Consider the following 114,355-nt stretch of genomic DNA (forward strand, 5'->3'; position numbering starts at 1 on the left):
CCGTCGCACAGTTCCATGATCAGGTAAGGGTGCTGGTCGACCGTCACGCCGACGTCGAACAGGTCGACCACGTGCGGGTGCGACGACATGCGCCCGGCGGCGCGCGCCTCACGCAGGAAGCGGGCCTGGTCGCGATCGCTCTCGAGGCGGCGATTTTCCACCTTGATGGCGACCTCGCGGCCCACTGAGTCCTGCATCGCCCGATAGACGGTGGCGTAACCACCACGTGCCATCACCGACAACCCGGACATACCAGGCACGTACGGAGCTGGGAGCGCTCCGCTCGGTGTCTCGGTCATCGCAGCCGGGTTCCTGTCATGGATCTGAAAATACGCCAGGTCGGTCGAAGATCATCCAGGCACGTCGGACGCGTATACGACACCGGCCGCCGAAGCCGTCTCGACACCCGTGGTCGCGAGCGTGGCGCGCAGTTCCTCGGCGGCGACACGTTCACTCGTCTGCTCGGTCGAGTACGCCAGCATGACCGCCTCCTCGGCCGCCTCGCGGGCCCGCTCGCAGTGGTCGGCGGCGGCCAGCACCCGGGCGTGCGTCATGGCCGCCTGCACGGCGCTGCGCACGTCCTCGGCCTTCACCTCGCGGGCCCGGTTGATCCAGGTCAGGGCGGCCTCGGCCTGGCCGTCGGCGAGCAGGGCGGACGCGTACGAGGCAAGGGCGTGCCGCCGCGAGAACAGCAACGACGGCGCCCCGGTGTCGGTGGCGATCGGCGCCAGGAGCCCCATCGCGGTCTTCGCGTCGCCGGCCCGCAACCGTGCCTCGGCCAGCAGCACCCGCGGGCCGACCTGGGCCGGCGCCAGCGGGTTGTGCGGCTCGACGGCGGTCATCACCCGGCGGGCGTCGGCCTCGGCCGAGGCCAGGTCACCCCGGTACAGCGCGACGAACCCGCGCAGCGTGCCGGCCATGCCCAGCAGCAACGGATGACCCGTACGGCCGGCGTAGCCGAGCGCGTCGGTCAGCAGATCGTAGGCGTGGTCGAACTCGCCCAGCCCGCGAGCGATCGCCCCGCGTACGACCAGAGCCAGACCCCGCCCCCAGTCGTCGCCGACGGCGTTGAAGTCGCGGTAGGCCCGGCGCGCCTCGCCGTCGGCCTCGGCCAGCTCGCCCAGCTCGGAGGCGGCGTAAGCCTCCACGGCCCGCAGGGTGCCGACCGCCCACGCCTCGCCCACCCGGTCGCCGAAGGGCAGGAACACCCGGGCCAGCCGCCGCGACTCCTGCAGGCGGCCCGCCAGCAGCCGGGCGAACGCGGTGGTGCCGCGCAGCCACGAGCGCCCGACCGGGTCGCCCAGCTCGGCGAAGAGGCGGGCCGCCCGGCCGAGCACGGCGTCGGAGCCCGCGAAGTCACCCCGGGTGGTGGTCACCCAGGCGAGGTTCTGCAGGGCCCAGGCCTGCCCGTGCCGGTCACCGGCCGCGAGCGTCACCTGATAGGCGGCGGCGAACCGGCTGCTGGCCTGGCTGAGCCGGCCGGCCAGGAAGTCGGCCATGCCCAGCCGGCGCATCGCGTTGGCGCGCTCGGGCAGGAGCTCGGCCTCGGTGGCCACCTCCAACGCCTCCTGCCAGGCGGCGACGGCGCGGCCGCTGTCGCCCAGCGCCTCGTGGGCCCGGCCGACCACCAGCAGCGCCTCGGCCCGGTTGACCGGCTCGTCGGCGGCGCTCTTGGCGATCTTTTCGCCGTGCGACAAGGCTTCCTCGGCCCGGCCCAGGCGCAGCAGCGCGCGGGCGTGCACCAGCTGGTCGGGCAGCGGCAGGAGGCTGTCGGGGGCCAGGGCGGCGGCGCGCTCGGCGTACTCGATGGAGGCGGCCGGCTCGATGTTGGCCAGCGCCCGGCGGGCCAGGCGGCCCAGCGCCGAGACGCCGAGCGGGGCGACGTCGCGTACGGCGGCCTCGGGCCGAAGCCGCACCGCGTCGGCCAGCTCGACCGCGCACTCGGCGTGCGTGGCCACGAACGCGTCGCGCTCGTTGTCGGTCAGGTTGAGCCGGGCCGTGGTGTCGTAGCCGGTGCGGCCCATGTTCTCGGGCGCGGCCCAATTGGCCAGGTAGGCGTGCCGGTCGGCCAGGTCGGCCTTGCCGATGCCGCTGTACGCCGCCTCACGCATGAGCGGAGTGGTGAACGCGTAACCGCCGCGGGAGCGGTGCAGCATGCGGCGTTGCAGCAGCTCGTCGATCGAACGCTCGAGCTCGACCGCCGCCACCGCGCCCGGCCGCGCGTCGCTCGAGGCCCGCCGTTCCCGCAGCGCCTCGATGACTCCCGTGGGCACCGAATCGCCGACCACGGCGGCGTCCCGCAACACCGAGCGCGGCTCGGGTGGCAGCGCGTCGATGCGCGCGGCGAGCACGGCGGCCAGGTCGCGGGAGAGCAGTTGCCGCCCGAGCGAGCCGTCGGCCAGCTGCCACTTGCCGGCCGCGTTGGCCCCCACGGCCGGGGTCAGCGCGCCCCGCTCCATGAGCAGCGTGATCATCTCGGCCAGATAGAACGGGTTGCCCTGCGCGGTGGCGAGCAGCCGGTCGGTGTCGGCCTGCGGCAGCTTGCCGCCGTTCAGATAGGACGTGAGCAGCCGGGAGGCGTCCGCGCCGCGAAGCGGGGGCAGGGTGTGCACCTCGGCGTCGGCCAGCCGGGTCAGGGCGCCCGCCGTACGCACCAGTTCGGGCCGGCCCAGCAGCAGCACCACGACCGGGCCGTCGAGCAGCGAGAGCGTACGGCCCAGCGCGTCCACTGTCGACGCGGTCGCGTCGTGCAGGTCGTCGACGATCACCACCAGCGGCGCCTCGGCGGTCAGGGCGGTGAGCAGCTCGGCCACGGCCGACGACAGCGCCTCGGCGTCGGCCCGTTTGCTGCTGGGCTGCCAGTCGGCGCCGGCGGCCGGGCCGACCGGGTTGGCCGGGGCCTCGCCGTAACCCAGCAGCGCGAGCAGCCGGTCGATGTCGATCGGGGCGGGCTCGCCGTCGTGCCCCAGCCGGTTCGCGAGTTTGCGCAACCTTTCCTCGACCACCGAACGGCCGACGGTGGCCACGACGTCCTTGGGCAGACCCACCGATTTGCGTACGAGGTCGGCCAGCGGCGCAAATCGGCGGCGCTCACCGAACGCGCGGCAGCGTACCCGCAGCACCCGGGCCCCGGCGTGTGCCGCATAGCGCCCATTGCCCACGTCGTAGCCCGCGGCCAGCCGCTTGACCTCGCCCGCGAACCGGGACTTGCCGATGCCCGCCTCGGCCGTCATCACCATCACGCGCGGGGTGCCCGAGTCGACCGCCTCGGCCAGCCGCCCGGCCACCCGGCCCAGCTCGGTCTCGCGCCCCACGAACGGCGCCTCGTCGCCCAGGCCGGACCGGGTGCCCGGCGCGTCGTGCAGGCCGAGCAGCTCGAACGCGGGCACCGGCTCGCGCTTGCCCTTGAGGCGCAGCGGGCGCAGCTGACGCCAGGACGCGACGTGCCGGGTGCCGCCGCTCGTGCGGGAGCCGGCGTAGACGGCGCCGACCGCTGCCGCGTCGGCCAGCCGGGCCGCGGTGTTCACGGTGTCGCCGATGACGGTGTATTCGATGCCCGCCTGCAGACCGGCCACGACCTCGCCGGTGTTGAGGCCGACGCGCAGGCCGAGCGGGGCGCCGCCGCCACGCTCGTCGTCGAGCACCCGGCGCACCGCGCGCTGCATGCTCAGCGCGGCCCGGACCGCCCGTTCGGCGTCGTCCTCGTGGGCCACCGGGGCGCCGAAGACAGCCATGATGCCGTCGCCGGTCAGCTTGTCGACGTGACCGCCGAACGTCTTGACCGCGCCCGCGAGCGCGGCGAGGACCCGGTCGGTGACCGCGCCGACCCGCTCGGGGTCGAGGTCTTCCGACCAGGAGGTGAAATCGGACAGGTCGCCGAAGAGCACGGTGACGATGCGGCGCTCGGCGGCCGGCAGGGTGGCCGCCGCGGGCAGGGCCGCACCGCAGTTGTGGCAGAAGCGAGCGCCGGGTACGGCAACGGTTCCACACACAGGACAGGTCACAGCGGATCCAACCTGCCTGTGGGTGTTCCTGATTCCCGTTTTTTGTGATTCAGGTAATCAAGTTGCGCTGCGGCCGACCAGATCGCCGCGAACCGGACGCCCGGCTCGACGTCGGGGTAAACGATGTCGACGACCTGCTCGGCGGTGCGGGCGCCCGCGGCGATCGCCGCCTCCACCTGCGCCAACCGCTCGCGCCGATGATCAAGATATTCCCGGGCCACCGCCGAGACGTCCGCGCGCACCGGTCCGTGGCCGGGCAACATCATCATTTCCCCGTACGCACCGAGGCGCTCGAGACTGGCCAAATAGGCACCCAGGTCACCGTCCGGATGGGCGACCACTGTCGAGCCACGGCCGAGGATCGTGTCGCCGGTGAACATGAGCCGGTCGTCGGCGTGCTCGGCCAGGAAACTGACCGAGTCGGCGGTGTGGCCCGGGGTGTTCAGGACGGAGATCTCGATGCCCGCCGCGCCCAGCCGCTCGGCCGGGTCGAGCGGCTCGCCCGCGACGCAGTGGGCGGGGTCGGCCGCCAGCACGGCCGTGCCGCCGAGCATCTCGGAGAGGCGGGCGGCGCCCTCGACGTGGTCGTGGTGACCGTGCGTGACCAGAATGAACGCGTACGGCCCCTGGGCGGCTGTCCGCGTGAGGTGCTCCTCGTCGAGCGGGCCGGGGTCGATCACGATGCCGTGGGCCTCGCCGGGGGCGCGCAGCACCCAGGTGTTGGTGCCGTCAAGCGTCATCGGACCCGGGTTGGGCGCACGTACCAGCGTCACCCAGCCCGGTAACACCTCCAGCGCAGCACCCCCCATGCGCGAAATCCTACGTCGCGCATGGGGCAATGCGAGAGGACCGGATGTGCGATCTCAGTGCCCGCTCAGGTAACTCTTAGCAACGTACGTGCCTGTACGGTCAGGCAATCTCGGCGATGACCTCGACCTCAACCGGGGAGTTGAGCGGCAATTCGGACACGCCGACGGCGCTGCGGGCGTGCCGGCCCTGCTCGCCGAAGACATCGCCGAAGAGGTTCGACGCCCCGTTGATGACGGCGGGCTGGGCGGTGAAGCCGGGAGCCGACGCGACGAAGCCGGTCAACTTCACGATCTTGACAACGCGGCCGAGACCGACCAGCGCCTCGATCGCGGCCAGGCCGTTCAGCGCGCACAGGCGGGCCAGTTCGGCGCCCTGCTCGGCGGTCACCTCGGCGCCGACCTTGCCGGCGTACGGCAGCTTGCCGTCGACAAGCGGGAGCTGACCCGAGACGTACACGTAATTGCCGGTCTGCACGGCCGGGACGTAGGACGCCAGCGGCGGCACCACCTTGGGCAGGGTCAGGCCCAGTTCGGCGAGTTTCGCGTACGCGTCCACGCCCCCCTCACCACTGATCGGCGTCGTCACGCTGAGCCTCCGTTGTCGTGCTCCCCTGACCCTGCGTTCGTTTCCCTCACTCCGGTGCAGTCGCTCACGACTTCGGCCGCTTCAGGTAAGCCACCAGCTGCTCCGGGTTCGGACCCGGAACGACCTGGACGAGTTCCCAGCCGTCCTCGCCCCAGTTGTCGAGGATCTGCTTGGTCGCGTGGACCAGCAGGGGCACGGTCACGTACTCCCACTTCTGCATCGCTCGTCTACTCCCTAATCGTCGGTACCGGCCCAGCTTAGGGCCCGATGACCGGCCCGTTTGGATAGGCTGAGCGAGCCGTACGGCGACCAGTCACCGGGAGATCACGGAGGGCGACATGACGCACCCGCACGGCGGGTCGCCGGGCCATCCCGAGCCCCCGGGTGAGTGGCCCCCGCTCGCGCCCGCAGCCAAGCCGGAGCCCACCGGCGCCGCTGCCGAGCCCGCGCCCGCCTCGCCGTCGCTTGTGATGGACTTCATCGACGCCGTTCCGGAACCGGACGAGAAGCAGTGGCCGCCCCCGGGCGCGTTCGCCGACGAGGCCGGCGGCCACGACAGCACTCAGGTCATCCCGCCCGTGACCGCGCCGGCCCCCGGCGGCTGGCAGCCCCCACCGGCCACCGGGCCCTGGCACGCCCAGCACGAGGCGCCCGGCCAGTGGCAGACCGCGCCTCCGGAGCATCTGGCCTTCCACCACACCGTGCCTTCCGAGGCCCCGCCGCCCGAGCCGATCTGGTCGGCCGGCCCGGCCCAGCCGCCGCCGGACGGGCCGGGCCGGCCCAAGCGCCGCGGCGCCCTCTGGGTCTCGCTCGCGCTGGTCGGCACGCTGTTTCTCTGCGGTGGCGGCGCCGTCTCGGCATACCTTCTCCTGCGCGACGCCGACAACCCGGGTTCGCCCGACCCGTCCACGGCCGTCAGCAGGTTCCTGACCGCGGTTTACACCAATCAGGACCCCGGCGCGGCCGACGACCTGGTCTGCCGGGAGGCCCGGGACAAGACGAAGATCGCCGACCGGGTGTCGGACATCAGGGCGTACGCGGCCGGTTACACCGATCCGGTCTTCCGCTGGGGCGACCCCGAGGTGACCGAGGACGGCGAGGACCGCGCGCGCGTGGCGGTCGAGCTCACCATGTCGACCGCCGACGAGAAGACGTCGTCGCAGGAGCTCGAGTTCACCGTGATCCGCAAGACGGGCTGGCTGGTCTGCGATGTGAACGGCTGATCGGGGCCCGTACCGTTGAGGCATGGGTGAGCACGTCAACAGATGGCCGGCGCGGCTGCATGTGGTGACCGGCAAGGGCGGCACCGGCAAGACCAGCGTCGCCGCGGCCCTGGCCCTGGGACTGGCCGCTGGGGGCCGGCGCACGCTGCTGGTCGAGGTCGAGGGGCGGCAGGGCATCGCCCAGCTCTTCGAGACCGAGCCGCTGCCCTACAAAGAGCTGCGGATCGCCAAGGTGGCCGGGGGTGGCGAGGTGCGCGCGCTCGCTGTCGACCCGGAGGAGGCCCTGCTCGAATACCTCGACATGTTCTATCACCTGGGCGCGGCGGGCCGGGCCCTGCGCAAGGTGGGCGCCATCGACTTCGCCACCACGATCGCCCCGGGGCTGCGGGACGTGCTGCTCACCGGCAAGGTCAAGGAGGCAACGACCCGCTCGTCGGACGGGCGCCGGGCGTACGACGCGGTGATCCTCGACGCCCCGCCGACCGGTCGGATCGGCCGGTTCCTCAACGTGACGGCCGAGACCGCGAAGCTGGCCAAGATGGGGCCGATCAAGACCCAGAGCGAGGGGGTCGCATCGCTGCTGCGTTCGCCGATCACCTCGGTGCACGTGGTCACGCTGCTCGAGGAGATGCCCGTACAGGAGACCCTGGACGCCATCGCCGAGCTCGACACCCTCGGGATCCCGGTCGGCCGGATCGTGCTCAACGCCACCCGCCCGGCCCTCGCCACGGCCGGCAAGGTGACGAAGGCCGAGCTCAAGCGGGGCCTGGCCGAGGCCGGGCTGCCCACCGACGCGGGCACCGTCAACGGGCTGGCCACCGAGGTGAAGGCCCACCAGACCCGGCAGGAACTGGAGGAGTCGCTGCGCACCGAGCTCGCCGAGGCGGGCCGCCCCCTGGTCGAGCTGCCGTTGCTGTCCCGCGGCGTCGACCAGGACGGGTTGGACGAGCTGGCGGCGGCTCTCATGCGTGCGTGACCCGCCACAGTCACGGTGCGCTCGATCTCCTACGGATTACGCTTGAGCAGTGGCTGATGTGACCGGGGAACGACTCGACGTCGACGGTCTGCTCGCCGACCCCGCCACCCGGATAGTCGTGTGCTGCGGCGCCGGCGGGGTGGGCAAGACGACGACCGCGGCCGCGGTGGGGTTGCGCGCGGCCGAGGTGCACGGGCGGCGCACCGTGGTGCTCACGATCGACCCGGCGCGCCGGCTGGCCCAGTCCATGGGCCTCAGCGAGCTCGACAACACCCCGCGCCAGGTCAAGGGCATCGACGGCGACAACGGCGGCGAGCTGCACGCCATGATGCTCGACATGAAGCGCACGTTCGACGAGGTCGTGCAGCAGCACACCACGCCGCAGCGGGCCTCCGAGATCTTCGCGAACCCCTTCTATCAGGCCATGAGCTCCACGTTCGCCGGCACGCAGGAATACATGGCGATGGAGAAGCTGGGTCAGCTGCGGGCCACCGACGAGTGGGACCTGATTGTGGTCGACACCCCGCCGTCGCGGTCCGCGCTCGACTTCCTGGACGCGCCGGCCCGGCTGTCCCGCTTCCTCGACGGCCGGATGCTGCGGATGCTGCTGGCGCCCGCGCGCTCCGGCGGCCGCAGCATGTTCAGCCTGGTCACCGCGTCCTTCGGGCTTTTCTCGCGGACGGTGCAAAAGATCTTGGGTGCCCAGCTGCTGACCGACCTGTCCGGTTTCGTGGCGGCGCTCGACTCGATGTTCGGCGGCTTCCGGCAGCGCGCCGACCAGACGTATCGGATCCTGCAGGACCCGCAGACCGCGTTCCTGCTGGTGGCGGCCCCGGAAAGGGACGCCGTACGCGAGGCCGCCTATTTCGCTGAGCGTCTGGTCGCCGAACGGATGCCGCTGGCCGGGCTGGTGCTCAACCGGATGCATCGCACCGAGGCCCCCGGCCTGACAGCCGAGCAGAGTGAGGCCGCTGCCGAGGCGTTGACCGCCGCCGGTGATTCGCCGCTGACCGCCGACGCGCTGCGTATCCACGCCGCCCTGGTCCGCCAGACCGAGCGTGAGCAGCGGGTCGCCGCCACGTTCACCGATGCCTTCCCGTCCGTGCCGACGGTCTCGGTCACGGCGCAGCCCGCCGACGTTCACGACGTCGACGGGCTGCGGACGATCGGCTCGCTCCTGGCGTGAGCCTCGGCGCTGCCTAGCGGGTGGGGACGAGCACCTTGTCGGCGCCCTTCTCCCGCATGGCCGCCTCGAACATCTTTCGCCAGCTCGCCACGTGCGGGTGGCGGCGGAGCAGTGCGCGCCGCTCCCGTTCCGTCATGCCTCCCCAGACGCCGAACTCGATCCGGTTGTCCAGGGCATCGGCGAGGCACTCGTAGCGAACCGGGCAGCTGCGGCAGATCCTCTTCGCCACGTTCTGCTCGGCGCCCTGCACGAAGAGCGCGTCAGGGTCGCCACTCTGACACGCCGCCATGCTGGGCCAATCGCTGATCATCCCCATGTGTAAACGTCCCCCCTTGCGTTACCCCCTGACGTCTGCAGCTCATGTCCCCCAAGCGGTGCAGACGTCGTGCGACAAGCTCGCCGGACCATCATGCTCTGTAGTCGGGCGATTACGCAACGTTGTACCTGAAATATGTACAGCCCGGTGGTTCCGGGCAAAGGCCGCCAAGGCCGCGGGGAGTGGGTGGGGTGCGCCTCGGGAAAACAGCCCCAAGATCTGCGCTGAGGGGGCACAATATTTCAGGGCGAAGCGTGACCTTCTCGACGGGCGGTCGCGTGCTCTTGTCGCGTACCCTGCTCAGGTGACTTCCTGGATGCGCCGTCGCGATCACAACATCTTCGCGAACGCGACCTCGTTGCTGATCTGCGGTTTACTCGCCGGCGTCGTCGTCGCGGCCGCTGCTTTTCCCGCCGCTGCCATGTCGGGCCTGGCCGCCAAGGCCGGCGGCGAGACCTTCGCGCAGCTGCCCAGTGAGCTCAAGGACTTCAGTTCCCCGCAGATCACCCGGATCTACGCGTCGGACAACAAGACGCAGATCTCGCAGTTCTACGACGAGTTCCGCAGCGACGTGCCGCTCAAGGACATCTCCAAGCCGATGCGTGACGCCATGGTCGCCGCCGAGGACAGGGAGTTCTACAACCACAACGGCGTCGACCTCAAGGGCGTTGCGCGCGCCTTCGTGAACAACAGCGGCAAGTCCGAGTCCAAGCAGGGCGCCTCGACCATCACCATGCAGTACGTGCGGATGTCGCTGGCCTACTCGGCGACGAACCCGCAAGAGGTGGTCGACGCCACCAAGGACACGCCGAAGCGCAAGATCACCGAGATGAAGTACGCGCTGCAGGTCGAGAAGGAGCTCAGCAAGGACCAGATCCTGGAGCGCTACCTCAACATCGCGCCGTTCGGCAACCAGGCGTACGGGGTCTTCGCGGCCAGCCAGGTCTACTTCAACAAAAAGCCCAAGGACCTGACGGCCGGCCAGGCCGCGATGCTCGCCGGCATGGTCAAGGCGCCGACCAGCTTCAACCCGACCACCAAGGGCGGGTACGAGCAGATCAAGCAGCGCCGCGACAACTACATCATCCCGGCCATGGTCGAGATGGGCTCGCTCACCGCGGCGCAGGCCGACAAGGCCAAGAAGGAAGCGATCCCGCGCCAGGTCAAGCCGGTCGGCAACGGCTGCGTCTCGGTGGCCAACAACAACTGGGGCTTCTTCTGTGACTACTTCTACCGCTGGTGGATGAGCCAGGAGGCGTTCGGCGCGACCCCGTACGACCGGGAGCGCCGCCTCAAGAGTGGTGGTTACCGCATCACCACCACGATGGACCTCGGGGCCCAGGCCGACGCGCGTAAGCGGATCGGCGACAAGATCTCCGACAAGAACAAGAACGCGCTGCTGCTGGCCGCGACCGAGCCCGGCACCGGCAAGGTGCGCCTGCTCGCCGCCAACCGCAAGTACAAGCTGCCCGACCCGGCCCACCCGAACCCGCTGTCGTCGGACAAGAAGAAGGCCAAGGCGGGTGTCCGCGCTACCTACCCGAACACCACCAACCCGCTGCTCAGCGGTGGCGGTGACATCAGCGGCTACCAGGCCGGCTCGGTGTTCAAGATCTTCACGATCATCGCGGCACTCGAGAAGGGCTACCCGCTGGCGTACCCGATCAGGGCCGAGAAACGGTACAAGTCGGGTTACATCATCAGCCGCAGCAACGATTCGGCCTGCCCGGGCACGCACTTCTGGTGCCCCAGCAACTCCGGCGGTGGCGGCGAGGGCCTCTACGACATGCACTCGGCCTTCGCAAAGTCGATCAACACGTACTTCGTGCCGTTGGAGGAGAAGGTCGGCGCCGAGAACGTGGTGGCCGTGGCCAAGCGGTTCGGCGTGCAGTTCCGGGTCAAGCAGGACGCCGACTTCGCCAACGACCCGGTGGCGGCCAACCAATGGGGCGCGTTCACCCTCGGCGTGAGCGCCTCGACGCCGCTCGACATGGCCAACGCGTACGCGACGCTGGCCGGTGACGGCATGTACTGCGAGCCCACCCCGATCGAGCGGATCACCACGCAGGACGGCGACAAGCTCGACGTCGGCAAGCCGCGGTGCATCCGGGCGACCAGCAAGGACGTGGCCCGCGCGGCCCTCGACGCGGCCCGCTGCCCGGTCGGCGACTCGGCTCAGATGGGCCGCTGCGGCGGCGCCACGGCGCGGGCGACCAAGGCGACGGTCAAGCACCCGGTGTTCGGCAAGACCGGCACGACCGACGCCGACAAGACGGCCGCGCTGATCGCCGGCACCACGTCGCTGGTGGTGGCGGGTTACCTGGTCAACCCCGACTGGCCCGACCACCGCGACCGCATGTCGCACGACATCGTGAACCCGGCGGTCTACCAGACGCTCGCCGACTTCATGAAGGGCAAGCCGAAGGAGCAGTTCAAGGAGCCCGAAAACCGCAAGATCGCGTACGGTGACCAGAAGTCGATCCCGAACGTGACCTGCGACTCGATCGACGACGCCCGCAGCCGGATCGAGGGCGCCGGGTTCGAGGTCTCGATCGGCAGCGCGATCGAATCGGACTGCCCGGCCGGCACCGCCGCCGGCACCGACCCCGACGGCCGCACGATCAAGGGCGGCTTCGTCAGCATCCGCCCGAGCAAGGGCAAGACGCAGCCGCCAACCGGTCCGGGCGGCCCGGGTCAGCCTTCCGGACCGCCGAAACCGCCGGGCCGCTGACGTGAACGGGCGGGACATCCCTCAAGGGGTGTCCCGCCCGTTGCCGTTCGGCCGAAGTCAGGCCGCCGCGTCAAGGTCGGCGCGGGTCAGCAGGGCGCGCAGCGTGATGCCCTCGGCCGACAGCGCCTGCGCGCCGCCTTCCTGACGGTCGATCACGCACAGCGCGTGGTCGACGTGCGCGCCGAGCCTGCGCAGGTCGCCGGTCGAGATGACCACCTGCCCGCCGGAGGTCACCACGTCCTCGACGACCAGCACCCGCCGGCCCGCGACCTCGGCCCCCTCGGCCAGCCGGGCCGTGCCGTACTGCTTGGCCTGCTTCCGGACGAAGGCCGTGGGCAGCTTGGCGTGCCGGGCCAGGGCTGTCACCACCGCGATGCCGCCCATCTCGAGACCGGCCAGCACCTCGGTGCCCTCCGGGATCAACACGGCCATCTGCTCGGCCAGCCGGTCGAGCAGTTCCGGGTCGGCCTCGAACTGATACTTGTCGAAGTACTCGTTGGCGATACGGCCCGAGCGGAGGGTGAACTCACCGGTCAACCGGCTCACGGCGCGTACCTGCCGCGCAAGGTCTGAATCAGTCACAAGGACCAAGCCTGGCAGGCCACTCCCGGACACCCGACGGCACCCCACAAGCAACCACTCAGCAACCGACAAGCCGTGCCGATCAGAGGATCATGCAGAGCAACCCGCACCGGTGGTTCGGCGTGGGCCAGAGCGTCGCGCCCCGCTCCCGGAAGGCGGGGGCCGAGGCGGCAGCGGAAGCGATCGGCGGGCGGGAGGCCCTGGCCGTCTTCGTCTTCGCCTCGGTCGCCCACGACCTGCCGGAGCTGCTCGAGGGCGTACGGCTCGAGGCCGGCCCCGATGCCGAGATCGTCGGCGCCACCACCATGGGTGAGCTCGGCAGCGCGGGCGTGACGGACGGCGGGGTGGCGATCGCGGCGTTGGGCGGCGACGGCTTCACCGTGCAGACCCGGGTCACGCCGATCAACCGCTCGAACCCGCGGGCGGCGGGGGCGGCCGCGGCCGAGGCGCTGCGCGGGCTCGACGACGAGAACAAGGTGCTGATTCTGCTCGCCGACGGGTTGACCGGGCAGCCGCACGAGATCGTCCGCGGTGCCTACTCGGCGATCGGAGCGAGCGTGCCCATGGTCGGCGGGTTCGCCGGGGACGACCGGAAGTTCACGAAGACGTACCAGATCCACGGCAACGACGTGCTCAGCGGTTCCGTCGTCGGGCTCGCGCTCGGCTCGGACGGCCCGCTCGGCATCGGGGTTGCGCACGGCTGGCGGCGTACGGAACCGCCGATGCTCGTCACCAAGGCCAGCGGTCCGCACATCTACCAGCTCGACGGTGAGCCGGCCCTGGACGTGCTGCTGCGCCGCAACAACTTCAACGGCACGGCCGAGGAGTTCTTCAGCCGGGGTTACAGCCTGCAGCCGCTCGGCCTGGACCGGCGCAGCGGCGAGGACATCCGCGTGATCCACTCCGGCGACGACGAGGCCCGCTCGGTCTGGGGCACCGCCGACGTGCCGCAGGGCGCGCTGGTCTGGCTCATGGAGGGTGACCGCCAGTCCCTGATCGACGGCGCCGCCTGGTCGTGCACCGAGGCCATGGCCCGGCTCGAGGGCCTGCCGCCGCTCGGGGTGCTCGCCTTCGACTGCGGCGGCCGTCGAGCCGGGCTGATCAAGGGTGGCCTGGAACAGGAGATGCACGCCATGCACACGTCCCTGAGCGACGCCCCGTACGCCGGCTTCTACACCCACGGCGAGATCGCCCGGGTGCGGGGTGCGCTCGGCCTGCACCACCTGACCCTCGTCACGCTGGCCCTGGCCTGAGCCATGCCGTCCTGGTCCTCGCAACTGCTCACCGAGTACTTCACCGCGGTGAACGCGGCCGCCGACGAGACCACGGCGATCGCGGGAGCGGTGGAACGGGCCACCGAGATGGTCGAGGCCGAGGTGGGGGCGGTGGTGCGGGAGGGCCGGGTCGTGGGCGCGTACGGCTTCGGACAGGTGGTGCCCGAGGCCCAGCTGTACGAGGTCGCGGCGGGACAGCCGATGCTCGACGTCCCGTACGTGGGGGAGTTGCACGCCGCCACCAACCCGCTCGGCTCCGAGACCGGGGACGCGCTGATCGTCGCCCGGTTGTCCGAGCCGTTCGATCCGGCCGAACGCCAGTTGCTGCAGGGCATGGGACAGGTGCTCGGCCTGGCGCTGCGCAGCATTCGCGTGCTGACCGCGGAACGGCAGCTGCGGGCCGAGAAGGAGCGGCAGGCGACCACGGCACAGAGCCGGCAACGGCTGGTCGAGTCGCTGCTGACGATCCAGCGGGCGATCTCGGCCCGGCGGCCACTGCCCGAGATCCTGGACGCGGTGACCGGCGGCGCGGCCGGGCTGCTGAGCGGGGCCACGGTCATGCTGCTGCTGGCCGAGGGCGGCCCGGACCGCCGGCTGACGATCGCCTCGACGTGCGGCAACGACATCGCGCCGCCGGAAAGCCTGGCCCGCGCGGCGATGGCGGGCGGCGCGGTCCTCGTACGGCCCGACGGCGCCGGCTGGATGATCGCCGCGCCGGTCCGGGTCACCGGCGAGATGGCCGGCAGCCTCGTCGCGCAGCTGCACGGGATCGGCGGTGAGCCGACCGAACAGCGTGATCAACTGGACGCGTTCGCCCAGCAGGTGAGCCTGGCCCTGACCGACGCGCGCACGGTCGAGGCGGTGCGTGAGGCCCACCACGACCCCATCACCGGCCTGCCCAACCGCGCGCTCTTCCTCAAGATCCTGAACCGGGTGCTGGCCTCCCGGGTCACCGCGGCCGACCCGACCAGCGTCCTCTTCATCGACCTGGACCGGTTCAAGACGGTCAACGACAGCCTCGGCCACGACGCCGGCGACCAGTTGCTGGCGCTGGTGGCCCGGCGACTGCGTGGATGCGTACGCGCCAGCGACACCACGGCCCGGCTCGGCGGCGACGAGTTCGCGGTGCTGCTGCACGACTCGCCGGGCGACGCGGCCGAGGCTGTCGGCGAGCGCATCGTCGCGGCCATGAAGGAGGCGTTCCGGGTGGCCGGGCGCGACATCTTCATCGGCGCCAGCGTGGGCATCGCGATCTCGCGCGAGTCCGAGCAGATGCCCGAGGAGCTGCTGCACAACGCGGACCTGGCGATGTACCGGGCCAAGAAGAACGGTCCGAACGGGGTGCTGGTGTATGAGCCGTACATGCACGCCGAGGCGCTCGACCGGCTCAGCCTGCGCGGCGACCTGCAGCGGGCTCTGCGCGAGGACGGGTTCCGCCTGCAGTACCAGCCGCTGATCCGGCTCGCCGACGGTGTCCCGGCCGGGGTCGAGGCCCTGATCCGCTGGCAGAGCCCGGCCCGAGGGTTCGTCTCGCCGGTCGACTTCATCCCGATCGCGGAGGAGTTCGGGCTGATCGTCGACATCGGCCAGTGGGTGCTCGAGAACAGCGCGATCCAGGTGGCGAAGTGGCGGCGGGACTTCGGGGACCTGGGGCTCAACGTCAACGTCTCCGGCCACCAGCTCGTCAATCCGAGGTTCGCCGACGACGTGATGCGGGCGCTGGCCATCGCCGGGCTGCCGTCGAGCGCGGTGACCCTCGAACTGACCGAGTCGGTGCTGATGACCGAACCCGACCTGGGCATGGCGGCGCTGCACCAGCTGCGGGGGCTCGGCGTACAGCTCTCGATCGACGACTTCGGCACCGGGTATTCCTCGCTGGCCTACCTGCGCGAGCTGCCCGTGGACGAGCTGAAGATCGACCGGGCGTTCATCGCGCGGGCCGAGCTGACCGCGGAGGACCTCGCCCTGGTCCGGACGATCGTCGAGCTCGCACAAATCCTGGGGCTGCGTGTGGTGGCAGAGGGCATCGAGAACGCGGCTCAGCTCGCGGCGTTGCGGGGGCTCGGGTGCGGCTACGGGCAGGGTTACCACCTGTGCCGGCCGGTCGATCCGGAAGTTGTGCCCGATCAGTTGGCCCGGGCGCAAGCCGGGTCACCCGTTGGCGTACTTGATCACCGCTCTACCGCATGAGCCATGCTCTAGGGGTACTTTTCGGCTAATTAGTACATTTGCCCCGGAAGGAAAATAACGGTGACACCCTTCGCGTTGCTCTTCCTGCTTGCCCTAGCCGGTTCCTCGTGTTTCGCGCTCGGCCGGGCCCTCGGCCGCGGCGAGCGCTACGAGAAGGGATACCGCGAGGGCTTCCGCGACGGCGAGACCGGCTCCCTGGCCCGCGCGGCACGACTGATCCAGCTCAACGACCGTCCGTCGATCGCGCCGGCCATCGAGTCGATGCTCGGGCCCTACGCGGTGCCGCAGCAGCAGCTGCCGGGGCGCAGCGCGTCGCCGGCGGTCACGGCGGTGCCTGTCCGGCCGCAACTCGCCATTTAGTCATTTCCCGGTGGGGTACGGCGAGGGACCGTACCCCCTTTTTCATTTGCCGATTCATTCGCCGAAAAGGAGCATGGCCAGCGCGATGCCGGCGACGGGGCCGACGACGCCGAGGACGATTGCGAGCTTGGCCAGGCCCTCCCTGCGATACAGGCCGACGACTCCCAGGATCAGCGCGAGCGGGCCCGCGAAGATCGGGAAAGCCAGGACCGAGACGGCGGCCAGCACGAACGCGGCGATGCTGAACAGATTGCCGGGTCGCTTCGCCACCGCGTACGGGGATGGGGCACTGACCATGTACGGGGGCGGTTGCGAGCCGTACGGGGGGAGTGGCGGCGGTTGACTGGCGGGGAAGCCGTTGACGACCGTCGCGTCGACGTCGGGCCGATCCGGAACGTGGAAGGTCGAGGTCGCTTCGGTGGCCCAGGTCGGCGGCCGCTCATCCGTCTGCGGCCACGGAGGATTGCCTGACTGCCAGGTTGCCTGGGACGCCGGCCCGGCAACGGCCACGGCGGGCTGATCGGTTTCCCAGGGCTCGCTCACCGCGTACGGCTCGCCTGTGGGGTCGATGAAACGGGCATGCTCGACCGACGGCTCACTCGCCTTCCACGTGGCGTTGGGCGACGACCAGGAGGGCTGCTGCGGCGTGCTGGGCTGCGTCCACTGGCTCGGCTGCAGAGGCGGCCAGGCGGGCGGCGCGGGTGCGGCCACCGGTTGGCCGCAAGCGCCGCACCAGCCGTTGGGCCCGATCGCGGCCGAGCCACAGTTCACGCAGGTCATGACCCGGCAATCGACCGGCAACCCGGGGACCTGAGCCCATCGGTCAGCCGAGCTGTTTGCGCACCTCGGCCGCGACCCGGCCACCCTCGGCCCGGCCGGCCACCGCGGCCTGCGCCGCCTTCATGGCCGGACCCATCTGCCCCTTGCCGGTGAAACCACCCGCGGCCAGCGCACCCCGAACCAGCTCGGCGATCTCGTCGTCGGTCAGCTGCGTGGGCAGGTAACGCTCGATGACCTCGCCCTCGGAGCGCTCCTTGGCGGCCTGCTCGGCCCGCCCCGCGTCGGCGAACGCCGTGGCCGCCTCGCGCCGCTTCTTCGACTCCTTGCTCAACACGGCCAGCACCTCGTCGTCGGAGAGCTCACGCGCCTCGGCGCCGGCCACCTCGGCGTTACGCACAGCGGCCAGCGCCATCCGCAGCGTCGCCGTGGTGAGCTCGTCGCGGCCCTTCATCGCGGCGTGCAGGTCATCGTTCAGGCGGTCTTTCAGCGTTCCCATGGACGGAGAAACTACCCTTGCTTCCCATGCGCAAGCGCTCCCTTTTCGCCCTCGGCTCCGGCGTGTTCGCCGCGGGCGCCGCCACCCTCGCCTACGCCTCGCTGATCGAACGCAACCTGTTCACGCTCCGGCGCTTCGACGTGCCGGTCCTCGAGCCGGATGCCGAGCCCCTGCGCATCCTGCACCTCTCCGACCTGCACATGATGCCCGACCAGCGGCGCAAGCAGGCCTGGGTTGCCGCGCTGAGCGGTTGCGACCCCGACCTGGTCGTCGTCACCGGCGACAACCTGGCCGACAAGGAAGCGGTGCCCGGCGTGCTGCGCGCCCTCGACCCGCTGCTGTCGGTGCCCGGCGCGTTCGTCTTCGGTTCCAACGACTACCGCGGCCCCCGCCTGAAAAACCCGTTCTCCTACCTCGTACGCCCGTCGTCGGAATACGACGAGGACGAGCTCAAACGCCCCAACCTCCCCACCGAGGAGCTGCGGGCAGCGATGGTCGACGCGGGCTGGGCCGACCTCAACAACGCCCGTACGGTCCTCAAGGCCGGCGGCCGCTCCATCGAGCTCGCCGGCGTCGACGACCCCCACATCAACCGCGACGACTACGCGGCGGTCGCCGGCCCCATCTCCCCCGGCGCCGACGTGCACCTGGGCGTGACCCACACCCCCGCCTCCCGGGTGCTCAACGCCATGGCCAACGACGGCTTCGACCTGCTGCTGGCAGGCCACACCCACGGCGGGCAGGTCTGCGTCCCCTTCTACGGCGCCCTGACCACCAACTGCGACCTGCCCAAGGCGATGGCCAAGGGCCTGCACCGCTGGCCCGGCTCCGACGCCTGGCTGCACGTCTCGGCCGGGCTGGGCACCCACCCCACCGCCCCCGTCCGCTTCAGCTGCCGCCCGGAAGCCTCCATCCTCACCCTGATCCCTCGCTGACCTGGGATTTTGTGGTTCGGGGGATGCCGATTTCGTTCCCGCCCGGGCGTCGGATAGTATTTCCAGGCAGCTCGGGGTGTGGCGCAGCTTGGTAGCGCGCTTCGTTCGGGACGAAGAGGCCGTCGGTTCAAATCCGGCCACCCCGACCAGTTCAAGGGCCGTTTCCAGTCACGGGAACGGCCCTTGGTGTATTCCGGGTATTCGTCGGGCGTCTCTACGATCCGGGGGTAACAAGCTTTGTTCACCGGCCGGTCGGGCTCGCCCGCCGAGCTGATGACTGGCACCTGTACTGCTATGGGGCGCTGTGAGTTGAACTACCGGGGCTGAGCCCGCGGCTGTGGGTGGTGAAGGGCGTCAATACGGTGGTCGGGTGCTGCCGATTGATGCCCTTGTGCTGGTGGCCGGGGGTGTCGGGGGTGGGCTGACCGGGTCCATGGCAGGGCTGGCTTCCCTGGTCAGCTATCCGGCTCTGCTGGCGGTGGGGCTGCCGCCGATCGCGGCCAACGTCACCAACACGGTGGCGCTGCTGTCGAACACTGTGGGCACGGCGGTGGGGGCGCGGCAAGAACTGCGCGGTCATGGGCGACGGCTGGCGCGGTTGTGTACGTTCGCGGCTGTCGGTGGTCTGGGTGGCGCCGTGTTGCTGCTGGCCACGCCGTCGTCGGCCTTCGAGCGGATTGTGCCGGTGCTTGTCGCGCTCGGGGCGGCGCTTCTGCTTCTCCGGGATCAGCTCCGCCGGTGGGCCGGTCATCGCTCGATGTCTGCGGTTGTGCTTGCTGCCATCGTTCTACTGATCGGCGTTTATGGCGGTTACTTCGGAGCGGCCGCGGGGGTACTCATGCTGGCCGTCCTGTCGGTGGCGGCGACCGAGCCGCTGCCCGTGACGAACGCGATCAAGAGCATCGCCCTCGGCGCGTCCAATCTGGCCGCCGCGATCATCTACACGGTTATCGCGCCGGTGAACTGGGCCGCCGCGGGCTTGATGGCGATCGGCTGCCTGCTCGGCAGTTGGCTGGGCCCGATCCTCGTACGCCGGCTCCCAGAGCGCCCTCTTCGAGTGGCGATCGCCTTCGCGGCCGTCGGACTCGCTGCCTATTTATGGCGTAACGCCGTCAACTAGCGCGCAGCCCGTCGGGGCCTTGATCAGGTTAGTCGGGAATCCGCGGCAGGTTGGGCACGTTCGGTGGGCGGCGAACGACGGGAGATATGCACGGTGCCGAGCGGCCCCGGGCCGTTGCGCTCATGTACCGCAACGTTTACTGCCGGAAACCGATTCGGTCGAGCGACCCTGGCGGGCAACCCCGATAGCCTGCCCAGGTGACTGATGAGCCATTGCGCGAGTTCGAGGACGGAGTGGCGTGGTGGGGAACCCGGAACTGGCCTCAGGATCTGCACAACGCCTTCTACGTGGACCGGCAGGCAATGACCGAGGGGACGTTCGATACGGCATGGTGGGACAGCACCCGACGGCACCTGCACCACTGGCGGGCCAACCGTGGTGTCGGCAGGGATGAGCTCGACCGGCGTTTCGCGAGGCTCCGGACCGACCTGATCCGCGTCTGGCAGCGTGTGATTGAGCCTCGGTTGTCCGCCGGAGATGACATCACGTCGGTTTCGTGGGACGACGTACGCGTGTTGCCGGAGCTGGCGGCCGAGATCAAGCACACCAAGAGCGGGTCGGGTGTGTTTCCGTCGAAGTTCTCGCACTTCATCGCGCCGCAGCTTTTTCCTGTGCTTGACCGCACCGCGTTGCCGGGCAGCGGGCTCGACTACGGCAGCTACTTCATGCTGGTGCAGGAGACGTGGGCCGGCATGGAACCCGAGGACCAGCAAGCTTTGCGGGCGCGGCTGACGTCTCTGGTTCAGCAGCGTAGTGGCGGGTCGATGGTGAACGGGTACCCGATCGTCAACAAGATTGTGGAACTCCGGCTCATCGGCCGTCGCCACCCGACGTGCCAATCGAGTTAGCGAGGCCGCGGCTACGTCGTGCCGGCGAAGCGGCGGATTGTCAGGAGCGCGGCGACGGCGGAGAGCAGGAACAGGGCAGCGGCGGCCCACCAGTTCTGGTGGGAGTGGTGGGGAGCGGAAGCGACAGGCGCGGCGCCCCGGCCGGAGTCGGTTTCGGGAGAAGCGGGGACGAACTCCTGCAGTGAGCCGTCGGGGGCGGACTGGGCCTGGCCGGGGACCGGGGCGCTGCCGAAACGCGCGATGCCGGGCGACGGGGAGGTGTCGAGCGGGTTCTCGAAGACCGGCGGGATTGTGGCGGTCAAAGCGCCGACCGGGTTGACCAGGCCGAAGCCGAAGAGGGGGTCGCGGCCGGGCATTCCTTTGTCTTTGGCTGTGCGGATGATGCGGTTGATGACCTCGCCGGCGGGCATGTCGGGCCAGCGGGAACGGATCAGGGCGGCGGTGGCCGAGACCATGGGCGCGGCGAAGCTGGTGCCCTGGACCTTCCAGTAGTCGCCACCGGTGTTGGCGCCGACCAGTTGGGTCGCGGGGGCCGCGATGACTGTCTCCTTGCCGGTGATCGAACCCGACCAGAGGGTGTTGCCGTCGCGTTCGACACCGGCCACGGCGAGCACGCCGGGCTCGCGGGCCGGATACCAGACGCCGGTGGTGGAGGACGCGCTCGTGTTGCCTGTGCAGGCGATGACCACGACGTCTTTGGCGAACGCGTAGTCGAGGGCTGCGGCGAGGGCGGCGCTGCTGCCGTTGCCGCCGAGCGACAGGTTGATGACCTTCGCGCCCTTGTCGACGGCCCAGCGGACACCCTGGGCGACGATCAGGGCGTCGTTGTAGCGGTTGTCCTCGTCCAGGACCCGTACGGGAAGGATCTTGGCCTTGGGAGCGATGCCGACCACGCCGGATTGGTCGTCGCTGCGGCCCGCGATGATGCCCGAGACCGTGGTGCCGTGGCCGACCAGGTCGGTGTCGCCGTCGCCCTTGTCGTCGACCAGGTCGAGGCCGGGCAGCACCTGGCCCTGCAGGTCGGGATGGTCGGCGTCGACACCGGAGTCGATCACCGCGACCGTCACGCCGGCGCCGCTCGAGTAGGTCCACGCCTCGCTGATGTTGAGCGTGCCCAGATGCCACTCGTCAGCGCGGACGGAATCGCCCTGCAGCGGGCTCGGCTCGGCGAGGAATGCGGGAACAGCGGAGGCCGGGAACGCGCGGACAGCGGAGGTGGGGAACGCGGGAACGGCGGAGGCGGGGAAGGCAGGCGCGGCGGAGGCCGGTTTGACCGGAATGCCAAGAGCGAACAGCCCAGCCATCGCGGCAGCGGCCAGTCGGCGACCACTCACCAAGGCGCACCGCCTCCAAAGCCGGGAACACGGTCGATGCAGATTACTCCTAAACCGAGTCCAGGGGAGTGGATCGGTCGATGGTTGTCGCACGTCCTGTCTGTTAAATCTTTGCGCATCTCAATACGGCGGCAGGTGGGCCACCTGGATGAGCCGGATGCCCTCACGCCGCGTCACGAGGCGGCCACGACCCGGCGGCATCGGGGCGGGGCGCACCGGGCCGACGAGCGCGCCCTCGTCGGGCGGGCCGGACATGACCAGACCGGGCGCCGACAGTTCGCGCAGCCGCTGGATGACCGGCTCGTAGAGCGACCGTCCGGCCCCGCCCGCACGCCGGGTCAGGATGAGGTGCAAACCGACATCGCGCGCCTGGGGCAGGTACTCCAGCAGCGGCGTCAGCGGGTTGGTCGGGCCGGCCACCACCAGGTCGTAGTCGTCGACCAGCACGAACAGCTCCGGACCGGTCCACCAGGACCGTTCGCGCAGTTGCTGGGCGGTCACGTCGGGGCCGGGCAGGCGGCGCTCCATGTAACCGGCGACCGACTGCATCAGCTCGAGGGTCTTCTGGGCCTGGATGCCGTACCCGATGCGGTGGTCGCTCTCGGGCAGGTCCATCAGGGACCGCCGGTAGTCGACCAGGATGATCCGCGCCTCCTCGGGCGCGAACCGCTGCGTGATCGTCGTGGCCAGGCCGCGCAGGAACGTCGACTTGCCGCACTCGGAGTCGCCGAAGAGCAGGAAATGCGGGTCGGAGCCGAAGTCGATCTCGACGGGCTGCAGGTCGGCCTCGGCGATCCCGATCGGCAGACGGAGCCCGCTGCTGCGGCTCAGACCCACCACTTCCCCGTACGGGATCACGTCCGGAAGCAGGCGCACCCGCGGGGCCGGAGCGCCGTGCCAGTTGGACGCGACCTCCTTGACCAGGTCGCTCGTGTCGGCGAGCGTGCTCAGCTCGGGCCGCACGGTGAGCAGGTGCAGGAACTTGTTCTTGTCGGTCGGGTGCTCGATGATGCCGCGGCCGGGTTTCTCGGGCACGGTCATCGCGGCCCGGCGGTTGACCGTCGAGTCGCTGGGGTCGCCCAGCCGCAGCTCGAGACGCGAGCCGAACAGGTCGCGGATCGCCGGCCGGAAGTCCATCCACCGTGAGGTCGCGGCGACGACGTGAATGCCGTACGAGAGGCCCCGGGTGGCGATGTCGGTGATGACCGACTCCAGCTCCTCGTATTCCTTGCGCAATGTGGACCAGCCGTCCACCACGAGGAACACGTCGCCGAACGGGTCGTTGTCGCCGGCCTGCGATGCCGTGTTCGCCCGGCGCCGGCGGTAGGACGCCATCGACTCGATGCCCATCGCGCTGAACCGGGCCTCGCGCTCGGCCAGCAGCGTCGAGATCTCACCCACCGTACGACGGACGCCCACCGTGTCGACGCGGCCGGACACCCCGCCCACGTGCGGCAGGTCGCGCAGCGTGCCCAGCGCCCCGCCGCCGAAGTCGAGGCAGTAGATCTGCACCTCGGCCGGGGTGTGGGTGAGCGCCAGCCCGCACACCAGCGCGCGCAGTGCCGTCGACTTGCCGCTCAGCGTCGAGCCGACCACCGCGACGTGCCCGGCCGCGCCCGCGAGCTGCAGCCACATCACGTCGCGCAGCTGCTCGCGGGGCTTGTCGATCATCGCGATCGGCACCTGCAACGCGCCGTGCAGCTCGGGGTTGGCGAACGCCAGGCCGCGCGCCTGGTCGACGGCGACCGGGCCGAGCAGTTCGTCGAGCGCCGCCGACTGGTTGAGCGGCGGCAGCCACACCTGGTGGGCCGGGGGTCCCTGGCCGCCGAGGCGGTCGACCGTCACGTCGAGCACGCTCTCGCCGGCCGGGATCTCCTCGGGTTTCGGCTCGACCGGCCTCACCGGCTTGGGTGCGGGCACGTAACGCGTCGAATAGGCCAGGACCTGCGGCTCGGCCCCGGCTCCCCCGGCGGCGGCACGCGTGCGGACCTTGGGCAGCGGGCCCGAGACGTACGCGGCCTTGAAGCGGACCAGCGGTTCGGTGCCGAACTTGAGGTAGCCGTGACCGGGCGAGCGCGGCAGCTCGTACGCGTCGGGCACACCGAGCACGGCCCGCGACTCGAGCGCCGAGAAGGTCCGCAGACCCACCCTGTACGACAGGTGGGTGTCGAGCCCGCGCAGCCGTCCCTCCTCGAGGCGCTGGCTGGCCAGCAGCAGGTGCACGCCGAGCGAGCGGCCGAGGCGTCCGATCTGGACGAACAGATCGATGAAGTCCGGCTTGGCCGACAGCAGCTCGGAGAACTCGTCACAGATCACCAGCAGCGACGGCAGTGGCGGCAGCGCGGCGCCACCGGCCCGGGCCTTTTCGTAGTCGCGCAGGCTGGCGTAGTTGCCCGCCTTGCGCAGCACTTCCTGCCGCCGGATCATCTCGCCGTCGATCGCGTCGACCATGCGATCGACCAGGGGCAGCTCGTCGGCCAGGTTGGTGATGACGGCGGCCGTGTGGGGCAGGCGGTCGAGCGAGGCGAACGTCGCCCCGCCCTTGAAGTCGATCAGGACGAAGTTGAGCGTCTCGGACGAGTGCGTGGTGGCCAGCGCCAGCACCAGCGTGCGCAGCAGCTCGGACTTGCCGGAGCCGGTGGCGCCGATCAGCAGGCCGTGCGGGCCCATGCCGTCCTGCGCAGACTCCTTGAGGTCGAGCTCGACCGGGGCGCCGTCCGCCCCCACGCCGATCGGCACGCGCAGCTTGTCGCGGTTGGGCCGCGGCGCCCAGGCCTGGGCCACGCTGAACGTCTCGGGGTCGCCGATGCCGAGCAGGTCGGACAGCCCCATCTCGGTCGCCAGCGGTGTGTCGGCCGACTTCGACATCGCGGCCAGCCGCAGCGGAGCCAGCCGGCGCGCGACCGCCTCGGCCTCCTCGACGCTGAGCCGGTCGGGGGTGCCGACCTCGGCCTCGTGCTCCATCGAGTACGTGTTGAGCACCCGGCGGCCGCCGTGGTGGGCGACCTCGAGCACGAGCAGCGAGCGGTCGAGCAGGCGTGGGGGCTGCTCGTCGAGATCGAGAACCGTGACGCCGTCGATGCCGTCGTCGAGCTGGGTCGCGCCCTTGAGATCGGCGCCGTCGAGCACGATCACCACGTGCGGCGTGCTCACGCTCTGGCCCGCCGGGTTGAACCGGGGCCGGTTGCCGATCACGTCTTCCAGCAGTTTTTCCAGTTCCTGACCGGTGCCGGCGACCAGGCGCACGTGGCCCAGCGCGTCCGTGCGGGCCGGGTGCAGGTTGTGCGGCAGCCACTTGACCCACTCCCACGACGCGCGGCGTTCGGGGCCGGCGCAGACCGCGACGATCAGGTCGTCGGGCGCGTGGAACGTGGCCAACTGGGCGACGACCGCGCGGCTCAGACCCTGTACGTCGGACGTGGTGCCGGGCCCGCTGCCGCGTAGGAAGACCCGTGCGAACCCGCGCAACGAGGCCGCCACGGGCAGGTCGGGCACAACCGAGTAGGCGTCGAGGAAGCGCCGCAACGCGCCCGCGGTCATCGGCTCGAGCTCGTCCAGCGGGCGCGTCACCGGTGGCAGCAGCGGAGTGGCCAGAGTCTGCGGGCCGACGGCCAGGCGGACGACGCCGAAGTCGGGATCGCTGGTACGCCTTTCCCACACCCGGTGGCTGCCCGCGGTCGACCAGAGCTTGGTGGGGTCGGGATGGCGGTAGAGCAGGCCGACGCGCTGCTTGCGGGCCGTCTCGCGGACGCGTTTGCGCAGGCCGGAGAGGTGCCGCAGGTATTCGCGGCGGGCCGCCATCATCTCGGCCTTCTTGGGGGAGCCGTTCGAGCCGAAGCTGGTGGCCAGCATCGCGATCGAGGAGACCCCGAACAGGCCACCGATCACATAGGAGTACGGCCCGGTGCGGCCCTGCCCCATCATCATCGCCATCGCGACCGAGCCGCCCAGCATCGGCAGCGCCATCATCGCCTGCTGCCAGCGGCCCCCGGCCGCCTGCGGGATCTCGGGTGGTGGCTCGACAGCGATCTCGCCGGTCGGAATCTCCGGCGCGGGGCGCCGGGCCGACCGCTTGATCACTACCGTACTCATTCGGCCGTTGATCCCTTTCGTCCACAAAGGTGTGACTCTGCCGCCGGGCGTTCCGTTGGCCTCATGGTAGGTAAAGTGCGCTTGCGCCCGCAGCCTCGTCTTCGTCGATGGGCAAACCGGGCACCTGGGGGAGGTGTATCGATGAGCATCGGACTGGCGCGGGTCACCATCAGCGCCCCGCAGCGCCGCATCGACGTGGCGTTGCCCGAGCACGTGCCGCTGGCCGAGCTGCTGCCCGAGGTGCTGCGTCACGCGGGCGAGGGCCTCGCCGACGACGGTGAGAAACACGGCGGGTGGGTGCTCCGGCGCACCGACGGCGTCGCCTTGGCCACGGCCCAAGGTCTTTTCCCCCAGGGCGTACGGGACGGCGAGGTGCTCCACCTGGTGCCGGCCCACGACGAGTGGCCCGAGCTCGAGTACGACGACGTGGTCGAGGCCATCGCCGAGGGCGCCCGCCGTCGCGGCAACGCCTGGACGCCCGCCTCCACCCGCACGGCCACGCTGGTCGGGGCCGGGGTGCTGCTCGCGCTGGGCCTGATCGCGGTGCTCGCCGCCGGCCCGGGGTGGGCCGGCGCCGCGTACGCCGGGCTCGGCCTGGCGGTCCTGCTGGCGTTGGCGGGGGTGACAGCCTCCCGGGCGTACGGGGATGCCCGCGCCGGGGCGGCCCTGGGCGCGTACGCGATGCCGTTCGCCTTCGCCGGCGGCGCCGTGCTGGTGGCGACCGGTGACCGGGTGGGAGTGTTCGGCCTGCTGCCCTGGCTCGGCGGTTCCGAGCTGCTGGCCGGTTCGGTCGCGTTGCTGCTGGTGGCCGCGCTGGGCGCGGTCGGGGTCTCGGGTCAGCTGCGCCTGTTCACGGCGGGGGCCGTGGTCGGGCTGTTCGGCGCGATCGCCGCCCTGGCCGGCATGTTCACCAGTGCCGCGGGCGCCGCCGCCGTGCTGATCTCGATTCTGGTCTGCGGGATCGGCGCGCTGCCGCTGCTCGCCATCCGCTTCGGCAAGGTGCCCATGCCGCCGGTCACGCTGCCGACCGGCGCCGAGGCGTCCGAGGGTTTCACCGGGGTCAGCGCCGCGAGCGCGCTCGACGCCGCCCGCGAACGTCCCGACCGGGCCACCGTCTTCGCGGCCGTCACGCGCACCGAGGAACTGCTGGCCGGCATGCTGCTCGGCCACGCCGTGCTGGCCGTGGCCGCGTTCGGCGTCCTGGCCGCGGCCGGCTCACTGTCGGCCCGGATCCTGATGGCCGTCTCGGCGGCCGCCCTGCTGCTGCGCTCGCGGCTGTTCGTCACGCTGCGCCAGCGGGTGCCGCTGGTCGTGGGTGGCCTGGCCGGCGTCGCCGCGCTCGGCATCGACATGCTGCGCGACGCCGGCCCCGCGGTGCTGCTCGGGGTGACCGGGGCGGCGCTGGTGCTGGCTCTGCTCACCGTGGTGGCCGGTGCGACCTACTCCCGCAAGCCGCCGTCGCCCTACCTGGGCCGGGCCGCCGACCTGCTGGACACGCTCGTGGTCGTGTCGGTGATCCCGGTGGCGTGCGCCGTCGTCGGCCTCTATGACGCCGTGACCGGCATCAGCCGCTGAACTCGACGGACCTCACGACGCGGTAGCCCGCATCAGCCGCTGAACGAAGAAACGCGCGGACGAGGCTTTCCAGCTCCGTCCGCGCGCGCGGTCGCGCGACGTCGGCGGGCGACGGCGGGGCGCGACGTTCCTCTGCTCAGATCAGTGATCGAGGCCCTCGGCCTCGGCGGCCTCCTGCCGCTTGAACGAGGCCTTGATCTCTTCCTCGGCCTCGACCCGGCCCGTCCAGGTGGCGCCCTCGACCGACTTGCCCGGCTCGAGGTCCTTGTAGACCGTGAAGAAGTGCTGGATCTCCATCCGGTCGAACTCACCCAGGTGGTGGATGTCGCGCAGGTGCTCCTGACGCGGGTCCTCGAACGGCACGCAGAGGACCTTGTCGTCGCGGCCCTTCTCATCGGTCATGCGGTACATGCCGATGGCCCGCGCGCGGATCAGGCAGCCCGGGAACGTCGGCTCCTGCACCAGCACGAGCGCGTCCAGCGGGTCGCCGTCCTGGCCGAGGGTGCCCTCGATGAAACCGTAGTCAGCCGGGTACTGCGTCGAGGTGAACAGGGTCCGGTCGAGCCGGATGCGACCAGTCTTGTGGTCGACCTCGTACTTGTTGCGGTGGCCCTTGGGGATCTCAACCACTACGTCGAAATCCATGATGTGACTCCCTTGTTCGCCCGCTTGAGAGAAGACCGGTCCCACGGGCGGGGAAAACTGTGGCCGGACCAGGTCTGTTCAAAACAGTGGCGGCCGACAGGATCCGCGCGCGACGGTGTGCCGGATGTCGCTAGTCTCCCCTAAGTCTTACGCCGCGTTCTAGGAGGGGCTTGTGGGGAGGCAAGATTCACACGATGGTCCCCGGTACGACGGCGTGTCCGAGTCGCATCGGGGCTCGGGAAACGGTAACCCGGCGGCGGCCCGCGAGGGTGATTCTTCGGGGCAGCCCGGCCCGACCGTCGACCTCAGCGGTCACGTGTCGGCACAAAAGCCTCAAGCGTCACCGCAGAGCGCGATTCAGCCGTCCGTTCGGCCGGAATCGGCGTCCGGTCGGGCAGACGTTTCGAGCAGTTCGCCTCGAGGCGGAAACGAGCCCGCGCGGCCCCGGGATCCGCGCGACGTTCCGGCCGGCGAGACGGCGGACTTCGCCGCGCCGGCGGCCTCGGAAGAGCGGGCCCAGGGCGCTTGGGCCACGCCGCCGGCAGTGACGGGCGGAACCTACGGGCGGGCTGCGGTGCCGATCAACAATGTGCGGCTCAGCAATGTGCGGCCGACGTCGCCAACGGGGTCGGGTGCGGCGGGACCGGGTGCGGCGGCGGGGTCGGGTGCGGCGGGACCGGGTGCGGCGGCGGGTGGCGGGCCGGGGGCGGTTCGGGGGCGGCGGCTGTTGGCGGGACGGCGGGGGATGGCGCGCCGGATGGGCGCAACCCGGCATCATCCCCCGTAGCGGGCGAGTCGGCCCGGACCAACGACGGCGCTGGGCCAGGTGCCGCGAGAACGGATTCCAGAACTCGTACGAAATGGGTTTTTGCTCTTTCGGTCTTGATCTTGTTGGTCGGCGGGGCCGGCGTGATCGCCCTCGTACGCCCCGGACCGGTCGACGGGTGGTTGTCGGCCGAACCGACCAGCGCGCCCACGCCCGCCCCGACGACGCCCGACCCGTCGCCCAGCCCGGTGCTGGTGGCGGCGACCGGCGGCGGCCCGGCCCCCACGAGTGACGGCGTTACCAGGGCGATCGACCCGCTCGTGAAGTCGGCCGCGCTCGGCACGAAGGTGCACGTGGCGGTGCTCGACGTGGCCTCCGACGAGGTGCTTTACGAGCGTGACGCGGACACCATGACCACTCCCGCGTCGACGACCAAGCTGCTGACGGCGGCGGCGGTCCTGGACGCGCGCGGCCCCTCGTACAGGCTGAGCACCCGCGCGGTGGCGGGCAGCGCACCCGGCGAGGTCGTGCTGATCGGCGGCGGCGACCCGACGCTGGCTACCACCAAGAACACCCTGTTCCCGGGGGCGGCCCGGCTCGACCTGCTGGCGGCCCAGGTCAAGAAGGCGCTGGGCGCAACCGCGGCGACCAGCCTGCGGTACGACACCTCGCTGTTCAGCGGCCCCGAGACGGCGAAGGGCTGGGACTCCACCGACATCTCGTTCGGGCAGGTGTCCCGCATCCAGGCGCTCATGGTCAACGCGGGCCGGGTGCGGCCGATCCACAACGAGTTCGGCGGCGACCCGCGCTCGGCGAACCCGGCCGACGCGGCGGCCCGGGCGTTCGCGAAGCTGCTCGGCGTGCCCTCGTCGGCCGTCAAGAAGGGCAAGGCCCCGACGGCGGCGCCGGCCTCGGCGGACACCGGCGGCTGGACTCCCGGGCAGCAGCTGGGTGTCGTGCAGTCGCCGCCGATGGTGCAGCTCACCGACTGGATGCTCGAGCAGAGCGACAACACGGCGGCCGAGGCGCTGGGCCGGCACGTGGCGATCGCCGACGGCAAGCCGGCCACGTTCGACGCGGCCACCGACGCGATCGTCGCCCGGATGCGCGACCTCGGGCTTCCGGCGGACGAGGCCAACCTGTACGACGCGAGCGGCCTGTCGCGCAACAACGGGATCAGCCCGGCGATGCTGACCGAGCTGCTGGCCCTCGCCGCGTCGGGGCAGCGCCCGGCGCTGAGCAGCATCTTCGGCGGGCTCCCGGTGGCGGGCTGGTCGGGCACGATGACCAAGCGGTTCGTCACGCCGCAGCCCAACCAGGTCGGCCAGGGGGTGGTCCGGGCCAAGACCGGCACGTTGAGCGGCGTCAACACCATGGCCGGCGTGCTGACCACGGCCGACGGGCGGCTGCTGGTCTTCGCGATCATGGCGAGCGGCTCGGCGAACGCGATCACCGGGCGCGCCGCGCTCGACAAGGTCGCGGCCCGGCTCGTCACCTGTGGGTGCTGATCTCCGGGTTTCACCTGAGGTCTGAGCTCGATTTCCGCGGGTACGGTGGTGGACATGGCGCAGTTCGTTGACTGGGATCTGGCCGCCGCTACCGCGGGCGCGCTGTCAAAATCCGGCCCCGCGGTGTCCTACGACGACGCGATGGCGGTGGTGACCGAGCTGCGGAATCTGACCGACGAGGCGGCCGGGCACGTGGCCGCCTACACCGGGCTCAACCCGCAGGTCGAGGTGCCGCCCGTACGGGTGGTCGACCGCAAGGACTGGGCCGCCGTCAACATCGCCGGCCTCAAACAGGTGATCATTCCGCTGGTCACCCGGCTCTCGGGCGACAAGCAGCCCGGCGGGCTCGCCGACGCGATCGGCTCCCGGGTCACCGGGGTGCAGGCCGGCACGATCCTGGCGTACCTCTCGGGCCGGGTCCTCGGGCAGTACGAGGTGTTCTCCGGCAACCCCGGTCAGCTGCTGCTCAACGCGCCCAACATCGTCGAGGTGGAACGCAAGCTGGGCGCCGACTCGCGCGACTTCCGGCTCTGGGTCTGCCTGCACGAGGTGACCCACCGCACCCAGTTCACCGCGGTCCCGTGGATGCGCGGCTACTTCCTGGGCGAGGTGCAGGCCTTCGTCGACGCCTCGCAGAGCACCGAGCACATTCTCGAGCGCATGCGCCGCGGTGTCGCCACGCTCTCCGACGCGCTGCGCGACCCCGAGTCGCGTTCCTCGGTGCTCGACATCGTGCAGACCCCCGGGCAGAAGGCGGTGCTCGACCGCCTGACCGCGCTGATGACCCTGCTCGAGGGGCACGCCGAGTTCGTGATGGACGGTGTCGGGCCCGAGGTGATCCCGAGCGTCGAGTCGATCCGGGCCAAGTTCAACCGGCGGCGCGAGAGCGGCAACCCGCTGGAGAAGGCCGTCCGCCGGCTGCTGGGCATCGAGGTCAAGATGCGGCAGTACGCCGAGGGCCGCAAGTTCGTGCACGGTGTGGTCGAGCGGGTCGGCATGGACGGCTTCAACAAGATCTTCGACTCGCCGCTCACGCTGCCGCGGCTCGACGAGCTCAGCGACCCCGACGCCTGGGTGACCCGGGTGCACGGGCCGCAGCCCGCGATCGGCGGCTGAGCTCCCGTCCGATGGCTCGCATCCCCCCTGCCGTCGCCGCGGTGCGGCTGGCCGTGCGCCGCACGTTGCCGGCGGACGGGTTGGTGCTGGTGGCGTGCTCGGGCGGGGCGGATTCGCTTGCCCTGGCTGCGGCGGCCCGGTTCGTGGGGCGTTCCGTCGGTCTCGTCACCGTTGACCACGGACTGCAGGAGGGGTCGGCCGGGCGGGCCGCTGAGGTCGCGGCCTGGGCCACCTCGGCCGGCTTCGACCCGGTGACGGTGGAGACGGTCTCGGTGGCCGGGCTGCCGGGCGGGCCCGAAGCGGCGGCGCGAACCGCCCGGTACGCGGCGCTGGCCGACTTCGCGACCCGGGTGGGTGCGGTGGCCGTGCTGCTCGGACACACGCGTGACGACCAGGCCGAGACGGTGCTGCTGGCGCTGGCCCGGGGGGCGGGGCCGCGCGGACTGTCGGGGATGCCGGCGCGCAAAGGGATCTTCCTGCGGCCGCTGCTGGACGTGGCGCGGGCCGACACGCGTAAGGCGTGCGCGGCGCTCGGGTTGACGCCGTGGGAGGACCCGCACAACTCGGATCCGGCGTTCGCGCGTTCCCGCGTACGGGGAATGGCTCTTCCGGCTCTGGTCGAGGCGCTCGGCCCGGCTGTGGTGGCGAATCTGGCGCGCTCGGCGTCGATGATCGCGGCCGACAACGAGGCACTGGACGCGCAGGCGGCGGCCGCCCTGTGGACAACTGGCGGCGGGCCGGACGCACAGGCCGGCGAACTGTGGACAACCGGCCCCGACCAGCTTGACAGCGGTGTAGGTTCCGCCCCCATGTCCCAGGGCGGGTGGGGGAGGCGGCGGCTGCTCCGCACGCCAGATTGCTTGAAGCTCGATATTTCCGGCTTGTCGGTCATGTCGGCGGCGGTCAGGCGGCGGGTGTTGCACATGTGGGCCCGGGAGCTGGGCGCGCCCGGCAGCGCCCTCTCGCACCGGCACATCGAGGCGCTTGACGCTCTGGTGACGCAGTGGCGCGGGCAAGGGGCCGTACACCTGCCGGGCGGGATCCAGGTGGTCCGAGATCAGGGAGCACTCGTTCGAGTGCCCTGACGCCTTGTGAGAGTTGTCACTCCTGATGTCGGATTCGCCGGTCGCGGTGGGCGGAACCCGCCCATTTACTCCGGTTCGGCCCTAGATGATCGGTGCCCCGTGCGGCAACCGGCAACCTTCATGCGGCACGCTGGGGCCATGGCTGACGGGTCCTGGTATGACGCCGACATCGATCACGTGATCATCTCCGAGGAGCAGATCCGCGAAAAGATCGCCGAACTGGCGAAGCAGGTTTCCGCCGACCACACCGATGCGGAGGGCGGCATTCTGCTGGTCTGCGTGCTCAAGGGTGCGGTCATGTTCATGGCCGACTTCGCTCGCGCGCTGGCCGCTCACGGCCCGTCGACCGAGATGGAGTTCATGGCTGTCTCGTCGTACGGGCAGGGCACCACGTCCTCGGGTGTGGTGCGCATCCTCAAGGACCTCGACCGCGACATCACGGGCCGGCACGTGGTCGTGGTGGAGGACATCGTCGACTCCGGCCTGACGTTGTCGTGGCTGATGAAATACCTGCGGTCGCGCTCGGCCGCCAGCGTCGAGGTGGTCGCGCTGTTCCGCAAGCCCGACGCCGTGAAGGTGCAGGTCCCGGTGAAGTACGTCGGGTTCGACATCCCCAACGAGTTCGTCGTCGGCTACGGGCTCGATTTCGCCGAGCGCTACCGTGAGCTGCCGTACGTCGGGGTGCTCAAGCCCGAGGTCTACGCCCGTAGCTGAACCGTTTCTCAGCCTCTTCTCAGAAATCCGTCCTTATGGGCGGTTTTGCCACTAAAGCTGGCTCGACGTGTGACCGCCGGTGCAGGCCCGGGCGACGGGCTCACGGGTTCGCAAGCGGCACGTACGGTGTACCGTCGAGTGACCGATGGCGCAGTGCCACAAGCGCCGGAGGGGCCGGGGGTTTCTTCGCTACCGCGGGGGTATCAGACCGGGGCCGCCGGTGGGCGGCACGTTGGTGACCAGGACGCCGATCAGGAGGGTCCGGGCGCTTGGCGCCCGACAACAGTATGGAACGTACGCGTTTCTTCCGCCGCCCGGTGGTCTGGATCATTCTGGTGATCATCGGCGTGATTGCGCTGAGCTCGTTCTTCACCAGTGGTCCGAGCTACCAGCGCGTAGATACCTCGGTGGCGCTCGAGCGCCTGAACCAGCCCGGCATCGAGAAGGTCGTCCAGAAGGACAAGGAGCAGACGCTCCAGATCGATCTCGCCTCGCCCGAGCGGTTCGAGGGCAAGACCACCGACAAGATCGAGACTCAGTACCTGTACGAGGCCGGACGTGACGTCTGGAACGACGTGCAGGAGGCCAAGACCGCGGGCCGGATCACCGGCACGATCAACACCACGGTCTCGGGCGACAACATCCTCTTCAGCCTGCTGATCAACCTGCTTCCGATCGCGATCCTCGTGATCCTGCTGCTGCTGTTCATGTCGCAGATGCAGGGTGGCGGCTCGCGGGTGCTCAACTTCGGCAAGTCCAAAGCCAAGATGATCACCAAGGACACGCCCAAGACGACGTTCGCCGACGTGGCGGGCTCGGAAGAGGCCGTCCAGGAACTGCACGAGATCAAGGACTTCCTGCAGAACCCGGCGAAGTACCAGGCTCTGGGCGCCAAGATTCCGAAGGGCGTGCTGCTGTTCGGCCCGCCCGGAACCGGTAAGACGCTGCTGGCCCGCGCGGTCGCCGGCGAGGCCGGGGTGCCGTTCTACTCGATCTCCGGTTCCGACTTCGTCGAGATGTTCGTGGGTGTCGGCGCGAGCCGCGTCCGCGACCTGTTCGAGCAGGCCAAGGCGAACGCCCCGGCGATCGTCTTCGTCGACGAGATCGACGCCGTCGGCCGTCACCGCGGCGCCGGCATGGGCGGCGGTCACGACGAGCGCGAGCAGACGCTCAACCAACTGCTCGTCGAGATGGACGGCTTCGACACCAAGGGCGGGGTCATCCTGATCGCGGCCACCAACCGGCCCGACATCCTCGACCCGGCCCTGCTGCGCCCGGGCCGCTTCGACCGCCAGATCCCGGTGGACAACCCGGACATGGAGGGTCGCAAGCAGATCCTGCGGGTGCACGCCAAGGGCAAGCCGTTCACGCCGGACGTCGACCTCGACTCGGTGGCCCGCCGCACGCCGGGCTTCTCCGGCGCCGACCTGGCCAACGTGATCAACGAGGCCGCGCTGCTGACCGCGCGTAACGAGAAGCGGGCGATCTCCAACGAGTTCCTCGAGGAGTCGATCGACCGCGTCATCGCCGGCCCCGAGCGCCGTACCCGGGCGATGAGCGACAACGAGAAGAAGATCACCGCCTACCACGAGGGTGGCCACGCGCTGGTGGCGTACGCGCTGCCGCACTCCGCCCCCGTGCACAAGGTGACGATCCTTCCGCGTGGCCGCTCGCTGGGTCACACGCTGGTGCTGCCGACCGAGGACAAGTACACCCAGACCCGCGCCGAGATGATCGACACCCTGGCGTACGCGCTGGGTGGCCGGGCCGCCGAGGAACTGGTCTTCCACGAGCCCACCACCGGCGCCGGCAACGACATCGAGAAGGCGTCCGGCCTGGCCCGGGCCATGGTCACCCAGTACGGCATGAGCTCCAAGCTCGGTGCGGTCAAGTACGGCACCAGCGGGGACGAGCCGTTCATGGGCCGCAACATGGGCCACGAGCGGGACTACTCCGACTCGGTGGCGGCCGACATCGACGCCGAGGTGCGCGCGCTGATCGAGCTGGCGCACGACGAGGCGTGGGAGATCCTGGTGGAATACCGGGACGTCCTCGACAGCATGGTTCTCGAGCTGATGGAGAAGGAAACCATCACCCGCGAGGACATGGACAGGATCTGTGCCCGCGTGGTCAAGCGCCCGCCGATGTCGCCGTTCAACGGCTTCGGCAAGCGCCTGCCCTCCGAGGCGCCCCCGGTGCTGACCCCGGCCGAGCGCGACAAGCTCAAGGCGCAGGCCGAGGCGGACGGGCAGATCGCTGTCGGGCCCAACCCGAACGGCAGCAGCTCGGAAGGCAGCAACTGATCAGCGACGACGACGATCTGGACTATCTCGCCGCCCGTCTGGTCGACGGCAAGCTCACCGGTGCTCCGGTCGAGCAGGCCGTCGACCTCGGGCGGATCGAGAAGGCGGTTCGCGAGATCCTCATCGCGATCGGCGAAGACCCCGATCGCGACGGGCTGGAACGCACCCCGGCGAGGGTGGCACGGGCGTACGCGGAACTCTTCGCCGGCCTGCGGGTCGACCCGGCGGACGTCCTGAGGACGACCTTCGAGGCCGACCACGAAGAGATGGTGCTCGTCCGCGACATCGAAGTGATGAGCATGTGCGAACACCATCTGCTCCCGTTCAAGGGCGTGGCGCACATCGGCTACATCCCCGGTCCGCACGGACGGATCACCGGGCTGTCCAAGCTGGCCCGGCTGGTCGAGGTCTACGCCCGCCGCCCCCAGGTGCAGGAGAGGCTGACCTCGCAGATAGCCGACCTGCTGATGGCGAAGCTGGACGCGCGCGGGGCGATAGTGGTGCTCGAGTGCGAGCACCTGTGCATGGAGATGCGTGGCATTCGCAAGGTCGGCGCCCGTACGGTCACCTCGGCGGTGCGCGGGGCCTACCAGACCGACGCCAAGGTGCGCGCCGAGGCGATGGCGCTGATCAACGCCCGTTAGGCGCCGACCATGCGGTTGGCCAGTGTCGACATCGTGTACGTCCCGATGCCGAGAACCACCTCGAGCGCGTTACGGCGGGTGAAGCCGGCGGCCACGAACTCCGCCATCTCGTGATCCGGCACCTCGCCCGACGTGGCCAGCACCCGCAGCGTGAAGTCCCGCAGCGCGGCCAGTCTGGGGTCGGTCGGCGGCGCCCCCGTACGCAACGCGGTGATCAGCGCGGCGTCGGCCTTCAGCTCGCGCAGGCGGCCGGTGTGCATGGCCAGGCAGACCCGGCATCGATGACGGGCGGCGATCACCATCACCACCACTTCGCGGGCCAGCGGATCGAGCGTGCTTCCCTCGAACAGCGCGCTGGCCTGCAGGAACCCGCGGAGCATCTCGGGCGACTCGGCGAGCCGGGAGACCGCGTCGGGCAGATGACCCAGATGCCGCACGGTCGACTCCATCAGCGGGCGGGAAGCGGCGGGCGCCGACTCGATGGTGTGCTGAACGAACATGGTTCCTCCGGTAGACTCGTCAACGTGGTTAACCAAACCGTAAACCAGGTTGTCGAGTTTACCAATGCCGGCTGAGGACACACCCGGCTTCGAGTTGCCGCTGCTGTTGTTCGCGGGCTTCCGCGCGCTGATCGACGAGCTGCACGCGGAACTGACCCGGCGCGGCCACCCTGAGGTGCGGCCCGTGCACGGCTTCGCGATGCAGGCGATCGGACCGGCGGGCGCTACGGCCAGCGAGGTCGGGCGGCGCTTGGGCGTCTCGAAACAGGCCGCCGGCAAGACCGTCGACCGTCTGGTCGCCCTCGGCTACGTCGAGCGCGCCGACGACCCGTACGACGCCCGCCGCAAACTGGTCCGGCTGACCCCGCTCGGCCTCGACATGCTGAGCCAGTCGGCCGAGATCTTCGACCGGCTGCGGGCCGGCTGGGTCGAGCGGCTGGGCGCCGAGCGTGTCGCGTCGCTCGAGTCCTCGCTGCGTACGGTCGTGCCCTCGGCAGGCTTCCCGGTCGGCGTGCCCGGCTGGTTCGGTTAATCGCTGTCCGCCGCCGGCGGGCGCCGCGATACTGGCCGGGTGATCGAGAAGAAGCTCAATCCTCCGACCGTCCACGAGCCTCCGGGCTACTCGCACATCACCGTCACGTCCGAGGGCCGGCTCGCCCACCTGGCCGGGCAGTGCCCCCTCGACCTCGACGGCGCCGTGGTCGGGGAAGCGGGTGACTTCGACGCGCAGACGGACCAGGTGATCGCCAACTGCCTGGCCGTGCTCGAGGCGGCCGGCGCGAAACCCGGCGATGTGGTGCGCTCGGTGATCTATGTCGTCAGCGCCGACAGCGCCCAGCTCGCCGCGGTGTGGGACAGGCTCAACGAGTCGCCGCTGGCCCCGGCCTTCACCACCGCCTCGACGCTGCTCGGCGTGACCGCGCTCGGCTTCCGCGGCCAGCTCGTGGAGGTCGACCTGACCGCCGCCCTGTAGCGGCTCGCCGGCTGCGGGTTGGCTCGACGCTGTGGTCGAGCGGGGCGCTGGTTGCGGTCGGTTTGACGCCGTGGTCGAGCGGCTCGCCGGCTGCGGGTTGGCTCGACGCTGTGATCGAGCGGGGCGCTGGTTGGGGTTGGCTTGACGGCGTGGTCGAGCGGGGCGCTGGTTGCGGTCGGTTTGACGCTGTGATCGAGCGGGGCGCTGGTTGGGGTTGGCTTGACGGCGTGATCGAGCGGGGTCGCTGGTTGGCGGTCCGGTCAATTGAAGAAGCTGGCCAGGCCGACGCCCATGCAGGTCAGCAGCACCGGGACCAGACAGGCCACGGCCCCGATGATCGGGGTGCGGTCGACACCGCCCGGCTCGCCGCCGTAGACGAAGCCGATCGTCACCCAGCCCAGGCCGAAGGCGAGCAGAGGCATGGTCAGGCCGCACAGGAGGGCGTACGTCGGCACCGACCCGGGCGACGCCACCAAGTAGAGCGCGATCTGCACGATCAGCACCACCGCCGCGAACGGGCCGTAGACGAGCAGGTTGCGGGCCCACGGACGCCAGCGGCGGGCCGGTGCCGCCTCGGCCAGGATCGCGTCACCGGCGTCGGCGGCCCGCCGGGCCTGCTGCAGAGCGCCGAGCGCGGACGCGAGACCCGATCCGGCGGCCCGAGCGGCCACCTCCAGGTCGGCGGGCCCCGGACGCACCTCCGGCACCGGGACGCCCAGTTCGTGCGTGAGCCGCGCCTCCTGGGCCGCGATCCGGGCGCGTACGGAGGAAAGCTCCTGCCGGGCGGCCGAGACCGCCGCCTGATGCTCGGCCGACGCGGCGCTCGCGGCCCGGCGTACGGCGTCCAGGCGCTGAGCGGCCGCCAGGTAGTCGGCCCACGGGCCCGGGGCCGGGGGCGCCGGCTGAGCCGGGATCGGGCTGGTCGTCTGCTGCTGATCGGTCACGACTCATCACCCCAGTCGTCACCCACGCCGGGGTCGAGGAACGGCACCAGCGTGACCGAGCGGCCGGACTGGCGATCGTGCAGCAACGCGCGGTTCGGCCGGGGCTGCCACTCCACCGGCTCGCCGATCGTCGCGCCGATCTCGGCCGGCGGCACGTTGAGGAACATCAGCCCGGCCACGTGATCACCATGGGTGAATTCGCGCGGATCCGGCCACCACGACAACAGGTGGGCGCCACGGGCCGGCCCTTCCCGCAAAAAGGCCGACAAGCTCTCGGGCGCCATGGCGTCCATGCCGAACACCACGCGATAACCCGGGCGCGCGGCGTCGAGCTCGGCGGCCAGCCCAGCCCGGTCGACGCGTACCACCTCCTGGCGATGCCCGATCTCAGTGGCCAGGGCCTCGGCGAGACGGTCACCCTCGGCGACCAGAGAGGCGATCACAAAGCGTGCCGTACGCGGTTGGTGGAACGCGGCCACACTGCGAGCGGCCGCGTCGAGCACCTCGGACGCCGACGCCTGCGACCCGAAAATGGCCAGGTGCCGCCCGGGTGAGGCGTCGAGCGGGAACGCCACAGTGGACAGGCCCACGTCGAGCATGCGACCGACCAGGGCGGCCGGACCGCCACCCCGACCGGCGAGCGCGGCGCGATACGTCGGGTCGTCGGCCAGATGCTGATGGGCATAACCGGCGAAGACGCGCGGCGGCTGCGACTCAGGGTCGCGGGCGCCCCACAACCTGTGCCGCAGGTCGCTCAGCTGCTCCTCGTCGGCGTGCGGGTCGGGGAAACGGATGATGCGCTCGTGGCCCCGGGTGGCGCCGCGCGGCCCGCCCAGACCGCCCGCCGTGTTGACCACCGCGGTGCCCAGGGGCAGACCCGCCGCCGAGTCGTTGGCCGGCTCCAGCACGTCGCCGCCGCCGGGCAGGGCGATGCGTACGGGGAACTGGCCGAAGACCGAGTCGCGCTTGGCGTACAGCGCCGACACGCCCGTCGTGCCCTGGCTCGCCAGCACCACGTGAATGCCGCACGAACGACCCGTACGGGCCAGCGACTCGAGCAGGGACGTCGCCTCGACCGCCACCGGGTCACCCCCGGCCAGCAGCACCGGGAACTCGTCGATCACACACAGGATGCGAGGCAACGGACGTTTCAGACCGTCCTCGGCCGCGGCGGCGCGCAGCTCCTTGAGCGTCGAGACCCCAGCCCTCTCGTACGCGGTGGAACGGCGCGACATCTCCGCATTGAGCGCGCGGAGCACAGCCAGACCGTACTCCCGATCGGCCTCGACACCCACGGCGCGCGCGTGCGGCAGCCAGGTGCGGTCGTGGCGGGTCGGCACGAACTCGGCGAAGGTCACGCCCTCCTTGAAATCGAGCAGATAGAGCGCCAGCTCGGACGGGTTGTACCGGGCGCCCAACCCGTACAGGACGTTGACCAGGAACGCCGTCTTGCCCGCGCCGGACCGGCCACCCACCATCCAATGCGGGGTCAGGTCGTTGAAACGCAGCACCAGCGGGGTGTCCCCGTCGTGGCCCACCACCGTGCTCAAACCCTCGGCGGCGTCGCCCGGCCAAAGCGGCTCACCCGGCTCGGGCAGCAGATCGGCCAGCGTGACCTGGGACGCCGCGGCGGAATGGGCGGCCAGCTCACGGCAGACCGAGTCGACCAGGTGGGGCGGCGGGTCCTCGTCGAGGAAGACCGGCGCGTTCAGCCACGACACGTCCGGCGTCGACCCGTACGTGGCCCCGGGCGGATCGCCGATCACCGCGTACGGATTGCGGACCGACACCATCGTCGTACGCGGCAGCGGCGCCTGGGTCGTCTCGGCCGTCAACGGGGGCGGCGGCCAGCCCGCCACGACCAGGTGCAGCCCCGACTCGGGACCCTGCTGGGCCAGCGCGGCAATGCGCCGCAACTCCTCGCCCTCGGTCAGCTCGGGCAGGCTCGCGATGACCACCAGCATCATCCGGTCACGCCGGGTGCGGCGCGGGGCCACCCCACGACCCGGGCGCAACCACTTCTCGGCCTCTGCCAGCACATCGCGCAGGCCCTGACGATCGGTGGCCGGCGGCGACAACAGGCCCGCGTCGCAGAGATCGGCGAACGGGGCGAACACCTCGCCGCCGCCGATGCCGTCGACCGCGCGGACCAGCAGCGAACCGGCTGGGGCGGCGGCCAGCAGGCGCAACAGGATCGCCCGCAGCAACCCGAAGACGCGCGCGTCGGTGGCGGTGGCGTCGATCGTCAGATGGCCCGTGCCGAGCAGCGGGATGATCGCCGGGAAACGGGCGTCGTCGAGCAGCTGAGCGGCCCCGAGCCGCACGAACTGCGGCGGATAGACGCCGCCCAGCGGAGTGTTCACCGACTGCGCCTCCAGGGGCGCGCCGAGCCAGCCCGGGGCCAGCGCGCCGGCCGCCGCCCGCAGATCCTCGGCCAGGCGGTGCTGCTCGCGCGGGTCGGGCGAGGAGCCGTCGGCGTCGAGCGCTGTCGAGGCGGCCTGCGCGAGGGCGGCCGCCTGCCGGTGCAGAGCGGCAGCCTGCTGGACCCGCAAAGCCGAATCCACCACCGCCCCCACCTCCCTTGTGCGCGGATAAAACTTATCCCAGACCGGCCGGGGCATCGCGTTCCCGGTGGCCGGATCGATGTCCGCGTCGTCCGGGGTTGTGCCGCTCGTGGCCCGTCCGGGGGATAGGTGTGCGGAGGCACTACTGTCGTATGTGTGCAGCCGCAGGAGCCAGTGACCGGACCCACTACGCCGCCGCCGGGCGTGCCGGAGGTCGAGGCTGCCCCGGTCAAGAAGCCGCGGAATCGGCGGTTGCGGTTGTGGATCGCGTTGGGGGCGGGGGTTGTCGCGCTGCTCTGCCTGGGTGGGGTGGGGGTGGCGGTGCTGCTCTACGACGAGGAAACAAAGATCGAACGCGCCGAACCCGACGCGGTAGCCGACAGTTTCCTCCGGGCTTATCTGGTCAACCGCGACGATCAACGGACGACGCTGTACCAGTGCAAATCGGGCGGCAACTTCCAAGAAATCGCCGAGTATCGCTCCGATGTCGTGAGCCGAGAGAAGCAGTTCTCGGTCGGCATCGCCGTCACGTGGACGACCTTCACCGTCCAGACGAACGGCACACGGTCCGAGGTCGAGACCGACTTGATCAAGACGGCGTCGAATCAGTCCGGTCGGGTGACCGATACTTGGCGTCTCAGTTTGGTCGACGAGGACGGCTGGCGAGTCTGCGGAGCGACCCAGATCTCGTAGGTCACTCAGCCCAGAGCAGGTGCGCTGGGACTTCGAGCGTACGGGGGGTGTGGCCGCTCCACCCCCAGCGATACCAGTCGAGCTCGGCCGTGACGCGGGCGCAGACCTCGCCCTCGTGGTTGGTGTGCAGCTCGGTCACGGCGCGCAGATCCCGCTCCTCGCCGCCGTCGTCGAGCAGCCGGACGACCCGCCGCCCGGACAACGACGTGGCGTCGAGAGCCGCCACCGGGGTGCGGCGGGAGGGCTCGTCCAGCGACACCAGACGTGCATTGAGATCGTCGGCCGGCAGGGCGATGCCGGCAACGCCGAGTTCTTCGACCCAGACCCGCTCCACCGGCACGAGCGGCGCGAAGATCTCGGTCTGTTCCGCCTCGGCGCGGTACCACTCACCCTCGGACATCACCGGCACGTAGGTGCGGCTGCCCTGGACGACCTTCTCGTCGGCGCGCAGATCGGAACGCCACCCGTGGCCCGGCAACCCGATCAGGACCCGGCGCCCGCGTAGCTGACCGCTCATCGTGGCGGGCGTCGGCACGATCGGGCGCGGCGGGTCGAGCTGCCATTCGGGGTGCCCGGCGAACGGGTCGGGGAACGGTTCCCGGCTCATCCCGGGCCGCCCAGCGGCGAGCCCTGCTCGCGCATGAACTGCACCGGGTCGATCGCTCCGGCGCTGGAGCGATCGTTGTTGAGGTGAACCTCGAAGTGCAGGTGGGGTCCGGACGAGTTGCCGCTGCTGCCGACCCGGCCGATCAGCTCACCGGCGGCGACCTCCTGCCCCTCCCGCACGAACGGCCTCGTGACCATGTGGCAGTACCTCGTCATGACGTTGCCGGCGTGCTGGATCTCCACCATCCAACCGCATCCGCCCTTGCCCGGGTAGCCGTCGACGTTGCAGGTACGCCGTCCGCGGCGGTCCTCGTCGCACTTGACCATCGAGACGATGCCGCTCGCCGCGGCCATGATGGGGGTCTGCTTGCCGGCGATCAGGTCGACACCCTGATGGTTCGGACGGGAGGCGGTGCGGAACCCGGAGCCGACCACCGCGCCGGTCGGGAGGGTCCAGCCGGACGCCGCGATCTGACCGGCTGAGGCACACACCATCGCCACCGAGCTGCCGACCGCGTTGGCGGCGCCGTCGGCGAGCGTGTTCACGATCTGGGTGGCGATCGGCTCGTGCTTCGCGTACGCGTCCGGGTAGGCGCTGATCTGCACCCGCTGCGCCGCCCGGGTCAGCGGCATCTTCTCCCAGCCGGGAATGGTCTTGAGCTTCTTGTAGAACTTCGTGCTCGAGTAGACCGGGTCCTGCACCTGCTGGGGTGTGCCCCAGCCGCTGCTCGGCCGCTGCTGGAACAGCCCCAGCGAGTCGTGGTCGTTGCGCGCGCCGAGGTTGCCCAGGTTGTTGAGCCGCGACTCCTGCATGGCCGTGGCGACCGCGATGACCCAGGCCCGGGGTGGCATCTTCAGGTCGGCGCCGACATTGATGATCACGGCAGCGTTGCGGATCTGCTCGGCGCCGTAGGGCCGGATCCGTGGCAGCTTGGTGTCCGGGTCGATCGGCCCGGCCTTGCCGCAGCCACCCGAGGCGGTCAGCTTGTCGCTGCCCTCGTCGGTGAGACCGCCGACCAGCAGGGCCGTGACGCTTCCGCCGCAGCACAGCAGGACCAGCGTCGCGACCAGGGCGACAAGCAGAACGATTTTCCGCGGCCGAGGGATGCTCACGCCGCTTCCCAGTCGATCCCGTCGACCCGCCAGTGCCCGTCCGGCGAGACCAGGCGCAGGCTGAGCTTCCCGGTGTCCATGGTGACGATCGCGTTGACCACGGTCGCGCTGACCGGCACGAGGCTGGGGCGGCCGGTCACCCGGTCGGCGGGCACCGAGACCGGGTCGACCCCTTCCAGCTCGTCGGAGAGCTTCGAGGTGGAGTTGGGCAGCAGCTGCGCGCGCCACGCCTTCGGGGTGACGTTCTGATGGTCGGCCCAGGCCGAGGCGAAGGCGTAGGCGACCGCCTCGGGCTGGGCGCGCCCCGGGGAGGTCGACGGGCTCGGCGGCGGGGCCGTGTCGATGATGCTGTCGTCCTGCTTCGGGTCCGCGCTCACCGGCGGACCGGGCGACGCGACGCCCAGCGGCGGCGGCGAGTCGTCACCGTCCGTGAACAGCCGGCCGACGCCGATGATCGCCAGGACGATGACGGCCAGGACGACCGCTACGCCCCAGCGCGACCGGAAGATGCGGTTGAGGCCGAGCTCGAGAGTGCGGGGCATGCGATCACTTGGCCTCGGAACGGATACGCGGTGTGGACGGCTCGGCGGTGGTGCTGCCGGTCTCCGGCCGATAAATGGCGTAGGAGGACGGCTGCTCGGAGACGTCGGGCTCGGTCCAGCCGGGCGAGCGCCGCTGGCGGCTCGGTGGCGCCTTGCCCGCCGAGGTGCCGGTCCCCGGGACGTCGTCGCGAACGGACTCGTTGCCGTCCGGCCTGGTCGGGGCGCCGGCGGTCGCGGGCGCCGGCTCGGCCCGCCGCGCGGCGTGGGACGGATCCTCCAGCCGGGCCTCGGGCCGCAGGTTGCCCTGATCGATGTAGACCGTGCGTCCACCGCCCTTGCCGACCACCTGACCGTCACCGGCATCGACCGGATCGACCTTGGACGCCTCCCGCATGTCCTGGAAGAACTTACGGGTCCACGAACCGGTGGTGATCGTGCGTGCGTTGTCCTTGCCACCGAGTTGGGCCACCCGCCGGTAAGGCCGCAGCAGCAGCCAGCCCACCAGACCGCAGAGGAAGACGAGCACAACCTGGAGCCAGCCGGGCAGGGTCGCGGTGTTCATGATCAAATCGACGGCGAACAGGTAGATCGCTGCGCCTGTTCCGAATACCGCGATGTTGAAGATCGCAGCCACGACGGCGTTGCCGAGCCGCTTGATGCCTGCGTTTGCCGGGCGCAGCAGCCCCACGGTGCCTAGGATCGGCGCCGCGATGACGGCCCACCGGAACACCAGGAAGCCAAGCAAGACGAGGACTGACGCAGTGAGGTCAAACATCGCGAACATGACGGCCGCGAGCACAGCGATGAAACCGGCACCGATGCGATCCATACCGTTGACGCCCTGGAGGTACTGGTAGGCCTCGGGGTCTTCTTGCTTGATTTGCTCTGCGACCCTTTCCCACTGCTCCTTCTTGCCGTCGAGCACGCCGTCACGAGTCGCGGAGTTCGCGCGAATCCGCTGAGCCTCGTCCCAAGTGAGAGAACGGGCGTCGTAGAGCGCTTGCCCGTACTTCTTGGCTGTCTCGCTGTCAGCCGAGCCGAGGAGGCCACGAAGCCAGTTGCGGTAGAGCATTGTCTCAGTCGCGGTATCGCTCGCACGGACCGCCGGCGGCCGATTGTCCTCACATGAGTTGCCACCGAGCACACATTCGGTCGGTTTCTCGGGACGAGGGCCAACAGCGTCATGTACCACGCTGAGGGTAGTTATTAGGGTTCCGTCTGCGATGTTGGCGGACTTGACCGGCCATGCGGCAATCGCGGTAACCGCGACCATGACTAGAAGTGCCCACCCCGCTGTCGTGGTCGCTGCCCCCATATCGGCTTGCTTGGACCGCCAAAGGAGGTACATGCCGACGATGGCAAGCGTGATCACGCCGAATACGCTGAAGACCTTTTCGTAAACTGCCTTGGTCGCCTGGTCGACCAGCGGATCGGCCCAGCCCCACAGCGTTTGGGGGTTCCACGCGCGTTCGCGCAAGGCGTTGGAAGCGCCGATAATGGCAGTGGCGACCATAAATTCGCCATTGGCGATCGTGGTTTCAAATTTGTAATCTGGGTCGACAAGCGTTGACGCGCAGCCGCTGTCGAGGTCATAAGTGGTGTAGCTGTAACCGGCATAGCCGTAATCGCTGTAGAGGCCGGGGAAGCTGTTCTTGGCGCTGGCCGACGCGGGGCGCTCTGCGAACCATCCGGCGAGGCCCGAGTCCGGTGTGCTCGGCGTAGGCGGAGTCAAACAGGACGCCCGGCTCGCACCCACCTCCTTCAAGCGGCTCACGCACCCCTTGAAGTCCTGCTGCCACTCCTCGACGCTGCAAGCCCCGCCCGGAGCCCGTACAGGCGCAGCCGAAGCAGGCGGAGCCGCCACCGCCCACACGATCGACGCCACCACCATGACGAACATCGTCACCAGCAGCGCCAACCCCCGCCGCACCATCTCAAACCTCCAGGTCGGACGGCGACATCGGAATCGCCGGAGCCGCCTTGGCGCCCGTCGGCGTCGTGTCGAGGTGCTCCAGCAGACCTTCAACGTACGACACGTCGACACGTACCTTCTGCACGCGACCGTCGACGTCTCGCATCACGAACTCACGGAATCCGAGCCGCGACGACGACGACGTGTCGACCTGCGACAACGACGCCAGCGTCGCCTCGTAACCGTCGTGCACCGGCACCCGCAGGAGCCGTAGCGCCTCGGACGCGATCTCCTGGTCCTCCGCGATGCGTCCGACGAACACCGTCGACACCAGGTTCTGCACGTCGAGGCCGAGGATGTCGCGCGGGTTCTGCGAGGCCACCAGCGCGGCGAGGTTCCATTTCCGGGAGTCGCGGGCCAGGCGTACGAGGAAGGAACGCCCCGACCGCCAGCCCTCCATGAAGTGGGCCTCGTCGAGCCCGACCATCTTGCGCGAGGACATCGAGCCGCCGTAGCAGCGCCGCACCGCGAGCCGGTGGGCCGTGTGCAGCATCGGCAGGGCCAGCGATTCCTCGGCCGACCAGTACTCGCGCTCGATCTTGAGGTCGGGCAGGCGCAGACCGGCCATCGTGATCACCGTGAGGGCAGCGTCGGCGCCGAGCAGGTGTTGCGGCGGGGACCCGAAGAACAGCAGCGCCAGGGGCATCTCTGCCGTGTCGAGAAGCAGGTTTGCCAGTTCCCGGCCCTCGTCGTCGTCGAGGCCCTGCAGGGTACGGACGACGTCGTCGAGTGTGGACGACTCCTCGGCGGGCACCTGGCGTACGGCGTGGCGCAGCAGCGTCGCCGTGGACGCCTCCTTGGCCACCTGGGGCGGCACCAGCATCGAGCAGATGTCCTGCACCAGCATGCGGCGCTCGGCGCGGGCGTTGGAGACCGCGATCTCGTACTCGCGATCGCCGCCCGGACCGGTCGCGAACTCGGAGCGTACGGGGGTGGGAATGAGCGCGTACGGCGCGAGCGTGCCCTGTTCGGAACCGGTCAGGTTGAGCACCCGCGAGTACGGCCGCAGTTCCGGCATCTGGCACAGGCGGGCCAGCGGGCCGGACGGGTCGAGCAGGGTCACCTGGACACCGCGGCGGGCGTTCAGGTAGCCCAGCGCGCCCATCAGGGTCGACTTGCCACCGCCGGGCTCGGCCACGAACACGCCCAGTCCGGAGCGTTCGCGCACCTCCATCGGGAAGTGCAGGTCGAGGAAGACCGGGCGGCGGCACGTGCCCGCGGTACGCCCGATCAGGTCGCCCCGCCGGTCGCCGACCGTGGACGCCGCCTGGGGCAGGGCCGCGGCCAGCAGTTTCACCGGCATGCGGCGCACGTAGCCGGTGTTCGCGATCGGCTCGCCCGGGATGAACTCGCGGGCCAGCTGGTCCTGGTTCTTCGGGTGCTGCAGCGAGATCCGCAGTTCGCGCGAGTAGAGCTGGATCAGTCGGCGGGCCCGTTCCAGGCATTCCTCGCGGGTGGCGCCGCCGACGGCGATCCGGTGCCAGCCGTGCGCGCGGGCCGACTCGACCGGCAGGCCGGTGGTCATCTCGTCGCCGATCACCAGCGCCCGCTTGGCCAGGCGTTCCAGCTCGGGCGGGGCGTCGATGCCGTGCTCGGCGTAGTCGAGCTGCTGCGACCGGATCATCCGGAGCCGGTGCTCGAGGTTCTTGAACGAGCTGTTGGAGCCGAGGATGTCGATCCGCGACGACAGCTCCATCGGCCACGGCAGACGCTCGTGGAAGTGCATCCACGGCTCGTGCTTCTCGGGGATCTCGAGCGGTTCCATCCGCCCGACCGACAGCACCGCGACGTGCCTTTCCTCGCCGGTCATCCGGTTGACCAGCTTCACCGTCGACCCGTACGGGGTCCGGTAGCGCTCCACCTGCTCGGTCAGCGCGAGCAGGTCGCCGGTGTCCCACTGCCCGTTCGTCACCGGGCTGAGCGGGCCGGGCGGCGCCATGCAGAGCGCGACCGACCGGAACAGCAGCCACTCCAGCTCTTGCGGGGTGACCCGCCGGCCGCGCATGCCGAACGCGTTGAGCACCTCGTCGAACTGCTCGACCGCGCGGTTGAGCTTGCGCCGCTCGCCGTCGGACGTGCCCCGGCCGAAGATCCGCAGGACGCGCTCCGAGAACGTGTCGCCCAGCGAGCGCCGCGCGAAGGTCACGCCCAGGTAGGTTTGGCCCTCCGCGTGGTTGACCGAGAGCAGGTGCCGCTGGGCCGCGACCAGGTGATCCGACCACGACGTGCCGCCGCGCACGTCGGGCAGCGGCTTCGCGGTGAACGAGTCGACCGTGCGCGCCCACTCGTCGGCCGGGAAGGGCCGGTTGGTGCGGCGCAGGTGCAGACGGAACCCCGCCAAGCCCGCGTACTGCTCGGAGATCGCGCTGAGCAGGGCCTCGCGTTCCGCGTCGGGCCGGAACGCCCAGCGGACCTCGGGCAGGTAGTACCACGCCGTCACGGTGCTCTGGGTGAAGGTCAGGTGGCCGGCGATCTCGCTGATCTCCAGCTCCATGACCGGGTCGCGGTCGTTGAACTTGAGCTTGTGCGGCCGGAGCGCAACCGGCTTGGACTTGTCCTGCTTGACCGGCAGGTTCTTCGGCTCTTTACGGCGCCGGGCCGGGGCCTTCTCCTTGCGCTTGGCCGGCGCTTTTTCCGGTACGGGAATCGGCAGCGCACCCTCGGCCGGGGCGTCTTCGACCAGCGGCTGCGGCGCGTACGCCTCGATCGGGCCGGGCTGCGGCGCGCGGGCCTGGCTGCCACCCACGGTCTGCCAGAGCGGCGGCGTGGAAACCGGCCGGGCTGGGGGCGCGGAGCCGGCCCCCGCCTGCGGTGTGGTGGGCCAGTGGTCGAAGTCGGGCCACTCGTCGAGGCTGGGGTCGGCCGGGGCGCCGGATTCCTGGAAGAAGTCGGCCTTGGGCCCGATCGGCGCCCGGCTGAACGGCTCGATCGACTCGGACGTGCCCCACGGACCGTCCTGGCCGTCCGCAAGCTCCGAACCTGGGTCGCGCGGCGCAGGGGGCCCGGAGACCGAAGGTCCGGCAACCGGTGGTCCGGCAAACGGGGGCCCGGAGACCGAGCGGCCGACCGAGGGAGGCCCAAGCGGCGACTCTGCGACCGGCGGCGACGAAACCGGTGGCGACGAGACCGAGGGAGACGAGACCGGCGGCGACGAGACCGAGGGAGACGAGACCGATGGCGAGGGAGCTGGGGACGGCGGCACCGGACGCGGGTCCGGGGGCGCGAGGTCGGGGGTGGACGGAGTCGACCCGTTGGCCACGGTCGGCCGGTCGTCGAAGTCGAACCCGAAGTCGAAGTCCAGGTCCGGGTCCTCCGCGGGCGGTTTCGCCGAAGATTCACCCGCCGGTGTGGACGACGTGGGGGCGGACGAGACCGGAGTGGGCGGGGCGGCCCCGCCGAACAGATCGAGGAACGGCGAATCGATGTCGAGCGTCGTGTCCACCGGCCCGCCGCGCGGCCGCACCGGCTGCGGGGACTGGAAGACGCCGACCGCGCCGTGGCCCGGAGCGGTGACGAACTCCTCGGCCACCTCGTCGGCAGGATCGGACGAGGAGTAGTGGTTCGAGCGCACTCCGTTACTCTGCCTGCCCTGAATGTCGGCATCCGCGCGGGGATGCCCGTGCGGAACGGGTCCGGTCATGCGCCGGCCCCGAGGGAGCACGCGACAGAACTGGTCATACCAACTCCTCCCGAACCCGGATGCGAGTGGCGACAAGTCTCGGATCGCGGCGCTCGACCGCCGGCTCGCGGGTGCGGCGCCAGTCGGTGAGCGCTGTCCGGATGACAACCCGCGCGGGACGGTCGGGGTCGACATGCCGGAACACGTACGACGTGGTGACCATGGCGAGCGCGATCTCCCAGGCGGGGAAGGCGTCGAACTCCCAGGTCATCAGGTAGTGCAGGACCATGAAGAGCGGAACCAGCGCCACGAACATGCCGTACTGCGCGTACGGCAGGTGGATGGGCAGGGTGTAACCCGGGGGGCCCAGATAGACGAGGCGCGCCCGGTAGATGTCGTCGTCGGTACGAAGCCGCATCTCAGTTGAAGATCAGATCGATGAGGTAGTCGCCGACGAAGAACAGGGTCGCGGCTCCGGCGATGAACGCCAGTCCCACGATGGCGATGGCCGAGCTGGTCAGAACCTTGGAGATCTCACCGCGGCTGGCTCGTCCAATGAAGATCACGCCGAGCACCGCGAGCAGGATCGGCGCGATGTTGCTGGCGAAGAAGGTGACGATGCCTTCGGTGTTGATGCCCTTGGGTTCGGGCGCAGCGAGCGTGGCCTGTTGGAGCACGGCCGCGGCCTGCTGGGCGAGCTCAGTGGCGATCATTGGTGTACCTCCCCGTGTCCGGCTAGGGGATTCCGGACACGCTGCAGTTGTGAAGCCTCACGGCACCGCCCATATCGTGCTACTTCCCACCCTGCGCGTCGAGTGAGCCGTTCGGGCATTGCCATGCTCGTCTGCTCTCTCCGGTTCCAGCAAATGATGCCCAGATCCGAAGAGTACGGCCCGCCGTTCTTGGCTACAAGCGTCCGAAACGTTACGCAAGGTGATGGGGTGCGTGAAATTGAGTTACGGGCCATCGTACGCACGTGCTACAACCCCGGCCGCCGTACCCTCGTCCCGTGACGACTGAGCCGACGGATGCGCAGGTCGCGGGCCGCGCGTTGACGCATGTGGATCACCCGGTCGTGATGGGCATCCTCAACGTCACCCCCGACTCCTTCTCGGACGGCGGGAAATACACGGACGTGGACGCCGCCGTCGACCATGGCGTTGACCTGCGGTACGCAGGTGCGAACATCGTGGACGTGGGCGGTGAGTCGACCCGCCCCGGGGCCGAGAGAGTGGACGCCGAGACCGAGATCTCCCGCGTGGTCCCGGTGATCCGGGCCCTCGCCGGCGCCGGGGTGCCGACCAGCGTCGACACCACTCGGGCCGCGGTCGCGCTCGCGGCCCTCGAGGCCGGGGCCACAGTGATCAACGATGTCTCGGGGGGCCTGGCCGACCGGGACATGGCCCGGGTGGCCGCCGAGGCCGGCTGTCCGTGGATCCTCATGCACTGGCGCGGGCACTCCCGCCACATGAGCCGGCTCGCGGTCTATGACGACGTCGTTTCCGAGGTGCGCGACGAGCTGCTCCAGCGCGTCGACGAGGCGCTCGCGGCGGGAGTCGCGGCGGAACAGATCATCCTCGACCCCGGCCTCGGTTTCGCCAAGACCGCCGAACACAACTGGGCTCTCAGCGCCCACCTCGACGTCCTGGTCGGCCTGGGTTACCCGGTCCTCTTCGCGGCCAGCCGCAAGACCTACCTGGGCCGGTTGCTGGCCGGGCCGGACGGCGAGCCTCGCCCGGTCGAGGAGCGTGAGGCAGCCACCCTGGCCACGTCGGTGCTGGCGGTGGCGGCCGGGGCCTGGGGCGTACGGGTGCACGACGTCGCCGCCACGGCCGACGCGCTGGCCGTCTGGCGGGCCACGGGCTCGCCCAAGTTCCCGCCACGGTGACGGCGCGTGACGCACGATCAAGGCGGGGCGAGCCGGTGAATGAGGAGGAGTGAACGCGTGGAGGGCCAGATCACGCTGACCGGTCTGCGGGTGCGCGGGCGGCACGGCGTCTTCGACTTCGAGCGCGAGCAGGGTCAGGACTTCGTGATCGACGTACGCCTCGATCTCGACCTCGCCCCCGCCGCGAGCAGCGACGACGTGACCGACACAGTGCACTACGGCGAGCTCGCCGGCCGGCTGGCCGAGATCGTCGGGGGCGAGCCGGTCAACCTCATCGAAACACTGGCCGGCCGTTTGGTCACGGCCTGTCTCGACGACCCCCGGGTCACGGCGGCCGAGGTGACCGTCCACAAGCCGCAGGCTCCGATCCCACTCGAGTTCGCCGACGTCGCCGTCACACTGCGCCGGAGCCGTACGTGACCAGGGCCGTTCTCTCCCTCGGCAGCAACCTCGGCGATCGCGAGGGCCACCTGCGCCAGGCGGTCCGGGTGCTCGGCCGTTGTGTGGAGCGGGCCTCCGGCATCTACGAGACGCCGCCGTGGGGCGATGCCGACCAACCGGCGTACCTGAACGCGGTGGTGCTCGTCTCCGATCCGGCCGCGGCCCCGCACGACTGGCTGCAGCGGGCCCGGGCTGTCGAGACGGCCGCGCTGCGGGTCCGCGATCCGGAGCGCCGGTTCGGCCCGCGCACGATGGACGTCGACGTGATCGTGGTGCGCGACGCCGACGGGCGGCCGGTGCTCAGCGCCGACCCCGAGCTGACGCTGCCTCATCCGCGGGCCCACCTCCGCGCGTTCGTGCTGCGCCCGTGGCACGACATCGAGCCCGCCGCCGAACTGCCCGGGCACGGCCCGATCGCCGCGCTGCTCGCCGGCCCGGCGCTGGCCGCTGACCTCGCCGCGCTGAGCCCCCGGCCCGATCTCGCACTAGAGTCGACGGCGTGAGCAGCAACCCGCAGGCGCCCAAGTCGGATCCGTCGATGCGTCCGACCAGCATCTCGGTGCTGATCGTGGCGGGCCTGGGCGCGGCCGCCGTGGGCTGGCTGCTGCTGAGCTTCTCCTACTCCACCCTGCCCGAGCTGCCGTGGTCGCCGGTGATCGTGCTGGGCGTCCTGGCCGTCGCCGAGGGCCTGCTGGCGCAGAACACGGCGGCACGGATCCAGCGCAAGCCGGGCGCGCCCCGGGTCGACCCGCTCGCCGTCGCCCGTTACGTCGCGCTGGCCAAGGCGTCGTCGCTCGTCGGGGCGATCTCGGCCGGGTTCTCGGCGGGCCTGCTGGCCTGGCTCGCGATGGAGCCCACCGAGGCCGCGCACGACGACCTGCCGGTCGCCATCGGCGGCGTGGCCACCGCGTTGGCGCTGGTCGGGGCGGCTCTCTGGCTGGAACGCTCGTGCCGCATCCCGGAAGGGCCCGACTCGCAGGACGCCGACGACTCGGACCGGCCCTCCGGACTGCTCTGACCCGCGCCGGATCCTGCTCGCGGGCTTGAACCGAGCCCGACTCGTATCCGTATGCTGCTGGGCACGGGCATGCGCCCGGGCGGAGTTCGGCGTGCGTTCTTCACCGCACGGTGCGCAACGCACACGAGGAGGCACGGCGATGGCGTACGACGAGGCGACCTACCGTCGGCAGACCGAGGAGCCCACGCCCACCGATCCGGCTGCCTACCGGGCCAACACGCTGGCCGCGGCCGAGCAGCGCAGGCGGGCCGAGGAGCTCGACGTCGCCGGCGACACCACGGGCGACGTGCTGCGCCGGCCCGACGCCGACGAGGACGGGCGCGACCGCCTCGGCATCCATCTCGGCTGGGAGGTTGTGCTGCTGGTCGCCGCGGGGGCGATCGGCTTCCTCCTCTGGCGCCTCGACGCCGACAGCCTCAGGCGGCCCGACCTCGACACCCTGCTCATCACGGGCGCCGCGATCGGCCTGCTCGCCCTGGGCGCGGGCCTGACCCTGCGGGCCGGCGTGCCCAACCTGGCACTCGGCCCGATCGCCCTGGCCGCCTCGTTCCAGTACGCCGAGCAGGGCGACAAGGGGCTGTTCCAGGCCGTGGTCCCGGCGCTGGTCTTCGCCGCGGCCGGGGCCATCGTGATCGGTCTGGCCATCGTCGTGCTGCACGTGCCCGGCTGGGCGGCGACGCTCGCGGCCGCGCTCGGCGTGATCGTCTTCGACCAGCTGCGGGTCGCGCCGGTCGCCGTCCAGGGCGACTACGACCCCACCGACCAGGCGTTCTTCCTGTTCGGCGGGTTCGCGCTGCTGGCCGTGCTGGGCGGGGCCCTGGGCGCTGCCACCCCCGTACGCCGGTGGCTCGGCTCGATGCGCCCGACCGGAGACCCGGCCCGTCGCCGCGGCCCGGTTGTCGCGCTCCCGGTGATCGGCTCGCTGCTGCTCTCCTCGATCTTCGCGGTCGGCGCGGGCGTGCTGTTCACCGCGCTGTCCGACGATCCGGTCGTGCCCGGCACCGGCCTCGAGTGGACGGGCATCGCGATCGGGGTGGCCCTGCTCGCCGGCACGAGCGCGTACGGGCGTCGTGGCGGCCTGTTCGGCACGCTGTTCGCGGTGGCCGGGCTGACGCTGTTCCTCGACTACGCCGCCCGCCGCGACTTCGACATCGCCCTGTTCGCTATCGCGGCCAGCGTCTTCGCGGGTGGCCTGGTCGTCACCCGGCTCGTCGAGACGTACGGGCGTCCGCTGCCCGCGGCCGGGTCCGCCGACTGGAACGCCGCCCCCACCACGACCGGCACGAACTGGTCACCCGACCTGCCCGAGACCTGGTCGACGTCGAGCACCGCCCCGCGTACGGACCGATGGGACGCCGGACCCTGGGGAACCAGCCGGTGATCCACCGGGCGCTCCGCCTATGCTTTTGGTCATGACCACTCCGAGCTTCGCCGAGCTGGACGCCCTGCCCACCGAGGAGCTGCGCGAGCGCGCCTTCACCCGGGCCCGGGAACGGCGCGACGTCGGCTTCTTCTGGTCGGTCTTCAAGCACCTGCCCGACGCCGACGAGGCCGCCCAGCTCGACGGCGCGCCCAACTCGATCGGCCCCACCGTCGAGGAAGCGGTCGCGCTCTGGCGTGAGCTCGAGGGTCACGGCTACGGCGACAACGAGCCCCTGCTGCGCGCGGCCTTCATCGACTACCTGCAGAAACACTAAGGCCTGTTTCATAACTGGGGCGAGTGCGAGGAGCGGTCCAGATTTCGTCTGGGGGTGGCCCGTGGAAGCCCGGCTCCCGGTGTTGGAACCGGGCTTCCACGGGACGCCGCCAGGCGGGATCTGGGCCCCTCCGCAGCCCCGTCTCAGTTATGAAACAGGCCTTCGGTATTCACTGCCGTCGTTTGGGAAGTGGGCCGCTCTGGGAATTAGCGGCTCATGGCTCTCGGTAACCGGTACAAGTCTGCGCCTGGTGCGGGCACGTTGGCCGCGCTCATATTGGTTCTCGTCTTCGGCAGCCCGTGGTACGCGGAGTGGGCGGCCGACAACACCAACCCCGACACGGCCGGCGGCTGGTGGCTTCGCCTGCTCTCCTGGCCCCGCTGGTCCTTCGATTCGAGCGACTCGCTGCGCGACATCGTGGTCGGCGACCTCAAGGCGATCCTGCTGGTCGTGCTGACCCTGCTCTTCCTGTACCTGCTGCCCGGCTCCCAGTTGGCCCGGGCCCGCGGGACGATCAGCCAGTTCTTCGCCGGCTGGGCGGCGTACATCTTCGCCGGTGGTTTCGCCGCGCTGTTCACGACGCTGTTCCTGGCCAACCCGTCGCTGCTGGGCGCCTTCCAGGCGGCGGGCAACGGCGCCGCGTACGGGCTGTTCGTGGGGTGGATCGTCGGGTTCGCCACCCTTGGCGGGTACCGCGGCACCCGATGACCGGCCCACGGCCGGCCGCACCTGACAGGCCGGCCGAAGCGTTCGCAACTGCGAACAGTTTGACGCTGTGGCTCGCTCCGGAAAGCCGGACGCAAGCCCCAGTTCGGTAATCAAACGCCCCCGGAAAGTGTCCGGTATGGCCGATATTTAGACCATCTGAAGGTCGCCGATCGAACATTTGCCCGATCGGCGGCCGTGGGTAATATCGGCGGCCATGCCGGACCAGGACTCCGTGGCGGGGAACGCACGCCTGCTACGCGGCCTCATCTGGGCGGGTGTTCTGCTCGCCCCGGTGGCCGCGGCTGTTGTGCTGCTCGGCCAAAGCTCGAACACCGTGCGGTTCGCCGTGCTCCTCATCGCCGTCGCGCTGGTGCTGATCGGCGCCTCGGTGCTGGTCCGCAACGACCCGGTGCTCGGGCAGATGGATCTCGAGGAGCGCGTGGCCGAAGAGGTGGCGACGCTGCGCCGCGAGCTGCGAGCCGAGTTCGGCGGTGGCCATGGCGCTGCCCAGGTGCACGGCGGGCCGCCCCGCGGCGGTCGTCCGCCCCCGATGCCGGCGCCCGCGGCCGTGGCGACGATGCGTCAGCAGCCGCCGGAGGAGGAACCGTCCAGTTTCTTCGCCGACCTCCCGGCCGAGGGCCAATACCCGGACCCGTTCGCCGGCAACTACCCCGAGGCCGGCTACCCGGACAACAACTACGCCGAGGCCAACTACCCGGACGACAACTTCGGGGAGAGCAACTACCCGGAGGGCGCCTACTCCGAGAACGAGTACGCCGACGACGGCTACCCCGAGGACGACTACGGCCCCCAGCCCGTCCCGCCGATGCCGTCCGGGCCGCCCCCGATGCCGCCCGGCCCGCCTCCCATGGGCACCGCCCGGCCCGCGCCGGCAGGTGGTCGCGCGGGTGTCCCCGGTCCCGTTCCCGCTGGTGGTCGCGCGGGTGTCCCCGGTCCCGTTCCCGCTGGTGGTCGCGCGGGTGTCCCCGGTCCCGTTCCCGCTGGTGGCCGCGGGGGTGTCCCCGGTCCCCTTCCCGCTGGTGGCCGTGCGGGTGTTCCGGCCCCCGCGCCCACGGGTGGCCGCGCCGGTGTTCCGGCCCCCGCCGCCTCGGCCGCCGTACGCCCTCCGGCCCGCACCGGTCCCGGCATGACCACCGGCGGCCGTCAGATCAAGCCGGAGCCGGGCACGTCGTCCGGCGGCCGCCCGATCGCCGCGGCCGCCGTGGTGCCGCCCCCGCCCCAGGTCCCGAGGCAGCGGGGTGCCGCCTCGGCGCCCCCGCCGCGTGCGTCGGCACGACCCAGGAACCCGTACGGTCCCCAGCCCGATTCGCCGGCCGAGGACTTCGGCTACGCCGCCCAGGCCCCCGGCGTCTACGGCTCACCGGCGAGCACCAACACGTACGGGTCGCCCGCCGGCACGTACGGCGGTGGCAACGACTTCGACTCCGACGAGTACAACGGCTACGGCGCCCCGAGCTACGGCGCCGACTACGGTCCGGCCCCGTCCGCCGACTACGGAGCACCGTCGCACGAGCCCGGCGGCGCCACCGGCGACCCGAACTACAAGGCCCGCCGTCACCGCCCGTCGGCCAACGACACCAACGTGGGCTCGCTCAGCGACTTCGCGTCGTACGGTGGCTATTCCCCCGACCCTGGGCACGGGCGGCGCTGACGGCCTACTTGTCGATGTCGCCGACCACGAAGAACATCGAGCCGAGGATCGCGATCAGGTCCGGCACCAGGCAACCCGGAATGAGCGTGGCCAGCGCCTGCACATTCGCGTAGGAGGCGGTGCGCAACTTCATGCGCCACGGCGTCTTCTCGCCCCGCGACACCAGGTAGTAGCCGTTGACGCCGAGCGGGTTCTCGGTCCAGGCGTACGTGTGTCCCTCCGGCGCCTTGACCACCTTGGGCAGCCGCACGTTGACCGGCCCCGAGATGCGGTCGACCCGGTCCAGGCACTGCTCGGCCAGGTCCAGCGACACGAACGTCTGCTCCAGCAACACCTCGAACCGGGCATGACAGTCGCCGGTGCTGCGGGTCACCACGGGCACGTCCAGCTCCCCGTACGCGAGGTAGGGCTCGTCGCGGCGCAGGTCGAAGTCGAGTCCGCTGGCCCGCGCGACCGGCCCCGAAGCCCCGTACGCGGCCGCCTGTTCCGCCGTGAGAACGCCGACCCCCACCGTACGGGCCAGGAAGATGTCGTTGCGGCGGATCAGGTTGTCCAGGTCGGGCAGCCTGGTCCGGACGGTCTTGATCGCCTCGCGGGCCCGGCCCGTCCAGCCCGCCGGAACCTCCTCCTTGAGCCCGCCGACCCGGTTGAACATGTAATGCATGCGTCCGCCGGAGACTTCCTCCATGACGGCCTGCAGCGTCTCGCGCTCACGGAACGCGTAGAACATCGGCGTGATCGCGCCGATCTCCAACGGGTAGGACCCCAGGAACATCAGGTGGTTGAGCACCCGGTTGAGCTCGGCCAGCGCCATCCGCAGCCAGGTCGCGCGCTCGGGCACCTCGATGCCCATGAGCCGCTCGACGGCCAGCGCGACCCCCAGCTCGTTGGAGAACGCGGACAGCCAGTCGTGCCGGTTGGCCAGCATCAGGATCTGCCGGTAGTCGCGCACCTCGAACAGCTTCTCGGCGCCGCGGTGCATGTACCCCACGATCGGCTCGCAGGCGACGACCCGTTCACCGTCGAGCGTCAGCTTGAGCCGCAGCACGCCGTGCGTCGAGGGGTGCTGCGGACCGATGTTGAGCACCATGTCGGCGGTCTCGAGCCCGGCCCCCGTGCCCACGGTCATCTCGCGCAGCTGATCCGTCACAGGAGCATGCTCCCACGGTCGCCCAGCCCGATGCCGTGCAGCAGCCACCAGTGCCCGCCGAGCCCGGCCGGTTCGATCAGCTCGGCCTCCGCCCCGGCCGCGGCCAGCGCGTGCACGTAACCCTTCGGATCGGTTCGGGCCAGGTCCAAAGGTGGCCGGGCGCCGTCGACACCGAGCGCTCTGAGGGCCTCACGCTGCCGGATCAGCCCGTACGGGGTCCCGGCCGCGGCCGCCACGGCATCGATCGCGACGTGCGCCGTCACGTCGCACGACCCGTCCGGAACCGGCTGCACCTGGCGCCCGGCCCGGAACCCGGTCAGCGACCCGAGCGGCGGCCGTTCCCCCCGCAGATGCCCGTAGTCGATCGTCAGCGCGCACCCACGGCGCACATGTTCCACCGCATCGGCCCAGGCGGCGTCCCGCGGCCAGCCGATCTCCGCCCGGCCCGGTCCGCTCCACCACCGGCGCAACCAGAACAGGTCGGCCGCGTCGACCAGCCCACCCAGCGACTCGGCGCCTGTCGCCGGTTCGACCAGCACCTTGCGCAGCCGCCCGTGATCGTCCAGATCAGCCACGTCGAGCGGCACGTTGTCCAGCCACTCGGTCGCGATCAGCAACCCCACGATGTCTTGCGGAATGTCCGCCCGCCAGGCGATTCCCGCGGCGAGCTCGCCTGGCCGCGACCCCCGGGCCCCCGGTTGCGTTGCGCGCCTCTCCGGCTGTGCTGCGAGCGTCCCCGGCTGCGGCGCGAGCTCGACGGCGGTGAGCCGGAACCGCTCGGGCAGCAACGGCCGCAGCGTGCTGAGCAGCTCACCCCGGCCCGCCCCCACGTCGACCAGGTCGAACGTCTTGGGCCGCCCGAGCGCGTCGTCGACCCGGTCGACCAGGCGCAGCAACGCCCCGGCAAACAGCGGCGACGCGTGCACGCTCGTCCTGAAGTGATCGGCAGGCCCCTGATCCTCGCGCACGAAGAACCCGTCGGGCCCGTAGAGCCCGGCCTCCATGGCCTCCCGCCACCCTTTCACACCGCTCACCCTAAGCCGAACGGTCACCCGGGTGGTGAGTTCAAACCCGGGTCGTCAGCTGGAGTCAGGGGTAGTGGTTGACCGCTGCGCGGGATGGGGTTGTTCACACCGTCTTGTCACGGGCCTGTTACGGCGGAGCATACTTGCGCTCGACCGGTACCCCTTTCGAGGACTGGATCTGGATATGAGCGCTTCGTCGCGTCTTACAGTGGGCGTTGTCGGCGCGGGGCGAGTCGGGGCCGTGCTGGGCGCCGCGCTCCAGGCCGCCGGGCATCGCGTTGTCGCCGCCGCGGCTGTTTCGGCCGCGTCCCGTGAGCGGGCCGCCCGCTTGCTTCCCCAGGCCGCGATCCTGCCCGCCGACGAGGTAGCCCGCGCCGCCGACGATCTTCTTCTTCTCGCGGTGCCGGATGACGCGCTGGGCGCCGTCGTTTCCGGCCTGGCCGCCACCGGGGCTCTGCGGCCGGGGCAAAAAGTCGCGCACACCTCGGGCGCGCACGGGCTTGCCGTGCTGGGTGACGTCGAGGGCCTGGCCCTGCACCCGGCGATGACCTTCACCGGCGCCGGCACGGACCTCGACCGGCTGCCCGGTATCGCCTGGGGGATCACCACGGCCGACCGCGTGTTCGCGGCCCGGCTCGTGGCCGATCTGGGCGGCGTGCCCGAGTGGGTCGCCGAGGACGCCCGCCCGGTCTATCACGCGGCCCTGGCGCACGGGGCGAACCATTTGGTCACGCTGGTCAACGAGGCCTCCGACCTGCTGCGCGCGGCCGGCATCGAGGCGCCGTCGCGGGTGCTGTCGCCGCTGCTGCACGCCGCGCTCGACAACGCGCTGCGGCTGGGGGACGCGGCGCTGACCGGGCCGGTTTCGCGGGGGGACGCCGGAACCGTCGGCAAGCACCTCGACCGCATGCCGCCCGAGGCCGTACCGGCTTATCTGGCCCTGGCCCGTCGCACGGCCGACCGGGCGATCGCCGCCGGCCGCCTGCGTCCCCATGACGCGGCGTTGCTCCTCGGAGTCCTGTCCCGCGCCCAGGAAACAACCCGCACCGGGCGAAAGGCGAATGCCGAGGAGCGGGGAGCGGTGGGGAGCCCGGCATGACGTACGTGATACACACCCGTGCCGAGCTGGCCCGGGACGTCGCCGCAGTGCCGGGGGAGATCGCGGTCGTGATGACCATGGGCGCGCTGCACGAGGGGCACCGCCGGCTCATGCGGGAGGCCCGGAAACGCTCCGCCTTCGTGATCGTCACGGTTTTCGTCAACCCGCTGCAGTTCGGCCCGAACGAGGACTTCGACAAGTACCCGCGCACGCTGGAGGCTGACGTCGAGGCGTGCCGGGCCGAGGGCGTCGACCTGGTCTTCGCGCCGAGCCGGGATGAAATCTACCCGGCCGGGGTCCCGTCGATCACGATGAACGCGGGCCCCCTGGGCGAGATCCTCGAGGGCGCCAGCCGGCCCGGCCACTTCTCCGGCATGCTCACGGTCGTCCAGAAGCTGCTGATGCTGACCCGGGCGGACGTCGCTTTCTTCGGCGAGAAGGACTTTCAGCAGCTCACGCTGATCCGCCGGATGGCGCGCGACCTCGAGATCGACGTCGAGATCGTGGGGGTGCCGACCGTGCGCGAGCCGGACGGCCTGGCGATGTCGAGCCGCAACCGCTACCTCTCGCCGGATGACCGCCGGGCCGCGCTCGCCCTGTCCCGGGCGCTGCGCGAGGGCGCCACCCACACCGACGCCGAGGCTGCTTTGGCGACCGCTCGCAAAATCCTTGCCGACGAGCCTTCCGTACGCGTCGACTACCTCGCCCTCACCGGCCCCGACCTGGGCGAACCGGGCGAGGAGGGCCCGGCCCGGCTGCTCGTCGCGGCCCGGGTCGGCGGGACCCGGCTGATCGACAACGTGCCACTGACCCTGGAGAGGGCCGCCTGATGTTCCGCACCATGCTCAAGTCCAAGATTCACCGGGCCACCGTGACCCAGGCCGACCTGCACTACGTGGGCTCGGTGACGATCGACCTCGACCTGCTCGACGCGGCCGACCTGCTCCCCGGCGAGCAGGTGGCGATCGTCGACGTGACCAACGGGGCCAGGCTCGAGACGTACGTGATCCCGGGTGAGCGGGGCAGCGGGGTGATCGGCATCAACGGCGCCGCGGCTCACCTCGTGCACCCCGGTGACCTGGTCATCCTCATCTCGTACGGGCAGATGGACGACTCCGAGGCACGCGCTTACCAGCCGCGGATCGTGCACGTCGACGCCGACAACAAGATCATCGAGCTGGGCGTGGACCCGGCCGCGGCCGCCGAGGGCATGCCGGGTGGTCTGCGGCGAGGGGACATGGTCACCGCCGGCTGAACGATTCCCCAAACGCCGCCGATCTCGGTTTAGATCCTCATATGATCAGAAATCGGACATTGGCGGCGTGTGCTGGGAGGGTGCAGGTCCATGCGACACCGGCTCGGCCCGCGCCACCCGGCCCGCAGCAGGGAAGCTCACCTCGCCCGACAAATCCGTTACAGGCGGCAGGCCGGACGTGAGGGTGGGCGTACGGCGGGCAAGCGGATCGGCCGGGTGTTCGGTGCCGCCGTGATCACGGCCCTGCTTGCGGCCGGCTGTGGCATGCCCGGCGGCGTGGACGGCGACCTGACCAACGGCTGGGCCGCGATGGCCCCCGCGACAGGCTTCGAACCCACCGAGGGCGCCTGTCACAACGCCAACTTCAACCCGGTCGGTCCCCGCGGCACGTACGAGGAGGTCGACTGCGCCGCCAAGCACCGCACCGAGACCGTCTACGTCGGCGCCTACGAATCCCCTGCCGCGGACGCCGACGTCCCGCCCGCCGACGGTTCGGCCGCGGCCCGTACGGCGTACTCGGTCTGTGATCAGAAGACGACCACGTTCGTCGGCGGGCCGTGGCGCAACGCGCGGCTGTGGATCGGCGTGACCCGCCCGACCGAGGCGGCCTGGAGCGGCGGCGCCCGCTGGTTCCGCTGTGAGGTGCTGGAGCTGAACTCGGTCGAGGACGACGGCGGCCTGGTGCAGCGGGAGGGCTCCTTGCGTGACGTGCTCTCCGACGGGAGCTCGGACGTGATCCTCGGCTGTTACGCGATCCAGATGGACGGCAACGGCGCGATCGCCACCATGCCCGCGGTGAGCTGCGCGGCCAAGCACAACGGCGAGTTCGTCGGGGTCTGGCACGCCGAGGACCTCGACTATCCCAAGGACGACGCCACCTGGGCCAAGTTCCACGACGGCTGCCGCAACCTGATCGCGGATTTCGTCGGCGTGCCCAAGGACGGCGACCTGCAATACCGTACGGGCGTGGTCTCCCTGCCCGGCGGCGCCGACGTCTGGGCGCAGGGCGACCGCGGGGTGCGCTGCTACCTCTGGCTGGACGGCGTGCAGCTGACCTCGACGCTGCGCGGCAAGGGCGTCAAGAGCCTTCCCGTCCAGTACAAGTAACGGTGACCACGAATGTCGCACCCCGGCCGCACGTCGTCCCGGCGGCGGAGTGTACTGAGCGGATGTATGTCGCCGACCTTCCGGAGCTGCCCCGACGGCTCGCCGCGGCCGAGCCGGGCTGGAGCGAGACCACCGACGTGCTCGTCGTGGGCTCCGGCGTGGCCGGCCTGACCGCCGCGCTGTACCTGCGGGAGCAGGGACTGCACGTCACCGTGGTCACCAAGGTCAACATCGATGACGGTTCGACCAAGTGGGCCCAGGGCGGCATCGCGGCGGTGCTCGACCCGCTCGACACCCCGGCCGCTCACGCCAACGACACCGAGATCGCCGGCGTGGGGTTGTGCGACCCCGCAGCCGTGCGCGTCCTGGTCGAGGAGGGCCCGGCCCGCGTACGGGAACTGATCCGCCGGGGCGCCGCGTTCGACCGCAACGACGACGGCTCGCTGATGCTGACCCGCGAGGGCGGGCACCGAGCCGACCGGATCGTGCACGCGGGCGGCGACGCCACCGGCGCCGAGGTGCAGCGTGCCCTGCATCAGGCGGTGCACCGCGACCCGTGGATCCGCCTGGTCGAGCACGCGCTCGTGCTCGACCTGCTGCGCGACGCCGAGGGCCGGGCCTGCGGCATCACCCTGCACGTGCTGGGCGAGGGCAGCGAGGACGGTGTCGGCGCGATCCTGGCCCGCGCGGTGGTGCTGGCCACCGGCGGCATGGGTCAGATCTACGCGTCCACCACCAACCCGTCGGTGTCGACCGGCGACGGCGTGGCCCTGGCGTTGCGGGCCGGCGCGGCGGTCACCGACGTGGAGTTCGTCCAGTTCCACCCGACCTCGTTCGTCACCGCGAACGTCACGTCGGTCCAGCGGCCGCTGATCTCCGAGGCGCTGCGCGGCGAGGGCGCCCACCTGGTCGACGAGAGCGGCAAGCGGTTCATGGTCGGTCAGCACGAGCTGGCCGAGCTGGCCCCGCGCGACGTGGTGGCCAAGGGCATCCACCGGGTGTTGCGGGCCACCGGCGCCGATCACGTCTATCTCGACGCCCGGCACCTCGGCGCGCGGTTCCTCGAGCAGCGCTTCCCGACGATCGTCGCGTCGACCCGGGCCGCCGGCATCGACCCGGCCACCGACCTGATCCCGGTCGCCCCGGCCGCCCACTACGCCTCCGGCGGCGTCCGCACCGACCTGCGGGGGCGGACGAGCATTCCCGGTCTGTACGCGTGCGGCGAGGTCGCCTGCACCGGCGTGCACGGCGCGAACCGCCTGGCCAGCAACTCCCTTCTCGAAGGCCTGGTCTTCGCCAAGCGGATCGCCGACGACATCGCCCACGAGCTGCCGGCGCAATCCGAGCCCGCGCCCGACACCGGCGAGCCGGGCTGGGTGGTGACCCCGGCCGTACGCGCCGAGCTGCAGCGCAGCATGACCCGGGGCGCCGGCGTGCTGCGCTCGGCCGAGTCGCTGAACGCCACCGTCCGCGACCTGTCCCTCCTCGCCGAGCGGCGCGACACCCCCCGCAACGCCGCCTGGGAGGCGACGAACCTGCTCACGGTGGCGTCCGTGCTGGTCGCGGCGGCCCGCGCACGCCGCGAGACGCGCGGTTGCCACTGGCGCGAGGACTTCCCGGTCGCCGAGGACGAGTGGCGCGGCCATCTGCTGCACACCCTCGACGGCAGGACCCGGCTCACCCAGTCCTTCGAAGAGATGGCCTGACCACAGGGGGAACCATGAACGAGCTCGACGTGGCGGAAGTAGAAATGATCGTCCGCACCGCGCTGGCCGAGGACCTCGGCTCGCCGCCGCGCGACGTGACCAGCGAGGCCACCATCCCGGCCGACCAGACCGATACGGCCGAGCTGGTGGCGCGGGCCGACGGCGTGGTGGCGGGGCTGCCGGTGGCGGCGATCGTCTTCAACGACACGTCGGGCCACGTGGCCACCTTCGAGCAGCGGGTGGCCGAGGGCGACCGGGTGCGGCGCGGCGACGTGCTGGCCGTGATCACCGGTCCCACCCGGGCCTTGCTGACCGGCGAGCGTACGGCCCTCAACCTGCTCAGCCGCATGTCCGGTGTGGCCACTCACACCCGCCGCTGGGCCGACGCGCTGGCCGGCACGAAGGCCACCGTGCTGGACACCCGCAAGACCACACCCGGCCTGCGCTACCTCGAGAAATACGCCGTACGGGTCGGCGGCGGCACCAACAAGCGCATGGGCCTCTACGACGTCGCCATGATCAAGGACAACCACAAGCTCGCCGCCGGCAGCATCACCGCCGCCTTCCGCCTCGTCCGCGAGAAGTTCCCCGACGTGCCGGTGCAGGTCGAGGTGACCACGGTGGCCGAGGCGGTCGAGGCGGTCGAGGCCGGGGCGACGTTCCTGCTCTGCGACAACATGCCGCCCGACCGGCTGCGCGAGGTGGTGGCCGAGGTGGGTGACCGGGCCGAGCTCGAGGCGACCGGCAACCTACGCTTGGAGACGGTTTCGGATTACGCCGCCACCGGTGTCGACTACCTCTCGGTCGGCGGCCTGACCCACTCCTCCCCCATCCTCGACATCGCCATGGACCTGCGCCCCCGCTGACGGCCGGGGGCCCGAGACAAAGGGTTTCCCGTGCTGCTCTGCATCGACATCGGCAACACGAACACAGTGCTGGCGACCTTCGACGGCGACAAGCTGGTGCACAACTGGCGGATCAAGACCGACGCGCGGTCCACGGCGGACGAGCTCGGCCTGATGTTCCGCGGGCTGCTGGCCGGAGACGCCGTCGAGATCACCGGGGTCGCGGCGTGCTCGACCGTGCCGGCCGCCCTGCGCAGCGTGCGGACGATGCTGGCCCGCTACTACGGCGAGCTGCCCAATGTGATCGTCGAGCCCGGCGTACGGACCGGCGTGCAGCTGGCCATCGACAACCCCAAGGAGGTCGGGGCCGACCGGGTGGTGAACACGCTGGCCGCGCACGCGCTCTACGGCGGCCCGTCCATCGTGGTCGACTTCGGCACCACCACCAACTTCGACGTGATCAGCGAGCGGGGCGAGTTCCTGGGCGGGGCGTTCGCGCCGGGCATCGAGATCTCGTTCGACGCGCTCGCCGCCCGCGCCGCCCAGCTGCGCAAGGTCGAGCCGGCCAAACCCAAGTCGGTGATCGGCAAGAACACCGTCGAGTGCCTGCAGTCCGGCATGTATTTCGGGTTCGCCGGACAGGTCGACGGCATCGTCTCGCGCATGATCGACGAGATCGGGCCGGTCAAGGCAGTGATCGCCACGGGCGGGCTGGCCTGGCTGGTCAAGGACGAGTGCAAGACGATCACCGCCCACGAGCCGATGATCACGCTGATCGGCCTGCGGATGGTATATGAGCGGAACGTGTGAGAGGTTCCAGGGTTTTTATTCGGTTTTCCGCCGCGGGTAGGCCCTGAGTAGGCTTTACGCGCCTCATCCACTCATACAGAGAGTCGTGCCGTGACCGAGCAGAATGTGCCCGTCCCTGATCCCGCCGAGGACCTTCCCGAGCAGATGCGGGTCCGCCGGTCGAAGCGGGACCGGATGCTCGCCGAAGGGGTGTCCCCCTACCCGGTGAACGTCGCTCGGACGGCGACGCTGAAGCAGGTCCGCGAGCAGTACGCCGACCTGCCCGTCGACGCGGCCACCGCCGATCAGGTGTCGGTCGCGGGCCGGCTCATCTTCATCCGCAACGGCGGCAAGCTCTGTTTCGCCACCCTGCGCGACGGTGACGGCACCGAGCTCCAGGCCATGCTCTCGCTGGCCAAGGTGGGTGAGGAGCGCCTGGCCGCGTGGAAGCAGCTCGTCGACCTGGGCGACATCGTCTCGGTCACCGGCGAGGTGATCACCAGCAAGCGCGGCGAGCTCTCCGTGCTGGCCGACACGTGGGCGATGAGCGCCAAGGCCTTGCGGCCGCTTCCGGTGGCGCACAAGCCGCTCTCGGAGGAGACGCGGGTCCGTCAGCGGTACGTGGATCTGATCGTCCGCCCGCAGGCACGTGACACGGTTCGCTTCCGGGCCACCGTCGTGCGCAGCCTGCGTGAGTCGCTGTTCCGGCGCAATTTCCTCGAGGTCGAAACGCCGATGTTGCAGTTGTTGCACGGCGGTGCCACGGCCCGCCCGTTTGTGACGCACAGCAACGCCCTCGACACCGATCTCTATCTGCGGATCGCGCCCGAACTCTTTTTGAAGCGGGCAGTCGTCGGTGGCATCGACCGCGTCTTCGAGATCAACCGGAACTTCCGCAATGAGGGTATGGACTCCACCCACTCGCCGGAGTTCGCGGCGCTCGAGGCCTACCAGGCGTACGCGGACTACAACGTCATGCAACAGCAGACGCGCGAGTGGATTCAGGAAGCCGCCTTTGCAGTCGCCGGATCACACGTAGTGACCCACTTCGACGGCACCGAGTTGGATCTCGGTGGCGAGTGGGCGTCGGTGACGCTCTATGGTTCGCTCTCGGAGGCCCTCGGCGAAGAAGTCACCCCGCAGACCGAAATCGCGCAACTGCAGCGGTATGCCGAAAAGCATGACCTTTCCGTCGATCCCAAGTGGGGCCCCGGCAAGCTCGTCGAGGAGCTGTTCGAGCACCTCGTGGAGCACACCCTGCAGGCGCCGACGTTTGTGCGGGATTATCCCGAAGAGACCGCTCCGCTGACCCGCGCCCACCGCGAGACCCCGGGTCTCACCGAGAAGTGGGACCTCTACGTGAAGGGTTTCGAGTTGGCCACCGCGTATTCCGAGCTGGTCGATCCGGTCGTGCAGCGCGATCGGCTGCTCGCCCAGTCGCTGCTGGCCGCGGGCGGCGACGCCGAGGCGATGCAGCTGGACGAGGATTTCCTCCGTGCCATGGAGTACGGAATGCCGCCGTCCGGTGGCATGGGAATGGGAATCGACCGCCTTCTGATGGCGCTCACCGGGCTCGGTATTCGGGAAACGATCCTCTTCCCGCTCGTCCGGCCGGAGTAAGAACCGGCCCTCGTCAGTAAGAGCCGGCCCGCCCCAGTAAGGGCCCGGGCCGGCTCGGACAATCCAAAATAACAAAATGTTGCGACCGCCATTGACGGACGACTGCGCCCTGGCGTTATTGTCTGTGCGTTGTGGTGGGGAGAACCTGTGTTCGGGAGGATAACCGCGCGTGGCCAAGCAGATCATTCACAAGCTGGTCGATGACATCGACGGGGGCGACGCCGACGAGACGGTGAAGTTCGCTCTCGACGGGATTCAGTACGAGATCGACCTGTCGGAGAAGAACGCCACCAAATTGCGTGAGCTGTTCGAGCCGTACGTGACGGCCGGCTCCAAGGTCGCTCGCGGCGGAGTGGTTGTGGGGGGCCGGGCCGCTCGTGGCCGCGGCGGCGCCACCGCCGACCGGGAGCAGAACAAGGCCATCCGCGAGTGGGCCAAGAAGGCCGGCAAGGACATCTCGGACCGGGGTCGCATCCCGCAGGAGATCGTGGACGAGTTCCACGCCAAGGGGCCGGGTCGCAACTGACGACCGCCCACGGACGCAGCAGGGTCCGCCGCACACCGGTGCGGCGGGCCCTGCTTCTTTTCGCTCGATCTTCGGCGCCGCGCCGTAGGGTTATCCACAGGTGGGGACAACGTTGTCCACAGCCTGTGGACAACGGAACCCCGATTTCGCTGTCCGCGTAGCCGTACCGCTGGGGGAACAGCCTCTGAGCGTGCGAAGTTGGCTAAATCAACGTTGCGGACGGTTTCAAGGGGCCGCGAGGACCCAGCAAGACCACCCGGCGGCGATAGAGTTGTCAGTACGGGTATCACCGATGCCCGTGCGCTGGCCCCGCCAGTCCATTGGCGCACGGCACGTGAGGAGCACGAGGGCATGTTCGAGCGGTTCACCGACCGAGCGCGACGGGTTGTCGTCCTGGCCCAAGAAGAGGCCCGGATGCTCAACCACAACTACATCGGGACCGAGCACATCCTGCTCGGCCTGATCCATGAGGGTGAGGGCGTCGCTGCCAAGGCTCTGGAGAGCCTGGGCATCTCCCTGGAGGGGGTGCGGCAGCAGGTCGAGGAAATCATCGGCCAGGGTCAGCAGGCGCCGAGCGGGCACATCCCGTTCACGCCCCGAGCCAAGAAGGTTCTCGAGCTGTCGCTGCGTGAGGCGCTGCAGCTCGGCCACAACTACATCGGCACCGAGCACATCCTGCTCGGCCTGATCCGCGAGGGCGAGGGCGTCGCCGCCCAGGTCCTGGTGAAACTGGGCGCCGACCTCAACCGGGTCCGCCAGCAGGTCATCCAGCTGCTCTCGGGCTACCAGGGCAAGGAGCCGGCCGCGGCCGGCGCGGCGGCGGGCGAGGCCGCGCCGTCGACGTCGCTGGTGCTCGACCAGTTCGGGCGTAACCTCACGCAGGCCGCCCGCGAGGGCAAGCTTGACCCGGTGATCGGGCGCGAGAAGGAAATCGAGCGGGTCATGCAGGTGCTGTCCCGCCGCACCAAGAACAACCCGGTCCTCATCGGTGAGCCCGGCGTCGGCAAGACCGCGGTCGTCGAGGGCCTGTCCCAGTCGATCGTCAAGGGCGAGGTGCCCGAGACGCTCAAGGACAAGCAGCTCTACACGCTCGACCTCGGTGCGCTGGTCGCCGGTTCGCGTTACCGCGGTGACTTCGAGGAGCGCCTGAAGAAGGTGCTCAAAGAGATCCGCACCCGCGGCGACATCATCCTGTTCATCGACGAGATCCACACCCTGGTCGGCGCGGGCGCCGCCGAGGGCGCGATCGACGCGGCGAGCATCCTGAAGCCGATGCTGGCCCGCGGCGAGCTGCAGACCATCGGCGCGACCACGCTGGACGAGTACCGCAAGCACCTGGAGAAGGACGCCGCGCTCGAGCGCCGCTTCCAGCCCATCCAGGTCGGTGAGCCGTCGCTGGCGCACACCATCGAGATCCTCAAGGGTCTGCGCGACCGCTACGAGGCCCACCACCGGATCAGCATCACCGACGCCGCCCTGGTCGCGGCCGCGACGCTGGCCGACCGCTACATCTCCGACCGGTTCCTGCCCGACAAGGCGATCGACCTGATCGACGAGGCCGGCGCACGGATGCGCATCCGCCGGATGACCGCGCCGCCGGACCTGCGTGACTTCGACGAGCGCATCGCCCAGGTGCGCCGCGACAAGGAGTCCGCGATCGACGCGCAGGACTTCGAGCGGGCCGCGCAGCTGCGTGACAAGGAGAAGCAGCTCCTGGGTCAGAAGGCGCAGCGGGAGAAGGAGTGGAAGGCCGGCGACCTCGACGTCGTGTCCGAGGTCGACGACGAGCAGATCGCCGAGGTCCTGGGCAACTGGACAGGCATCCCGGTGTACAAGCTGACCGAGGAAGAGACCTCGCGGCTGCTGCGCATGGAGGATGAGCTGCACAAGCGGGTCATCGGCCAGGAGGACGCGGTCAAGGCCGTCTCCAAGGCGATCCGGCGTACGCGGGCCGGCCTGAAGGACCCGAAGCGGCCCAGCGGCTCGTTCATCTTCGCCGGCCCGTCCGGTGTGGGTAAGACCGAGCTGTCCAAGGCCCTCGCCGAGTTCCTGTTCGGCTCGGAAGACGCGCTGATCCAGCTGGACATGTCCGAGTTCCACGACCGGTACACGGTGTCGCGGCTCGTCGGCGCCCCTCCCGGCTACGTCGGCTACGACGAGGGCGGCCAGCTGACCGAGAAGGTGCGTCGTAAGCCGTTCTCGGTGGTGCTGTTCGACGAGATCGAGAAGGCCCACCCGGACGTGTTCAACACGCTCCTGCAGATCCTGGAGGACGGCCGGCTGACCGACGGTCAGGGCCGGATCGTGGACTTCAAGAACACGGTCATCATCCTGACCACGAACCTGGGCACCCGGGACGTGGCCAAGGCGGTGTCGCTGGGCTTCCAGGCCTCGGAGGACGTCGAGAGCAACTACGACCGGATGAAGGTCAAGGTCAACGACGAGCTGAAGCAGCACTTCCGCCCGGAGTTCCTCAACCGCATCGACGACACGATCGTCTTCCACCAGCTGCGCCAGGACGAGATCTTGCAGATCGTCGACATCTTCACGTCGCGGATCGAGGGCCAGCTCAAGAACAAGGACATGGGCCTCGAGCTGACCGACAACGCCAAGAAGTACCTGGCCAAGAAGGGCTTCGACCCGGTCCTGGGCGCCCGCCCGTTGCGCCGCACCATCCAGCGCGACCTGGAGGACACCCTCTCCGAGCAGATCCTGTTCAACGAGCTGCGCCCCGGCCAGATCGTTGTCGTGGACTGCGAGGGCGACCCGGAGAACGTCGAGAAGGCGAAGCTGACCTTCACCGGCGCCGACCGGGGGATCGCGGTTCCCGACGCGGTTCCGGCCGACCTCGGGGCGACGGCCACCGAGGAGTAAGCACAAGTACGAAACGGCCCGGCTGCGACGAGAAGCGCAGCCGGGCCGTTTCGTGCGCAGGCCCGCGCACGCGGCGGGGGGACCGCGTGCGCGGGGGCTGGGGTCAGCTCAGCCGCAGGACAGTGCCGGTCGAGCCGAGCGAGACGGTCGAACCCGAGAAGCGCAGGTAACCGCCGTCGGTGCGCAGCTTGAGGCCTGTACGGGTCGTCTCGCGGCGGAACACCAGGGGGCTGCCGCCGAGGGCCAGGCCCGGGCCGATGAACTGATCCGGGTGGTCGACCGACCGAGCCACCTCCGTGCCGTCGTCACGGGCCTCGAAGCGGAACTGCGTCGCGGCGAGGTCGTGCGGCGCCCGCTCGACCACCAGCGCACCGCCGGTGGAATGCCGCACGAAGTCGTTCGGCCGGTCCGCGGGGGAGATCCGTACGATCGGCCCGCCGTCACCCACGGGCACGCCGAACAGCGGGGTGCCGTCCGGATGCCAGTAGAGCCGCTGCACCCGCGCGTGCCGGTTGGGGTCGTACAGCGGGTCGCCGGTGATGTCCCGGTAGTCGCGGGCGTGGTAGACGAGCACGTCCGTACGCCCGTCCTCGGCCACCGTGAACGAGTTGTGCCCGGGCCCGTAACGAGCGGTGGCCGCCGACGTCACGAAGACCGGGTCGGGCGTCTTCACCCACGACTCGCGCCGCAGCAGGTCGGCGTCCGCGTCCGCGGTGAGCAGGCCCATGCAGTAACGCGCGTCAGTGGCGCTGGCCGAGAAGGTCAGGAACACCCGGCCGTTGCGGATCAGGACGGCCGGCCCCTCGTTGACCCGGAAACCCTGGATCTCCCAGTCCCGGGTGGGCGTGGTGATCCGGGTCGGCTTGGTCGCCAGCGACCACGGTGTGCCCATCCGGGCGATGTAGAGGCTGGTGTTGACCGCGATCTCGGGCTCGCTCTGCGCCCACACCAGGTAACGCTTGCCGCGGTGGGCGAACGTCGTGGCGTCCAGCGTGAAGCCGTCCCACTCGGTCATCAGCTGGGTTTTGAGCTGCCAGCCGGTCGGGTCGAGCGGGTCGGCCAGCGGCGACTCCAGCACGTAGGTGCGGATGCGGAACACGTCGTCGGAGTCGCCGGCCGCGAAGTAGACGTACCACTTGCCGCCGATGCGGTGCAGCTCCGGCGCCCAGATGTGCCCGGCCATCTTGCCGCCGGCCGGGCGCCGCCAGATCACCGTCTCGGCCGCGCCGGTGAGCCCGGCCAGGGTGGACGCGCCGCGCAGGGCGATCCGGTCGTACTCGGGCACCGAGCCGGTGAAGTAGTACATGCCGTTGGTGCGCGGGGTGACGAACGGGTCGGCCCGCTGGGTGACCAGCGGCTGGACGGTCGGGACGCCGTAGATTTCGGCGTCGGTGCGGGGCTGGGCGGCGGTGGCAGGCGACGAGGAGGCCAGGCCGATCCCGGCCAGACCGGTGCCGGCAGCTGCCCCGAGAAGCGTGCGTCGCCTCAGGTGGAAGGACATGCGAGGCTCCTTATCGGATCTTGAGGCGCAGGAAGGTGACCGAGCTTCCGGGGAACTCCCGGCTGAAGGTCGAGCCGAGGCCCTTGACCGTCGAGGTGACCGGCAGGATGGGTTCGGCCGAGCGGGTGTTCTGCTCGCCCGGGTCGCCGGTGAGCACGGTTATGCGGCCGGTGGAGGCCACCTTGAGCCGGCCGAGGTCGACCTTGGTGAGCGCCGGCTCGGGCGAGGCGTTCACGACCTTGACGATGATCTCGCCGGCCTTCGTGTCGCGGGTGACGACCTGTGCGAACGGCTCGGTGACCTGGTTGTCGTCGAAGCTGCCCCACACCTCGCCGTCGCGGATCAGCGTCACCTTCGTGCCGCGAACCTCGATCCGGAGGTCGTACGTCTGGCCGGTGTTGACCGTGTCGGGGCGGGTGAGCAGCTGTTCCTTGGCCGCTGACGACCCGGTGGCCTTCTCGATCGCGCCCTGCGTGTTGTTCCAGCCGCCCAGGTTCCACCAGTACCAGGAGCCCGAGTCCTTGATCCCGAAGGGGATGAGGAAGCCCTCGTCGCCGGCGGTCTTGGTGGCCTTGACGGTGATGTCGTATTCGGTCGCGGTGATGCCGGTGGCCGCCGCGACCATCGTGTTCTCGGCCGTCACGTCGGTTTGCGCGTACGCCCCGTCGGCCACCGCCCAAGCGCCGCGGTTCTCGAGCGGGGTCCAGCCGTCCGCGTTGCCGTCGTCGAAGGTGTCCTCGAGCAGCACCGTGCCGTCCGGCGTGGTGACCTTGAGATCGTCGTACCGGGCCGCCGTACGCCACGTGGAGAGCCCGACCCGGCCGGTGATCGGCTTCGGCTGCACGACCCGGCCACCGGTGACCGTGGACGGCACCACCCGGTCACCGACGTTGTTCATGAACAGCTTCTGCACCTGATAGCTGGTCGAGCCCCACGACTCGTCGTTGTCGAGCCAGATCAGGTCGGGCCGCCACTGCACGTTGTCGATGTTGGCGAACAGCGGGGCGTACGAGGCCATCTTGACCACGTCGGCGTTGCGCTCCAGCCCGGTCATGTAGGCCGCCTCGGCCAGCGAGTTGAAGAACTTGGCGTCCTGCGACGCGTACTCGCCGAGGAAGACCTTGGGGCCGCTGCGGTCGTACGAGTCGTAGCGGTCGTTGTTCTGCAGGAACCAGTTGGGACTGTTGTAGTAGTGCTCGTCGACCATCTCGGTGCCGGCGGCCTTGTTCTTGGCCCACAGGTTGTCGAAGGTGACGCCCATGTCGTCCGGCCCGGAGTTGCTGATCACCGTGATGGCCGGGTACTTCGCCTTGATCGCGTCGCGGAACTTTCCGAAGTTCGCGAAGTACTCGTCGGGCAGGTTCTCCTCGTTGCCGACCGCCACCATGGTCAGGCCGAACGGTTTCGGGTGGCCCATCTGCTGCCGAAGCTTGCCCCATGTCGAGCTGACCGGGCCGTTGGCGAACTCGATCAGGTCGAGCGTGTCCTGGATGTGCCGCTGCAGCAGGGCCGGGTCGTCGGTCGCGCGGTTCTGCCCGCAGCCGGTGACCAGGGCCGGCACCACGGGCAGCGGGGCCGCGCCGATGTCCTCGCTGAACTGGAAGTACTCGTAGTAGCCGAGCCCGTAGCTCTGGTTGTAGCCCCAGAAGTTCGCGTTGGTGGCCCGGGTCTCGACCGGACCGACCGTGTCCTTCCACTGGTACGAGCGGGCGCGCGGGAAGCCGGAGGCGGCGTCGTACGCGTAGTGGCTGCCGGTGTTGACCAGGCACCCGCCGGGGAAGCGGACGAACCCGGGGCGCAGGGCGGCCACCTTTTCGGCGAGGTCTTTGCGCAGGCCGTGGCCCTTGTAGGTGGCGCGGGGGAACAACGACACCATGTCGAGCCGGTGGGCGCCGGCGCCGTTCGCCGACATGGAGAGGCGCCCGGCGTCGCTGGTGCTCGTGGCGCGCAGTGTCCCCGCGTACCGGGACCAGGTGTTGTCCTTGATGTTGATCTTCAGGGGGGTGGCGAGCGCGGCGCCGCCGGCCGTCGCCAGCGAGATCGTCAGGGCTGCGGCGCTGTCGCTGCGGGCCCAGACCGAGAAGTCGTAGAGCTCGCCCTCCTTGACCGCGACGCCGCTGTTGAAGCCGGCGTTGGTGATGCTGCCCGGGCCGGTCAGCCGCAGGTAGGTGCGGTTGCGTTCGTTCAGGCGCTCGGCGTCGTCGACGGTGGTCGCCGTGCCGGTCGCCGTCCAGCCGGTCAGGCCCGTGTACGAGCGGTTGTCGGCGGCCTGGAACTCGAAGGAGCGGTTGCGGATCAGTTCGGCGTAGAGCCCGCCGTCGGCCGCGTAGTTGATGTCCTCGAAGAAGACGCCGTACATCTCGTCGCCGATGGCCGGGCCGGTCCTGGCCGGGTCGACGGTGATCGTGTAGTCGGGGGTGGGGGCGGCGGCGGCCGGTGGGGCGACCACCAGGGGCAACGCGGCCAGGGCAACAACGGCGCCGGCCGTTCGGGATCGGAAGCGGGCCACGGGGGTCCTCCCGTTGTTCGCGCGAACACGTCGGCCTCCGAGTGCATGAACGGTGACTCCATTAGCGCACCTAGACGGCAGTGTCCGTGTGAGTTCGATCGATGTTAGCGTTCACCATAGAGGCAAGCGCGAACGAAGGCCAGAGGCTTCACAGAGACTGCGGAGGTACGCGTGGCCCGTCGCCGGCCAGCACGAAGACGTCCTCGCCCAGCGGCTCGACCAGGCCGTCCTCGACGAGCCCGGCCAGCGCGCGGGCCCGCTGGACGTCGTCGTTCCACACCTCGTCGAGGCGCTGCCGGGGGACCGGGGCGGTCGCGTGGCGCAGCACCTCGAGCAGCAGGCCGCGCACCTGGCGATCGGTTCCGGCGTACCGCTGCGGCTTGCGGCTCGGGCCGTCGAGCGCGGGCGAGCCGTTGAGCCGCCACACGCAGACGGCCTCGAACGGGCACTCGGGGCAGCGTGGCGAGCGGGCCACGCAGACCAGCGCGCCCAGCTCCATGAAGGCGATGCTCGCGCGGGCCGCCCGGGCCGGCTCCTCGGGCAGCAACTCGGCCATGGCGACCAGGTCTGCCGCGGTCGTGCTCGGGCCCGCGTCGGGTTTGCCCTCGACGGCCCGCGACACCACGCGGCGGACGTTGGTGTCGACCACGGGGTGCCGCTGCCCGTACGCGAAGGTCGCCACCGCCCGCCCGGTGTAGGTGCCCACGCCCGGCAACGCCAGCAGCTGATCGAGATCTGAGGGCACCTCGCCGCCGTGGCGCTCGACCATGGCCACCGCGCAGGCATGCAGGCGCATGGCCCGGCGCGGATAACCCAGCCGGCCCCACATGCGGATCGCCTCGGACGGCGGGTCGGCCGCGAGGTCGGCCGGGGTGGGCCAGCGCGTCATCCACGAGCGCCAGGCGGGCTCGACGCGGACGACCGGGGTCTGCTGCAGCATCACCTCGCTGACCAGCACACCCCAGGCTGTCGTGTCGGGCTGCCGCCAGGGCAGGTCGCGAGCATTCTTGTCGAACCACGTGATGGCGTCATCGGCGAGAGTCATGGCAGGTCTTACTGTAGGCAGGTGCATGAGCTCGCCATCACCGTCATCGGTCCCGACCGGACCGGCATCGTCGCCGACGTGGCCGAGGCGCTGGCCGGAGTCGGCGCCAACCTGACCGACTCCACCATGACCCGCCTGCGCGGCCACTTCACCATGACCCTGATCTGCACGGGGCCGTCCGTGGTTGACGCCCGGCAGGCACTGTCCGCCCTGTCCGGTGTGGTCATCGAGGTCCGCGAGGTTTCGCCTGAATCCGACAAATCCGATAAAGGCGAGCCGTACGTGGTGAGTGTCCACGGCGCCGACCGGCTCGGCATCGTCGCCGCGGTGACCCGCGTGGTCGCGGCCGCCGGCGGAAACATCACCGATCTGAGCACCCGCCTGACCGGCGCCCTCTATGTGCTCATCGCCGAGGTCGACCTGCCCGCCGGGGCCGCCGACGAACTGGCCGAGCGGCTCGCGGTCGCCGCCGCCGAACTGGGCGTCGAGGTGACCCTGCGGCGCGCCGAATCGGAGATCCTGTGACGTCGCCGATCGCCTGGGACGGGCCGGAGGGCAACGTCCTCCCGGTCGTCACCGCACCCGCCACAGTGCTCAGCACGGTCGGCGACGAGGTCGACCCGGCCGACCCCGCGGTCGTGCAGCTGGCGGCCGACCTGGTCGCGACCATGCGCGTCTCGCCCGGCTGCGTCGGCCTGGCCGCCCCGCAGGTCGGGGTCGGGGTCCAGCTCTTCGCGGTGGACGTGACCGGTCACGCCAAGGCCGCCACCACCCACGGCACATTCGTGCTGTGCAACGCGAAGGTCATCGAGGCCAGCCGCTGGAAGGCCGGGCGTGAGGGCTGCATGTCGGTGCCCGACCTGACCGGCGACGTGAAGCGGGCCGGCCGCGTGGTGGTCGTGGCGACCCTGCCCGGAACCGGTGAAGAGGTCACCGTCACCACCGACGCTTTCGAGGCGCGGGCGCTGCAACACGAGATCGACCACTGCGCCGGAAAGCTTTTTCTCGACCGTGTCGCCGGGGCACACGCCATCTACCAGCGTAAGGTCTACCTTTAGCGCTTTTGTTGTGAGTACGTGTCGCATAACCCCGGCGCGTCGTGACCATGTCGTGGACGCTCGGGTTTACCGTGGGCCCCACTATGCGAACGACGGTTGGTCCCCTTCCCTCCGCCGTCTACTGGCGGCGTCGTGCGGTCGTGCTGGGCGCGGTGTTGCTCGGCCTCATTGTGCTGTTCGTCTCGTGTTCGGGCGGTGACGACGACAAGGGCCAGAAACAGGGGCAAACACCGTCGTCGAACTCGTCGCAACTTCCGACGCCCGCGCCCGGCACACCCGAGCCATCGTTCCTGGACGGTCGGCCCGGCAACAACGGCCCCTCGCTGCCGGCCCCGGGCGACCTGCAGACTCAGCCCGGCGGCGCCGACGAGACGCTCCCGCCCACCGGCGGCTCGGGCGACGCCACGGGCCAGAACAACAACGTCACCGCGCCCGCCGACGGGTCCTGCGCCGACGGCGAGCTGGCGGTCACCCCGATCCCCGCGTCGACCAACATCAAGCGCGGCCAGTCGGTCCAGATCGAACTCAAGATCAAAAACACGAGCCGGCGTACGTGCTCTCGTGACGTGGGCGCCGATCCGCAGGAGCTCTACATCGACCAGGGCGGGCGCAAGTACTGGTCGTCCGACACGTGCAGCACGGCCAAGGGCGGTGACGTCCGGCAGCTCCCGCCCGGCCAGGAACTGACGTACAAGGTCACCTGGAACGGCCGCCAGTCGAGCACCTGCACCGGCGGCTCCCCGGCCGGCCCGAACCCGCCACCCGGGCAGTTCGAGCTGCGGGCCCGCCTCGGCACGCTGGTGAGCAACCCGGTCGTGCTGACCATCTCGGCCTGAGTGGTCGCCGCGCTCGAGCTCTACCTGGACGTGGACGCCACCCGCCGGGTCCGCGCCCTGTGGCGTGCCCTGGAGGCCGAGGGCATCCCGACCTTGGCGTCGCTGCTGAACGACAAGCACCGCCCGCACGTCTCGCTGGCCGCGGCCCGTACGCTCGAGCCGTCCACGATCGTCGAAGCGCTCGACGGCTTGACCGTGGGACGCGGCCTGACCCTTGAGCTGAACTTCGTGGGGCAGTTCGTCGGGCGGGTGCTGTGGCTGGGTGTCACGCCGACCGCTTCGCTGCTGGCCCACCATGCCGACGTGCACGCCCGGCTGGCGGCCGCCGGGGTCGAGACGTGGGAGCTCTATCAACCGGGCCGGTGGGTGCCGCACTGCACGGTGTCGATGCGCGTGCCCAATCCGCAGATGGCCCAGGCGGTGCGCCGCTGCCTCGAAATCCTGCCCCTGCACGCCACCGTGACCGGCGCCGCCGTGGCCGACCACGCCAACGGCATCGACGTCCCCCTCACCTGAACCGCGATTCGGCAGCCCCTCGCCCCTCGCTCGCGCGCCCGCGGAACGCCGGGTGGCGGACTTGCCGCAGTGCCGGCCCGAACCCCGCCGCGCCTGATCCGCGCGGTCCGGGTCGGCGGCGGCGGAATGAGGACAGGCGGCGGAGGAGTGTCCGGCCCGGCAGTGACTTACCGGAAGCCGGTGAAGCTCAGCAGCACCCAGCCGATCGCGGTGAACGGGACGGCGATCAGCAGGGCCAGCCCCCGCTGCGGCCACGAACGGCCGGCCAGCCAGATGACCAGCAGGCCCAGGGCGATCAGGACGAGGCTCGACTGCACCTGTCCCGAGTCGTCATAGCTGGGGTTGCCGATGCGGCGCAGCTGGATCACGGCCTCGGCGAACATGACAGCACCGGGCATGGCCAGCGCGGCGGTCTGCAGGCGTCCCGGCGTACGGGCAAGCACGCCCGCCGCCCCGAAGACTGCGCCCGCCACCACGCCGAGGCCCATCCACATCAGGGCAGTGGAGTTGTACGCGTTGGACAGGTCGTCGTTCTGGATCACCGTGGCCGCCAGGTAGTAGAACGGCACGGCGACGACCAGGCACACGATCGCCCCCACGACGCCGACGGGCAGGCTCCAGCGGAACCGGAAGGTCAGCAGGAACGCCGCCACCGCCCAGACCGCGATCGAGTTCCCCAGATCAGCGAAGGGCGACGGAACGTACTTGATCCAGACGAAGTCCAGCACCCCTAGCAGGACACCTGCCACGGGCGCCGCGACGACGGCGCTGCGATTGTTGACCATGATGAGGGAGCTTACGAACGCCTCGTCGCTCCCGCATCGAACCCGCGACGGACCGCCGACCCGCACGATCCGCCGAAAGACCGATTCAGCGGCGGCGGAGCACCCGCGCCGTCGGGCGGGTGCGGGCGATCAGCGCCACGGCAACGTCAGACGTAGCGTTCGAGGATGGAGGCCTCGGCCAGGCGGGACAGGCCTTCGCGTACGCCCCGGGCCCGCGCGTCGCCCACGCCCTCGACCGCCTGCAGGTCCTCCACGGTGGCGCCGAGCAGGCGCTGGAGGCTGCCGAAGTGGTCGACCAGCCGGTCGACGATCTGAGTGGGCAGGCGCGGCACCTTGGCCAGGAGCCGGAACCCGCGGGGCGACACCGCCGCGTCGAGCGAGTCGGTCGCGCCGGGATAGCCGATCGCCTTGGCCACGGCGACCAGGTCGATCATCTCGGTCGCGGTGAGCAGGTCGAGCTCGACCAGCGCCTCGTCGAGCGTGCGGGCCTTGCGGCCGGTCGGCAGGTAGTCGCGGATGACCAGCGTGCGGTCGGAGTCGACCCCGGCCATCAGCTCGTCGAGCTGCAGGGCCAGCAGGCGGCCGTCGGTGCCGAGCTCGACCACGTAGCCCGAGATCTCGTCGGCGATGCGGCGCACCATCTCGAGCCGCTGGACGACGGCCACCGCGTCACGCACGGTGACCAGATCTTCGATCTCGAGGGCCGACAGGGTGCCGGACACCTCGTCGAGGCGCAGCTTGTAACGCTCGAGGGTGGCCAGGGCCTGGTTGGCCCGCGACAGGATGGCGGCCGAGTCGTCGAGGACGTGCCGCTGCCCGTTCACGTAGAGCCCGATGATGTGCATCGACTGGCTCACCGAGATCACCGGGAAGCCCGTCTGCTTGGCCACCCGCTCGGCCGTGCGGTGCCGGGTGCCGGACTCCTCGGAGTGGATCGCAGGGTCGGGCATGAGGTGGACGGCAGCCCGGACGATGCGGGTGCCGTCGCTCGACATGACGACCGCGCCGTCCATCTTGCACAACTCACGCAGGCGGGTCGCGGAGAACTCGACGTCGAGCGGGAAGCCGCCGGTGCAGATGCTCTCGACGACGGCGTCGTGCCCGAGCACGATCAGCGCGCCGGTGCGCCCCCGCAGGATGCGCTCGAGGCCGTCGCGCAGCGCCGTGCCGGGGGCCATGAGGGCCAGATTGGCGCGCAGGGGATCGCCGCTCACGCCGCCACCCATGAGACCGGGACCGGCGGCGGCGGTGGAAGCCGGACGCTGCGCCGATCCGTTGACGCCTGGTCGTGGCGTCGGGCTGGCGGCGGGTTTGGAACCATCGCGGTCGAGCGGCACCTGGACATTCTACGAACTGCCATCCAGGGCAACGAGCCGTGGCTCGATGAATGCTCCGTAGCGTGATGAAACGTCACTTACGGTCACCGCCGTGAGCGGCCGAGGCGCGCGCGGCCGACTGCAGCGCCGAGCGCAGATCACTGACCTCGATCACCTCGATGCCCCGGGGCGCCTCGGGGGAACAGCCGGGCGGCACCAGCGCCACCTTGAAGCCCAGCCGGGCCGCCTCGGCCAGCCGCCGGCCCACCGCCCCGACCCGCCGGATCTCGCCGGTCAGCCCGACCTCGCCGATCGCCACCAGGTGGGGGGCCATCGCCAGGTCGAGCCCGCCCGAGGCGACCGCGAGCGCCATCGCCAGGTCGGCCGACGGCTCGATCAAGCGGATCCCGCCGACGGTCGCCGCGAAGACCTCGCGGTTGTAGAGCTTGAGCTGTTTGGTGCGGCGTTCGAGCACGGCCAGCACCATGGCCAGCCGGGCACTGTCGAGGCCCGACACCGTACGCCGGGGGGAGCCCTGCACCTCGGCCCCGATCAGCGCCTGCACCTCGGTGACGAGGGCACGGCGGCCCTCCATGGCCACGGTGACGCACGTGCCGGGGACGGGCTCGTTGTACCGCGTGAGGAACAGGCCGGACGGGTCGGGCAGGCTCGCGATGCCACCCTCGTGCATCTCGAAGCAGCCCACCTCGTCGGCCGCGCCGAACCGGTTTTTCACCCCGCGCACCAGGCGCAGCGAGGAATGCTTGTCACCCTCGAAGTGCAGCACGACGTCGACCAGGTGTTCCAGGACGCGCGGGCCCGCGACCTGGCCGTCCTTGGTGACGTGACCCACCAGGACGGTCGCGATGCCGCGTTCCTTGGCCACGCCCACAAGCGCCGCGGTGACCGCACGGACCTGGGTGACGCCGCCGGAGACGCCCTCTGTGCCCGGGGCGGAGATGGTCTGCACCGAGTCGACGATGAGCAGGCCGGGTTTGACCGCGTCGAGGTGGCCGAGCACGGCGCTGAGATCGCTCTCGGAGGCCAGATAGAGCCGGTCGTGAAGGGCGCCGAGCCGCTCGGCCCGCAGCCGCACCTGGCTCACCGATTCCTCGCCGCTGACCACCAGGGACGGTGTGCCCGCGCCGGCCGCCCACTGCTGGGCCACGTCGAGCAGCAGAGTGGACTTGCCCACACCGGGCTCGCCGGCCAGCAGCACAACAGCGCCGGGCACCAGTCCGCCGCCGAGCACCCGGTCGAGCTCGCCCACGTTGGTCGGCACGGCCTTGGCCGGGGCCGCGCTGATCTGGGCGATCGGGCGGGCCGGCTCGGCCGGCATGCGGGAGCTGACCACCCGGCCGGAGCCGAGCGGGGTGCTGACCGTGGACTCGATGATCGAGCCCCACTCACCGCACTCGGGACAGCGGCCCAGCCACTTGGGCGGCTGGTGGCCGCAGGCATCGCAGACGAAGGCGGGGCGGGCGGCCTTCGCGGCCGTGCGGGACGTTGTCACCCCGCAAAGCTAACGGGCCGGTACGACAACTTACTCGTGGTTCTCCCCGGCCTCGCCCGGCGCGCGGGAGGCCGGCGAGAGCGGGACGGCGAACGGCGCGGTCAGCTCGATCGGCTGCGACTGGCCGCTGACCTCGAAGACCAGGCTCAGCGAGTTGCCCGGCCGCAGTTCGTCGCTCAGGCCCGCGGCGACCAGCTGGGCGTCGGCCTCGGGCAGGAAGATCACGCTGCTCAGCGCGGGCAGGGTGATGCGGGCGGGCCGCAGCGAGGCGGTCGGCGCCACCGAGGGCGTGCCGGCCAGGCTGGGCGGCGTCGACGGCTGCTCGACGCCGGTGTTCTGGTCGTTGCCGCCGCCGACCTCGTCAGGGTCGGTGCCGGTGCCGGAGGGCTCGGGGTTCGCGCTCGGCGAAGCGGCCGCGGCACTGCCGCTGAGCCCGATCTGCCGGGCCGAGACGACGCCGGCCTGCTCGTCCTGCAGCGGGCGGCTGCTGATCAGGACGGTCATTTCCTCGGTGGTCTGGTTGAACAGGCCGACCTCGATCGACGCGTCGCCGTTGGCCGGGTAACCCTCGGGGTCGTTGTAGACGACCTGGAGGTTACGGATGAGCAGGCGACCGTCGGGGCTCTGCGTGTTGAGGCCCGAGATCGGGGTCTTGAGAATGGCGGTCTCGGCAACCTGACCGGCCGAGCAGCCGGCCAGCGCGATCACGGCGACCGTGGCGACACCCGCGGCCAGTGTGACGCGGCGGGTTCCCAGCGAGCGCATCACGATCCTCCAAGCTGATCAAGCCGACACCGAAGCACACCGAACGGCGTACGGCTCAGCCTAGAGGGCCGTGATCGGGCGCGTGCGGCGACCCGTCCATTCACACCACCCGGCCACTGAAGATCAGCAGAAGAACGTCGATCAGCGCGACGATGATCACCGCGCGGAACATGGCGACACCTCGCCCCCGGGCGCGCCGGGTGGCGTGCCAGCCGAGCGGAAGCACCACCACCGACAACGCGGCGGCCGTCCAACCCGCCCACGACGGAGGCCCCGGCGGCCCGAACACCAGCACGAGCGTCGCACTCAGCAGGAGCAGAGCGGCCGCAATGGAGGAACCAGCGGCGCCGAGCCGATGCGGCAGACCCCGTACGCCAGTGGCGGCGTCGTCGGCGAGGTCGGGCAGCACGTTGGCGAAGTGCGCGCCCCCGCCGAGCAGCGCGCCCGCCGCGACCAGCCAGGCCGGTGGCGCCGGATGTCCGGGCAGCGCGACCACCACGAACGCCGGGAGCAGCCCGAACGCCGCCAGGTAGGGCACCACCGAGAACGCTGTGAACTTGAGCGGCCAGTCGTAGAGCAGCGCGAACACGCCGACGAGCGTGATCAGGAGCGTCGCGTACGGGCCGAACGGCAGGCCGAGAAGCGGGACGGCGAGCGCCGCGACCAAACCCGAGATGCCGACCGTACGTCGGGAAACCGCCCCGGAGGCGATCGGCTTGTCCGTGCGTCCGGCGGCCCGGTCGCGATCCGCGTCGAGCCAGTCGTTCACCCAGCCCACGGCGAGCTGCGTCGCGCCCACCGCGGCGAAGACGCCCAGGATCGCCCAGCCGCGGTGCCCGGCCCCGACGGCGAGCAGAGTCATCGCGATCGTGACCGCGCCACCGGGCTCCGGGTGGGACGACTTGATCACTGCGAGCGCTCGGGACATGCGAGCAGTGTGGCGGGTGTGCAAGATGCATGCCACGCTCGATCACATGCCGTCGATGGTCCGTAACGATCCGCGTCAGTACGACGAGCTCGCCGACCACTGGTGGCGTCCTGGCGGCCACTTCGAGCTGCTGCACTGGCTGGCCGAGGCCCGGGCCCGGCTGATCCCGCCCGCGAGCGCACCCGGCGCGATCCTGGTCGACGCGGGCTGCGGCGGCGGCCTGCTCGCCCCGCACCTGGCCGGCAAGGGTTACACCCACGTCGGCGTCGACCTGCGCACCTCCGGGCTCCGGCACGCGGCCGAGCGCGGCATCCGGCCCGTACGCGGTGATGTGACGGCGTTGCCGCTGGCCACCGGCTCGGCCGAGGTGGTGGCGGCGGGCGAGATCCTCGAGCACGTGACCGACCTGCCCGCGACGGTGGCCGAGCTGTGCCGGGTGCTGCGGCCGGGCGGGCTGCTCGTGCTCGACACGGTCAACGACAACGCGCTGAGCCGCTTCGTCACGATCACCCTCGGCGAGGCGATCGGGCTGGCCCCGGCCGGGCTGCACGATCCGGCGCTCTTCGTCGACCCGCGCCGGCTCACCGCGTTGTGCGCTTCCTATGGCGTACGCCTGCAGGTGCGCGGCGCCCGTCCCAGTGTCCCCGGTCTGCTCCGCTGGCTCGGCCCCTCCTCCAAACGCCGGCCCCTGGGCCGCATCGTCCCGACCCGTTCCACCGCCGTGCTCTATCAGGGCCACGGCCGTAAGGAGGCCGCATGATCCCCGAAGCCCGGCGGCTCACGCCCCGGTTCGCGGCCCGCGCGGCCGCCTACGACCGCGACGGCAGCTTCCCGGCCGACGACTTCGCCGACCTGCGCGCGTCCGGCCTGTTCGGGTTGATGGTCCCGGCCCGGCTGGGCGGGGCCGGGGCGGGCTTCGCCGACTACGCCGCGACCGCGTACGAGCTGGCCCGCGGCAACGGCGCCACCGCGCTGATCTTCAACATGCACGCCTCGGTCACCGGCGCCCTGGCCGGGGTCACCGACCAGCTGGCCGACGCCCTGGGACTGTCCGCCGAGGCCCTGCAGGCCCGCGACGACGCCCTGCGAGCGGCGGCCGAGGGCAAGTGGTACGCGGTGGCGATGAGCGAGCGCGGCGCGGGCTCGCGACTGTCCCAGCTCAGCACCACGTACGAGGCTGTGGAGGGGGGTTATCGCCTCCGCGGCTCCAAGACGTTCTGCTCGGGGGCGGGGCACGCGGACGCCTATCTGGTGGCCGCCCGCAGTGCCGCCGACCCGTCGCAGGTCTCGCAGTTCCTGGTGCCGGCGGGTGAGGGCCTGCGCGTCGAGCCGACGTGGGACGCGCTCGGCATGCGGGCCACCGGCTCGCACGACCTGCACGTCGACGTCACGGTCCCGGCCGGCGCCCTGCTCGGCGGCGTCGAAGGGCTGGCCCTGGTCGTCGCGCAGATCGCGCCGCACTGGATGGTGGCCAGTTACGCCGCCGTCTACGTGGGGGTGGCCCGCGCGGCCGTCGACGCCGCGGTCGAGCACGTCAACGAGCGCAAACTGGGCCACCTGCCGGCGATCCGGTCGCGGATCGGGCGGGCCGACGCCGCTGTCGCCGCGGCCCACCTGGCGGTGATGGAGGCGGCCCGCCGGGTCGACGAGCGGCCCGGCGAGGCGGAGACGACCCGCTGGGTGTGGCGGGCCAAGCTGCTGGCCGGCACCACGGCGGCCGAGGTCGCGGCGTCGATGCTGGAGGCCGCCGGCACGTCCGCCATGCGCCGGGGACATCCGCTCGAACGCCTCTACCGGGACGCGCGGGCCGGATCCCTGCAACCCGCGACCAGCGACGTGTGCGCCGACTGGCTCGGGGTGGACGCGCTCGGCGGCGACGCTGACTCGGAGGGTTCGGCCCCTCGCTGGTGACGGGGCTCGGTACAGCACGGATGGCGGCGGGGTTCGGGGCCGAGGAGGCACTAGTGAAGAGCAACGCGACCATCGCGGGGCTGGGGACGGCACTGCCGCCCTCCGCCGTGCAGAGCGAACTGTGGGACGACTACTTCTCGCATCACTACACCGGGACCCGGCGCACGCTGGCCAAACGCATCTTCGAGAACTCCGGGGTGCGAACGCGGCAGGCGGCCGTGAGCCCGCTGCTCGAGGACGTCTCCGACTGGACGACCGAGCAACGGATGCGCCGCTACCAGGTCGAGGCCGTCCCGCTGGGCAAGGAGGCGGTGACCCGGGCGCTGGCCGCCGCCGGGATCGCGGCCGGTGACCTGGGGCTGTTCGCGGTGTGCTCCTGCACCGGCTACGCGACGCCCGGCCTCGACATCCTGCTCGCTCGTGACCTCGGCATGGCGTCGTCGGTGCGGCGGTTGTTCGTGGGGCACATGGGTTGTTACGCGGCGCTGCCCGGCCTGGGCGCGGCGGCCGACTTCGTCACCGCCCGGGAGCGGCCGGCACTGCTGCTCTGCGCCGAGCTGACCAGTCTGCACCTGCAGCCGGCCTCGGTGCGTACGGACATGCAGCAGATCGTGTCGCACGCGCTGTTCTCCGACGCGGCGGCCGCCGTCGTGCTCCTCCCCGGCGGCCCGGGCCTGGTCGTCCAGGACGTCGCCGCGGTCACCGACACCACCACGGCCGGCCACATGACCTGGGAGGTGACCGACCTCGGCTTCCGGATGGGCCTCTCGCCGCAGGTGCCGGCGGTGCTCGAACTGCACGTCCGCAAGCTGGTCGAGGAGCTGCTGGGCCGCAACGGGCTCGGCATCGGCGACGTCGACGGCTGGGCGGTCCACCCCGGCGGGCCCAAGATCCTCGACGTCGTCCAGGAACAGCTCGGGCTCGACGACTCCGCGCTCGCCGCTTCGCGGGAGGTGCTTTCCACGTACGGGAATTGCTCGTCACCCACCGTGCTGCTGGCCCTGGACGCACTCCGTCGCCGGGACGTCCCGCCACGACGGGTGGTGATGCTGGCGTTCGGTCCGGGACTCACGCTCTACGGCACGCTGCTTCTAGAGTCACCCCTGTGACGGGTGAGCGGGCGCGCGGCGCGATCCTCTATTCGGCGGCCGGGGTCCTGGTCGCCGCGGGGGCGACGTGGTGGGTGCTCACGGCCCCGCCGGGACAGTCGAACGACCGGGTCGCGCAGTGGCGGTCCGCGGTCGAGCAGCAGCTGCCCGACGTCGACGGTCAGGCCGACGCGCAGACGGTCGCCCTGCCCGCGGGGGCCGCGCAGACGGTCGAGTCGTTCGTCGACACCGGCTCCTACGAGGTGTCGCTGGTCTGCCGGGGTGGGGCCGAGAGCTTCGTACGGGTGAGCCTGAGCCGGTCGGGCAACGACTCGGGGCTGGGGGTGCGCTGTTCCGGGGAGTTGCCGCCGGACAGCTTCGAGGTGGGGCTGGGCGGCGTGATGCGGATGAACATCACTGTGGGCGACGAGGGCCCGGTCGTCTTCCGCTACACGCTGCGACGAGTGCCCAGCTGACTCCGCCTCAGAGCCGCGCCAGGTCGGCTCGGAAGTCGTCGACCGAGGCCGTGCGCGGAACCGTGCGGAGGATCTGCGAGCTGCGGTTGACGAGCACGGCCGCGGCCGTGGTGTCGGGCGCGCCGAGATGCAGGTGGGAGCGCACGCTGCCGGTCGGATCGTGCAGCATCCGCACGGTCTTGCCGTTGGCCGGAGGCATGGCGCCGGTCGGCGGTGTGCCGGCGGTGGACGCCGAGGCGGTCGCGGTCGACACGGTGATCACAGCGATCTCGGGACCGACGGCGTCGATGGTGTCGGAAACCAGTCCCGTGCAGGCGCAGCCGTCGATGAGCAGGATGACAGCCGGTAGCCGCCCCCGCAGCGGCACTGTCTGGCCGTCGGCCGCCACCAGCTCGAGCGCGGGCAGGGTGGTGACCGGCTCCGGAGTCGTGCCGGCCGTGCGCTGCGTGGCCGGCTGGCGGGGCGGGCCTGGCCAGGCCGAGGCGAAAAGACTGGCCACGGTGACCAGCACGGCGAGCGAAATGATCAGCACCGGGGCCCGGAGCGTGACGGTGGCGGCCCGGTGCAGGCGGCGTACGGCGGGCCGGCGGAGCAGGCGCTGCCAGCGTGTCGGCGGGCCGGTGAGCCGCAGCTCGGCCCGGACGGCGTCGACCTCGTCGGACAGCTCGGAGAGGTCGTCCGGAATGACGATGACGCCCCACTCCTCGGGCAGGTCGGGCAGATCGTCCGGGGAACCGCCATCCGACGACCATCCGCCGTTGTCGCTCGCACCAGCCATGACTTCACCCTCCCCCCGGGCCGACCAGTCGCTCTTCGGTCGGGGACCTTCCGCTCAGCCTTCCTTACGCGAGGCTCGACCGCCAGTAGTGCGCGTTCCCGGACCTTAGCGATAAGCTTGACCTCACAAACGCCGTAGGTGCGAAATATCCGACCCGTACGTCTTGGCCGTCACCAATTCGTCACTCACTGTTACTGAGGCAGCTCGCGGCCCGTCTGTCAAGCCGCAGAAGCGCCCATCACAGGGCCTCTGAGCTGCACTAACAGTCACCGGCAGGGTGGGACATAGCTGCCTGAGCGTGTTACCCTAGACACAGCGAAAGGGGCTTCGAACCTATGGTTTTCAGTGTCGGCGAGACCGTTGTTTACCCCCACCACGGGGCCGCACTCATCGAGGCAATCGAAACAAGGGTCATCAAGGGCGTCGAAAAGCAGTATCTCGTGCTGCGCGTTGCCCAGGGCGATCTGACCGTGCGGGTGCCCGCTGAGAACGCCGAGATCGTCGGCGTGCGCGAAGTGGTTGGCGAGGAAGGCCTGGGCAAGGTCTTCGACGTCCTCCGCGCTCCGCACACCGAGGAGCCGACGAACTGGTCGCGGCGTTACAAGGCCAATCTCGAGAAGCTGGCTTCCGGTAACCCCCTCAAGGTTGCCGAGGTTGTTCGTGACCTGTGGCGTCGTGAGCGCGAGCGCGGTCTCTCGGCCGGAGAGAAGCGCATGCTCGCGAAGGCTCGCGACATCCTCGTCGGTGAGGTCGCTCTGGCGGAAAAGAGCACGAAGGACGAGGCCGAGGTGCTTCTCGACAAGGTCCTTACCGAGGCCTGACCCACCCACGCCTCGAAGCAACAAAACGTGTGTTTGCACAGGACCGCGACGTGACCGCGAAGCTCAATGCCCGCGGTGACGTCGCGGTCCTGGTTCCGGCGGCTGGCGCCGGCTTGCGGCTCGGCCCGGGCGGGCCCAAGGCCTTGCGCCCGCTCGCTGGGGAGCCGCTGCTTGTGCATGCGGTTCGCCGGGTGGCGGCCTCGCCGTCGGTCCGACTGATCGTGGTCGCCGCTCCCGCGGCCGAGGTCGAGGCAGTGCGGGCACTTCTGACGCCGGTCGCGCCGGTCACCGTGGTGGCCGGCGGGGCCGAACGTCAGGAATCGGTGGCGCTGGCCCTGGCGGCCGTCCCACCCGAGATCGGCATCGTGCTCGTCCACGACGCCGCGCGAGCCCTCACCCCACCCGCTGTGATCGAGGCGGTGGCCGCGGCCGTCCGTGCGGGTCGCCCCGCCGTCATCCCGGTGCTGCCCGTGGTCGACACCATCAAAGAGGTCACCGCCGACGAGGTCGTCCTCGGCACAGTCGACCGGGCCGTCCTGCGCAGCGTGCAAACCCCGCAGGGCTTCCAGCACAGCGTGCTCGCCGCCGCTCATGCCGCCGCGGCCGACCCGCTCACCGACGACGCCGGCCTGGTCGAAAAGGCGGGGATCGAGGTCGCGTGCGTCCCCGGCTCCGAGCTCGCCATGAAGATCACCCGGCCCCTCGACCTGATCCTCGCCGAGGCCCTGCTCGCCCACCCCCAGTAACCTGACGCGGTGATCAACCAGCGGGTCGGCATCGGTACGGACGTGCACGCCTTCGAGCCGGGGCGCCCCTGCTGGGTGGCCGGCCTGCTGTGGCCGGACGAGACCGGTCTGGCCGGTCACTCCGACGCCGACGTCGCCGCCCACGCCGCATGTGACGCCCTGTTCGGCGCCTCCGGGCTGGGCGACCTCGGCAGCAACTTCGGAACCTCCCGCCCGGAATGGGTCGGCGCCTCGGGCGTGGCACTGCTGACCGAGACGGCCCGCCTGGTCCGGACCGCCTCGTTCGAGATCGTCAACGTCTCGATCCAGGTGATCGGCAACCGTCCCAAGATCGGTAAGCGCCGCGCGGAGGCCCAGCAGGTGTTGTCGGCCGCCGTCGGCGCCCCGGTCACCGTCTCCGGCACCACCACCGACGGCCTCGGCCTGACCGGCCGCGGCGAGGGGTTGGCGGCCATGGCGGTCGCGCTGGTCGCCCAGCCGTGACCCGGATACGGGTGGTGTGGGCGAAATGGGCGTGAACGGGGGTGCGGGACGGGTTACCCCACAGGGTGGGATTGTGTGGCAGCGCTTACTCTCGGAGCGTGGCCGCGCCTTTGGAACCCGAAACGACGCCGGAAGAGTATCGGCAGCGTGCGCTCTTGCTGGCCGACCTCGGGAGGTATGACGAGGCGGCGCAGGAGATTGCCTCGGGGCTGGAGACGGCGCCGGGGGAATCGAGCTTGCTGGCGACCCTGGCCCGCATCCACCTGGCGGCCGATCAGCCGGGTGAGGCGCTGAGGGCGGCCGAGCGCGCGGTGGCGGCGGCCCCGGCGACGCTGACGAACCTTGTCGTACGGGCGATGGCGCTCTCCGACAGCCAGAAGTACGGCGAGGCGGCCCAGGTCGCGAGCGAGATCATTCGGCAGTGGCCGGCCGACGCGTACGCGCAGCGGACCGGTGCGGCCCTGCTCAGCGAGTCACGCAACGGTCAGGAAGCATTGAACGCCGCCTGGAACGCCGTACGCGTGGCGCCGGCCGAGGCCGAGGCACACCTCGTGCTGGCGGTGGTGGCGGCACGCTTGCGGCTCTTCGATCTGGCGCAACGGGCGTACGCGCAAGCCTTGGACCTCGACCCGGCGATCGGGGACGCGCAGCGTGACGTCGGCATCGTGCGGTTCGAGCGGCGGCGCTGGGCGCGGGCCCTGGAGACGCTGGCCGACGAAGCGACCCTGCCGGCCGCGCCCGACTCGGAGGGTGACTATCCGGAGCCGTTCCCGCGGGCGTACCAGGCGCCGGATCGGCCCGCGGTCGAGGAGCCGTCCACGTCGTCGGCCGACTGGACCGGGGAAAGCGTGATCAGCCGGCCCAGCCGTCCGGTGCTCGACCCGTCGGGGGAGTCGGCCGAGGCGGTTCGCAAGCACGTGCTCTTCGGCACCAACGCCACGCTGGTCGCGGGCCTGTTCGCCGGCCTGATGACCTTGACCAGCGACGGGATCTCGCGCACCTGGGCCGGGCTGATCGGCGTCCTGCTCTTCGTCGGCGTGATCTTCGCGCTCAACCGGGTTGTGCCGGAGCCGCTGGCGGTGGCCTTGACCCGGCTGCGGCAGCACAACCGGCCGCTGGCCGCTGCGGCTTACGTCGGCTTCGTCGCGCCCTTGCTGCTGCTGGTCTACGCCTTGATAGGCGGAGTGGTGCCGCTGGTGGCTGCCATGACCGTGGCGGCGCTGGCCGAGATCCTGATCCTGACCCGCCGCCAGTAGACGGCGGAGAATCCCGGCTCCGGGGAAGCGGGTGGAGGCGTCGAGCGGCGGCAGCTCACAGCTTGTGACTGGGCGGCGAGCTTGTTCAGCGGTTTCCTAGACCGGCATCGCGGGCCTTCGCGACGGCGGCCGCTCGGTCGCTCACGTGGAGCTTGAAGAGGATAGCCGCGACGTTGTTGCGGATCGTCTTCTCCGACAACGTCAGCCGGCGGGCAATCTCGTGATTGCGATGCCCGGTGGCGACCAGCTCCAGGATTTCCCGCTCGCGGCCGGTGAGTTCGGGAAACACGACCGTGGCGTAGTCCTTGTGGGCACCGGTGAAGAAGTCGACGATTCGTTGCGCGACACCGGTGCCGTAGACGACGTCGCCGCGGGCCACGGTCAGCACCGCGCGGACGATGTCGGCGCTGTCCGCGCCCTTCAGCAGGTAGCCGCGTGCGCCGGCCCGCATGGCCCCGAACAGGGCCTCGTCGTCTTCATGCATGGTGAGGACGAGCACCTTGACCTGGGCGTGCCGGGCGGTGATCGCGCCGGTTGCGGTGGTGCCGTCGGTGCCGGGCATCGCGAGGTCGGTGATGACGACGTCGGGTGGGTCCCGGTCGACCAGTTCGATCAACTCGGCGCCGGACGCGGCCTCGCCGATCAGTTCGATCTCCGGGGCGGTGGCGATGGCCGCGGTCAGCCCGAAACGGTACATGGGGTGGTCGTCGGCGAGTATCACGCGTACGGGCATCAGGCCCTCCTGAGCGGAAGCGTGGCGGTGATCGTGGTCCCGGCGTCATCGGTGCGGACGGCGAAGCCGCCGCCGAGTGCCTCGGCGCGGCGGCGCATGGAGGTGAGACCGACGCCGGCGCTGCTGGTCGGGTGGATGCCGCGGCCGTCGTCGCTGACCGCGATGTGCAGGGCGTCGCTCGCGCTGATGGCGACGCGGGCGTGGTGCGCGTGTGCGTGCCGGGCCACGTTGGTCAGCGCCTCGGTGACGATGCGGTAGGCCGCTGTCTCGACGTCGGGGGTCAGCGTGGGCAGTCCGTCAGCGTTGACTTCGACCGGGAGGGTGGCGTTGAGGGCGCCGGCGTGGCGTTGGATGGCCTGGGCCAGCCCGATCGTGTCGAGAACGCTGGGTCGCAGGCCGTCGATGATGCGGCGGATGTCCTTGACGGCGACGTCGGTTTCGGCGCGGAGCCTCTCGACCAGGCGTGCGGCGGGCGCTGCGGGGACCATGCTGGTGAGCGCCTGCAGACCGAGGCTCATGCCGGCGAGTGAGGGGCCGAGGCCGTCGTGCAGATCGCGGCGCAGCCGGTCGCGTTCGTTGCGGGTGGCCTCGACGACCCGGTTGCGTTCGGTCTCGAGGGCTTCGGTCAGCTCGGTGGCACTGGCGACGACGGCGAGCTGCGCGGCCAGGGCGGTCAGCAGGCGGCGGTCGGCCGTGGAGTAGTGCTCACCGGCCTGGGGCGTCGCGATGCGAAGTTCGCCGATCTCGCGGCCGCCGAATCTCAGCGGGAAGGCGACGTGGCTGTCCACATCGATTCCCGTACGGGCCAGTGTGCGGCCGTCCGGGCTGATCACCGTGGCGCCTTCCGCCTGCACGGAAGCGGCGACGGCGGCGACGGCGGTCGGTAGCAGGCCGGATTGGTCGGTTGTCGCGACGCTCTTGCCGAGGTCGTTGAGGGCCCGCAGCGGATCCAGGCGGGCGCCGTAGATGAGACGGTCGACGCCGCGCTGGATCCAGTCCCGGGCCGGCAGGAGGCCCGCGGCGACGATCATGCCGGCCAGCACGCCCGGGAACACGCGACCGAGCGCCGAGGTGAAGACCGCGGTGAGCAGGAGGTAGACCCCGAACACGAGCACGGTCAGCGCGCCGTAGACGAGACCACGACGCAAAACGACCCGGACGTCGAGCAGGCGGTAGTGCAGCACGCCGAAGGCAACGGCGATCGGCATGATCAGTAGCGGTGTGAACAGCGCATTCCCCAGCGCATAGAACCCGCCTATGGCCGCGAAGTTGTTCAGGGCGAAGGCTCCGGCCAAGCCCATCAGGAACCAGCCCAGTTGCTGACGGTAGGGGTAGACCGCGCGATGCCACCGCCTGATCGTGCCGATCAGGATCATCGCCGTCGCAGACATCAGCAACACCTGGATCAGGACGTCCAGGAAGCCGAGATCCCAGTCGCCGACGTCGTATGCGGCCATCAGCACGAGCCCGGCGATTGCGGCGGCCATCGGCACGCGCCATCGCCGCGAGGGCAGACGCCCGTCCGGATAAAGAGCGAGCACCACGGTGAGCAGGCCCCAAACTGTCACGTTGCTGAACATGTCGGCGATGCGGGTCGCCAACGTCTCCGGCGGGTCGGTGGGCCTGTACACCGTCAGCGTCCGATGCGTCGTGGCGAACGCCTGCACCGCACCGAAGGCGAGGAAGAGCCAGCCGAGGGTGTTGCGCGGCCGGAGCACGGCCAGCGCGCAGCCGGCCGCAGACCACGCCACCGCGGGCAGCACCTTGGCCAGTTCCAGAGCGAGCGGACTGTGAAAGACGCCCGGCGGTTGCGTGGGATGCCACTGCAGGGTCTCGACCGTACGAAAGGCGACACCGACCACCGTGACCAGCACGAACGCCGCGATCAGCAGCCATCGCCTCATGCACCCAGTGTGCCGCTGTGATGTCCCGGACGATGCCTGATTCGTCCCGAACCAAGCGGGCGGACCGCCCAGGCCACCCGGGACACCTGCCTCAAGCGCCCGCGGGCCCGGGTGCCCCAACGTGGAACGCACCCCCCTCCCAGCAAACCGGAGGAGCACCCGATGCGAGCGCTACTTGACCGCGAGACCGAACTCCGCAGCTTCATGACCATGGCAACCCACGACCTGAAATCACCGCTGGCCGCAGCCTCGGCGCATCTGGAGATGCTCCGCGAGGACCACGCCGCCACCCTCGGCGAGCAGGGCGGACAGGATCTCGACGGGATCGAGCGCGGTCTGCGCCGCATGGAGCGACTGGTCGAGGACCTGCTGCACTATGCCAAGGCCGACCAGAGCACCGTTACCCTTACGGCCGTCCCGTTGGCCGAGCTGGTAGCGGAGGTCATCGCGGATCACGCCACGACCGGCGGCGCCGACGTAGCCGTCACGTCTGATCTCCCGACGGTCCGGGCCGACGTGAAGCTGCTGCGCCACGTGATCGACAACCTGATCGGCAACGCCGTCAAATACACCTCGGCCGGGTCGGCGGCCCAGATCCGGGTATCGGCGCGAACCGAGCAGGACGGCACCGTGCGGGTAGAGGTGGCCGACCGTGGCATCGGCATCCCGGCGAGCGACCGTCCGCACGTGTTCGACGCCTTCCACCGCTCCGGGAACAGCGGCGCCTACCGCGGCACCGGCCTGGGCCTGGCCATCTGCCGCCGCATCATCGAACGCCACAACGGTCAGATCGGAGTCGAACCGAACGCGGGGGGAGGCAGCCGGTTCTGGTTCACCCTGCCGGCCCAGCGGTGATCGGCCGGTTGGCCCCGGGCTGCTCGCCGCCTGTGGCGCCTGCTGCGGGAGTGCCGGGTTGCGCGCTTGAACTCGCTGCTGGGCGCGGTGGGGTCAAGCGTTTCACCCAGCGGCCGGGCGTGCGGGTGCCGCGTTGCCTGGTGTCAGGCGTCGCGGATCGAGGCGATCAGGGAGTCGTGGACGGCGGTCAGGCCGGCGTCGAGGGCGCCCAGCAGAACGGCATCGTCGTCGATCGCGGTGACGGCGATGGTGCTTTCGAGCGGGGCGGCCCCGCGTACGGCGAAATTGACCGCTGACAGCAAGCGGTCGCCGCCGGCCTGGGCGATGGGGCCGGCCAGGACCACCAGGTACGGGTCGAGCACGGCGATCACCGCGGCCAGGCCGATGACGATGCGGTCGGCCAGGGCGATCAGGAAGTCGTCGCCGACCCCCGAGTCGCCGGCCGCGGCCCGTACGGCCTCGGCGGGGGTGCGACCCGGAACGCCGTTGTCCCGGGCCAGCTCGAGGATCGCCGCGCCGCCGAAGAGGTCCTGCAGGTCGAGCTTGCGGTGTGACGAATCGGGGGAGTGTAGCGGCATGTAGCCGATCTCGCCGGCGCCGCCGCGCGCGCCGCGCAGCAGGGTGCCGCCCATGTCGATGGCGAGGCCGAGGCCCTCCTCGCCGAGCCACAGCAGCGCGAAACCCTCGGCGTGACGTCCCACGCCCCGCCGCCGCTCGGCGATCGCGGCCAGGTTGACGTCGTTGTCGACGCCGACGGCGGTGCCGAGCGCGGCGGCGAGTTGGGGCACCAGGCCCGTACGGCCGAAGCCGGGCACGTCGACGTGCCGGATCGTCTCGGTGTGCGGGTCGTACGAGCCGGCCACGCCGAACTGCACGTGCCGGATCCGCCCGGCCGGTACGTCGGCCTCGTCGCGCAGGGCGGCCACGACGTCGACCAGGGCGGTCAGCGGGTCGGTGGTGAGGAAGTCGATGCGGGACTCGATGCGCCCGCGGACCGTGCCGGTCAGGTCGCACAGCGCCGCGACCACCGACGGGGCGCCGCTGGGACCGATGTCCCGTACGGAGACCGCCGCCGCGTACGCCGCCTCGGGGTTGGCGTTGTAGATCTCCGCATTGGGCCCGGGCCGGCCGCTGTTGTGACCGACAACGGTGACCAGGCCCGCGTCGGTGAGCCGGCGCAGCACCTCGGAGATCGTCGGGGTCGACAGGGCGGTGAGTTTGCGCAGGTCGGCCCGGGTGAGCATGCCGGGGTCCAGCAGGTGGGCCAGGGCCGCGCTCTCGTTCATGGCGCGCAGCAGCTTGGACGAACCGGCCAGACGGGTCACGGCGGCTCCCGGGAGTCGACTCATTGGCAAATTGGCTAACAGTTTGCCGGACGGTAGGCCGACCGTCGGCGGGTGTCAAGGGTCCGACCGTCAGCCTAGATGAGGCTATCGAAGACCATTGATAAACCTTTTTAACAGTTATAGCGTCGCGGCGTTCCCCCGAAAATCCCCCTCTTCGAGGAGCGTCATGAACCCCGCAAGGAGAGCCCTCTACGCTGCCGTGGCCTTGGCCGTCCCCGGCGTCGCCCTGGCCTACGGGTTGCTTCCGGCAAACGCCGCCGCCGCCGGGCCGATCAAAGGCCTGGCCGGCAAGTGTGTCGACGTGGCGGCGGCCAGTTCGGCCAACGGCACCGCTGTCCAGCTCTACGACTGCAACGGCACCGCGGCCCAGCAGTGGACCGTCGGCAACACCGACGGCAGCATTCGTGCGCTGGGCAAATGCCTCGACGTGACGGCCGCGTCGACAGCCGACGGCGCCAAGATCCAGCTGTACGACTGCAACGGCACCGGCGCACAGAAGTGGTCGGTGTCCGGCGCGGGTCTGGTCAACACGGGCAGCGGAAAGTGCCTCGACGTCACCGGCGGCAGCAGCGCCAACGCCACCCGGCTGCAGATCTGGACCTGCTCGAACACTGCCAACCAGGCCTGGACCCTGCCCGGTGGCGGCTCCACCCCGACGACCCCGGCAGGAACCAACTTGGACAGTCCCGCCAAGAAAGATGTCGCCATGCAACTCGTGTCGGCGGCCGAGAACTCGTCGCTCGACTGGCGGGCGCAGTTCCGCTACATCGAGGACATCGGCGACGGGCGCGGCTACACGGCCGGGATCATCGGCTTCTGCTCGGGCACAGGCGACATGCTCGAGCTGGTGCAGGCGTACACGAACGCCGTGCCCGGAAACGTGCTGGCCAAGTACCTTCCCGCGCTGCGCAGCGTGAACGGGACGGCCTCACACGCGGGACTCGACCCGAACTTCACGGCGGACTGGCGTACGGCCGCAGCCGACCCGCGCTTCCAGGCCGCACAGGAGTCCGAGCGCGACCGCGTCTACTTCAACCCCTCGGTACGCGACGGCAAGGCTGACGGCGTACGGGCCCTTGGGCAGTTCGCCTATTACGACGCCGCGGTGATGCACGGGTACGAGGGCATGCGGGCGATCCGGAACCAGGCGTTGAAGCGGGCCAAGCCGCCGGCACAGGGCGGGGACGAACGGGTGTGGCTCAACGCCTTCCTGGACGAGCGCGTGATCGAGATGCGGAAGGAGGAGGCGCACTCCGACACGTCCAGGGTGGACACCGCACAGCGCCGCTTCCTCAACAACGGCAACTTCGACCTGAACACGCCGCTGGACTTCGCCGTCTACGGCGACAACTTCCACATCGGCTGAACCTGAATACCAGGGGCTGGTCCGACGGATGTGGCCGTTCTTGCTGCCTTCGCGGGATCGCATCCGCCCGAGCCGCAGGCGACGGCGCTACTGGTTGCGCAGAGCAGCAAGCACGGCTGTGATCTCCGGCCGGGGCGTGGATGGCCGGCGCGCCGCAGCAGTGATCCGACGGGTGACCGGGGGCGTCAGCGGGCGCGTGACAGCTCCATAGCGCGGATCCACGGCCAGGCTCGGCAGCATCGTGATCGACCGGCCGCGTTCCACGTGCTGGAGCGCGATCATGTAGTTGTTGAACCGGCAGATCACCGTCGGCTCGAAGCCCGCCTCCCGGCACAGGCGGGTGGCCAGCTCGGACATGTACGAGCCGGCCACGTCGAACGTCCACCGCTGGTCGGCGCAGGACTCCAGGTCGATCGCGTCGCGGTCGGCGAGGGGATGACCGGGCGGCAGCACCACGACCACCTCGTCCTCGGCCAGGGGCATCAGGTCGATCGCCGGGTCGAGTTCGGTCCCGGCGAAGTCGGTGGTCGTGATGATGACGTCGACCTCGCCGCGGCGCAGCGCCGGCATGCTCACGTGGGGCTCCATCTCGAGCAGCACCACTGTCACGTCGGGGTGCCGCGCCGCCAGCGACGACACGGCCTGCGAAGCCAGCCCGGGCAGCGCGCTCTGGAAGGCGCCGAGCCGGACGGTTCCGGCTGGTTCGAGCGCCAGGCCGCGCAACGCCACCTCGGCGGCCTCCATGGCAGCCAGGATCTCCCGGGCCCGACCGGCCAGCAGCACCCCGGCCGCGGTCAGCCGCACCCGCCGCCCGGTGCGTTCGATCAGGGCCGTACGCGTCTCCCGTTCGAGCGTCGCCAGTTGCTGCGACACCGCGGACGGGCTGTGGTTGCCGCGCTGGGCCACCGCCCGCACGGTCCCGTACGTCGCGAGGTCGGCCAGCAACCTCAGCCGCCAGGGATTGAGCGTCATTGTGCGACTTTACTTAACAGCGACGGCGAAAATGCGAGATGGACCGGCACAGCGGCTGCGCTTAGCGTCGTCGGCATGGCTGATTCCTTCTGGTCCGACGCCGAGCGTCACCTGGTCCGTTACTCCGGCGCGGGGCGGTTCGTGCCCGAGATCATTGAGCGCGCCGAGGGCAGCTTCGTGTTCACGGCCGACGGCCGACGCCTGCTCGACTTCACGTCGGGGCAGATGAGCGCGATCCTCGGCCATTCCCACCCGGCCGTGGTGGCGACCGTGCAGCGGCAGGCGGCCACGCTCGACCACCTGTTCAGCGGGATGCTCAGCCGCCCGGTCGTCGAGCTGGCCCGCCGGCTGGCCGGGTCGCTGCCCGAGCCGTTGAGCAAGGTGCTGCTGCTGACCACGGGGGCCGAGTCGAACGAAGCCGCGATCCGGATGGCCAAGCTGGTTACCGGCCGGCACGAGGTCGTGTCGTTCGCCCGCTCGTGGCACGGCATGACGCAGGCGGCCGCGAACGCCACCTACAGCTCGGGCCGAAAAGGCTACGGGCCGGCCGCGCCCGGCAACTTCGCCATTCCGACGCCGAACGCCTATCGTCCGGACTTCACCGGCGCCGACGGCGAGCTGGACTGGCGCCGGCAGCTGGATTTCTCGTTCGACCTGTTCGACGCGCAGTCGGTGGGCAGCCTCGCTGCCTGCATCGTCGAGCCGATCCTCAGCTCGGGTGGTGTGCTCGACCTGCCGCCGGGTTACCTGGCCGCCCTGCGCGACAAGGTGCACGCGCGGGGCGGGTTGCTGATCCTCGACGAGGCACAGACCGGTCTGTGCCGGACGGGCGACTGGTACGCGTTCCAACGCGACGGCGTCACTCCCGACATCCTGACGCTGAGCAAGACCCTGGGCGCCGGGCTGCCGCTGGCCGCCGTGGTGACCAGCCCCGAGATCGAGCAGACGGCGCACGAGCGGGGCTTCCTGTTCTTCACCACGCACGTCTCCGACCCGCTGGTCGCGGCCGTCGGCAACACGGTTCTCGACGTGCTCGAGGCGGACAAACTCGACCATCGGGCACGCGAGCTCGGCGCGCATCTGGCCGACGGACTCCGCGAGCTGGACCAGCGGCATGCGGTGATCGGAGACGTACGGGGGCGGGGTCTGCTCGTGGGTCTCGAGCTGGTGCTCGATCGGGACACCCGGCAACCCGCCGACGAACTGGGCGCGGCCGTCACCCAGCGTTGCCTCGAGCTCGGTCTGCACATGAACGTCGTGCAGCTGCCCGGCATGGGCGGGGTGTTCCGGATCGCGCCGGCTCTGACGTCCACGACCGAGGAGCTCGACCTCGGGCTGGAGATCCTGGATCAGGCGATCGGGGATGTGGCGCCGCGGTTCACCGGAGCGAAGCGATGATCACGGTGTCGACGGTGAAGTAGTGCTCGGGCGCCTCCGGGTCGGCCGGTCCGTCCTCGGTCAGGCGCTCGATCGCCACCCAGTCGTCGGTGACCTGCCACAACCCCGGCTTCCAGGTCAGCTTCTCGGTGTCCACAGCCAGCGGAAACTCCGCCTCCACTCCGCCACGACCCGCATGCCGGATCTGCAGGTGCCGCGACGCCGTCAGCACCACCATGCGCCCCCGCGAGACCCCCAGCAGCAGATCCCCGGGCGGCACTCTCCCCAGCCCGGTCCCAGTAACCGACATTTCCGAATTGTCGAGGCCGGGTTCGCGACGAAGCGGACCTGGGGAGCCGGGTTTGGGGGTGGCCTGTGGGTCGGCGGTGGGGCCGGCTTGAGGGTTGGAGGTGGCGATGGATCGAGGGCTGGAGGTGGGGGTGGCTTTGGGATCGGGCGTGGCCTTGGGGCTTGAGGTGGGGTCAAGGCCGGTGTCAGCGTCGGGGCCGGCGGCCGCGGCGGGTTCGGCGCCGGCACTCGGGGACGTCAGATATCCACGGCCCTGACCGTCGCGTAGGGCGGCGCACTCCGAGAACCCGATGACACAGCTCAGAGGCGTCAAAGGCCCCACCACGTACGGGGTGATGGCCTCCCCTGTCGAAACAGAGAACCCTGCCGTGCCGCAGAGGAACTGCCCGCCCCGAGTGGTCAAGCCGTCGTCACACCCGGCCGGAACCTCCACACTCCACCGCCGGGCGCCGCTTCCCACCTCGTACGCGGAAAGCCGTTGACCCCCCTTGACCAGCACGAACTGATCGCTCACCCAGAGCCCCGGCGGCGCCCAGACCACCGACGCCCCGGTCCGGTGCCCCTCGTAACCCGGCGAGGGCAGTCCCGTCGGGACGCGCCAGACTTCCTTCCCCGTACGCCCGTCGATCGCGATCAGCAACCCGTCGGACCACCGGCTGATCACCGTCGTCCCCGACGCCACCACCCCGGACACCTCGACCGGCCAGCGCCGCAACGACCAGCGCGCGGTGCTCACTCTTCTCGCGTCGACCGGCCCGTCCGCTCGTACCTGCCTTTTCCCGGCGTAGACACGCATGCGCCCGTCGACGATCAGCGGGGCCATGTTGGCCCGCCCGGTGACCTGAGCCACGCCGACCGAGGGGTTGGGATAGGGCGTGCTCGCCGCCGACAGCACCTCGGCCGGGGCCAGCACCCGCCAGCCGATCAGACCGGCCACGACGGTCAGGACGAGCGCCGCCAGAGATCGCAGCAGCACCCGGGACACCCGCGCAGCCTATGTCAGGCGACCGCGGCCAGATCGTCGAGGTCGCGGCGCAGCGCCCCCTCGGCCGTCTCCGCAGCGAGCCCACCGAAGATCAGCGCGAGGATACGGCCGGCGGGTGCGGTGGGTGAGCCCTCCTGCTTCACGGTCACCATCGTGCCGCCGCGGTGCCGGCCGGAGAGGACCGGAACGAACGAATACGTCATGCGGTAGTCGGCGCCGATGCCGGGCGACGTCACCACGAAGTGTTCGGGCGCCACGCACTCGCGTACCCGGAACTCCTCGGTGACCTCGCCGCCGTCGGCCATGCGGCGCGTCTCGCGCCACACCGCGCCCGCGTCGAACGGCCCGTGGGTGCGTACGTCGACGCGGGTGACGGCGGTGAGCCACTCGCGCCGCCGGTGCAGGTCGGTGAACACCCGCCACACCGCCGCGACCGGCGCGTCGATCAGACGGGTCACCACCACCGTCGACATAACCCACCCCCGCGTACACGTTACGACACCGATCAGGGCACGACAGTCCCGGAAACCGAGCCCAGCGAGATCCGGGTGCCGGCCGCCGAGAGCGCGGTGCCGCCGATCCGTACGACGTCGCCGTTCTCGAGGAAGCCGCGCAGCGTGCCGTCGGCCAATTTGACCGGGTCGTCGCCGTTGCGGGTGAGCTCGAGGAACGAGCCGACCTGTTCGCGCTCGGGGCCGGAGACTGTGCCCGAGGCGTACAGGTCACCGGTCCGTACGGAGGCGCCGTTGCTGGTCAAATGGGCCAGCTGCTGCGCCGCCGTCCAGTACATCGAGGTGAACGGCGGCGTGCTGACCAGCGTGTCGTTCCACTCGACGGTCAGCCGCAGATCGAAGCCGGGCCCGGCGGGACGCAAATAGTCGAGCGGCTCCGGATCCTGCGGCTGGGCCTGTACGGGGGCCAGCGCGTCGAGCGGCACCACCCAGGGCGAGACCGAGGTCGCGAACGACTTGGCCAGGAACGGGCCGAGCGGGCGGTACTCCCAGGCCTGCAGGTCACGGGCCGACCAGTCGTTGACCAGCGTCACCCCGAAGACGTGCTCGGCGAACTCGGTTGTCGCTATCCGGCGGCCGGGCCGGCCGACCACGAACCCGACCTCGGCCTCGACGTCGAGACGCCGGCTGGGCCCGAACAAGCCCTCGCCGAGCTGGCCGGAGGGCCGCACGATCGGGGTGCCCGAGACGACCACGGTGGCGGACCGGCCGTGATAGCCGATCGGCAGGTGCTTCCACTGCGGCGACAGACCGGGCGAGCCGGGGCGCAGGATCGCTGAGACGTTGAGCGCGTGATGCTCCGACGAATAGAAGTCGGTGTAGTCGGCCACCTCGAACGGCAGGTGCAGGGTGACGTCGTGCAGCGGGATCACGGGCGGTCCCCACGCCACATGTGCGACCACGGCCTCGCGGGCGGCAGTCCACTCCTGCCGACCGGCCGCCATCAGCGGGTTGAGCGACGCCGCGGCCAGGCGCCCGCCGAGCGCCGACAGATCAACAACACCGTTTCCCAGCCGTACGCCGATACGCCGTTCGCCTCGGCCCAGGGTGAACACCCCGTACGGCAGGTTGTCGGGCCCGAACCCGTCGCTCACTCGTATCCCCCGTTGATCAGGCCGAGCCGCACCAGCTCGGTGAGCGGCTCGACGACGTTGGCCGCCCCGAACCCGACGAACAGCGGGCGCGGTTCGGCGCGCCGGGCCCGGCAGGCCTCCACCAGCGGCACCGGATGAGTCGCGGCCAGCACCTCGGCCACCTCGGCGACCTCCCCGCCGTCGTGCGCGCTGATCGAGGCGGCGAGCACGTTGAGGAAGCCGTGGTGGGTGAAGCCGGTTTCGGGATCGGTGTGCCGGATGGCGTGCCGCAGACCCGCGGCCAGCCGGAACGGCAGTTCCCGGTCGCGGCAGGCGCAGAGCACGGCGGCCAGCTCGACCGGGGTGGGGAACAACTCGGCCGCGAGCCCGCCGACGCGGAACTTGGCGGCCAGCGCCAACCCGTCGGCACGGGCCTGGGCCACCGCGTCCAGTGCGGCCAGCAGTCCCCAGCTCAGCGGGATCTCGGCGTACACCCGCAGGTCTCTGTCGGTTTGTGCCAGCAGCCGCAGGTCGGCCAGGCCGGGTTGCGGGTCCTCGCCGCGCCGGGCGACGGCAGCCTCCAGGTGCTGCACCCGCCCGCCGGCGGCCCGCAGCTTCTCGACGGCGACGGGCACGGCGGTCACGCTGACGTCGCCGACCAGGGCCACCGGCAGGTCATGGGCCTGCAGGTCGGCGCCGATCAGCGACGCGGGCACGAGCAACGGCCCGAGCAGGCCCGCGAACCAGCCCGCACGGTGCTCGTCGTGCTTGGCGACGGCCTCGGCCACGCCGGTGGGGCTCGGCGGCAGCAGGGACGCGTCGTCCACCAGCCCGGCGAAGAGCGGAGTCACCAGCGTTGACACGAATCCGAACCTAATAGACGCTTCCAGAAGCGGACAACCACGTCCAAGATGTCTGATTTCAAGTGAGGCAACGATGCCCTACTACCGCAGCGTCGGCGAAGTGCCCCACAAGCGGCACACCCAGTTCCGGCGACCCGATGGCGGCCTCTACTCCGAGGAGCTGATGGGGCAGGAAGGTTTCTCGTCCGACTCGTCGCTGCTGTACCACCGTCACCCGCCGACCGCGATCGTCTCGGCCGAGGTCTTCCCCGCGCCCGCGCCGAAGCGCTCGGCCAACCTGCCGTTGAAGCCGCGGCACCTGCGTACGCACAAGCTCGACGCCGGCCCGGCGGATGCGGTGCTCGGCCGTCACCCGCTGATGGCCAACGACGACGTACGCATCGGTTACGCCATCGCCGACCGGCCCTCGCCGCTCTACCGCGACGCTGTCGGCGACGAACTCCTGTACGTCGAGGACGGCCGGCTCGCCGTCGAGACCACGTTCGGCACGCTCGAGGCCGGCGCCGGCGATTACGTGATCATCCCGACCTCGGTGGTGCACCGGATCGTGCCGCTCGACGGGCCCGCCCGCTTGCTGACGATCGAGGCGAACGGCCACATCGGACCGCCGAAACGCTACCTGTCGGTGCGCGGCCAGTTCCTGGAGCACGCGCCCTACTGCGAGCGTGACCTGCGCGGACCGTCGGAGCCGCTGCTGGTCGACGGGACCGACGTCGAGGTGCTGGTCAAGCACCGGGCCGGGTGGACCAGGCACGTGTACGCGCGGCATCCCTTCGACGTGGTCGGCTGGGACGGCTGCCTCTACCCGTGGGCCTTCTCGATCCACGACTTCGAGCCGATCACCGGCCGCGTGCACCAGCCGCCGCCCGTGCACCAGACGTTCGAGGGACCCAACTTCGTGGTCTGCTCGTTCGTGCCGCGCAAGGTCGACTACCACCCGCTGGCCATCCCCGTGCCGTACAACCATCACAACGTCGACTCGGACGAGATGATGTTCTACACCGGCGGCAACTACGAGGCCCGCCGCGGCTCCGGCATCGAACAGGGCTCGATCTCGCTGCACCCGTCCGGCTTCACCCACGGCCCCCAGCCCGGCGCGGTCGAACGAGCCCTCGGCGTCGAGGCGTTCGACGAGCTGGCCGTCATGGTCGACACGTTCCGCCCGCTCGACCTGTGCGAGCCGGCCCTGGCCGTGGAGGACACCGCGTACGCCTGGACCTGGAACCGCTAGGCGCTCGGCACCGTCACCTCGACGTCGATCCGGGCCGGGACGGGTTTCTCGGGCTGGTGGTCAGGGGAGTTGTGGAAACAGGGCTGACCAGGCCTTCTCTGCGGCCCCGGCGATGGGGCCGTCGGAGCCCAGCGCCGCGGCGACCAGCGGGGGTGGGGAAGCGCGGCGGATCGCCATCAGGCCCGAGCGGTAGGACGTGTGGAGTTCGGCGGGGGCGGCTGCCAGCAGGTCGGCGGCGATGCTGCCGAGGGTGACCAGGTCGGCGTCGACGCCGTTGACCAGGCCCGCGATGCCTCGGCCTAGGGCGGCGGCGACCGCGCCCACGGCGGCACGCTCGTGGGGGCCGGGCGAGGCGATGACCCTGCGGGCGTATGTGACGGGGTCCGGCGGTGGGGGCTGGCCCAGGAAACGGGCGAGGGCGGTGCCGTCGACGGCCGTGCCCCAGCAGCCGCGGGCGCCGCAGGGGCAGAGGATCGCGGGGTCGCCGAAGGGCATGTGGCCGAACTCGCCGCTGGCTCCGGTCGCGCCGAGCAGCAGGTGGCCCTGGTCGACGATCGCGCCGCCGAGGCCGCTCTCGATGCGGATGTGGAGGGCTACCGCGGCGTCGGTGGCTGCTCCTCGGGCCGATTCGGCGGCGGCCGCAAAGCTGGCGTCGTTTCCAGCTACGAACACTGTGGGAGTCGGCCAGGTGGAGGCGTCGGCCACGGACAGCGCCGGGGCGCCGGAGGATGGGACGGCGGCGGCAGGGACGCGGGTGAGGGCTCCGGGCCAGAGGGTGGTCAGGTCGACGTCGTGCCAGCCTGCGGTGCTCGCGTCCAGGCGCAGGGCGGGGGCGACCGTGCCGGGCACCGAGACGCCCATGCCGCGCACGCGACCCCCGTACGTGTGCAGGATCTGAGCGACGGCGGCGGTGACCTCGGGCCAGGGGGTGCCGGCGTGGGGGGACGCGACCGTGGTCAGGGTGTGCCCGCCCAGCTCGACCACGTCGATGCGCCAGGCCTCATGCGTGATCTCGGCGGCGAGCACGAGCGGGCCCGACGGGTGGGGCACGAGCACCGTGGTCGGACGGCCGCGGGCGCCGCTGGGGGTGGCGGGGGCCTCGGCCAGCAGGGCGGCCTGAGAGAGGCGGGCGACCAGCTCGGTGGCCGCTCCGGTGCCGATGCCGAGGCGGCGGGCGGCGTCGGCCCGGGTCACGCCTGGGTGCTGGTGGGCGACCCGGAGCAGCTCGGTTGAGCGCGTCGTCACAGCCGATTCCCTTCTTTTACTCTGAAGCAGAGCTTATTGTGCGATGGGTGAACATGAACCGCCCGGCCCTGGCCGCTCTCGGCGCCTCCGCGTTCTTCTACGTGACGGCGGAGACGCTGCCGGTGGGTCTGCTGCCCGAGATCTCCCAGGGTCTGGACGTGGCCGAGTCCGACGTCGGTCTGCTGCTGACCAGCTATGCCGTGGTGGCGGCGGTCAGCACGATCCCGCTGACCGCGCTGACCATGCGGGTGGGGCGGCACCGGCTGATCGCGATCACCCTGGCCGTCTTCGTGGTGTCGCAGGCCGCGGCCACGTTCGCGCCGACGTTCGGGATCCTGGCCGGGTCCCGGCTCATCTGCGCGTTGGCCCACGGGGTCTTCTGGTCGGTGATCGGGCCGGTCACCGCCCGGCTGGCGCCGCCGGGGCAGGCCGGCCGAGCCACGGCGCTGGTCTTCGTGGGCAACTCGCTCGCCATCGTGCTCGGTGTGCCGCTCGGCACGGCGCTCGGTCAGTGGCTCGGCTGGCGCGCGGCCGTCGGCGCGGTCACCCTCGGCGGGGCGGTTTGCGTGATTGTCCTGATGCGGGTGCTGCCCCCGCTGCCGCCCCGGCCGCACGACCTGAAGATGCGGCCGGCCGTCCGGCTGCGGGCCGCGGTCGGCATCGTGCGGGATCCGGCGGTCGCGCTGCTCTGCGTGATCACCGCGGTGCTTGTGATCGGCCACTTCGCGGCGTACACGTACATCGCGCCGCTGGTGCGACGGGATGCGGGCCTCGAGGGCGCGGGGCTCAGCCTGCTGCTGCTCGGCTACGGCGTGGCCGGGTTGCTCACCAATTTCGCCGTGGGCCGCCACGTCGACCGGCGTCCGGGGACCGTGCTGGTGGCGCTGCTCAGCGTGCTGGCTGTCTCGGCGGGGCTGCTCGCGCCGGTGCTGGGCGTGGTCCCCACCGTCGTCGTCACGCTGCTCTGGGGCGGCGCGTTCACCGCCATTCCGGTCATCCTGGCCGCCGCGCCGCTGCGCATCGCGCCCCGGGCCCGGGACGCTGCCTCGGCCGTCTATGTGGTCGCCTTCCAGATCGGGATCGGCGGCGGCGCCCTCGCCGGCGAGCGTCTGGTGCGCTCGGGTCACCTGGGGGTGCTGCCGCTGGTGACCGCCGCGCTGGCAGTGGCCACCGTGGTGGTCGTGCTCACCGCCGGACGCCGGGTCTTCCCCGCCCGGCTGAGCGAGGAAGACCATCACCGGACCGAGGCGCAGCTCGTCGGTTAGCTCTTCAGGGCCACTTCGGCGGCGCTCAGGAAGGCATCGTTCTCGTCGGGCGTGCCGATGGTCACCCGTACGCCGTCACCCTGGAACGGCCGCACGATCACCCCTCGCGATTCGCAGGCCTTCCCGAACGGGGCCGACTGATCGCCCAGCGGCAGCCACACGAAGTTGGCCTGGCTGCTCGGCACCGCGACGCCCAGTTTGCGCAGCGCCTCGGTCACCCGGTCGCGCTCGGCCACCACCAGCGCGCACCGCCGGCGGACCTCCTCTTCCTGGGCCAGCGCCGCGATCGCCGCGGTCTGGGCGACCAGGCTGGTCGAGAACGGGGTGAGCACCTTGCGGATGGCCCCCGCCACCTCGGGCTGGGCCACCAGGTAACCCATCCGCAGGCCGGCCAGCCCCCACGCCTTGCTCATGGTGCGCAGCACGAGGACGTTGGGCCGGTCGCCGTAGGTCGCCAGCCCGTCCGGCACCTCGGGGTCGGTCACCAGTTCCCGGTACGCCTCGTCGAGCACGATCAGCACGTCGGAGGGCACGGCGGCGACGAAGCGGTCGAGCTCGGCCTTGCGCACGCTCGTGCCGGTCGGGTTGTTCGGGTTGCAGACGATCACCAGCCTGGTCCGCTCGGTGATCGCGTCGGCCATCGCCTGCAGGTCGTGCCCGTGGCCGCTGGTGTTGGGCACGCGCACGCTGGTCGCCGAGGCCCCGGCCGCGATGATCGGGTACGCCTCGAACGAGCGCCATGCGTACACGATCTCGTCGCCGGGCAGGCACGTGGCCTTGACCAGAATTTCGGCCAGCGCGACCGAGCCGCAGCCGGTGACGATGCGGTCGGTGGCCACGCCCAGCTTCTCGGCCAGCGCGTCACGCAGCGCGACCGCGCCCATGTCGGGGTAGCGGTGCGAGTGCAGCATCGCGTCGGCCACCGCCTCGGCCACGCCGGGCAGCGGCCCGTACGGGACCTCGTTGCTGGCCAGTTTGATCGCCTCGGCGATGCCCAGTTCGCGGGTCAGGTCGGCCAGGTTGCGGCCGGGGACGTACGCGGGCAGGTTGTCGAGGTCGGCGCGGGTGAGGCGGGTCATCAGCTTCCTTCTGTGTGAGAGCCGTTGCCGCCACTGCGGGTGGTGGCGTCGACCGGCTGGCGATCGTCCGGCGGGAGCGCGATCACGACCGTGCGTGCCGTCTTGTCGTGGAACGCCTGGCGCAGCTGCTGGTCGAAGACCGGCGAGATGCAGTCGATCAGTTGCAGCACGAAGCCGATGCCCGCGCAGCCCCACGCCGGGGTCCACAGGCCGAGGCGGGCCCAGCGGCCGAACGCGCGGCCGAACCCCAGCGGCTCCGTGTGCTCGACCGCCATGACCTTGATCCGCATGATGCGTTTGCCCAGCGTCTGGCCGGTGCTGCCGATCGACGGGGCCTCGTAGAGCAGCCAGAGCAGGGTGGCCACGATCAGCATGGCCCAGAGCAGGCTGTCCATCCGGCCCGAGCCCTGCACGTCGAACGCGCTGCCGCCGTTGGCCATCTCGTTGAGGCTGGCCCTGTACATCGGCACGAACTCTTTGGCGAACTCGTAGAAGAAGTAGCCGTTGACGACGACGTTGAGCAGCAGCACGGCGAGGATGTCGAGCAGCCGGGCGACCAGGCGCGGACCCAACCCGGCCAGCGCGTAGCCGTGCGGCCGCGCCTGCACCGGATACATGCCGGCGCGCATGCCCGGAGGCATCTGCTCCCAGCCGGGGGGAGGCTGCCACCCGGGAGGCGGCTGCCAGCCGGGCGGCGGTGGCGGCTGCGGACCCCAACCCGGCTGCGGACCCCAACCAGGCTGCGGACCCGATCCAGGCTGCTGGCCCGCGCCGGGCTGCGGACCTGCGCCCGGCTGCGGACCCCAACCCGGGGGCGGGGGCGTGAGGGGAGTGGGCGGGGCCGGCGCGGGCGATGCGGGAGCCGGGGGCGGTTCGTCCTGGACCGGCGGCGGGCCGTCCGGCGGCACGGCGTCGGCCGGGATCGCCTTGCCCAGCCACCCCTCGCCGTCCCAGTAACGCTGGGTCTCCGGGTCGGCCGGGTCCTTGTACCAACCGGCAGGCAGCGAGCTCATGGGGAAACCTTAACGACCACGGTGCGGGCGAATTTGTCGTGCAGGGTCTGCTGGTACGGCTTATCCGCCAGCTGCCACAATCCGTCGACCCAGCTGAAGAACGGCAGCAGCATGCCGCCGCCGTACTCGACGAGGTAACGCTTGGCCGCCATGCCGCGCGTCAGGCGCAGCGCCGGGTCCAGCGGGACGATCCGGATCTTCATCGCCTTCTTGCCCAGCGTCTGCCCGCTGCGGTGCATGTATTCCACCGCGTAGAGGAAGTACAGCAGCATCATCAGGGCGAACAGGCCCAGTTCGAGCAGCAGGAACGGCAGGAAGTAGTCGGCGAACACCGTGCCGAAGTCCGGTTCCGGGCCGTACGGGTCGGGAAAGTCGATCTGCAGGAACACCACCACGAAGGCCGGGATGAACAGAACGAAGGCCACGGCCGTCAGCAGCGCCATGTCGATCATGTAAGCGAGCAGTCGTTGCGGGAACTCGGCGAGCGGCACCCCCGCCGGGCTCAGCGGCGGGGGTGGCGGAGAAGGAGGCCAAGGGACGGTCACGCGACCAGTGTCACAGATTGCCGCGCAACTCCTGCTCCCGCTCGATCGCCTCGAACAGCGCCTTGAAGTTGCCCTTGCCGAAACCGAGGGAGCCGTGCCGCTCGATCAGCTCGAAGAACACCGTCGGGCGGTCCTGCACGGGCGCGGTGAAGATCTGCAGCAGGTAGCCGTCCTCGTCCCGGTCCACCAGGATCTTGCGGCGCTGCAGCTGTTCGATCGGCACACGCACCTCGCCGATCCGGGCGCGCAGCTCCGGGTCCTCGTAATAGGAGTCGGGGGTGTCGAGGAACTGCACGCCCGCGGCCCGCATGGCGTCGACGCTGGCCAGGATGTCGTTGGTGGCTACGGCGACGTGCTGGGCGCCCGGCCCGCCGTAGAACTCGAGGTACTCGTCGATCTGCGACTTGCGCCGCGAGACGGCCGGCTCGTTCAGCGGGAACTTGACCTTGCGGGTGCCGTCCGCGACGACCTTGCTCATCAGCGCCGAGTAGTCGGTCGCGATGTCGTCGCCCACGAACTCGGCCATGTTGGTGAAGCCCATGACGCGGCGGTAGAACTCGACCCACTCGTCCATGCGGCCCAGCTCGACGTTGCCGACCACGTGGTCGACGGCCTGGAAGAAGCGCTTGGGCTGCAGGCCGGCGGCGATGGCGGGCTGCCGGTCGACGATCGGCTCGCGGGCGACGAAACCGGGCAGGAACGGGCCGTCGTACCCCGAGCGGTCCACCAGTGAGTGCACGGTGTCCCCGTACGTGGCGATGGCGGCGACCCGTACGGTGCCGTGCTCGTCCTTGATGTCGTACGGCTCGGTCACGCCCCGCGCGCCGGCGGCCAGCGCGTGCGCGTACGCCTTGTCGACGTCCGGCACCTCGAGCGCGATGTCCTGGATGCCGTCGCCGTGCTTGGTGACGTGGTCGGCGCCGGGCGCTCCCGCGTGCACCGCCCCGACCAGCACGAACCGGGCGCCGCCGCTGACCAGGACGTATTCGGCGTGGTCGCGGAAGCCCTGCTCGGGCCCGCGGTAGGCCACGCAGGTCATGCCGAAGGCCGTGGAGTAATAGTGGGCCGCCTGCTTCGCGTTGCCCACGAGGAACCGGAGGTGGTCGACGCCCTTGACGGGAAAGACGTCGTCGGTACGGGTCCGGTGATCCATCGTCTGCGTCATTGACTGAGGTTGTCGCAGCTCACAGGGCATTTCAACATGTGTCCGCGCGCTTGCGCAGGGTGCCCGTTCCCCCGTACGGCCGGACCGGCAGCCGGTGCAATTTGCACAACGCCACGACGGCCCTGCCCGATATTTCCGGCAAATGCCATCGACACGGGCGAATCAAGATCCTTCGTCCGGGTGAGCGACCTGGCTAGCGTGTCGCGCATGGCGTCGGGTGGCAGCCCCTGGAAGGGGTACGCGCTGGTCGCGATCGTGATCGTGATCGTGCTGGCCACCACCGGCGTGTGGAATCCGTGGCCACAGGTCTGGGGCTGGGTCAACACGAGCGAGCCGATCGCCGGTGGCGCGGCCCGATGGCAGACCCGCATCGGCGGCAGCCCGCAGAGCGTCTCGATCGTCGAGGACGCCGTGGTGGTCGAGTACCGCACGTCGGTCGAGGCGTACGGGCTGACCGCCGGGGTCAAGCTCTGGGACAGCGACGCCGACTGGGCCGCGATCGCGGGCGACGGCGCCAACGCGGTGGTCGCCACCGGCCGCCTGCTGACCAAGGGCTACCAGGTGCTCGACCCGCGCACCGGCGCCCAGCTGCGCGCCGACACCGAGGCCACCGCCGTCTGGACGTACCGCAACGCCCTGCTCGACCTGCACTGCGCCAAGGGGGGCGACTGCGCGCTGACGGCCTGGGCGCCGCGAGGCACCAAGCCGCTCTGGTCCGTCGACACCGGCGGCATCGGCTTCGTGCTCAACGCCGCCAACCCCGACCTGCCCGACACCCGCCGGCTCACCGCCGACCGGGTCGACGACGACGTGGCCCGCCCCCGGCTGATGCCGAGCCTGATCGGGCTGCCCGACGACGGCAAGGTCCGGGTGATCGACACCGCGACCGGACGCGTGGTGCAGATCGCCCAGCCGGCGGCCGACCAGCGGATCGCCATCGCGGGCGGGCGAGTGCTGACGGTCACCGGTGTCGCCCGGGACGGAACCTGCTACTACGGGGTGGTGGCGACCGACCCGCCGTCGTCGGCCCCGGTGTGGCAGCGGGAGGGGCTCAACCTCCGTACGGCGGAGAACGGCTCCAACTGCAAGCAGGAGAACGACCCCGCGGGCGGCGAGGACGTGGTGCTCGGCGTCGATCCGACCGGCCGGGAGGAGCTGCTGGCCGGGCACGACGGGCGCATCCTGTGGCGCGGCGAGCGCGACGAGAAGGTGCTGACCGTCAACGACAACTACGCCGTGATCCGCAGCGCCGACTCGGGGACGTTGCGCGGTCACAACCTCAGCCGCGGCAAGAACGGCTGGTCACGGCCCGCGGGGGAGAACGCGGCCGCGGCCCTCACCCCGTACGCGGTGATCCTCACCAGCCGCAAGCCCGAGCGGGTCGTGGCCCTGGTGCCGAGCAGCGGCCGGGTGCTGGCCGACGTGCGTACGGACGCTGTGGTTTTCGCCGTCGCGGCGGGCGGGATGATCGCCGTCTCGGGCCGGGACATGGCCTATCTCCCGTTTACTTGACCGAACTGGTATGCGCGCAGGGGCGGAGCGGTTCGCGCCTGCCCGGACCGCTGTCCTAGGCTTTCCGCTCATGAGCAGAGGCGCCGCATTCACGTATTCGCCGCTGTTGCCGCTCGGCGACGACCAGACCGAGTACCGACTGGTCACCGACGAGGGCGTGGACGTGGTGCACGGCCCGGGCGGCCGGCGGTTCCTGACCGTCGACCCGGCCGTGATGACCCAGCTCACCGCCGAGGCGATGCACGACATCGCGCACTACCTGCGCCCGGCCCACCTGACCCAGCTCCGCGCGATCATCGACGACCCCAAGGCGTCGCCGAACGACCGGTTCGTCGCGCTCGACCTGCTGCGCAACGCGAACATCGCGGCCGGCGGGGTGCTGCCGATGTGCCAGGACACCGGCACCGCGATCGTGATGGGCAAGCGCGGGCGGCACGTGCTCACCGACGGCACCGACGAGGAAGCCATCGCCCAGGGCGTCTACCAGGCGTACACCCGGCTCAACCTGCGGTACTCGCAGCTCGCGCCGCTGACCATGTGGGACGAGCGCAACACCGGCTCCAACCTGCCGGCCCAGATCGAGCTCTACGCCGAAGACCCGGGCGGCGCCCCCGACGCGTACAAGTTCCTGTTCATGGCCAAGGGCGGCGGCTCGGCCAACAAGTCGTACCTCTATCAGGAGACCAAGGCGCTGCTGAACCCGGCGCGGATGATGGAGTTCCTGGACGAGAAACTGCGGCTGATCGGCACGTCGGCCTGCCCGCCGTACCACCTGGCCGTGGTCATCGGCGGCACCAGCGCCGAATACGCTCTCAAGACGGCCAAGCTGGCCAGCGCGAAATACCTGGACAATTTGCCCCGGCACGGCACGATGTCGGCCCACGGTTTCCGCGACGTCGAGCTGGAAGCGGCCGTCCTCGAGCTCACCCGCGACTTCGGGATCGGCGCCCAGTTCGGCGGTCGTTACTTCTGCCACGACGTACGGGTGATCCGCCTGCCCCGGCATGGCGCGTCCTGCCCGGTCGCGATCGCCGTCTCGTGCTCGGCCGACCGCCAGGCGCTGGCCAAGATCACGCCGTCCGGGGTGTGGCTGGAGCGCCTCGAGACCGACCCGGCGCGTTACCTGCCCGAGGTCGACCTCGCCGGCGAGCCGGTGGTCAACGTCGACCTCAACCGCCCGATGGCCGAGATCCGGGCCGAGCTGTCGAAGTACCCGGTCAAGACCCGCCTGTCGCTGACCGGCCCGCTGGTGGTGGCGCGCGACATCGCCCACGCCAAGATCGCCGAGCGGCTGGACGCGGGCGAGCCGATGCCGCAGTACATGCGCGACCACGCGGTCTACTACGCCGGCCCGGCCAAGACCCCCGAGGGGTACGCGTCCGGCTCGTTCGGCCCCACGACGGCGGGCCGGATGGACTCCTACGTCGAGCGCTTCCAGGCCGCCGGGGGCTCGCTGGTCATGCTGGCCAAGGGCAACCGTTCGGGCCAGGTGACGCAGGCCTGCCAGTCGTACGGGGGGTTCTACCTCGG

The 114,355-nt window shown here is 70.8% G+C and carries 103 protein-coding genes and 1 tRNA gene (2 of these 104 cut by a window edge); 58 read left to right on the plus strand and 46 right to left on the minus strand.

Features of this window, described 5'->3' with window-relative positions; translation table 11 throughout:
* The 5 genes from C8E87_RS17490 to sp36 all read right to left on the minus strand — a co-directional run.
* Positions 1–299, minus strand: the 5' portion of a protein-coding gene (locus C8E87_RS17490; RefSeq protein WP_133874086.1) for a serine/threonine-protein kinase. Its footprint begins 664 nt before the window's first position; 299 of the gene's 963 nt are visible here — the first part of the coding sequence; it begins with the start codon at positions 297–299; its stop codon lies beyond the left edge, outside the window.
* 51 nt (positions 300–350) lie between these two features.
* Positions 351–4,004 (minus strand): adenylate/guanylate cyclase domain-containing protein, encoded by a 3,654-nt coding sequence (locus C8E87_RS17495; protein WP_133874087.1) that lies wholly within the window; start codon positions 4,002–4,004, stop codon positions 351–353.
* Positions 4,001–4,813 (minus strand): MBL fold metallo-hydrolase, encoded by an 813-nt coding sequence (locus C8E87_RS17500; RefSeq protein WP_133874088.1) that lies wholly within the window; start codon positions 4,811–4,813, stop codon positions 4,001–4,003. The genes C8E87_RS17495 and C8E87_RS17500 overlap by 4 nt, the downstream gene beginning before the upstream one ends.
* A 100-nt stretch (positions 4,814–4,913) precedes the next feature.
* A complete protein-coding gene (locus C8E87_RS17505; protein WP_203720880.1) occupies positions 4,914–5,399 on the minus strand; it encodes a RidA family protein in 486 nt (161 codons plus the stop codon).
* A gap of 64 nt (positions 5,400–5,463) precedes the next feature.
* Complete coding sequence (gene sp36 / locus C8E87_RS17510) at positions 5,464–5,619, minus strand: Sp36 family protein (RefSeq protein ID WP_093619400.1); 156 nt, start codon at positions 5,617–5,619, stop codon at positions 5,464–5,466.
* Between the two features lie 118 nt (positions 5,620–5,737).
* Here sp36 and C8E87_RS17515 point away from each other — a divergent pair, with 118 nt between their 5' ends.
* Genes C8E87_RS17515 through bagB form a run of 3 tightly spaced genes read left to right on the plus strand, consistent with a single transcriptional unit; the run spans position 5,738 to position 8,784 of the window.
* On the plus strand, positions 5,738–6,622 hold the full coding sequence (locus C8E87_RS17515; protein ID WP_133874089.1) for an Rv0361 family membrane protein: 885 nt from the start codon (positions 5,738–5,740) through the stop codon (positions 6,620–6,622).
* A gap of 22 nt (positions 6,623–6,644) precedes the next feature.
* Entirely contained in the window at positions 6,645–7,598 is a 954-nt protein-coding gene (gene bagA / locus C8E87_RS17520) for an ATPase BagA (protein ID WP_133874090.1), read from the plus strand.
* Between the two features lie 58 nt (positions 7,599–7,656).
* Positions 7,657–8,784, plus strand: a complete 1,128-nt coding sequence (bagB, locus tag C8E87_RS17525; RefSeq protein WP_133876893.1) for an ArsA family ATPase — start codon at positions 7,657–7,659, stop codon at positions 8,782–8,784.
* Between the two features lie 13 nt (positions 8,785–8,797).
* Here bagB and C8E87_RS17530 read toward each other — a convergent pair whose 3' ends face one another.
* A complete protein-coding gene (locus tag C8E87_RS17530; protein WP_127498770.1) occupies positions 8,798–9,100 on the minus strand; it encodes a WhiB family transcriptional regulator in 303 nt (100 codons plus the stop codon).
* 316 nt (positions 9,101–9,416) lie between these two features.
* On the opposite strand from C8E87_RS17530, the gene C8E87_RS17535 reads away from it, so the two are divergent.
* Positions 9,417–11,831, plus strand: a complete 2,415-nt coding sequence (locus tag C8E87_RS17535; protein WP_166661332.1) for a transglycosylase domain-containing protein — start codon at positions 9,417–9,419, stop codon at positions 11,829–11,831.
* A 57-nt stretch (positions 11,832–11,888) separates the two neighbouring features.
* Here the strand turns inward: C8E87_RS17535 and pyrE are convergent, their stop codons facing one another.
* Positions 11,889–12,413, minus strand: coding sequence for an orotate phosphoribosyltransferase (pyrE, locus tag C8E87_RS17540; RefSeq protein ID WP_133874092.1), 525 nt, complete (start codon positions 12,411–12,413; stop codon positions 11,889–11,891).
* Positions 12,414–12,505: 92 nt separating this feature from the next.
* Here pyrE and C8E87_RS17545 point away from each other — a divergent pair, with 92 nt between their 5' ends.
* From C8E87_RS17545 to C8E87_RS17555, 3 genes are read left to right on the plus strand one after another with little or no spacing between them, the layout of a single operon-like run.
* Entirely contained in the window at positions 12,506–13,666 is a 1,161-nt protein-coding gene (locus C8E87_RS17545; RefSeq protein ID WP_133874093.1) for an FIST signal transduction protein, read from the plus strand.
* Between the two features lie 3 nt (positions 13,667–13,669).
* Complete coding sequence (locus C8E87_RS17550) at positions 13,670–15,877, plus strand: putative bifunctional diguanylate cyclase/phosphodiesterase (protein ID WP_133874094.1); 2,208 nt, start codon at positions 13,670–13,672, stop codon at positions 15,875–15,877.
* 60 nt (positions 15,878–15,937) lie between these two features.
* Complete coding sequence (locus tag C8E87_RS17555; RefSeq protein ID WP_133874095.1) at positions 15,938–16,237, plus strand: hypothetical protein; 300 nt, start codon at positions 15,938–15,940, stop codon at positions 16,235–16,237.
* A 54-nt stretch (positions 16,238–16,291) separates the two neighbouring features.
* Here the strand turns inward: C8E87_RS17555 and C8E87_RS17560 are convergent, their stop codons facing one another.
* A complete protein-coding gene (locus C8E87_RS17560; protein WP_133874096.1) occupies positions 16,292–17,017 on the minus strand; it encodes a DUF4190 domain-containing protein in 726 nt (241 codons plus the stop codon).
* A gap of 43 nt (positions 17,018–17,060) precedes the next feature.
* Positions 17,061–17,513, minus strand: coding sequence for a GatB/YqeY domain-containing protein (locus C8E87_RS17565; protein ID WP_133874097.1), 453 nt, complete (start codon positions 17,511–17,513; stop codon positions 17,061–17,063).
* A gap of 26 nt (positions 17,514–17,539) precedes the next feature.
* Between C8E87_RS17565 and C8E87_RS17570 the strand changes: the two genes are divergently transcribed.
* The 4 genes from C8E87_RS17570 to C8E87_RS17585 all read left to right on the plus strand — a co-directional run bounded on the left by C8E87_RS17570 (position 17,540) and on the right by C8E87_RS17585 (position 20,416).
* Entirely contained in the window at positions 17,540–18,448 is a 909-nt protein-coding gene (locus C8E87_RS17570) for a metallophosphoesterase (RefSeq protein WP_133874098.1), read from the plus strand.
* A gap of 72 nt (positions 18,449–18,520) precedes the next feature.
* Positions 18,521–18,597, plus strand: a tRNA-Pro gene (locus C8E87_RS17575).
* Between the two features lie 221 nt (positions 18,598–18,818).
* Positions 18,819–19,568 (plus strand): sulfite exporter TauE/SafE family protein, encoded by a 750-nt coding sequence (locus C8E87_RS17580; protein WP_133874099.1) that lies wholly within the window; start codon positions 18,819–18,821, stop codon positions 19,566–19,568.
* Between the two features lie 197 nt (positions 19,569–19,765).
* Complete coding sequence (locus C8E87_RS17585; protein ID WP_133874100.1) at positions 19,766–20,416, plus strand: hypothetical protein; 651 nt, start codon at positions 19,766–19,768, stop codon at positions 20,414–20,416.
* Between the two features lie 11 nt (positions 20,417–20,427).
* Here the strand turns inward: C8E87_RS17585 and mycP are convergent, their stop codons facing one another.
* The gene (gene mycP, locus C8E87_RS17590) at positions 20,428–21,720 is read right to left on the minus strand and encodes a type VII secretion-associated serine protease mycosin (RefSeq protein WP_133876894.1); all 1,293 of its coding nucleotides are present in this window, start codon (positions 21,718–21,720) and stop codon (positions 20,428–20,430) included.
* Between the two features lie 150 nt (positions 21,721–21,870).
* On the minus strand, positions 21,871–25,842 hold the full coding sequence (eccCa, locus tag C8E87_RS17595; protein WP_133874101.1) for a type VII secretion protein EccCa: 3,972 nt from the start codon (positions 25,840–25,842) through the stop codon (positions 21,871–21,873).
* Between the two features lie 141 nt (positions 25,843–25,983).
* On the opposite strand from eccCa, the gene eccD reads away from it, so the two are divergent.
* A complete protein-coding gene (eccD, locus tag C8E87_RS17600; protein ID WP_133874102.1) occupies positions 25,984–27,417 on the plus strand; it encodes a type VII secretion integral membrane protein EccD in 1,434 nt (477 codons plus the stop codon).
* Between the two features lie 141 nt (positions 27,418–27,558).
* Here eccD and C8E87_RS17605 read toward each other — a convergent pair whose 3' ends face one another.
* The gene (locus C8E87_RS17605; protein WP_133874103.1) at positions 27,559–28,062 is read right to left on the minus strand and encodes an inorganic diphosphatase; all 504 of its coding nucleotides are present in this window, start codon (positions 28,060–28,062) and stop codon (positions 27,559–27,561) included.
* An 882-nt stretch (positions 28,063–28,944) separates the two neighbouring features.
* On the opposite strand from C8E87_RS17605, the gene dacB reads away from it, so the two are divergent.
* The 6 genes from dacB to folE all read left to right on the plus strand — a co-directional run bounded on the left by dacB (position 28,945) and on the right by folE (position 36,198).
* Positions 28,945–30,336 (plus strand): D-alanyl-D-alanine carboxypeptidase/D-alanyl-D-alanine endopeptidase, encoded by a 1,392-nt coding sequence (dacB, locus tag C8E87_RS17610; protein WP_239080544.1) that lies wholly within the window; start codon positions 28,945–28,947, stop codon positions 30,334–30,336.
* A gap of 54 nt (positions 30,337–30,390) precedes the next feature.
* Positions 30,391–31,452: a zinc-dependent metalloprotease gene (locus C8E87_RS17615; protein ID WP_133874104.1), complete on the plus strand. Its 1,062-nt coding sequence runs from the start codon at positions 30,391–30,393 to the stop codon at positions 31,450–31,452.
* A gap of 11 nt (positions 31,453–31,463) precedes the next feature.
* Entirely contained in the window at positions 31,464–32,537 is a 1,074-nt protein-coding gene (gene tilS, locus C8E87_RS17620; protein WP_133874105.1) for a tRNA lysidine(34) synthetase TilS, read from the plus strand.
* A gap of 138 nt (positions 32,538–32,675) precedes the next feature.
* Positions 32,676–33,251 carry a hypoxanthine phosphoribosyltransferase gene (gene hpt, locus C8E87_RS17625; RefSeq protein WP_133874106.1) on the plus strand — a complete coding sequence of 192 codons (576 nt, stop codon included), beginning with the start codon at positions 32,676–32,678 and terminating at the stop codon, positions 33,249–33,251.
* A 287-nt stretch (positions 33,252–33,538) separates the two neighbouring features.
* Positions 33,539–35,554: an ATP-dependent zinc metalloprotease FtsH gene (gene ftsH, locus C8E87_RS17630; RefSeq protein WP_133874107.1), complete on the plus strand. Its 2,016-nt coding sequence runs from the start codon at positions 33,539–33,541 to the stop codon at positions 35,552–35,554.
* Positions 35,551–36,198, plus strand: a complete 648-nt coding sequence (folE, locus tag C8E87_RS17635) for a GTP cyclohydrolase I FolE (protein ID WP_133876896.1) — start codon at positions 35,551–35,553, stop codon at positions 36,196–36,198. Before ftsH ends, folE begins: the two co-directional genes overlap by 4 nt.
* On the opposite strand, the gene C8E87_RS17640 is transcribed toward folE, so the two are convergent.
* Positions 36,195–36,698, minus strand: coding sequence for a carboxymuconolactone decarboxylase family protein (locus C8E87_RS17640; protein ID WP_133874108.1), 504 nt, complete (start codon positions 36,696–36,698; stop codon positions 36,195–36,197). The two genes, folE and C8E87_RS17640, sit on opposite strands and share 4 nt — an antisense overlap.
* Before the next feature lie 64 nt (positions 36,699–36,762).
* Between C8E87_RS17640 and C8E87_RS17645 the strand changes: the two genes are divergently transcribed.
* Both C8E87_RS17645 and C8E87_RS17650 read left to right on the plus strand, forming a co-directional pair.
* Entirely contained in the window at positions 36,763–37,230 is a 468-nt protein-coding gene (locus C8E87_RS17645) for a MarR family winged helix-turn-helix transcriptional regulator (protein ID WP_133874109.1), read from the plus strand.
* Between the two features lie 39 nt (positions 37,231–37,269).
* Positions 37,270–37,671: a RidA family protein gene (locus tag C8E87_RS17650; protein WP_166661184.1), complete on the plus strand. Its 402-nt coding sequence runs from the start codon at positions 37,270–37,272 to the stop codon at positions 37,669–37,671.
* A 260-nt stretch (positions 37,672–37,931) separates the two neighbouring features.
* On the opposite strand, the gene C8E87_RS17655 is transcribed toward C8E87_RS17650, so the two are convergent.
* Both C8E87_RS17655 and C8E87_RS17660 read right to left on the minus strand, forming a co-directional pair.
* Entirely contained in the window at positions 37,932–38,615 is a 684-nt protein-coding gene (locus tag C8E87_RS17655) for a hypothetical protein (RefSeq protein WP_239080545.1), read from the minus strand.
* Positions 38,612–41,236 carry an FtsK/SpoIIIE domain-containing protein gene (locus tag C8E87_RS17660; RefSeq protein WP_133874110.1) on the minus strand — a complete coding sequence of 875 codons (2,625 nt, stop codon included), beginning with the start codon at positions 41,234–41,236 and terminating at the stop codon, positions 38,612–38,614. The genes C8E87_RS17655 and C8E87_RS17660 overlap by 4 nt, the downstream gene beginning before the upstream one ends.
* A gap of 117 nt (positions 41,237–41,353) precedes the next feature.
* Here C8E87_RS17660 and C8E87_RS17665 point away from each other — a divergent pair, with 117 nt between their 5' ends.
* Positions 41,354–41,872 (plus strand): hypothetical protein, encoded by a 519-nt coding sequence (locus tag C8E87_RS17665; protein WP_239080547.1) that lies wholly within the window; start codon positions 41,354–41,356, stop codon positions 41,870–41,872.
* 1 nt (position 41,873) lies between these two features.
* Here the strand turns inward: C8E87_RS17665 and C8E87_RS17670 are convergent, their stop codons facing one another.
* From C8E87_RS17670 to C8E87_RS17700, 7 genes are all read right to left on the minus strand, one after another.
* Positions 41,874–42,479 carry a hypothetical protein gene (locus tag C8E87_RS17670; RefSeq protein WP_133874111.1) on the minus strand — a complete coding sequence of 202 codons (606 nt, stop codon included), beginning with the start codon at positions 42,477–42,479 and terminating at the stop codon, positions 41,874–41,876.
* A complete protein-coding gene (locus C8E87_RS17675; RefSeq protein ID WP_133874112.1) occupies positions 42,476–43,591 on the minus strand; it encodes a M23 family metallopeptidase in 1,116 nt (371 codons plus the stop codon). The genes C8E87_RS17670 and C8E87_RS17675 overlap by 4 nt, the downstream gene beginning before the upstream one ends.
* Complete coding sequence (locus C8E87_RS17680) at positions 43,588–44,133, minus strand: hypothetical protein (protein WP_133874113.1); 546 nt, start codon at positions 44,131–44,133, stop codon at positions 43,588–43,590. The genes C8E87_RS17675 and C8E87_RS17680 overlap by 4 nt, the downstream gene beginning before the upstream one ends.
* Before the next feature lie 4 nt (positions 44,134–44,137).
* A complete protein-coding gene (locus C8E87_RS17685) occupies positions 44,138–46,066 on the minus strand; it encodes a DMT family transporter (RefSeq protein ID WP_133874114.1) in 1,929 nt (642 codons plus the stop codon).
* A 1-nt stretch (position 46,067) separates the two neighbouring features.
* Positions 46,068–49,676 carry an ATP-binding protein gene (locus tag C8E87_RS17690; protein WP_239080548.1) on the minus strand — a complete coding sequence of 1,203 codons (3,609 nt, stop codon included), beginning with the start codon at positions 49,674–49,676 and terminating at the stop codon, positions 46,068–46,070.
* A 103-nt stretch (positions 49,677–49,779) separates the two neighbouring features.
* Positions 49,780–50,142, minus strand: coding sequence for a hypothetical protein (locus tag C8E87_RS17695; RefSeq protein ID WP_133874116.1), 363 nt, complete (start codon positions 50,140–50,142; stop codon positions 49,780–49,782).
* A 1-nt stretch (position 50,143) separates the two neighbouring features.
* Complete coding sequence (locus tag C8E87_RS17700; RefSeq protein WP_133874117.1) at positions 50,144–50,437, minus strand: hypothetical protein; 294 nt, start codon at positions 50,435–50,437, stop codon at positions 50,144–50,146.
* Positions 50,438–50,802: 365 nt separating this feature from the next.
* Here C8E87_RS17700 and folP point away from each other — a divergent pair, with 365 nt between their 5' ends.
* From folP to C8E87_RS17740, 8 genes are all read left to right on the plus strand, one after another.
* Complete coding sequence (folP, locus tag C8E87_RS17705; protein WP_133876900.1) at positions 50,803–51,612, plus strand: dihydropteroate synthase; 810 nt, start codon at positions 50,803–50,805, stop codon at positions 51,610–51,612.
* A gap of 39 nt (positions 51,613–51,651) precedes the next feature.
* Positions 51,652–52,032: a dihydroneopterin aldolase gene (folB, locus tag C8E87_RS17710; RefSeq protein WP_438866071.1), complete on the plus strand. Its 381-nt coding sequence runs from the start codon at positions 51,652–51,654 to the stop codon at positions 52,030–52,032.
* Positions 52,029–52,556 (plus strand): 2-amino-4-hydroxy-6-hydroxymethyldihydropteridine diphosphokinase, encoded by a 528-nt coding sequence (folK, locus tag C8E87_RS17715; RefSeq protein ID WP_133874119.1) that lies wholly within the window; start codon positions 52,029–52,031, stop codon positions 52,554–52,556. Before folB ends, folK begins: the two co-directional genes overlap by 4 nt.
* Before the next feature lie 35 nt (positions 52,557–52,591).
* Positions 52,592–53,071: a DUF3180 domain-containing protein gene (locus C8E87_RS17720; RefSeq protein WP_133876901.1), complete on the plus strand. Its 480-nt coding sequence runs from the start codon at positions 52,592–52,594 to the stop codon at positions 53,069–53,071.
* 139 nt (positions 53,072–53,210) lie between these two features.
* Entirely contained in the window at positions 53,211–54,452 is a 1,242-nt protein-coding gene (locus C8E87_RS17725) for an ABC transporter permease (RefSeq protein WP_133874120.1), read from the plus strand.
* Between the two features lie 31 nt (positions 54,453–54,483).
* Entirely contained in the window at positions 54,484–54,768 is a 285-nt protein-coding gene (locus C8E87_RS17730; protein ID WP_239080549.1) for a hypothetical protein, read from the plus strand.
* A 216-nt stretch (positions 54,769–54,984) separates the two neighbouring features.
* Positions 54,985–55,476 carry a hypothetical protein gene (locus C8E87_RS17735; RefSeq protein WP_133874122.1) on the plus strand — a complete coding sequence of 164 codons (492 nt, stop codon included), beginning with the start codon at positions 54,985–54,987 and terminating at the stop codon, positions 55,474–55,476.
* A gap of 214 nt (positions 55,477–55,690) precedes the next feature.
* Positions 55,691–57,148, plus strand: coding sequence for a hypothetical protein (locus C8E87_RS17740; RefSeq protein ID WP_133874123.1), 1,458 nt, complete (start codon positions 55,691–55,693; stop codon positions 57,146–57,148).
* A 4-nt stretch (positions 57,149–57,152) separates the two neighbouring features.
* On the opposite strand, the gene C8E87_RS17745 is transcribed toward C8E87_RS17740, so the two are convergent.
* Both C8E87_RS17745 and C8E87_RS17750 read right to left on the minus strand, forming a co-directional pair.
* A complete protein-coding gene (locus C8E87_RS17745; protein WP_133876902.1) occupies positions 57,153–58,277 on the minus strand; it encodes an NADH-quinone oxidoreductase subunit D in 1,125 nt (374 codons plus the stop codon).
* 17 nt (positions 58,278–58,294) lie between these two features.
* Positions 58,295–59,302, minus strand: coding sequence for an SAM-dependent methyltransferase (locus C8E87_RS17750; RefSeq protein ID WP_133876903.1), 1,008 nt, complete (start codon positions 59,300–59,302; stop codon positions 58,295–58,297).
* 205 nt (positions 59,303–59,507) lie between these two features.
* Here C8E87_RS17750 and C8E87_RS17755 point away from each other — a divergent pair, with 205 nt between their 5' ends.
* The 10 genes from C8E87_RS17755 to C8E87_RS17800 all read left to right on the plus strand — a co-directional run bounded on the left by C8E87_RS17755 (position 59,508) and on the right by C8E87_RS17800 (position 71,144).
* The gene (locus C8E87_RS17755) at positions 59,508–60,422 is read left to right on the plus strand and encodes a Rossmann-like and DUF2520 domain-containing protein (RefSeq protein ID WP_133874124.1); all 915 of its coding nucleotides are present in this window, start codon (positions 59,508–59,510) and stop codon (positions 60,420–60,422) included.
* The gene (gene panC, locus C8E87_RS17760; RefSeq protein ID WP_133874125.1) at positions 60,419–61,252 is read left to right on the plus strand and encodes a pantoate--beta-alanine ligase; all 834 of its coding nucleotides are present in this window, start codon (positions 60,419–60,421) and stop codon (positions 61,250–61,252) included. Before C8E87_RS17755 ends, panC begins: the two co-directional genes overlap by 4 nt.
* Positions 61,252–61,677 (plus strand): aspartate 1-decarboxylase, encoded by a 426-nt coding sequence (gene panD, locus C8E87_RS17765; RefSeq protein WP_133874126.1) that lies wholly within the window; start codon positions 61,252–61,254, stop codon positions 61,675–61,677. Before panC ends, panD begins: the two co-directional genes overlap by 1 nt.
* Before the next feature lie 90 nt (positions 61,678–61,767).
* A complete protein-coding gene (locus C8E87_RS17770; protein WP_133874127.1) occupies positions 61,768–62,784 on the plus strand; it encodes a septum formation family protein in 1,017 nt (338 codons plus the stop codon).
* 62 nt (positions 62,785–62,846) lie between these two features.
* Complete coding sequence (locus tag C8E87_RS17775) at positions 62,847–64,490, plus strand: L-aspartate oxidase (protein WP_133874128.1); 1,644 nt, start codon at positions 62,847–62,849, stop codon at positions 64,488–64,490.
* A 14-nt stretch (positions 64,491–64,504) separates the two neighbouring features.
* The gene (nadC, locus tag C8E87_RS17780; protein ID WP_133874129.1) at positions 64,505–65,356 is read left to right on the plus strand and encodes a carboxylating nicotinate-nucleotide diphosphorylase; all 852 of its coding nucleotides are present in this window, start codon (positions 64,505–64,507) and stop codon (positions 65,354–65,356) included.
* A 30-nt stretch (positions 65,357–65,386) separates the two neighbouring features.
* Positions 65,387–66,145 (plus strand): type III pantothenate kinase, encoded by a 759-nt coding sequence (locus C8E87_RS17785; RefSeq protein WP_133874130.1) that lies wholly within the window; start codon positions 65,387–65,389, stop codon positions 66,143–66,145.
* Positions 66,146–66,235: 90 nt separating this feature from the next.
* Positions 66,236–67,744, plus strand: coding sequence for a lysine--tRNA ligase (gene lysS, locus C8E87_RS17790; protein WP_133874131.1), 1,509 nt, complete (start codon positions 66,236–66,238; stop codon positions 67,742–67,744).
* A 169-nt stretch (positions 67,745–67,913) separates the two neighbouring features.
* Positions 67,914–68,270 carry a histone-like nucleoid-structuring protein Lsr2 gene (locus C8E87_RS17795; protein WP_133874132.1) on the plus strand — a complete coding sequence of 119 codons (357 nt, stop codon included), beginning with the start codon at positions 67,914–67,916 and terminating at the stop codon, positions 68,268–68,270.
* A 351-nt stretch (positions 68,271–68,621) separates the two neighbouring features.
* Positions 68,622–71,144, plus strand: a complete 2,523-nt coding sequence (locus C8E87_RS17800; RefSeq protein WP_133874133.1) for an ATP-dependent Clp protease ATP-binding subunit — start codon at positions 68,622–68,624, stop codon at positions 71,142–71,144.
* 103 nt (positions 71,145–71,247) lie between these two features.
* On the opposite strand, the gene C8E87_RS17805 is transcribed toward C8E87_RS17800, so the two are convergent.
* The 3 genes from C8E87_RS17805 to C8E87_RS17815 form a co-directional block, all read right to left on the minus strand.
* A complete protein-coding gene (locus C8E87_RS17805; RefSeq protein WP_133874134.1) occupies positions 71,248–72,645 on the minus strand; it encodes a glycoside hydrolase family 43 protein in 1,398 nt (465 codons plus the stop codon).
* 10 nt (positions 72,646–72,655) lie between these two features.
* Positions 72,656–75,154 carry an alpha-L-arabinofuranosidase family protein gene (locus C8E87_RS17810; RefSeq protein ID WP_203720881.1) on the minus strand — a complete coding sequence of 833 codons (2,499 nt, stop codon included), beginning with the start codon at positions 75,152–75,154 and terminating at the stop codon, positions 72,656–72,658.
* Positions 75,155–75,302: 148 nt separating this feature from the next.
* A complete protein-coding gene (locus tag C8E87_RS17815; RefSeq protein ID WP_133874135.1) occupies positions 75,303–76,199 on the minus strand; it encodes an HhH-GPD family protein in 897 nt (298 codons plus the stop codon).
* 21 nt (positions 76,200–76,220) lie between these two features.
* On the opposite strand from C8E87_RS17815, the gene C8E87_RS17820 reads away from it, so the two are divergent.
* The 4 genes from C8E87_RS17820 to C8E87_RS17835 all read left to right on the plus strand — a co-directional run bounded on the left by C8E87_RS17820 (position 76,221) and on the right by C8E87_RS17835 (position 78,609).
* Positions 76,221–76,724, plus strand: coding sequence for a glycine cleavage system transcriptional repressor (locus C8E87_RS17820; RefSeq protein ID WP_133874136.1), 504 nt, complete (start codon positions 76,221–76,223; stop codon positions 76,722–76,724).
* The gene (def, locus tag C8E87_RS17825; RefSeq protein WP_239080551.1) at positions 76,721–77,257 is read left to right on the plus strand and encodes a peptide deformylase; all 537 of its coding nucleotides are present in this window, start codon (positions 76,721–76,723) and stop codon (positions 77,255–77,257) included. Before C8E87_RS17820 ends, def begins: the two co-directional genes overlap by 4 nt.
* A gap of 83 nt (positions 77,258–77,340) precedes the next feature.
* Positions 77,341–78,093, plus strand: a complete 753-nt coding sequence (locus C8E87_RS17830; RefSeq protein WP_133874138.1) for an adhesin — start codon at positions 77,341–77,343, stop codon at positions 78,091–78,093.
* Positions 78,094–78,609: a 2'-5' RNA ligase family protein gene (locus C8E87_RS17835; RefSeq protein ID WP_133874139.1), complete on the plus strand. Its 516-nt coding sequence runs from the start codon at positions 78,094–78,096 to the stop codon at positions 78,607–78,609.
* Between the two features lie 167 nt (positions 78,610–78,776).
* Here the strand turns inward: C8E87_RS17835 and C8E87_RS17840 are convergent, their stop codons facing one another.
* The 5 genes from C8E87_RS17840 to C8E87_RS17860 all read right to left on the minus strand — a co-directional run bounded on the left by C8E87_RS17840 (position 78,777) and on the right by C8E87_RS17860 (position 83,916).
* Positions 78,777–79,394 carry a DUF6518 family protein gene (locus C8E87_RS17840; protein ID WP_133874140.1) on the minus strand — a complete coding sequence of 206 codons (618 nt, stop codon included), beginning with the start codon at positions 79,392–79,394 and terminating at the stop codon, positions 78,777–78,779.
* 146 nt (positions 79,395–79,540) lie between these two features.
* Positions 79,541–80,731 carry a DNA integrity scanning diadenylate cyclase DisA gene (disA, locus tag C8E87_RS17845; protein ID WP_133874141.1) on the minus strand — a complete coding sequence of 397 codons (1,191 nt, stop codon included), beginning with the start codon at positions 80,729–80,731 and terminating at the stop codon, positions 79,541–79,543.
* A 73-nt stretch (positions 80,732–80,804) separates the two neighbouring features.
* Complete coding sequence (radA, locus tag C8E87_RS17850; RefSeq protein ID WP_133874142.1) at positions 80,805–82,223, minus strand: DNA repair protein RadA; 1,419 nt, start codon at positions 82,221–82,223, stop codon at positions 80,805–80,807.
* A gap of 30 nt (positions 82,224–82,253) precedes the next feature.
* On the minus strand, positions 82,254–82,988 hold the full coding sequence (locus C8E87_RS17855) for a hypothetical protein (protein ID WP_133874143.1): 735 nt from the start codon (positions 82,986–82,988) through the stop codon (positions 82,254–82,256).
* 100 nt (positions 82,989–83,088) lie between these two features.
* Positions 83,089–83,916 (minus strand): UbiA family prenyltransferase, encoded by an 828-nt coding sequence (locus C8E87_RS17860; RefSeq protein WP_133874144.1) that lies wholly within the window; start codon positions 83,914–83,916, stop codon positions 83,089–83,091.
* 46 nt (positions 83,917–83,962) lie between these two features.
* Here C8E87_RS17860 and C8E87_RS17865 point away from each other — a divergent pair, with 46 nt between their 5' ends.
* The 4 genes from C8E87_RS17865 to C8E87_RS17880 are packed head-to-tail and all read left to right on the plus strand — an operon-like array spanning position 83,963 to position 87,391.
* On the plus strand, positions 83,963–84,676 hold the full coding sequence (locus C8E87_RS17865) for a methyltransferase domain-containing protein (RefSeq protein ID WP_133874145.1): 714 nt from the start codon (positions 83,963–83,965) through the stop codon (positions 84,674–84,676).
* A complete protein-coding gene (locus C8E87_RS17870; RefSeq protein WP_133874146.1) occupies positions 84,673–85,827 on the plus strand; it encodes an acyl-CoA dehydrogenase family protein in 1,155 nt (384 codons plus the stop codon). The genes C8E87_RS17865 and C8E87_RS17870 overlap by 4 nt, the downstream gene beginning before the upstream one ends.
* Positions 85,828–85,880: 53 nt before the next feature.
* Complete coding sequence (locus C8E87_RS17875; RefSeq protein WP_239080552.1) at positions 85,881–86,936, plus strand: type III polyketide synthase; 1,056 nt, start codon at positions 85,881–85,883, stop codon at positions 86,934–86,936.
* Positions 86,933–87,391: a DUF6023 family protein gene (locus C8E87_RS17880; protein WP_133874147.1), complete on the plus strand. Its 459-nt coding sequence runs from the start codon at positions 86,933–86,935 to the stop codon at positions 87,389–87,391. Before C8E87_RS17875 ends, C8E87_RS17880 begins: the two co-directional genes overlap by 4 nt.
* Before the next feature lie 7 nt (positions 87,392–87,398).
* Here C8E87_RS17880 and C8E87_RS17885 read toward each other — a convergent pair whose 3' ends face one another.
* Positions 87,399–88,169 (minus strand): hypothetical protein, encoded by a 771-nt coding sequence (locus tag C8E87_RS17885; protein WP_133874148.1) that lies wholly within the window; start codon positions 88,167–88,169, stop codon positions 87,399–87,401.
* A 335-nt stretch (positions 88,170–88,504) separates the two neighbouring features.
* On the opposite strand from C8E87_RS17885, the gene C8E87_RS17890 reads away from it, so the two are divergent.
* The 4 genes from C8E87_RS17890 to C8E87_RS17905 all read left to right on the plus strand — a co-directional run bounded on the left by C8E87_RS17890 (position 88,505) and on the right by C8E87_RS17905 (position 91,475).
* Positions 88,505–88,990: a CarD family transcriptional regulator gene (locus C8E87_RS17890; protein WP_133874149.1), complete on the plus strand. Its 486-nt coding sequence runs from the start codon at positions 88,505–88,507 to the stop codon at positions 88,988–88,990.
* Positions 88,991–89,040: 50 nt separating this feature from the next.
* Positions 89,041–89,736, plus strand: a complete 696-nt coding sequence (gene ispD / locus C8E87_RS17895) for a 2-C-methyl-D-erythritol 4-phosphate cytidylyltransferase (RefSeq protein ID WP_133874150.1) — start codon at positions 89,041–89,043, stop codon at positions 89,734–89,736.
* Between the two features lie 9 nt (positions 89,737–89,745).
* Positions 89,746–90,219 carry a 2-C-methyl-D-erythritol 2,4-cyclodiphosphate synthase gene (gene ispF, locus C8E87_RS17900; RefSeq protein WP_133874151.1) on the plus strand — a complete coding sequence of 158 codons (474 nt, stop codon included), beginning with the start codon at positions 89,746–89,748 and terminating at the stop codon, positions 90,217–90,219.
* Between the two features lie 98 nt (positions 90,220–90,317).
* Positions 90,318–91,475 carry a tetratricopeptide repeat protein gene (locus tag C8E87_RS17905; RefSeq protein WP_133874152.1) on the plus strand — a complete coding sequence of 386 codons (1,158 nt, stop codon included), beginning with the start codon at positions 90,318–90,320 and terminating at the stop codon, positions 91,473–91,475.
* A gap of 85 nt (positions 91,476–91,560) precedes the next feature.
* Here the strand turns inward: C8E87_RS17905 and C8E87_RS17910 are convergent, their stop codons facing one another.
* Together C8E87_RS17910 and C8E87_RS17915 are read right to left on the minus strand one after the other, a co-directional pair.
* Positions 91,561–92,208 carry a response regulator transcription factor gene (locus tag C8E87_RS17910; RefSeq protein ID WP_133874153.1) on the minus strand — a complete coding sequence of 216 codons (648 nt, stop codon included), beginning with the start codon at positions 92,206–92,208 and terminating at the stop codon, positions 91,561–91,563.
* On the minus strand, positions 92,208–94,112 hold the full coding sequence (locus tag C8E87_RS17915) for an ATP-binding protein (RefSeq protein ID WP_133874154.1): 1,905 nt from the start codon (positions 94,110–94,112) through the stop codon (positions 92,208–92,210). Before C8E87_RS17915 ends, C8E87_RS17910 begins: the two co-directional genes overlap by 1 nt.
* Positions 94,113–94,274: 162 nt before the next feature.
* Between C8E87_RS17915 and C8E87_RS17920 the strand changes: the two genes are divergently transcribed.
* Complete coding sequence (locus C8E87_RS17920; RefSeq protein WP_133874155.1) at positions 94,275–94,967, plus strand: sensor histidine kinase; 693 nt, start codon at positions 94,275–94,277, stop codon at positions 94,965–94,967.
* A 143-nt stretch (positions 94,968–95,110) separates the two neighbouring features.
* Here C8E87_RS17920 and C8E87_RS17925 read toward each other — a convergent pair whose 3' ends face one another.
* The gene (locus tag C8E87_RS17925; protein ID WP_133874156.1) at positions 95,111–96,292 is read right to left on the minus strand and encodes an ROK family transcriptional regulator; all 1,182 of its coding nucleotides are present in this window, start codon (positions 96,290–96,292) and stop codon (positions 95,111–95,113) included.
* A 187-nt stretch (positions 96,293–96,479) separates the two neighbouring features.
* Between C8E87_RS17925 and C8E87_RS17930 the strand changes: the two genes are divergently transcribed.
* Complete coding sequence (locus C8E87_RS17930) at positions 96,480–97,679, plus strand: chitosanase (protein WP_133874157.1); 1,200 nt, start codon at positions 96,480–96,482, stop codon at positions 97,677–97,679.
* Positions 97,680–97,766: 87 nt separating this feature from the next.
* Here C8E87_RS17930 and C8E87_RS17935 read toward each other — a convergent pair whose 3' ends face one another.
* A complete protein-coding gene (locus C8E87_RS17935; RefSeq protein ID WP_133874158.1) occupies positions 97,767–98,651 on the minus strand; it encodes a LysR family transcriptional regulator in 885 nt (294 codons plus the stop codon).
* Between the two features lie 75 nt (positions 98,652–98,726).
* Here C8E87_RS17935 and C8E87_RS17940 point away from each other — a divergent pair, with 75 nt between their 5' ends.
* Complete coding sequence (locus C8E87_RS17940) at positions 98,727–100,049, plus strand: aspartate aminotransferase family protein (protein WP_133874159.1); 1,323 nt, start codon at positions 98,727–98,729, stop codon at positions 100,047–100,049.
* On the opposite strand, the gene C8E87_RS46370 is transcribed toward C8E87_RS17940, so the two are convergent.
* The 4 genes from C8E87_RS46370 to C8E87_RS17960 are packed head-to-tail and all read right to left on the minus strand — an operon-like array spanning position 100,030 to position 103,770.
* Positions 100,030–101,322 (minus strand): outer membrane protein assembly factor BamB family protein, encoded by a 1,293-nt coding sequence (locus C8E87_RS46370; RefSeq protein ID WP_133874160.1) that lies wholly within the window; start codon positions 101,320–101,322, stop codon positions 100,030–100,032. The genes C8E87_RS17940 and C8E87_RS46370 overlap by 20 nt on opposite strands.
* A 14-nt stretch (positions 101,323–101,336) precedes the next feature.
* Positions 101,337–101,795, minus strand: coding sequence for an SRPBCC family protein (locus tag C8E87_RS17950; RefSeq protein WP_133874161.1), 459 nt, complete (start codon positions 101,793–101,795; stop codon positions 101,337–101,339).
* Between the two features lie 32 nt (positions 101,796–101,827).
* Complete coding sequence (locus tag C8E87_RS17955; RefSeq protein ID WP_239080553.1) at positions 101,828–102,928, minus strand: fumarylacetoacetate hydrolase family protein; 1,101 nt, start codon at positions 102,926–102,928, stop codon at positions 101,828–101,830.
* The gene (locus C8E87_RS17960; protein ID WP_203720882.1) at positions 102,925–103,770 is read right to left on the minus strand and encodes a hypothetical protein; all 846 of its coding nucleotides are present in this window, start codon (positions 103,768–103,770) and stop codon (positions 102,925–102,927) included. Before C8E87_RS17960 ends, C8E87_RS17955 begins: the two co-directional genes overlap by 4 nt.
* 73 nt (positions 103,771–103,843) lie before the next feature.
* Between C8E87_RS17960 and C8E87_RS17965 the strand changes: the two genes are divergently transcribed.
* Positions 103,844–105,001, plus strand: coding sequence for a homogentisate 1,2-dioxygenase (locus C8E87_RS17965; protein ID WP_133874163.1), 1,158 nt, complete (start codon positions 103,844–103,846; stop codon positions 104,999–105,001).
* A 60-nt stretch (positions 105,002–105,061) separates the two neighbouring features.
* Here C8E87_RS17965 and C8E87_RS17970 read toward each other — a convergent pair whose 3' ends face one another.
* Positions 105,062–106,246, minus strand: a complete 1,185-nt coding sequence (locus C8E87_RS17970) for an ROK family protein (protein WP_133874164.1) — start codon at positions 106,244–106,246, stop codon at positions 105,062–105,064.
* Between the two features lie 53 nt (positions 106,247–106,299).
* Here C8E87_RS17970 and C8E87_RS17975 point away from each other — a divergent pair, with 53 nt between their 5' ends.
* Complete coding sequence (locus tag C8E87_RS17975) at positions 106,300–107,511, plus strand: MFS transporter (RefSeq protein ID WP_133876907.1); 1,212 nt, start codon at positions 106,300–106,302, stop codon at positions 107,509–107,511.
* On the opposite strand, the gene hisC is transcribed toward C8E87_RS17975, so the two are convergent.
* From hisC to hppD, 4 genes are read right to left on the minus strand one after another with little or no spacing between them, the layout of a single operon-like run.
* On the minus strand, positions 107,508–108,590 hold the full coding sequence (hisC, locus tag C8E87_RS17980; RefSeq protein WP_133874165.1) for a histidinol-phosphate transaminase: 1,083 nt from the start codon (positions 108,588–108,590) through the stop codon (positions 107,508–107,510). The two genes, C8E87_RS17975 and hisC, sit on opposite strands and share 4 nt — an antisense overlap.
* Positions 108,590–109,603 (minus strand): RDD family protein, encoded by a 1,014-nt coding sequence (locus C8E87_RS17985; RefSeq protein WP_133874166.1) that lies wholly within the window; start codon positions 109,601–109,603, stop codon positions 108,590–108,592. The genes hisC and C8E87_RS17985 overlap by 1 nt, the downstream gene beginning before the upstream one ends.
* Positions 109,600–110,148, minus strand: a complete 549-nt coding sequence (locus C8E87_RS17990; protein ID WP_239080554.1) for an RDD family protein — start codon at positions 110,146–110,148, stop codon at positions 109,600–109,602. Before C8E87_RS17990 ends, C8E87_RS17985 begins: the two co-directional genes overlap by 4 nt.
* 10 nt (positions 110,149–110,158) lie before the next feature.
* A complete protein-coding gene (gene hppD, locus C8E87_RS17995; protein ID WP_133874167.1) occupies positions 110,159–111,313 on the minus strand; it encodes a 4-hydroxyphenylpyruvate dioxygenase in 1,155 nt (384 codons plus the stop codon).
* 180 nt (positions 111,314–111,493) lie between these two features.
* Here hppD and C8E87_RS18000 point away from each other — a divergent pair, with 180 nt between their 5' ends.
* Both C8E87_RS18000 and C8E87_RS18005 read left to right on the plus strand, forming a co-directional pair.
* Positions 111,494–112,825: a PQQ-binding-like beta-propeller repeat protein gene (locus C8E87_RS18000; protein ID WP_239080555.1), complete on the plus strand. Its 1,332-nt coding sequence runs from the start codon at positions 111,494–111,496 to the stop codon at positions 112,823–112,825.
* 70 nt (positions 112,826–112,895) lie between these two features.
* Positions 112,896–114,355 carry the 5' portion of a fumarate hydratase gene (locus tag C8E87_RS18005; RefSeq protein WP_133874168.1) on the plus strand. It continues 199 nt past the right edge of the window, so 1,460 of the gene's 1,659 nt are visible here — the first part of the coding sequence; it begins with the start codon at positions 112,896–112,898; its stop codon lies beyond the right edge, outside the window.

Origin of the sequence: Paractinoplanes brasiliensis (genome assembly GCF_004362215.1) — a bacterium.
GTDB lineage: Bacteria > Actinomycetota > Actinomycetes > Mycobacteriales > Micromonosporaceae > Actinoplanes > Actinoplanes brasiliensis.

Coding starts and splice junctions, on each gene's coding strand:
- C8E87_RS17730 (WP_239080549.1), top strand. CDS start 54,484: ATGACCACTCCGAGCTTCGCCGAGCTGGACGCCCTGCCCACCGAGGAG.
- C8E87_RS17800 (WP_133874133.1), top strand. CDS start 68,622: ATGTTCGAGCGGTTCACCGACCGAGCGCGACGGGTTGTCGTCCTGGCC.
- C8E87_RS17565 (WP_133874097.1), bottom strand. CDS start 17,513: ATGGGAACGCTGAAAGACCGCCTGAACGATGACCTGCACGCCGCGATG.
- C8E87_RS17735 (WP_133874122.1), top strand. CDS start 54,985: ATGGCTCTCGGTAACCGGTACAAGTCTGCGCCTGGTGCGGGCACGTTG.
- panC (WP_133874125.1), top strand. CDS start 60,419: ATGACGTACGTGATACACACCCGTGCCGAGCTGGCCCGGGACGTCGCC.
- C8E87_RS17890 (WP_133874149.1), top strand. CDS start 88,505: ATGGTTTTCAGTGTCGGCGAGACCGTTGTTTACCCCCACCACGGGGCC.
- C8E87_RS17725 (WP_133874120.1), top strand. CDS start 53,211: ATGGCGTACGACGAGGCGACCTACCGTCGGCAGACCGAGGAGCCCACG.
- C8E87_RS17550 (WP_133874094.1), top strand. CDS start 13,670: ATGCCGTCCTGGTCCTCGCAACTGCTCACCGAGTACTTCACCGCGGTG.
- C8E87_RS17695 (WP_133874116.1), bottom strand. CDS start 50,142: ATGCGGCTTCGTACCGACGACGACATCTACCGGGCGCGCCTCGTCTAT.
- folP (WP_133876900.1), top strand. CDS start 50,803: ATGGGCATCCTCAACGTCACCCCCGACTCCTTCTCGGACGGCGGGAAA.
- C8E87_RS17700 (WP_133874117.1), bottom strand. CDS start 50,437: ATGATCGCCACTGAGCTCGCCCAGCAGGCCGCGGCCGTGCTCCAACAG.
- C8E87_RS17750 (WP_133876903.1), bottom strand. CDS start 59,302: ATGGAGGCCGGGCTCTACGGGCCCGACGGGTTCTTCGTGCGCGAGGAT.
- eccCa (WP_133874101.1), bottom strand. CDS start 25,842: ATGAGTACGGTAGTGATCAAGCGGTCGGCCCGGCGCCCCGCGCCGGAG.
- C8E87_RS17940 (WP_133874159.1), top strand. CDS start 98,727: ATGGCTGATTCCTTCTGGTCCGACGCCGAGCGTCACCTGGTCCGTTAC.
- C8E87_RS17915 (WP_133874154.1), bottom strand. CDS start 94,112: ATGAGGCGATGGCTGCTGATCGCGGCGTTCGTGCTGGTCACGGTGGTC.
- C8E87_RS17530 (WP_127498770.1), bottom strand. CDS start 9,100: ATGGGGATGATCAGCGATTGGCCCAGCATGGCGGCGTGTCAGAGTGGC.
- C8E87_RS17950 (WP_133874161.1), bottom strand. CDS start 101,795: ATGTCGACGGTGGTGGTGACCCGTCTGATCGACGCGCCGGTCGCGGCG.
- folB (WP_438866071.1), top strand. CDS start 51,652: ATGAGGAGGAGTGAACGCGTGGAGGGCCAGATCACGCTGACCGGTCTG.
- C8E87_RS17860 (WP_133874144.1), bottom strand. CDS start 83,916: ATGTCCCGAGCGCTCGCAGTGATCAAGTCGTCCCACCCGGAGCCCGGT.
- eccD (WP_133874102.1), top strand. CDS start 25,984: ATGAGCATCGGACTGGCGCGGGTCACCATCAGCGCCCCGCAGCGCCGC.
- C8E87_RS17920 (WP_133874155.1), top strand. CDS start 94,275: ATGCGAGCGCTACTTGACCGCGAGACCGAACTCCGCAGCTTCATGACC.
- C8E87_RS17910 (WP_133874153.1), bottom strand. CDS start 92,208: ATGCCCGTACGCGTGATACTCGCCGACGACCACCCCATGTACCGTTTC.
- C8E87_RS17885 (WP_133874148.1), bottom strand. CDS start 88,169: ATGGCTGGTGCGAGCGACAACGGCGGATGGTCGTCGGATGGCGGTTCC.
- C8E87_RS17740 (WP_133874123.1), top strand. CDS start 55,691: ATGCCGGACCAGGACTCCGTGGCGGGGAACGCACGCCTGCTACGCGGC.
- panD (WP_133874126.1), top strand. CDS start 61,252: ATGTTCCGCACCATGCTCAAGTCCAAGATTCACCGGGCCACCGTGACC.
- C8E87_RS17775 (WP_133874128.1), top strand. CDS start 62,847: ATGTATGTCGCCGACCTTCCGGAGCTGCCCCGACGGCTCGCCGCGGCC.
- C8E87_RS17815 (WP_133874135.1), bottom strand. CDS start 76,199: ATGACTCTCGCCGATGACGCCATCACGTGGTTCGACAAGAATGCTCGC.
- C8E87_RS17865 (WP_133874145.1), top strand. CDS start 83,963: ATGCCGTCGATGGTCCGTAACGATCCGCGTCAGTACGACGAGCTCGCC.
- C8E87_RS17670 (WP_133874111.1), bottom strand. CDS start 42,479: ATGAGCCGGGAACCGTTCCCCGACCCGTTCGCCGGGCACCCCGAATGG.
- C8E87_RS17535 (WP_166661332.1), top strand. CDS start 9,417: ATGCGCCGTCGCGATCACAACATCTTCGCGAACGCGACCTCGTTGCTG.
- C8E87_RS17805 (WP_133874134.1), bottom strand. CDS start 72,645: ATGTCCTTCCACCTGAGGCGACGCACGCTTCTCGGGGCAGCTGCCGGC.
- tilS (WP_133874105.1), top strand. CDS start 31,464: ATGGCTCGCATCCCCCCTGCCGTCGCCGCGGTGCGGCTGGCCGTGCGC.
- C8E87_RS17755 (WP_133874124.1), top strand. CDS start 59,508: ATGAGCGCTTCGTCGCGTCTTACAGTGGGCGTTGTCGGCGCGGGGCGA.
- C8E87_RS17830 (WP_133874138.1), top strand. CDS start 77,341: ATGCGAACGACGGTTGGTCCCCTTCCCTCCGCCGTCTACTGGCGGCGT.
- C8E87_RS17770 (WP_133874127.1), top strand. CDS start 61,768: ATGCGACACCGGCTCGGCCCGCGCCACCCGGCCCGCAGCAGGGAAGCT.
- C8E87_RS17680 (WP_133874113.1), bottom strand. CDS start 44,133: ATGCCCCGCACTCTCGAGCTCGGCCTCAACCGCATCTTCCGGTCGCGC.
- C8E87_RS17615 (WP_133874104.1), top strand. CDS start 30,391: ATGGCGCAGTTCGTTGACTGGGATCTGGCCGCCGCTACCGCGGGCGCG.
- hppD (WP_133874167.1), bottom strand. CDS start 111,313: ATGACGCAGACGATGGATCACCGGACCCGTACCGACGACGTCTTTCCC.
- ftsH (WP_133874107.1), top strand. CDS start 33,539: ATGGAACGTACGCGTTTCTTCCGCCGCCCGGTGGTCTGGATCATTCTG.
- C8E87_RS17935 (WP_133874158.1), bottom strand. CDS start 98,651: ATGACGCTCAATCCCTGGCGGCTGAGGTTGCTGGCCGACCTCGCGACG.
- C8E87_RS17545 (WP_133874093.1), top strand. CDS start 12,506: ATGCAGAGCAACCCGCACCGGTGGTTCGGCGTGGGCCAGAGCGTCGCG.
- mycP (WP_133876894.1), bottom strand. CDS start 21,720: ATGGCTGGGCTGTTCGCTCTTGGCATTCCGGTCAAACCGGCCTCCGCC.
- C8E87_RS17855 (WP_133874143.1), bottom strand. CDS start 82,988: ATGCGCTCGCTGGGAACCCGCCGCGTCACACTGGCCGCGGGTGTCGCC.
- C8E87_RS17560 (WP_133874096.1), bottom strand. CDS start 17,017: ATGACCTGCGTGAACTGTGGCTCGGCCGCGATCGGGCCCAACGGCTGG.
- C8E87_RS17640 (WP_133874108.1), bottom strand. CDS start 36,698: ATGTTCGTTCAGCACACCATCGAGTCGGCGCCCGCCGCTTCCCGCCCG.
- C8E87_RS17685 (WP_133874114.1), bottom strand. CDS start 46,066: ATGGTGCGGCGGGGGTTGGCGCTGCTGGTGACGATGTTCGTCATGGTG.
- C8E87_RS17930 (WP_133874157.1), top strand. CDS start 96,480: ATGAACCCCGCAAGGAGAGCCCTCTACGCTGCCGTGGCCTTGGCCGTC.
- C8E87_RS17645 (WP_133874109.1), top strand. CDS start 36,763: ATGCCGGCTGAGGACACACCCGGCTTCGAGTTGCCGCTGCTGTTGTTC.
- C8E87_RS17965 (WP_133874163.1), top strand. CDS start 103,844: ATGCCCTACTACCGCAGCGTCGGCGAAGTGCCCCACAAGCGGCACACC.
- C8E87_RS17570 (WP_133874098.1), top strand. CDS start 17,540: ATGCGCAAGCGCTCCCTTTTCGCCCTCGGCTCCGGCGTGTTCGCCGCG.
- sp36 (WP_093619400.1), bottom strand. CDS start 5,619: ATGCAGAAGTGGGAGTACGTGACCGTGCCCCTGCTGGTCCACGCGACC.
- C8E87_RS17840 (WP_133874140.1), bottom strand. CDS start 79,394: ATGGTCAACAATCGCAGCGCCGTCGTCGCGGCGCCCGTGGCAGGTGTC.
- C8E87_RS17745 (WP_133876902.1), bottom strand. CDS start 58,277: ATGACCGTGGGCACGGGGGCCGGGCTCGAGACCGCCGACATGGTGCTC.
- hpt (WP_133874106.1), top strand. CDS start 32,676: ATGGCTGACGGGTCCTGGTATGACGCCGACATCGATCACGTGATCATC.
- C8E87_RS17975 (WP_133876907.1), top strand. CDS start 106,300: ATGAACCGCCCGGCCCTGGCCGCTCTCGGCGCCTCCGCGTTCTTCTAC.
- C8E87_RS17605 (WP_133874103.1), bottom strand. CDS start 28,062: ATGGATTTCGACGTAGTGGTTGAGATCCCCAAGGGCCACCGCAACAAG.
- C8E87_RS17985 (WP_133874166.1), bottom strand. CDS start 109,603: ATGAGCTCGCTGCCTGCCGGTTGGTACAAGGACCCGGCCGACCCGGAG.
- C8E87_RS17720 (WP_133876901.1), top strand. CDS start 52,592: ATGCGTCCGACCAGCATCTCGGTGCTGATCGTGGCGGGCCTGGGCGCG.
- C8E87_RS17870 (WP_133874146.1), top strand. CDS start 84,673: ATGATCCCCGAAGCCCGGCGGCTCACGCCCCGGTTCGCGGCCCGCGCG.
- C8E87_RS17500 (WP_133874088.1), bottom strand. CDS start 4,813: ATGGGGGGTGCTGCGCTGGAGGTGTTACCGGGCTGGGTGACGCTGGTA.
- C8E87_RS17515 (WP_133874089.1), top strand. CDS start 5,738: ATGACGCACCCGCACGGCGGGTCGCCGGGCCATCCCGAGCCCCCGGGT.
- C8E87_RS17660 (WP_133874110.1), bottom strand. CDS start 41,236: ATGCCCCGGCCGGTCTGGGATAAGTTTTATCCGCGCACAAGGGAGGTG.
- hisC (WP_133874165.1), bottom strand. CDS start 108,590: ATGACCCGCCTCACCCGCGCCGACCTCGACAACCTGCCCGCGTACGTC.
- nadC (WP_133874129.1), top strand. CDS start 64,505: ATGAACGAGCTCGACGTGGCGGAAGTAGAAATGATCGTCCGCACCGCG.
- bagA (WP_133874090.1), top strand. CDS start 6,645: ATGGGTGAGCACGTCAACAGATGGCCGGCGCGGCTGCATGTGGTGACC.